The organism is Acidobacterium capsulatum ATCC 51196, assembly GCF_000022565.1.
GTDB lineage: Bacteria > Acidobacteriota > Terriglobia > Terriglobales > Acidobacteriaceae > Acidobacterium > Acidobacterium capsulatum.
Window position 1 is genome coordinate 1095761 of record NC_012483.1, and the last position, 113535, is coordinate 1209295.

The 113535-nt window shown below is 61.6% G+C and carries 110 protein-coding genes and 1 tRNA gene (2 of these 111 only partly in view); 56 read left to right on the plus strand and 55 right to left on the minus strand.

Annotated features, from left to right (window positions below; genetic code table 11):
• The 4 genes from phoU to ACP_RS04465 form a co-directional block, all read right to left on the minus strand.
• Positions 1-505: the 5' portion of a phosphate signaling complex protein PhoU gene (gene phoU / locus ACP_RS04450; protein WP_015896096.1), read on the minus strand. Its footprint begins 179 nt before the window's first position; only the first 505 of its 684 coding nucleotides appear in the window; its start codon is at positions 503-505; its stop codon lies beyond the left edge, outside the window.
• Positions 505-1263, minus strand: a complete 759-nt coding sequence (pstB, locus tag ACP_RS04455) for a phosphate ABC transporter ATP-binding protein PstB (RefSeq protein WP_015896097.1) — start codon at positions 1261-1263, stop codon at positions 505-507. Before pstB ends, phoU begins: the two co-directional genes overlap by 1 nt.
• Before the next feature lie 408 nt (positions 1264-1671).
• Positions 1672-3363 carry a sensor histidine kinase gene (locus tag ACP_RS04460; protein WP_148215031.1) on the minus strand — a complete coding sequence of 564 codons (1692 nt, stop codon included), beginning with the start codon at positions 3361-3363 and terminating at the stop codon, positions 1672-1674.
• Between the two features lie 87 nt (positions 3364-3450).
• Complete coding sequence (locus ACP_RS04465; RefSeq protein ID WP_015896099.1) at positions 3451-4149, minus strand: winged helix-turn-helix domain-containing protein; 699 nt, start codon at positions 4147-4149, stop codon at positions 3451-3453.
• 205 nt (positions 4150-4354) lie between these two features.
• On the opposite strand from ACP_RS04465, the gene ACP_RS04470 reads away from it, so the two are divergent.
• On the plus strand, positions 4355-4741 hold the full coding sequence (locus tag ACP_RS04470) for a response regulator (protein WP_015896100.1): 387 nt from the start codon (positions 4355-4357) through the stop codon (positions 4739-4741).
• Positions 4728-6536: a two-component system sensor histidine kinase NtrB gene (locus tag ACP_RS17175; protein WP_015896101.1), complete on the plus strand. Its 1809-nt coding sequence runs from the start codon at positions 4728-4730 to the stop codon at positions 6534-6536. Before ACP_RS04470 ends, ACP_RS17175 begins: the two co-directional genes overlap by 14 nt.
• Positions 6537-6566: 30 nt before the next feature.
• On the opposite strand, the gene ACP_RS04480 is transcribed toward ACP_RS17175, so the two are convergent.
• Complete coding sequence (locus ACP_RS04480; protein ID WP_202944489.1) at positions 6567-6959, minus strand: secondary thiamine-phosphate synthase enzyme YjbQ; 393 nt, start codon at positions 6957-6959, stop codon at positions 6567-6569.
• Between the two features lie 143 nt (positions 6960-7102).
• Between ACP_RS04480 and ACP_RS04485 the strand changes: the two genes are divergently transcribed.
• Positions 7103-8041 carry an MBL fold metallo-hydrolase gene (locus tag ACP_RS04485; RefSeq protein WP_238525649.1) on the plus strand — a complete coding sequence of 313 codons (939 nt, stop codon included), beginning with the start codon at positions 7103-7105 and terminating at the stop codon, positions 8039-8041.
• 17 nt (positions 8042-8058) lie between these two features.
• Here the strand turns inward: ACP_RS04485 and ACP_RS04490 are convergent, their stop codons facing one another.
• Together ACP_RS04490 and ACP_RS04495 are read right to left on the minus strand one after the other, a co-directional pair.
• Positions 8059-8892 (minus strand): hypothetical protein, encoded by an 834-nt coding sequence (locus tag ACP_RS04490; protein ID WP_041839284.1) that lies wholly within the window; start codon positions 8890-8892, stop codon positions 8059-8061.
• A gap of 80 nt (positions 8893-8972) precedes the next feature.
• Positions 8973-10232 carry a tetratricopeptide repeat protein gene (locus tag ACP_RS04495; RefSeq protein ID WP_015896105.1) on the minus strand — a complete coding sequence of 420 codons (1260 nt, stop codon included), beginning with the start codon at positions 10230-10232 and terminating at the stop codon, positions 8973-8975.
• A 292-nt stretch (positions 10233-10524) separates the two neighbouring features.
• Between ACP_RS04495 and ACP_RS04500 the strand changes: the two genes are divergently transcribed.
• The 28 genes from ACP_RS04500 (at position 10525) to ACP_RS04635 (ending at position 32699) form a co-directional block, all read left to right on the plus strand.
• The gene (locus ACP_RS04500; RefSeq protein WP_015896106.1) at positions 10525-11232 is read left to right on the plus strand and encodes an SDR family oxidoreductase; all 708 of its coding nucleotides are present in this window, start codon (positions 10525-10527) and stop codon (positions 11230-11232) included.
• Positions 11233-11235: 3 nt separating this feature from the next.
• Positions 11236-11952, plus strand: a complete 717-nt coding sequence (locus ACP_RS04505; RefSeq protein WP_238525650.1) for a molybdenum cofactor biosynthesis protein MoaE — start codon at positions 11236-11238, stop codon at positions 11950-11952.
• Complete coding sequence (locus tag ACP_RS04510) at positions 11949-12920, plus strand: VWA domain-containing protein (RefSeq protein ID WP_052294682.1); 972 nt, start codon at positions 11949-11951, stop codon at positions 12918-12920. The genes ACP_RS04505 and ACP_RS04510 overlap by 4 nt, the downstream gene beginning before the upstream one ends.
• A gap of 35 nt (positions 12921-12955) precedes the next feature.
• Positions 12956-13264: an RNA chaperone Hfq gene (locus ACP_RS04515; RefSeq protein ID WP_148215034.1), complete on the plus strand. Its 309-nt coding sequence runs from the start codon at positions 12956-12958 to the stop codon at positions 13262-13264.
• 23 nt (positions 13265-13287) lie between these two features.
• Positions 13288-14160: an inositol monophosphatase family protein gene (locus tag ACP_RS04520; protein WP_041839285.1), complete on the plus strand. Its 873-nt coding sequence runs from the start codon at positions 13288-13290 to the stop codon at positions 14158-14160.
• A gap of 101 nt (positions 14161-14261) precedes the next feature.
• Positions 14262-14522: a 4Fe-4S dicluster domain-containing protein gene (locus ACP_RS04525; protein ID WP_015896111.1), complete on the plus strand. Its 261-nt coding sequence runs from the start codon at positions 14262-14264 to the stop codon at positions 14520-14522.
• 214 nt (positions 14523-14736) lie between these two features.
• Positions 14737-15369 (plus strand): RNA polymerase sigma factor, encoded by a 633-nt coding sequence (locus tag ACP_RS04530; protein ID WP_238525651.1) that lies wholly within the window; start codon positions 14737-14739, stop codon positions 15367-15369.
• Positions 15366-15659, plus strand: coding sequence for a hypothetical protein (locus tag ACP_RS04535; RefSeq protein ID WP_238525652.1), 294 nt, complete (start codon positions 15366-15368; stop codon positions 15657-15659). Before ACP_RS04530 ends, ACP_RS04535 begins: the two co-directional genes overlap by 4 nt.
• 46 nt (positions 15660-15705) lie before the next feature.
• A complete protein-coding gene (locus ACP_RS04540; protein ID WP_169305912.1) occupies positions 15706-16323 on the plus strand; it encodes a shikimate kinase in 618 nt (205 codons plus the stop codon).
• Positions 16316-17395 carry an AI-2E family transporter gene (locus ACP_RS04545; protein ID WP_015896114.1) on the plus strand — a complete coding sequence of 360 codons (1080 nt, stop codon included), beginning with the start codon at positions 16316-16318 and terminating at the stop codon, positions 17393-17395. The genes ACP_RS04540 and ACP_RS04545 overlap by 8 nt, the downstream gene beginning before the upstream one ends.
• Positions 17396-17554: 159 nt before the next feature.
• Complete coding sequence (gene cyoE, locus ACP_RS04550) at positions 17555-18574, plus strand: heme o synthase (protein ID WP_337998457.1); 1020 nt, start codon at positions 17555-17557, stop codon at positions 18572-18574.
• Between the two features lie 4 nt (positions 18575-18578).
• A complete protein-coding gene (locus ACP_RS04555; protein ID WP_015896117.1) occupies positions 18579-19571 on the plus strand; it encodes an ABC transporter ATP-binding protein in 993 nt (330 codons plus the stop codon).
• A gap of 11 nt (positions 19572-19582) precedes the next feature.
• On the plus strand, positions 19583-20404 hold the full coding sequence (locus tag ACP_RS04560; protein WP_041839286.1) for an ABC transporter permease: 822 nt from the start codon (positions 19583-19585) through the stop codon (positions 20402-20404).
• A gap of 70 nt (positions 20405-20474) precedes the next feature.
• Entirely contained in the window at positions 20475-21005 is a 531-nt protein-coding gene (locus ACP_RS04565; protein WP_238525653.1) for a DUF420 domain-containing protein, read from the plus strand.
• Positions 21006-21015: 10 nt separating this feature from the next.
• Complete coding sequence (locus ACP_RS04570; protein WP_015896120.1) at positions 21016-21348, plus strand: hypothetical protein; 333 nt, start codon at positions 21016-21018, stop codon at positions 21346-21348.
• An 81-nt stretch (positions 21349-21429) separates the two neighbouring features.
• Complete coding sequence (locus ACP_RS04575) at positions 21430-21897, plus strand: single-stranded DNA-binding protein (RefSeq protein ID WP_015896121.1); 468 nt, start codon at positions 21430-21432, stop codon at positions 21895-21897.
• Between the two features lie 399 nt (positions 21898-22296).
• Positions 22297-22821 (plus strand): chemotaxis protein CheW, encoded by a 525-nt coding sequence (locus tag ACP_RS04580; RefSeq protein ID WP_015896123.1) that lies wholly within the window; start codon positions 22297-22299, stop codon positions 22819-22821.
• Between the two features lie 87 nt (positions 22822-22908).
• Positions 22909-24501 carry a methyl-accepting chemotaxis protein gene (locus tag ACP_RS17180; RefSeq protein WP_052294683.1) on the plus strand — a complete coding sequence of 531 codons (1593 nt, stop codon included), beginning with the start codon at positions 22909-22911 and terminating at the stop codon, positions 24499-24501.
• A gap of 97 nt (positions 24502-24598) precedes the next feature.
• A complete protein-coding gene (locus tag ACP_RS04590) occupies positions 24599-26728 on the plus strand; it encodes a chemotaxis protein CheA (RefSeq protein WP_148215035.1) in 2130 nt (709 codons plus the stop codon).
• Positions 26725-27582 carry a CheR family methyltransferase gene (locus tag ACP_RS04595; RefSeq protein WP_015896126.1) on the plus strand — a complete coding sequence of 286 codons (858 nt, stop codon included), beginning with the start codon at positions 26725-26727 and terminating at the stop codon, positions 27580-27582. Before ACP_RS04590 ends, ACP_RS04595 begins: the two co-directional genes overlap by 4 nt.
• Positions 27579-28103, plus strand: a complete 525-nt coding sequence (locus ACP_RS04600) for a chemotaxis protein CheD (protein ID WP_015896127.1) — start codon at positions 27579-27581, stop codon at positions 28101-28103. Before ACP_RS04595 ends, ACP_RS04600 begins: the two co-directional genes overlap by 4 nt.
• Position 28104: 1 nt before the next feature.
• Entirely contained in the window at positions 28105-28491 is a 387-nt protein-coding gene (locus tag ACP_RS04605; protein WP_015896128.1) for a response regulator, read from the plus strand.
• Positions 28484-28945, plus strand: coding sequence for a chemotaxis protein CheX (locus tag ACP_RS04610; RefSeq protein ID WP_041839287.1), 462 nt, complete (start codon positions 28484-28486; stop codon positions 28943-28945). The genes ACP_RS04605 and ACP_RS04610 overlap by 8 nt, the downstream gene beginning before the upstream one ends.
• Positions 28942-30006 carry a protein-glutamate methylesterase/protein-glutamine glutaminase gene (locus ACP_RS04615; RefSeq protein WP_015896129.1) on the plus strand — a complete coding sequence of 355 codons (1065 nt, stop codon included), beginning with the start codon at positions 28942-28944 and terminating at the stop codon, positions 30004-30006. Before ACP_RS04610 ends, ACP_RS04615 begins: the two co-directional genes overlap by 4 nt.
• Before the next feature lie 211 nt (positions 30007-30217).
• Positions 30218-31168: a flagellar motor switch protein FliM gene (locus ACP_RS04620; protein ID WP_015896130.1), complete on the plus strand. Its 951-nt coding sequence runs from the start codon at positions 30218-30220 to the stop codon at positions 31166-31168.
• A gap of 81 nt (positions 31169-31249) precedes the next feature.
• The gene (locus ACP_RS04625) at positions 31250-31639 is read left to right on the plus strand and encodes a response regulator (RefSeq protein WP_015896131.1); all 390 of its coding nucleotides are present in this window, start codon (positions 31250-31252) and stop codon (positions 31637-31639) included.
• Positions 31640-31670: 31 nt separating this feature from the next.
• A complete protein-coding gene (locus ACP_RS04630; protein WP_015896132.1) occupies positions 31671-32150 on the plus strand; it encodes a chemotaxis protein CheX in 480 nt (159 codons plus the stop codon).
• Positions 32151-32408: 258 nt separating this feature from the next.
• Positions 32409-32699 (plus strand): hypothetical protein, encoded by a 291-nt coding sequence (locus ACP_RS04635; protein ID WP_169305913.1) that lies wholly within the window; start codon positions 32409-32411, stop codon positions 32697-32699.
• 10 nt (positions 32700-32709) lie between these two features.
• On the opposite strand, the gene ACP_RS04640 is transcribed toward ACP_RS04635, so the two are convergent.
• Positions 32710-34299: a phytoene desaturase family protein gene (locus ACP_RS04640; RefSeq protein ID WP_015896135.1), complete on the minus strand. Its 1590-nt coding sequence runs from the start codon at positions 34297-34299 to the stop codon at positions 32710-32712.
• Positions 34300-34441: 142 nt separating this feature from the next.
• On the opposite strand from ACP_RS04640, the gene ACP_RS04645 reads away from it, so the two are divergent.
• From ACP_RS04645 to ACP_RS04655, 3 genes are all read left to right on the plus strand, one after another.
• Positions 34442-34882, plus strand: coding sequence for a CoA-binding protein (locus ACP_RS04645; RefSeq protein ID WP_169305914.1), 441 nt, complete (start codon positions 34442-34444; stop codon positions 34880-34882).
• 85 nt (positions 34883-34967) lie between these two features.
• Positions 34968-37166, plus strand: coding sequence for a protein-disulfide reductase DsbD family protein (locus ACP_RS04650; protein ID WP_015896137.1), 2199 nt, complete (start codon positions 34968-34970; stop codon positions 37164-37166).
• Positions 37167-37176: 10 nt separating this feature from the next.
• Positions 37177-38100, plus strand: coding sequence for a hypothetical protein (locus ACP_RS04655; RefSeq protein WP_041839289.1), 924 nt, complete (start codon positions 37177-37179; stop codon positions 38098-38100).
• Here ACP_RS04655 and ACP_RS04660 read toward each other — a convergent pair.
• Positions 38097-39443, minus strand: a complete 1347-nt coding sequence (locus ACP_RS04660; protein WP_015896139.1) for a replication-associated recombination protein A — start codon at positions 39441-39443, stop codon at positions 38097-38099. The genes ACP_RS04655 and ACP_RS04660 overlap by 4 nt on opposite strands.
• Before the next feature lie 4 nt (positions 39444-39447).
• Positions 39448-40299: a TrmH family RNA methyltransferase gene (locus ACP_RS04665; protein ID WP_015896140.1), complete on the minus strand. Its 852-nt coding sequence runs from the start codon at positions 40297-40299 to the stop codon at positions 39448-39450.
• An 80-nt stretch (positions 40300-40379) separates the two neighbouring features.
• On the opposite strand from ACP_RS04665, the gene ACP_RS04670 reads away from it, so the two are divergent.
• Positions 40380-41012 (plus strand): L-threonylcarbamoyladenylate synthase, encoded by a 633-nt coding sequence (locus tag ACP_RS04670; RefSeq protein WP_015896141.1) that lies wholly within the window; start codon positions 40380-40382, stop codon positions 41010-41012.
• A gap of 77 nt (positions 41013-41089) precedes the next feature.
• A complete protein-coding gene (locus ACP_RS04675; RefSeq protein WP_238525654.1) occupies positions 41090-41668 on the plus strand; it encodes a YdcF family protein in 579 nt (192 codons plus the stop codon).
• A gap of 89 nt (positions 41669-41757) precedes the next feature.
• Here the strand turns inward: ACP_RS04675 and ACP_RS17185 are convergent, their stop codons facing one another.
• Positions 41758-42618: a DUF92 domain-containing protein gene (locus tag ACP_RS17185; protein WP_015896143.1), complete on the minus strand. Its 861-nt coding sequence runs from the start codon at positions 42616-42618 to the stop codon at positions 41758-41760.
• 101 nt (positions 42619-42719) lie between these two features.
• Here ACP_RS17185 and ACP_RS04685 point away from each other — a divergent pair, with 101 nt between their 5' ends.
• Positions 42720-44279, plus strand: a complete 1560-nt coding sequence (locus ACP_RS04685) for a YncE family protein (RefSeq protein WP_148215036.1) — start codon at positions 42720-42722, stop codon at positions 44277-44279.
• Between the two features lie 78 nt (positions 44280-44357).
• Here the strand turns inward: ACP_RS04685 and ACP_RS04690 are convergent, their stop codons facing one another.
• Complete coding sequence (locus tag ACP_RS04690; RefSeq protein WP_015896145.1) at positions 44358-48209, minus strand: alpha-amylase family glycosyl hydrolase; 3852 nt, start codon at positions 48207-48209, stop codon at positions 44358-44360.
• A gap of 92 nt (positions 48210-48301) precedes the next feature.
• On the opposite strand from ACP_RS04690, the gene ACP_RS04695 reads away from it, so the two are divergent.
• Both ACP_RS04695 and ACP_RS04700 read left to right on the plus strand, forming a co-directional pair.
• Positions 48302-49687, plus strand: a complete 1386-nt coding sequence (locus tag ACP_RS04695; protein ID WP_015896146.1) for a nicotinate phosphoribosyltransferase — start codon at positions 48302-48304, stop codon at positions 49685-49687.
• 63 nt (positions 49688-49750) lie between these two features.
• The gene (locus ACP_RS04700; protein ID WP_015896147.1) at positions 49751-50965 is read left to right on the plus strand and encodes a glycoside hydrolase family 5 protein; all 1215 of its coding nucleotides are present in this window, start codon (positions 49751-49753) and stop codon (positions 50963-50965) included.
• On the opposite strand, the gene thpR is transcribed toward ACP_RS04700, so the two are convergent.
• The 3 genes from thpR to ACP_RS04715 all read right to left on the minus strand — a co-directional run bounded on the left by thpR (position 50962) and on the right by ACP_RS04715 (position 55185).
• Positions 50962-51519 carry an RNA 2',3'-cyclic phosphodiesterase gene (gene thpR / locus ACP_RS17190; protein WP_015896148.1) on the minus strand — a complete coding sequence of 186 codons (558 nt, stop codon included), beginning with the start codon at positions 51517-51519 and terminating at the stop codon, positions 50962-50964. The genes ACP_RS04700 and thpR overlap by 4 nt on opposite strands.
• A gap of 74 nt (positions 51520-51593) precedes the next feature.
• Positions 51594-53468, minus strand: coding sequence for a M61 family metallopeptidase (locus ACP_RS04710; RefSeq protein WP_238525655.1), 1875 nt, complete (start codon positions 53466-53468; stop codon positions 51594-51596).
• 208 nt (positions 53469-53676) lie between these two features.
• A complete protein-coding gene (locus ACP_RS04715; RefSeq protein WP_015896150.1) occupies positions 53677-55185 on the minus strand; it encodes an NADP-dependent isocitrate dehydrogenase in 1509 nt (502 codons plus the stop codon).
• Positions 55186-55311: 126 nt separating this feature from the next.
• Here ACP_RS04715 and ACP_RS04720 point away from each other — a divergent pair, with 126 nt between their 5' ends.
• From ACP_RS04720 to ACP_RS04735, 4 genes are all read left to right on the plus strand, one after another.
• A complete protein-coding gene (locus tag ACP_RS04720; RefSeq protein WP_202944490.1) occupies positions 55312-55671 on the plus strand; it encodes a helix-turn-helix transcriptional regulator in 360 nt (119 codons plus the stop codon).
• 102 nt (positions 55672-55773) lie between these two features.
• Positions 55774-56181 (plus strand): hypothetical protein, encoded by a 408-nt coding sequence (locus ACP_RS04725; protein ID WP_015896151.1) that lies wholly within the window; start codon positions 55774-55776, stop codon positions 56179-56181.
• Between the two features lie 3 nt (positions 56182-56184).
• Positions 56185-56730: a C39 family peptidase gene (locus tag ACP_RS04730; RefSeq protein WP_015896152.1), complete on the plus strand. Its 546-nt coding sequence runs from the start codon at positions 56185-56187 to the stop codon at positions 56728-56730.
• A gap of 139 nt (positions 56731-56869) precedes the next feature.
• On the plus strand, positions 56870-58363 hold the full coding sequence (locus ACP_RS04735) for a tetratricopeptide repeat protein (RefSeq protein ID WP_169305915.1): 1494 nt from the start codon (positions 56870-56872) through the stop codon (positions 58361-58363).
• A gap of 31 nt (positions 58364-58394) precedes the next feature.
• Here the strand turns inward: ACP_RS04735 and ACP_RS04740 are convergent, their stop codons facing one another.
• On the minus strand, positions 58395-59195 hold the full coding sequence (locus ACP_RS04740; RefSeq protein ID WP_015896154.1) for a Crp/Fnr family transcriptional regulator: 801 nt from the start codon (positions 59193-59195) through the stop codon (positions 58395-58397).
• A 44-nt stretch (positions 59196-59239) separates the two neighbouring features.
• On the opposite strand from ACP_RS04740, the gene ACP_RS04745 reads away from it, so the two are divergent.
• Together ACP_RS04745 and ACP_RS04750 are read left to right on the plus strand one after the other, a co-directional pair.
• Positions 59240-59731, plus strand: coding sequence for a ferritin-like domain-containing protein (locus tag ACP_RS04745; protein WP_015896155.1), 492 nt, complete (start codon positions 59240-59242; stop codon positions 59729-59731).
• An 89-nt stretch (positions 59732-59820) separates the two neighbouring features.
• Positions 59821-60672: a manganese catalase family protein gene (locus ACP_RS04750; protein ID WP_015896156.1), complete on the plus strand. Its 852-nt coding sequence runs from the start codon at positions 59821-59823 to the stop codon at positions 60670-60672.
• Positions 60673-60811: 139 nt separating this feature from the next.
• Here ACP_RS04750 and ACP_RS04755 read toward each other — a convergent pair.
• From ACP_RS04755 to ACP_RS18680, 3 genes are all read right to left on the minus strand, one after another.
• Positions 60812-60888 (minus strand) — tRNA-Glu (locus ACP_RS04755).
• Between the two features lie 109 nt (positions 60889-60997).
• Positions 60998-61279: a DUF507 family protein gene (locus ACP_RS18675; RefSeq protein ID WP_015896157.1), complete on the minus strand. Its 282-nt coding sequence runs from the start codon at positions 61277-61279 to the stop codon at positions 60998-61000.
• Positions 61276-61554, minus strand: a complete 279-nt coding sequence (locus ACP_RS18680) for a DUF507 family protein (RefSeq protein ID WP_041839293.1) — start codon at positions 61552-61554, stop codon at positions 61276-61278. Before ACP_RS18680 ends, ACP_RS18675 begins: the two co-directional genes overlap by 4 nt.
• Before the next feature lie 129 nt (positions 61555-61683).
• Here ACP_RS18680 and ACP_RS04770 point away from each other — a divergent pair, with 129 nt between their 5' ends.
• On the plus strand, positions 61684-62169 hold the full coding sequence (locus ACP_RS04770) for a hypothetical protein (RefSeq protein ID WP_015896159.1): 486 nt from the start codon (positions 61684-61686) through the stop codon (positions 62167-62169).
• Positions 62166-63944: a single-stranded-DNA-specific exonuclease RecJ gene (gene recJ, locus ACP_RS04775; protein WP_015896160.1), complete on the plus strand. Its 1779-nt coding sequence runs from the start codon at positions 62166-62168 to the stop codon at positions 63942-63944. The genes ACP_RS04770 and recJ overlap by 4 nt, the downstream gene beginning before the upstream one ends.
• A 26-nt stretch (positions 63945-63970) precedes the next feature.
• Here the strand turns inward: recJ and bshB1 are convergent, their stop codons facing one another.
• On the minus strand, positions 63971-64726 hold the full coding sequence (gene bshB1, locus ACP_RS04780; protein WP_015896161.1) for a bacillithiol biosynthesis deacetylase BshB1: 756 nt from the start codon (positions 64724-64726) through the stop codon (positions 63971-63973).
• Between the two features lie 72 nt (positions 64727-64798).
• Positions 64799-66238, minus strand: a complete 1440-nt coding sequence (locus ACP_RS04785) for a hypothetical protein (protein ID WP_041839294.1) — start codon at positions 66236-66238, stop codon at positions 64799-64801.
• A gap of 176 nt (positions 66239-66414) precedes the next feature.
• On the opposite strand from ACP_RS04785, the gene ACP_RS04790 reads away from it, so the two are divergent.
• Positions 66415-68325, plus strand: a complete 1911-nt coding sequence (locus tag ACP_RS04790; protein WP_015896163.1) for a bifunctional homocysteine S-methyltransferase/methylenetetrahydrofolate reductase — start codon at positions 66415-66417, stop codon at positions 68323-68325.
• Positions 68318-68539: an exodeoxyribonuclease VII small subunit gene (xseB, locus tag ACP_RS18035; RefSeq protein WP_015896164.1), complete on the plus strand. Its 222-nt coding sequence runs from the start codon at positions 68318-68320 to the stop codon at positions 68537-68539. The genes ACP_RS04790 and xseB overlap by 8 nt, the downstream gene beginning before the upstream one ends.
• A 4-nt stretch (positions 68540-68543) precedes the next feature.
• Here xseB and ACP_RS04800 read toward each other — a convergent pair whose 3' ends face one another.
• The 3 genes from ACP_RS04800 to ACP_RS04810 form a co-directional block, all read right to left on the minus strand.
• Positions 68544-69707 carry a trans-sulfuration enzyme family protein gene (locus tag ACP_RS04800; protein WP_041839295.1) on the minus strand — a complete coding sequence of 388 codons (1164 nt, stop codon included), beginning with the start codon at positions 69705-69707 and terminating at the stop codon, positions 68544-68546.
• Between the two features lie 30 nt (positions 69708-69737).
• Positions 69738-70673, minus strand: a complete 936-nt coding sequence (cysK, locus tag ACP_RS04805) for a cysteine synthase A (RefSeq protein WP_015896166.1) — start codon at positions 70671-70673, stop codon at positions 69738-69740.
• 79 nt (positions 70674-70752) lie between these two features.
• Positions 70753-71919, minus strand: coding sequence for a VWA domain-containing protein (locus ACP_RS04810; protein ID WP_238525656.1), 1167 nt, complete (start codon positions 71917-71919; stop codon positions 70753-70755).
• A gap of 165 nt (positions 71920-72084) precedes the next feature.
• Here ACP_RS04810 and ACP_RS04815 point away from each other — a divergent pair, with 165 nt between their 5' ends.
• The 4 genes from ACP_RS04815 to ACP_RS04830 are packed head-to-tail and all read left to right on the plus strand — an operon-like array spanning position 72085 to position 75056.
• A complete protein-coding gene (locus ACP_RS04815) occupies positions 72085-72810 on the plus strand; it encodes an N-acetylmuramoyl-L-alanine amidase family protein (RefSeq protein WP_083770513.1) in 726 nt (241 codons plus the stop codon).
• Positions 72807-73409, plus strand: a complete 603-nt coding sequence (locus tag ACP_RS04820) for a GerMN domain-containing protein (protein WP_015896169.1) — start codon at positions 72807-72809, stop codon at positions 73407-73409. The genes ACP_RS04815 and ACP_RS04820 overlap by 4 nt, the downstream gene beginning before the upstream one ends.
• A gap of 4 nt (positions 73410-73413) precedes the next feature.
• On the plus strand, positions 73414-74244 hold the full coding sequence (gene murI, locus ACP_RS04825; RefSeq protein WP_015896171.1) for a glutamate racemase: 831 nt from the start codon (positions 73414-73416) through the stop codon (positions 74242-74244).
• Between the two features lie 44 nt (positions 74245-74288).
• Complete coding sequence (locus ACP_RS04830; protein ID WP_015896172.1) at positions 74289-75056, plus strand: enoyl-ACP reductase FabI; 768 nt, start codon at positions 74289-74291, stop codon at positions 75054-75056.
• 51 nt (positions 75057-75107) lie between these two features.
• On the opposite strand, the gene ACP_RS04835 is transcribed toward ACP_RS04830, so the two are convergent.
• Positions 75108-76931, minus strand: coding sequence for a glycoside hydrolase family 9 protein (locus ACP_RS04835; RefSeq protein ID WP_169305916.1), 1824 nt, complete (start codon positions 76929-76931; stop codon positions 75108-75110).
• 37 nt (positions 76932-76968) lie between these two features.
• Here ACP_RS04835 and ACP_RS04840 point away from each other — a divergent pair, with 37 nt between their 5' ends.
• Positions 76969-77466 carry a heme-degrading domain-containing protein gene (locus tag ACP_RS04840; RefSeq protein ID WP_015896174.1) on the plus strand — a complete coding sequence of 166 codons (498 nt, stop codon included), beginning with the start codon at positions 76969-76971 and terminating at the stop codon, positions 77464-77466.
• A gap of 42 nt (positions 77467-77508) precedes the next feature.
• Here the strand turns inward: ACP_RS04840 and ACP_RS04845 are convergent, their stop codons facing one another.
• The 8 genes from ACP_RS04845 to meaB all read right to left on the minus strand — a co-directional run bounded on the left by ACP_RS04845 (position 77509) and on the right by meaB (position 83160).
• Positions 77509-78546 (minus strand): Asd/ArgC dimerization domain-containing protein, encoded by a 1038-nt coding sequence (locus ACP_RS04845; protein WP_015896175.1) that lies wholly within the window; start codon positions 78544-78546, stop codon positions 77509-77511.
• The gene (pssA, locus tag ACP_RS04850) at positions 78546-79397 is read right to left on the minus strand and encodes a CDP-diacylglycerol--serine O-phosphatidyltransferase (protein WP_052294881.1); all 852 of its coding nucleotides are present in this window, start codon (positions 79395-79397) and stop codon (positions 78546-78548) included. The genes ACP_RS04845 and pssA overlap by 1 nt, the downstream gene beginning before the upstream one ends.
• Before the next feature lie 71 nt (positions 79398-79468).
• Entirely contained in the window at positions 79469-80155 is a 687-nt protein-coding gene (locus ACP_RS04855) for a phosphatidylserine decarboxylase family protein (RefSeq protein ID WP_015896177.1), read from the minus strand.
• A gap of 151 nt (positions 80156-80306) precedes the next feature.
• Positions 80307-80519: an HP1242/YdcH family protein gene (locus tag ACP_RS04860; protein WP_015896178.1), complete on the minus strand. Its 213-nt coding sequence runs from the start codon at positions 80517-80519 to the stop codon at positions 80307-80309.
• A gap of 40 nt (positions 80520-80559) precedes the next feature.
• The gene (locus ACP_RS04865) at positions 80560-81081 is read right to left on the minus strand and encodes a GNAT family N-acetyltransferase (RefSeq protein ID WP_052294684.1); all 522 of its coding nucleotides are present in this window, start codon (positions 81079-81081) and stop codon (positions 80560-80562) included.
• Positions 81081-81716, minus strand: coding sequence for a tRNA (adenosine(37)-N6)-threonylcarbamoyltransferase complex dimerization subunit type 1 TsaB (gene tsaB / locus ACP_RS04870; RefSeq protein WP_015896180.1), 636 nt, complete (start codon positions 81714-81716; stop codon positions 81081-81083). The genes ACP_RS04865 and tsaB overlap by 1 nt, the downstream gene beginning before the upstream one ends.
• Complete coding sequence (mce, locus tag ACP_RS04875) at positions 81713-82165, minus strand: methylmalonyl-CoA epimerase (protein ID WP_015896181.1); 453 nt, start codon at positions 82163-82165, stop codon at positions 81713-81715. Before mce ends, tsaB begins: the two co-directional genes overlap by 4 nt.
• Entirely contained in the window at positions 82162-83160 is a 999-nt protein-coding gene (gene meaB, locus ACP_RS04880; protein WP_202944491.1) for a methylmalonyl Co-A mutase-associated GTPase MeaB, read from the minus strand. Before meaB ends, mce begins: the two co-directional genes overlap by 4 nt.
• A 262-nt stretch (positions 83161-83422) precedes the next feature.
• Here meaB and ACP_RS04885 point away from each other — a divergent pair, with 262 nt between their 5' ends.
• Complete coding sequence (locus ACP_RS04885) at positions 83423-84682, plus strand: AIPR family protein (protein ID WP_015896183.1); 1260 nt, start codon at positions 83423-83425, stop codon at positions 84680-84682.
• 90 nt (positions 84683-84772) lie between these two features.
• On the opposite strand, the gene ACP_RS04890 is transcribed toward ACP_RS04885, so the two are convergent.
• The 17 genes from ACP_RS04890 to ACP_RS04970 all read right to left on the minus strand — a co-directional run bounded on the left by ACP_RS04890 (position 84773) and on the right by ACP_RS04970 (position 103634).
• A complete protein-coding gene (locus tag ACP_RS04890) occupies positions 84773-85969 on the minus strand; it encodes an acyl-CoA dehydrogenase (RefSeq protein ID WP_015896184.1) in 1197 nt (398 codons plus the stop codon).
• A gap of 149 nt (positions 85970-86118) precedes the next feature.
• Positions 86119-86847 (minus strand): Stp1/IreP family PP2C-type Ser/Thr phosphatase, encoded by a 729-nt coding sequence (locus ACP_RS04895; RefSeq protein ID WP_041839948.1) that lies wholly within the window; start codon positions 86845-86847, stop codon positions 86119-86121.
• Between the two features lie 214 nt (positions 86848-87061).
• Positions 87062-87487 (minus strand): ATP synthase F1 subunit epsilon, encoded by a 426-nt coding sequence (gene atpC, locus ACP_RS04900; RefSeq protein ID WP_015896186.1) that lies wholly within the window; start codon positions 87485-87487, stop codon positions 87062-87064.
• A 2-nt stretch (positions 87488-87489) separates the two neighbouring features.
• Positions 87490-88932, minus strand: coding sequence for a F0F1 ATP synthase subunit beta (gene atpD / locus ACP_RS04905; RefSeq protein ID WP_015896187.1), 1443 nt, complete (start codon positions 88930-88932; stop codon positions 87490-87492).
• A gap of 23 nt (positions 88933-88955) precedes the next feature.
• On the minus strand, positions 88956-90026 hold the full coding sequence (locus ACP_RS04910) for a F0F1 ATP synthase subunit gamma (protein ID WP_015896188.1): 1071 nt from the start codon (positions 90024-90026) through the stop codon (positions 88956-88958).
• Positions 90027-90032: 6 nt separating this feature from the next.
• On the minus strand, positions 90033-91637 hold the full coding sequence (atpA, locus tag ACP_RS04915) for a F0F1 ATP synthase subunit alpha (RefSeq protein ID WP_015896189.1): 1605 nt from the start codon (positions 91635-91637) through the stop codon (positions 90033-90035).
• A gap of 47 nt (positions 91638-91684) precedes the next feature.
• Entirely contained in the window at positions 91685-92224 is a 540-nt protein-coding gene (gene atpH, locus ACP_RS04920; RefSeq protein WP_015896190.1) for an ATP synthase F1 subunit delta, read from the minus strand.
• Positions 92224-92946: a F0F1 ATP synthase subunit B family protein gene (locus ACP_RS04925; RefSeq protein WP_052294685.1), complete on the minus strand. Its 723-nt coding sequence runs from the start codon at positions 92944-92946 to the stop codon at positions 92224-92226. The genes atpH and ACP_RS04925 overlap by 1 nt, the downstream gene beginning before the upstream one ends.
• Positions 92946-93401, minus strand: a complete 456-nt coding sequence (locus tag ACP_RS04930; RefSeq protein ID WP_015896192.1) for an ATP synthase F0 subunit B — start codon at positions 93399-93401, stop codon at positions 92946-92948. Before ACP_RS04930 ends, ACP_RS04925 begins: the two co-directional genes overlap by 1 nt.
• 258 nt (positions 93402-93659) lie before the next feature.
• Entirely contained in the window at positions 93660-95105 is a 1446-nt protein-coding gene (gene hflX, locus ACP_RS04935; RefSeq protein WP_420794751.1) for a GTPase HflX, read from the minus strand.
• 23 nt (positions 95106-95128) lie between these two features.
• A complete protein-coding gene (gene hfq, locus ACP_RS04940) occupies positions 95129-95449 on the minus strand; it encodes an RNA chaperone Hfq (RefSeq protein ID WP_015896194.1) in 321 nt (106 codons plus the stop codon).
• A gap of 191 nt (positions 95450-95640) precedes the next feature.
• Positions 95641-96762: an SH3 domain-containing protein gene (locus tag ACP_RS04945; protein ID WP_015896195.1), complete on the minus strand. Its 1122-nt coding sequence runs from the start codon at positions 96760-96762 to the stop codon at positions 95641-95643.
• Between the two features lie 376 nt (positions 96763-97138).
• A complete protein-coding gene (gene pgi, locus ACP_RS04950) occupies positions 97139-98776 on the minus strand; it encodes a glucose-6-phosphate isomerase (protein ID WP_015896196.1) in 1638 nt (545 codons plus the stop codon).
• Between the two features lie 123 nt (positions 98777-98899).
• Complete coding sequence (locus tag ACP_RS04955; protein ID WP_015896197.1) at positions 98900-100333, minus strand: phosphoglucomutase/phosphomannomutase family protein; 1434 nt, start codon at positions 100331-100333, stop codon at positions 98900-98902.
• Between the two features lie 82 nt (positions 100334-100415).
• A complete protein-coding gene (locus tag ACP_RS04960) occupies positions 100416-101519 on the minus strand; it encodes a mannose-1-phosphate guanylyltransferase (RefSeq protein ID WP_015896198.1) in 1104 nt (367 codons plus the stop codon).
• An 18-nt stretch (positions 101520-101537) separates the two neighbouring features.
• The gene (locus ACP_RS04965; RefSeq protein ID WP_015896199.1) at positions 101538-102482 is read right to left on the minus strand and encodes a type I phosphomannose isomerase catalytic subunit; all 945 of its coding nucleotides are present in this window, start codon (positions 102480-102482) and stop codon (positions 101538-101540) included.
• A 138-nt stretch (positions 102483-102620) separates the two neighbouring features.
• Positions 102621-103634 (minus strand): YncE family protein, encoded by a 1014-nt coding sequence (locus ACP_RS04970; protein WP_148215241.1) that lies wholly within the window; start codon positions 103632-103634, stop codon positions 102621-102623.
• 340 nt (positions 103635-103974) lie between these two features.
• On the opposite strand from ACP_RS04970, the gene ACP_RS04975 reads away from it, so the two are divergent.
• The gene (locus ACP_RS04975) at positions 103975-105195 is read left to right on the plus strand and encodes a glycosyltransferase (RefSeq protein ID WP_015896201.1); all 1221 of its coding nucleotides are present in this window, start codon (positions 103975-103977) and stop codon (positions 105193-105195) included.
• A gap of 64 nt (positions 105196-105259) precedes the next feature.
• On the opposite strand, the gene ACP_RS04980 is transcribed toward ACP_RS04975, so the two are convergent.
• The 5 genes from ACP_RS04980 to ACP_RS05000 form a co-directional block, all read right to left on the minus strand.
• Complete coding sequence (locus tag ACP_RS04980) at positions 105260-106291, minus strand: radical SAM protein (protein WP_169305917.1); 1032 nt, start codon at positions 106289-106291, stop codon at positions 105260-105262.
• A 250-nt stretch (positions 106292-106541) separates the two neighbouring features.
• A complete protein-coding gene (locus ACP_RS04985; RefSeq protein WP_015896203.1) occupies positions 106542-108317 on the minus strand; it encodes an ArnT family glycosyltransferase in 1776 nt (591 codons plus the stop codon).
• An 11-nt stretch (positions 108318-108328) separates the two neighbouring features.
• The gene (gene asnB / locus ACP_RS04990; RefSeq protein ID WP_015896204.1) at positions 108329-110242 is read right to left on the minus strand and encodes an asparagine synthase (glutamine-hydrolyzing); all 1914 of its coding nucleotides are present in this window, start codon (positions 110240-110242) and stop codon (positions 108329-108331) included.
• 204 nt (positions 110243-110446) lie between these two features.
• Positions 110447-111076, minus strand: a complete 630-nt coding sequence (locus tag ACP_RS04995) for a hypothetical protein (protein ID WP_015896205.1) — start codon at positions 111074-111076, stop codon at positions 110447-110449.
• Between the two features lie 11 nt (positions 111077-111087).
• Positions 111088-113535: the 3' portion of a 3-hydroxyacyl-CoA dehydrogenase/enoyl-CoA hydratase family protein gene (locus ACP_RS05000; protein WP_015896206.1), read on the minus strand. Its footprint extends 6 nt past the window's final position; the window shows 2448 of its 2454 coding nt (coding positions 7-2454); the start codon falls outside the window, past its right edge; the stop codon is at positions 111088-111090.

The window sequence follows — 113535 nt, forward strand, 5'->3', positions numbered from 1 at the left end:
GAGCCAGCAGGGTCTGATGCGCGCCGCTATTGAGCTTGTCCACGTTGTCGTCCATGGAGAGCACGGACTCTGCCATGTCGGCATCGGCCTCAATGAAGGACTGAATGGACTTGCGGATCATGGCGGTGGCGAGGCTGCCCATGCGGGGCAGATCGACGGGAATTTCCGCCGAGGCGATCTTCTGCAGGTCGCGCACGCGATCGGATATGGTGCGCGCCGAATCCCCCACACGCTCAAGGTCGGCGTTGATCTTGATGACGGCGAGCACGAAGCGGAGATCAATGGCCATGGGCTGTTCCATGGCGAGCAGATCGAGCGCCATTTGATCGATCTCGCGCTCGAAGCGGTTGATGGCGAGCTCGCCACGATCCACCAGATCGCAGATGGAGAGGTCGCGAACGCGATAGGCTTCCACGGCGCGCTGAATGGCCTGCTCAGCCATGCCGGCCATGACCAGAAGCTTCTCTTTGAGATCGTCAAGACTGCGATGGAAACGAAGGCGCATCATCCGAACCTACCCGTGATGTAATCTTCGGTCCTCTTATCGGTGGGGTTTGTGAATATCTTGTGAGTTGAATCAAACTCGACAAGTCTTCCATTCAAAAAGAACCCGGTGCGTTCGGCCACGCGCGCGGCCTGCTGCATGTTATGCGTGACGATGACGATGGTGTACTGCGACTTGAGCTGGAAGATCAGGTCTTCAATCTTGGATGTGGAGACAGGATCGAGCGCGGATGCCGGCTCGTCCATGAGCAGCACTTCAGGATCGACGGCGAGGGCGCGCGCGATGCAAAGGCGCTGCTGCTGGCCGCCGGAGAGGCTGGCTCCTGACTTGCGCTTGAGGTCGTTCTTGACTTCGTCCCAGAGGGCGGCGTGCTTGAGCGAGCGCTCCACCACTTCATCGAGGGCGCGGCGGTTGCGGAAGCCATTGAGGCGCAGGCCGGCCGAGACGTTGTCATAGATCGACATGGTGGGAAAGGGATTGGGGCGCTGGAAGACCATGCCGATGCGGCGGCGCACGGCGACGGGCGAGATGCCGTCGTAGATGTTCATGTCGCCGATCTGCACCGAACCGGAGACGCGAGCGCCGGGGGTGGTCTCGTGCATGCGGTTGAGGCAGCGGACAAAGGTGGACTTTCCGCAGCCCGACGGACCGATGAGCGCGGTGGCCTCATTCGCGGGGATATTGAGCGTGATGTCGTGCAGCGTATGGTTTGTGCCGTACCACGCGTTTAAGTCTTTTACTTCGATTCCAACACCCACGTTGCCTTGCCCCTTTCCAAACCCTTCCTCCGGCGGGAGCCGTGCCGCTGCCGGAAGGAACCACTCACTCTATGAGAACACTAAAGCCGGAGTCCGCTAAAAAATCGCAATACTTCACGATAAATGGCGGAGTTAAACAATGCATGAATCCTGGCGCTTTTGTGCGCCTTTTATGGCGAAAAATGAGGGCGAACCTGACCGGGTCCGCCCCCGCATGGCAGCCGCGATGACCTCCGCCGCTGAAATCTGCCGGTCTCGGCTCGGCCTGGCGTCTTCCCTGCCCCGGAGGATGCGCTGTCGCCGAGATGCCGGTTACTGATGAGTGTGGCGAGGTTCCATTACAGGAGATGACGCAGCAGATGAAATCCCTGCAAATCAGATGGCCGGGTTGGCCCAGGAGATACAGGGTCAGGCGACGGCGGGCAGGCGGACGATGAAGGTCGCTCCGGAGCCGAGTTCGCTCTCCACGTGAATGGTGCCCTCATGGGCGAGCACGATGTGCCGGGCAATGGCGAGGCCGAGGCCGGTACCGCCGGACTCGCGGGAGCGAGCCTTGTCAACGCGGTAGAAGCGCTCAAAGATGCGGGCCTGATGCTCCTGCGCGATGCCGGGGCCGTAGTCCTGCACGTAGAACTCGACGCAGCCGTCGCAGTCGCGCGCGCCGACGGTGACGGACTGGCCGGTGCGGCCGTACTTCATGGCGTTTTCGATGAGGTTGCCGAAGACCTGGGTGATGGCGTCAATATCCACGAGAACTTTTGTGTTGGTGGTCTCGCGCTGCTTGAGCAGGAAGCCGGAGTCCACCAGCATGCCGGCGAGGCCCTCGATGGTGTCTTCGAGCAGGGCGGAGGCGGCGATGGGCTGGCGGTGCAGTTGGTATTCGCCGGACTCGACATTGGCAAGGGCCAGCAGGTCCTCGGTGAGGCGGTTCATGCGATTGGCGTTTTTGAGGATGATGCCGAGGAATTCCTGCACGTGCGGGGGCAGGTCGGGGGTGGTGTCGAGGAGCGTTTCGACATAGCCGGAGATGGAGGTGAGCGGTGTGCGCAGCTCGTGCGAGACGTTGGCCACAAAGTCGCGGCGCATGATCTCGGCACGCTCGATGCCGGTGACGTCGTGGAGCACGGCGACGGCGCCTCCGTCAGGGGTGGGCGCGGCGTTGACCTCAAAGACATGATCGGGCAGCACGCTGCGGGCCTTGGCACTGCGAATCTCACGATGCTCGAGCGCACCCTGCACGCAGGCCAGCACATCGGGATCGCGGATGGTCTGCACCAGGGCGCGCCCCTCGCGGATAGCTCCGGGCGCGATGCGTTGCATGACGGTGTTGGACCAACTGACGAGGCTATCGGCATCGACGGCGATGACGGCCTCCTGCATGCTGTCGAGCAGGGCGGCGAGCTCGCGCTGCTTGGACTCGAGGGCATGGAAGCTCTGCTCAAGACGGCTGGCCGTGGTGTCGAGCGCATGCGCGACCGAGGAGATTTCGTCGAGATCGGCCTCGTTCATGCGGGCGGAGAGATCGCCGGCCGCAATCTGGTTGGCAAAGGTGACGATGCGGCCCATGCGGCGCGCCGCGCGGCGTGCCAGATAGACCGCGATGAGCATGGCGAGCAGCACGGCCAGCGAGGAGGCCACGAGCAGGTCGCGGCGCAGCAGGTGCATGGTGCTGCGCACGTTGTCGAGGCTCTGGCGCAGTTGCAGGTAATCGCCGCCGGCCGGGATGGTCAGGTAGAGGCTGCCGTCGCGGCGGCTGAGCGCACGCGGGATGCGGCGATCGAGAAGCTGGTGGAAAGCGGCCCCGGTATCGGGGTGGCCGCTGGGGTTGCTGGTGGCCAGCATGTGGCCTTGAGCGTCAAAGAGCGTAACGTCGGCAAGAGCGGCGAGGGATTCGGAATGGACGAAGGCCTGCGGATCGAGCGCGGCGCGGCGCGGCAGATGGACGGCGACGAGCGCAGCTTTGCCGGCAAGCGCCTGCCGGGCCTGATCCAACAGCGAATTGTTGACAATGCCGCCGAGGGTGAAGTCCAGCACGGCGGTCCCAATGACGAGGACCAGCAGGGAGGACAACAGCAGTTTGGTGAAGACCCGGCCCGTCAAATTTTAGCCTCTACTCATCCTTAAGCGTGTCGCCATACTCAAGCCGGTGGCCATCCCGGCGCCTCTGCCATCTCTCTGCCGAATCACTCACGCCGGCTTTGGAATTTCGAAGCGGTATCCGGCACCGCGTACGGTCTTGAGGAAGCGCGGGTTTTCGGGATCGGACTCAATCTTCTCGCGGATGCGGCGGACGTAAACGTCGACCGAACGGGGAGTGACAAAGCGGGCGTCGCCCCAGACGGCATCGAGCAGGTGGTCGCGGCTGAAGACGCGGCCCGGGTGGCGGGCCAGATAATCGAGCAGGCGGAACTCAGTCGCGGTGGTGGTGGTGAGCTCGCCGCGCACCTTGAGCTGCATGGCGCTGGCATCGATGACCACATCTTCAAAACTGATGAGCGAAGGCGTGGAGGGGCGCTCAAAGCGGCGCAGCACGGCCTTGACGCGCGCCAGTAGTTCGCGGGGAGCAAAGGGCTTGGTGATGTAGTCGTCGGCGCCAAGTTCGAGACCGAGCACGCGGTCATTTTCGCCAGCGCGGGCGGTCACAAAGATGATGGGAATGCTGCTGAGCGCGGCATGGTTGCGCAAGCGGCGGCAGACGTCGAGACCATCTCCTCCGGGCACCATGATATCGAGCATGAAGAGCGCGGGCGGCTGGCGCTCGGCATCGCTGAGCAGATTGGCCGGCGTGCTGTAGAGACGAATGGCGTAACCGGCGGACTGCAGGTTGTGTTGCACGAGGCGCGCGATGTCGGCGTCATCCTCAAGGACAAAAATAGTTTGGCTCAAGCGGGACTCATCCATAGGTGTCACAGGTTGCGGTGCCAAGTGTCATATTGACCCGATTTTCATCCAAAGGCTATCGCAAACAGGCAAAGAGATTGCAAAGTTTCTGTTAATTCGTCTGGATCATACTGGAAATACAGGGCTATTATCCTAGGTTGGGCCGGGCTTCCAAGGGCAGTCCGACCGGCTCAGGACGGGATGGCAAGCAGTGTCTGACCAGCCAAGATTGCTGTGCATTGACGATGAGGTGATCGGCCTGAAAGTGCGCCGGGCCGTACTGGAACGAGCCGGTTACGAAGTGGTTACGGCTCCGGATGGCAGAACCGGCATCGAATTGTTTGCGGAGCAGCTCTTCGATGGGGTCGTTGTGGATTTTTTATTGCCCGACGCCGATGGCGGCCAGGTTGCGTCCCAGTTGCGCCAGATCAGGCCGGAGGTTCCGGTGATGCTGCTGTCCGCGTATCCCAACCTGCCGGAGGAAGTGCTGCAGCGTGTGGATTGCAGTGTGATGAAGGGCATGGGCACGGAGGAATTTCTGCGCAGCGTGGCTGCGATGGTGAAGCGCCATCCGAGTGGTGAACATGCATCCCGATAAGTTTCGCCGTCTGCTGGCCGCGGCGCTGGCGGTTCCGCTGGTGGCGCTGGCCGCGCTGGGCCTATTTTTTGCCGTACTGCTGCACTATGACGCGCGGGCGCATGAAAAGCTGAACAAAATTGACACAGTGGTGACCGCCACCGAACAACTGCAGGACCTGATCGGCACTCAGGAGGCTCTGGCGCGCCGCCATGAGATCGCGGGCGGCGCAGCGCAACAGAGCGCGCTGGTGCCGCTGCACACGATCACCCGCATCCGGATGGCCGAGCTACAGAAAATGGCGCTGGGCGATCCGCGAGCCGATGCCCTGCTGGAAACGCTGAACGACCAATATCTGCTCTGGATGGGCTGGGCGCAGGAGACGCTTGCCGGGAAGACCTTTGGCCTCACGATTGCGCAGAACGATGCGCGCGGCTGGCAGCAGATGAGCTCCATTCACGAGACGCTGCGTGAGCTGCTCGACCTGGAGCATGAGCGGCGGGAGCGGCAGGCGGCCGCGATTGCGAGCTTCAAGCGGCACACCATCGAGGCGATTGCACTGAGCGCGCTGCTGCTGGGCCTGCTGCTGGCGACATTGACGCGGCAGAGCCTGACGAGAGTTTCCCGCAGCTACCGCAAGGCTCTCAACGAACAGGAACGGATCAGCGGAGAGCTGGCACGCAGCCGGCAGTGGCTGCAGACGACACTGGAGTCCATTGGGGAAGGTGTACTGTGCTGCGATGCGGAAGGCAGAGTCACCTTTGTGAACGCCACGGCGGCGAGGCTGACGGGCTGGCAAGCGGCGGAAGCAATGGGGCGGGCTGCACAGGATGTCTTTGTCATTGTGGACGAGACCAGCCGGCGTCCTCGAGAACATTTTTGGTCCGCGGACCATGTGGACGCCCTGCTGGCAAGCTGGAGCGGACAGAGTCTGCTGCTGGGCCGCGATGGCAGCGAGTGCCTGGTGGATCATACCGCGTCATGCATTCAAGGGCCCGGCAATGAATTCGCAGGCATGGTGCTGGTGTTTCGCGATGTGACAGACCGGCTGCGCACGGAACGCGCCCTGCAAACCACGGAGAAGCTGGCCGTGGCAGGAAGACTGGCGGCGAGCATCGCGCATGAGATTCACAATCCTCTGGATGCAATTGCAAATCTTCACTATCTGATCGAAACCGAGGAAGATCCGCAACTGCAGCGCGAGCATCTGAAGATGGCCAAGCAGGAGCTGGCCCGCACGATTCAGATCACACGCACGATGCTGAGCCTGTATCGCGAGTCGGAGCATCCGGTGCCGGTAATCATGAGCGAGCTGACGCAGGGTGTATTGCTGCTGCTGGAGCGGCGGGCCATGCAGCAGAACATCACTGTCGAGCAAAACTACGAGGGACATTGCCGTATCGAGGGCTTCCCCGCCGAGCTGCGCCAGGTGATGACCAATGTGCTGGTGAACGCCATGGACGCTGCCGGGCCGGGCGGGCGCATTCAGGTGCGCATTGAAGATCAGTCGGCCGAGGAGTTGCGGGGCAGCGGCGTGCTGATTCGCGTGGTGGACAGCGGCCCCGGGTTGAGCGGCGATACCGGGAACCGGCTTTTCAAGCCCTTCTTCACGACGAAGGGCGAGGCGGGTACGGGACTGGGCCTGTGGGTGAGCCTGGGCATCGTGCAAAAGCACGGCGGCAGCATTCGTATCTATAACAGTTGCGAATCAAGCCTGCCGGGCGCTTGCGTGGAAATCTACCTGCCGGCCCGCGTGCTACAGCTTGGCATCCATCGGCTGGTAAGCGAAGAAGTGCATCCACCGGCGATGGTGTGACCGGCTCGCGGAAGGCCGCAGAGGGCGAGTTTAGTCCGGTAACGGCAGGAAGTTGCAGACCACCTGACGGGTGCGCGGTCCATCCAGTTCAACAAGGATGATGCGCTGCCAGGTGCCGAGCACCAGTTGCCCCTGGGAGCACGGGATGGTCACAGCCGTGCCGATGAGCGCCGAGAGAATGTGGTCCGGCACATGCTCGGGATTGTGCGGATGCCGGTAATGCAAATGCGGCACCATGGCCTCGAAGGCATCGAGCATGTCGAGGTCCGTTCCAGGATCAAGATCTGCCGTGGTGAGCGCGGCGGTGGTGTGCAGCACGTTGAGAAAGCAGATGCCGCTGCCCGCGGCCCGGGAACTCAGCCGTTTCTGGATGGAATCGGTGATGTCGAGAATTTCCCGCTTCCCGTGCGTTTTGAAGAGCATAGGTTCCATACTCTCCCTAGGATGCCGGAGCCGCACTGGATTCACCAGCCGGAAGAGAATTAAACTGGTTCTAACGGATTCTTTCGATAATGCAAGCAGCATCTGCCAACGGCAGACAGACTGCAACGGCGAAAGGCATCCTTTTGAGCAGAAGCGTGACGGGGCGGGTCAAGTTCGCGTGCGAAGTTCTGCGGCAGTCGCTCTTCGAACCGATGACCGGAGTGCCGCAGAAGCCGAAACTCGTGCGTTCGGGCGGCCTGGGCATCACGTTCATCGGCCACTCTTCCTTCCTGATACAGATTGCGGGCAAGAACGTACTGGTAGACCCGGTGTTTGCACACTGGCTGGTGCTGCTGCGCCGCATGCGTCGGCCGGGCGTGGATGTGAGCGACCTTCCGCCGGTGGACGTGGTGCTGCAGACGCACGCGCACATGGACCATCTGAACCTGCCATCGCTGCGGGCGATTCTGGAGCACAACGAGCGGCACTCCCGGCCGCTGCCGGAAATTGTGGTTCCGGAGGGCGTCGAAGACCTGGTGGACTCGCTTGGCTTTGCCCGGGTGCGTACGCTCGGCTGGTGGGATGAGCTTCGGCTGGATGGGTTGCACGTGGTGATGACTCCGGCGCAGCACTGGGGCACGCGCTATTTTCACGATGACCATCGAGGGTATGGCGGCTATGTGCTGGAGGGGGATGGGCACTCGGTGTATCACTCCGGCGACACTGCGTACTTTGAGGGATTTCGCGAGGTGGCGCGGCTAAGGCCGGAGGTGGCGCTGCTGCCGATCGGGGCTTACAGTCCGGATTCGATCCGGAGCGTGCACACGACTCCCGAAGATGCGCTGCAAGCCTTCTTTGACGTGGGCGCGGCCCGGATGATCCCAATGCACTACGGGACGTTCCGGCTCTCGAAGGAGCCGCTGGAGGAACCGCTGCCGCGGTTGCTGGCGGCCGCAGCACAGCGGGGAGCACAGGAGCGGATCAAAGTGCTGCGTGAGGGTGAGACCCTGCTGACGCCGGCGAAACATGGCCACGAGCAACCGCCCTGGAGCGAAGCGCCGCAGCTCAGCATGGCGCTCTAACCTGGCTTGCTCAGGCGCTACTGCGACCCGTTCGGCGTGGGGACGATTTTGCCTTGCGGCGCGGGCGGATTCGGCAGCATGACTCCGGGAGGAGGAGCCTGCGCATGGAGCAGACGAACCGGGGTATCCGGCTGGATCGCGGTGCGAACGCGCAGGAGACGGCCCTGAGCGTCAAAGGCGAGATCCCAGATGCGGTAAGCGCCTTGCAAATGCACGTCAGACAACTGCACGGTGCGATAGGGATGCCCTTGCGTGACGATGAGGGTGGCGCCCGGCGCCTTGATCCACTTGAGCTTGCCAGAGGGAGCGGAGAGCACCACGGCGTCATCGCCGGCAAGCGATGTGAAAGTGAGGCCAAGCTGAGACCAGTTACCATCAGGGTGGATGGCATGCTTTGCAAGCGATAGAGGCACGGCGCGATTGAAAACCTCGCGCGTGTAGTTCATGGTCGAGGCGGACTTCCAGGGCGTTGCTCCGCCATAGAGCACAGGCACGACCCATACTTTGCCTCCCTGCCGCGAGACAAGCGCGGTGAAGGCCGACGCCCCGGTGGAGGTGGCGTGAGGGCGGCGAAACTGAAGCATGATGTAATCCGGCGTGTCTGGCGATTGGACCTGCACGTAACTCCAGCCGGAAGCAGAGAGATCATAGCCAAAAAACTGCGCTTTCTGCTGCACCGAGGACCATGAGCCGGTGACCACGGCGCGATCAGCTGACGACATTTGAGAACTGTTGACCTGCCGCAAGTGCATCGGAGCCTGACGCTGCGTGAGCAAAGTGCCGGTCTGGGAGCGAGCGTGGGGAGCGGCGAGCAGCAGTGTGGCCAATCCAATCGTAGAAAGCAGCTTCATAAGGCTCACTTTACCATTGCGCGGGCAATAAAAAGGGCGGCCACGCGGGCCGCCCTGTAAAGGTTCAGTGGATTCCGCCGTTAGCGGCGGGGGTGATGATGCACCACGTGATGGTGCGGAGCCGCGGGCGGCTTGGGCAGGCCATCGTCGAGGATGATCATCAGCGGATTTGGCGTGTAGGACGAGAACGTCGCGATGTAGGTCTCGCTGTCGCCCGGCTGCGGAACCTTCTTGAGCGGCTTCTTCATGTTGATGGTGAAGTCAGCCGTGTGGGAGTTCTGCGCGTCGGGAGAAACCGCAAGCTGCACGGAGTCCGCGGTGGCGGAGATCACGACACCCGGAATCTCGGCGACCTTGCCCTTGAGAATATCCCAGATCTTGCCGGCATCGTCAGGGTTGCCGTTGGCAAGGATGTATTCCTTGTCATGCAGCGAGAGCGAGTTGAGATTGGGCGTGCTGGTGATGGCCTGATGCGCGAGATCAGCCTTGGAGGGCGGCGGCGGCGCTGGCGAAATCTTGTAGCTGTCGGGCGGGAAGACATTGGCCTGGGCCAACTGCTGGATGGCCGGGAAGCCGTCCATGCTGCCGTGATACTGCTGGTACCAGTACTCCGCGGCCTTTTCCGCCGTGGTCTTGCCGGGATCGGGCAGGAACTGCGCGGCGCGGGTGAAGAACCAGATGGCATTCAGAATGTCGCGGGGATTCTGCTGGATGTAGGCATTGGCCAGATTGTAGGTATCCACAATCGCGTAGCCCTTGGTGGTGTCGGCCGGGTTGCTGAAGTCTTTCAGCTCCTGGGTGAAGGCCTGAATCGCGGTCTTGTAGTCCTTCTTGACGAGGGCATCGTTGCCGATGACGTCTTCAAAAATCGGCTTGACGGAATCGTACTGAGCCGCCGTGAGATCACTCGGCTTGGTGACGTTCAGCCCCTTCTGAGCATAGGACGCTGCTTCATCCAGCAGGGCCGTGTTGCTGGTGCCAGCCTGCGCTTTCTCTTCGTAAGCAATGAGCAGCAACGCGCGGACGTTGTTGGGATCGACCTTGAGGAGGCGCTTGGAAGCATCGAGAGTCTTGGCGGCGTCACCAGCAGCGTGGTAATCGGCGACGAGCTTTTCGAGCAGGGAGAGCTGGACCGGGCTGTTTGGGTAGTCCTTGAGGAACTGTTCAATGGCCGAAGCCTGAGCCGCGGGGCTGGTCTGGCTGATGGCGTTGTTATAGGCGTTGTACTCGGCCGGCTTCATGGTGATTGAGCCCGACGAATTCTGTGCCCCTGCGGGCAGAACGCAAAGTGTGCAGGCGGAGGCGACTGCCAGCACGGAAGCGATTACGACCTTCTTCATTCCAAAGCTCCTGAGACTCACTGGATGCATGGTAACCGATTGTCTTGATTCTGCAGACACGTACAGACTCCACCTAGTCAGAGATGCATGAAATCCCGCAAAGTGCTGCAATGATGCTGGATTATAGAAACCACAACATGCAAAAAACAAGTGAGAGGCGGCCCCGCTTCTGCAGAATGACGCAATTGGAACCTGGCCGGAAGAGGCATGCCAGGGCCAGGAAAGAGGATTTTTGCTTCCGGCGGATACTCCTGCTGACGGCGGCGCATCCTTGTTTACAAAGGAGATGAGCATGGATGCAGATGCAGTTGGCGTTGTTACAGGAGCCAGCCGTGGAATTGGGGCGGCCGTCTCACGGCGGTTGGCCAGGCTGGGAGCGCAGGTGTTGCTGGTGGCCCGCCATCGCGAACGGTTGGAGGAACTGGCCGCTCAAATTGAAAGTGAAGGTGGCCGGGCTGAGCTGTTTGCGGTCGATTTGACGCAGGAGGAAGAGATTGCCGCGCTGGGTGAGACGATTCGCAAACGGTATGGGCGTTGCGACGTTCTGGTAAACAATGCCGGCATCAGCAGGATGGGCGCGCCGCTGCACGCCATGCAGCCGGCGGACTGGGATGAGCTGATGGCGACGAATCTGCGAGCGCCCTACCTGATGATCCGGGCGCTGGCACCGCTGATGATCGAGCGCCAGAGTGGGCATATCGTGAACATTTCGTCGCTGGCCGGTCATAATCCGCTGCGCAATGGCGCTGCGTATTCGGCCTCAAAGTGGGCACTGAATGGGCTGACCTATTCGGTGGCTGAAGAGCTGCGGGATTATGGCGTGCGGGTATCGGTGATTGCTCCCGGATCAGTGAACACGAGCTTTGGCGGCCATGAACCGGCCAACGCGGCGGCACGCATTCAGCCCGAGGACATTGCCGATATTGTGGCAATGCTGATGGAGCAGAGGCCGCAGTCGTTTGTGAGCGAGGTGCTGATTCGTCCGGCCCGGAAGCCCTGAGCCATGCGCGCGTATGCTGATGCTATGCGCGTGCGAGTGCTGGCTTTTGGAATGCTGCGGGAGATGCTGACGAGCGGCGACTTCAGTGTGAATCTGCCGGAAGGCTGCACCGTAGCCAGGATGGTGGAACTGCAGCGGGAACAAACCGGTCTGCAGAATTCTGTATGGCAGACGATGGCCGTAGCGGTAAATCGCGAGTATGCAAGCCGGGAGCAGGTTTTGCGGGAAGGCGATGAAGTGGCTCTGCTGCCGCCGGTGAGCGGCGGGTCGCAGGAGGACAGACTGCCCGATGTATGGCTGACGCGCGATCTGATCGACGCGAATGCGGTGCTGGCCAGAGTACGGCACCCGGAAGACGGCGCGGTAGCGAGCTTTGACGGCATTGTGCGCAACCAGACCCGCGGACGCCAGACGCTCTACCTGGTTTACGAAGCCTATGAAGAGATGGCACTCGAACAGATGCGGCAGCTTGCCGGCGAGGCAAAGCAACGGTTTGCCATTCACGACGTGGTGATGGTGCACCGGCTTGGGCGGCTGGAGATTGGCGAATCGAGTGTGCTGATCGGTGTCTGCTCCGCCCATCGGGCGGCAGCGTTTGACGCCTGCCGGTGGCTGATCAACACGCTGAAAAAGACCGTGCCGATCTGGAAGAAAGAGCATTTCGTGGATGGCGCGGTGTGGGCGGATGGCGACCCGTTTCCGCCGGAGATGCTGCCGTGAAAGCAGCCCTTACGGGCCTGCTGGGAATGGCCGCTTGCGGGCTTATTTCCATGGCGGCCGCGCAGCAGACGCAGTTCCCTCCCCTGCGCGTGCAGGTGGGGCTGGTAAATGTATTTGTAAATGTTACGAATGCTCAGGGCGCTCCGGTAACCGGGCTGACGCGGCAGGATTTTGCTGTCAGCGAAGATGGACATCCCCAGAAAATTGCAGTGCTTGAGCGGCAAACCGGCCTGCCGCTCTCAATCGTGCTGGCCATCGACACGAGCGGCAGCGTGCGCAAGGACCTCGACGAAGAGAAGCGCGCGGCACGCGAATTTCTTCGTGCCACGCTGCGGCCCGAGGACCGCGTGGAGATTGTGAACTTTAACACGCGCGTGCATGAGGTGGTTCCCTTTACCAATAACCTGAAGAAGATTGATCGCGGACTGAACAGGCTTTCAGAAGGTCCTGCGACCGCTCTGTACGCGGCTATCGCCTATGGCTCAGAGGAACTGGCGCAACGGCCGGGGCGCAAAGTGCTGGTGGTGATTTCAGATGGCGACAATACGGTGGCGAACAGTAGCTACCAGCAGGCGCTCGACCGGGCCGTGCGCGCCGAGACGATGATTTTCAGCGTGATCGATCTGCCCGTCATCAACGACGCGGGCCGCGACGTGGGCGGCGAGCACGCGATGATTGCGCTCTCTGAGGCCACGGGAGGCGAGTACTACTACGAAGCGGATGGGAATCTGCAAGGCGTTTTTAAGCGGCTCTCGACGGCTCTGCGTACCGAATACCTGATTGGCTATTATCCGAAGCATTCGCTTCATGCGCACCGCGACTATCACTCGATCACGGTACGGCTCACGACTCCGGATGCCTCGGCCTATCGCGTGAGCTACCGCAAGGGCTACTACACGGGGAACAGTACGACGGGAGCGACGGATGGGCTGCGGGACGGCGGTCCCGATGGAGCATGGCAGCCGTGAGGGCGACTGCACTCCGCTAGAATGCGAATATGCCCATGAGCCCCGGTTCCCGCAAACGGCACAAGGCGATTCCCCCCGGTGAAACCGGACAGGAAGCGCTCTATCTGCGCTCGCTGAGCGAACGGCAGATCACGGTGAGCATCGAACTGCGTGATGGGGAGACGGTGACCGGCTGGATTGAGTATTTTGACGACCGCATGATCCGGCTGACGCGGAAGAACCACCCGAATCTCTTCATTTATAAGCAGCAGATTCGCACTATTACGGAACAAGCGCGCCGCCATGATGCGGCCCGCACGTCTCCAGCGGCGGAGAAGCCTACGGCCGCAGATGAGGTGAAGTGAGCACTCTTGCAAAGGTTCCTGAAATGTTGAGCACAGCGGGCGCGGCGGCGCCGATTGCGCTGGAAGCGGGCGCGCTGATTCGCGAGTATTTTGAGCGCGGCGTGGTGACCGAATACAAGGGCGATGTGGACCTGGTGACCGCAGCCGACCGCGCCTCAGAGCAGTTGATTGTGGAGCGGCTGAAGAAAGTCTTTCCCGACCATGGCATCTACGGGGAAGAGGGTACCCGTCAGCGGCTGGACAACGAGTATCGGTGGTACATCGATCCGCTGGATGGGACGACGAATTTTGCGCATGGCTTTCCGGTGTTCTGCGTCTCGATGGGGCTCGAGCATCGCCCGGCCGGACTGGCCGCGGATGAAGACGGCACGCTCGTGGCGGCGGTGATCTATGACCCGACGCGAGATGAGCTGTTCACCGCCGAGCGTGGGCAGGGAGCGTACCTGAACGGGCGGCGGATGCATGTGTCGAAGACGCCGACGCTGGCCGAGTCGCTGGTGGCGACCGGCTTCCCAAGCCGCAAGCGGCACGATAACCCGAACATTCACTTCTATCAGGAGTTCACCCTGCGCTCTCATGGGGTGCGGCGCGCGGGTTCCGCGGCGATCGACCTGGCCTATGTGGCCTGCGGACGCATGGATGGCTACTGGGAGTTCAATCTGAATCCCTGGGACACGACGGCGGGCGTGCTGCTGGTGCAGGAGGCCGGAGGCGTGGTGAGTTGCTTTGACGGCAGCCCCTTCCGCATCGACAGCAAAGAGGTGCTGGCAACTAACGGGCGGATTGGCGGCGAGATGATGCGGCTGTTTGCCGATATGTTTGCCGGGCGGAACCTGGAACCGATGCTGACGCCACAGGAATTCGCGGCCATGCGCGCGGCGCGGGAGCAAAACTGAGGCGGCGCGGCAAGAAACCGATGCAAAGATCACTTGTGACGGGGCGCGGCCCTGCTACAATCCACCTGTAGATACCCCTACGCAACTGAAGAGGAACCGGAATGGCTTACGTAATCGCAGAACCCTGCATTGGCACCAAAGATACCGCTTGCGTGGACGCTTGCCCCGTAGATTGTATTCACCCCAAGAAGGATGAAGGCACCTATGGCGATGCCGAACAGCTTTACATCGACCCGGTCGAGTGTATCGACTGCGGCGCCTGCGTTCCGGTGTGTCCGGTTTCGGCAATTTTTGCCATCGACGATCTGCCGGAGAAGTGGCAGAATTTTGCCACGAAGAATGCCGAACACTTCGGACGGTAAGGCGACCTACTGACTTCAGCAAACGCAGCCCTCGGGCTGCGTTTGTGCTTGAAGAACAGAGGCAGCAGCGAGCGGGAAAACCCTTGCCGGACTTTCAGCTTCTAAGTGATTGAACGGCATGACATTTATGAGTGTTCCCATCTCAGAACGAACCAGTGGCAATGCATTGGAAACGGAGCTGAATCCGGCCGTTTCTCAGGGACAGGTTTTACCAATGAGCACAGGCACGACTCCGCCCAAGCCGGCGCGGCAGCACATGCGCCGCAATCCTCCGATTGCAGGGGAGGCGGAAGCCATTGCGCGTGCGCAGGCGGGTGACGGGGCGGCGTTTGAGACGCTGTATTCACTGCATAAACGCCGCGTGTATTCGCTGTGCCTGCGCATGCTGGGCAACGTGGCCGAAGCCGAAGATCTGACGCAGGAAGCCTTTCTGCAGCTTTATCGCAAGATTGGGACTTTTCGCGGGGATTCGGCGTTCTCGACCTGGCTGCACCGGCTGGCGGTCAACGTAGTGCTGATGCATCTGCGCAAGAAAGGCCTGCCCCAGGTGTCTCTTGAGGAGACGCTGGAGCCCTCGCAGGATGACGGCCCACGCAAGGATATTGGCGCCCGCGACCTGACGCTTTCAGGCTCGATTGACCGGGTGACGCTGGAGCGGGCAGTGGAAAATCTGCCGCCGGGCTACCGGCTGGTCTTCGTGCTGCACGATGTGGAAGGTTACGAGCACAACGAGATTGCGAGCATGCTCGACTGCTCCATCGGCAACAGCAAATCTCAACTTCACAAGGCGCGCATGAAGCTGCGCGACCTGCTCCGTACGGGCGAAAGAAAGGAGCAACCCAAGTGAGCGCGCCGAAGCAAAGCGAGACCGACATGGATTGCGCGGAATTTCAACAAAAGCTGCCTGAACTGTTTGAAGATCATGCTGACCTTGGCAACGAAGAACACCTGAAGCACTGCGAGAACTGCGCAGCCCTGGTGCGGGACCTGGAATACATTGCACAGCAGGCCAAGCTGCTGCTGCCCATCCACGAGCCAAGCCCAGCCGTGTGGGACACGATTCAGTCGGCACTGGAGCGGGAGCAGCCGGAATCCGATGGACCGGCTTCGCCCGAATCAGTTCCCCCGGCCCGCTGAAGCTGGCTCGCAAAAGCAGGCTCGTCCTTCCGGTATGCTGAAGAGCATGCAAATTCCGTCCTTGTTGGCGACAGCCGGTTCAGAGAGAACGGCAAACGGCGCGCAGGCCTCTGGTCTGCGCGCCGTTGTGCTGACCGGCTTCATGGGAGCAGGCAAGACGACGCTGGGGCGGTTGTTGGCAGCCGAGTTGGGCTGGGAGTTTCGAGATCTGGATACCGAGATTGCGCAGGACAGCGGCATGACGGTGGCTGACATCTTCCGCGCGGAGGGCGAAGCTGGATTTCGCGCCCGGGAAATGGAGATGCTCGCCCGCCTGCTGCGCCGGGAGCGCATGGTGCTGGCGCTGGGCGGCGGGGCGGTAGAGTCAGAGGGCGTTCGCGAACAGCTTGCGGCCTGCAAGGATGCCTGCGTAGTGTACCTGTCTGCTCCGCTGGAGGCTCTGGTGCAGCGCTGCCTGGAACAGCCGGGAGCCGCGGAACGGCCCGTGCTGGCCGATCGCGAACGGCTGCGGAGCCGCTGGGCGGCGCGGCTGCCGTATTACGAACAAGCACATCTGCGACTGGAGACCGAGGGGTTGAGCCCGGCAGAAAGCCTGCAAGCCCTGATCGCACTAGTGAAGCAACGCCCGCTGCCGGATAACGCTCCTATGAGTGCCCATGAGTGAGAACTGTTCCCAGCCGGCGCAATCGCGTGAAACGCGCCGAAATATTCTCTTCACCATCGCCGTACTGGTGCTGCTGTATTACGTCTACGTGCTGCGCGCCGAACTGACGCTGGTGTATGTGAGCGCGCTGATTGCTGTGGTGCTGACGCCTCTGGCGCGGGCGATTATGCGGCTTCGTATCGGAAAGTGGCACCCGGGACTGGGGCTCTCAGTGGTTCTGCTGATTGCGGCCGTGGCCGGGCTGATCTCAGTGTTTGCCCTGTTTGCCCTGCCGCCGGCCTTTCGGGATCTGCGTGAGTTCGTGACCGAGTTGCCGCAGCGCGCGCCGGAACTTCTGACGCGGCTGAAGCATGTTCCCCTGATGCAGCGCATCGATGTGAGCCAATTGAACGCCAGAATTCAGGACTTTGCCGGAAACTTTGCAACGTTTCTCTTAAAGTCGGCCAAGGACTGGGCTCACGTGGTTTTTGCGGTGGGCATGGGCATTCTGCTGACGGTCTATTTCATGATCGACGGCAGCCGCGCCTACCAGTGGGGCATGAAGCTGGTTCCGGTCGAGCATCGGGCGCGGCTCGACCGAACGCTGACCCGCGCCGAGGCGAGGATGGGCCGCTGGCTGCTGGGCCAGGCCATGCTGATGCTGATTCTGGGCGTGTGCAGCACGGTGGTGTTCGTGATTCTGCACGTGCGTTATGCTTACGCGCTTGGCGTGCTGATGGGACTGTTCAACATCATTCCCGTAGTCGGAGCCATGATCACGGTGTCGCTGGCGCTGGTGGTGGCGGCGCTGGACTCGTGGGGACGTGTGCTGGGCGTGTTGGTGTTCTACGCTATCTACGCGCAGTTGGAGACGTCAGTGCTGACACCACGCATCATGCAAAGCAGTGTCAACCTGCCAGGGCTGGCGATCCTGATTGCGTTGCTGATCGGCAGCGCATTGGCGGGAATTGCGGGTGCGGCGGTGGCTGTTCCCACGGCAGTGCTGCTGGCCGTGCTGATTGAGGAATATGTGATTGCGGGTGAGCATCTTGTGACCGAGACCACTTCGACGCCTTCGACATTGCATTCTTAATGTGTTGCGCGCTGCAAAATGGGCTGCTCCCGCTTGGTATGATGAAGTGTGGCGCTGATCGCGTGCATCTGCTCAGGACCTGCCACATCTCTCCAGCATGCGTATTCTTGCTTCAATCCGTTTGACGTGCGTCGCCGGTCCTCAATCTGGTGAGACACGGTGAGTTCCGTGCCTTCCAGCGTGGATGCTCCGGAGACCGTGCGCGCCGACGGTGAGCCCGGAACGGCGGCGGAGCCTGCCCACCCGCATGCACTGCGCGCGCCGAAGGCGGGCGCGACGGCCTCGCTGCTGACCGACTATTTTGAGCTGTTCAAGGTGCGCGTGACGGGGCTGGTGGTGATGACGGCCTGGGCCGGATTTTATCTCGGCTCCATGCGGTCGGGCGTGAGCAGCGTGCAGCCGAAGCTGCTGGCCGCACTGGTGGGCATTGGCATGGTCTCAGCCGGAGCCGCCGCACTGAACGAGGCGATGGAGCGCAAGCTGGATGCGAAGATGATTCGCACGGCGCAGCGCCCCATGGCGACCGGACGAATCTCTTTACTGCATGGCGTGGCCGTGGCGCTGGCGGCAATTGCCGGCGGCGGTACGCTGCTGGCGCTGCAGACCAATCCGGTGACGGCGTGGCTGACCCTGCTGACGGCGTTGCTTTATGTAGTGCTGTATACGCCGCTCAAGCGTCTGACCACTATCGCCACATTTATCGGGGCGTTTCCTGGCGCGATGCCGCCGCTGCTTGGTTGGACCGCTGCGCGCGGGCAGATTGAGTGGCAGGGTGTGGCGCTGTTCGCGATTTTATTCGTGTGGCAGTTTCCGCACTTCATGGCGATCTCGTGGCTGTATCGCGAGGATTATGCGCGCGCCGGAATTCGCATGCTGCCCGTGGTGCAGCCGGATGGCTGGTCCACGGTGCTGGAAGCATTGACGTATGCAGTGCTGATGATTCCGGTCAGCCTGCTGCCGGTGTACCTGCATATGGTGGGACGCACCTATGCCGTGGCCGCTCTGGTGCTGGGAGCGGCGTATCTTGCGTATACGATCCGGTTTGCCCGGATTCCGTGGGCCAGTAAGCGAAGCCAGGCGGAGTCGAAGATGTATGCGCGCGACCTGTTGAAGGTGAGTGTGATTTATCTGCCGCTACTGCTCACCATCCTCATGCTGAACGCGGCGGGAAGGCGCTAAAAATATGGCGACAATGGCACCTCATTCCACGGCTGCAGCCGAGCAGTTGACCGGCACGGCGCCGATTGAGCTGATCGGCCTGACGCACGATTATGGCAGCCGGCTTGCACTCGATCATCTGAGCTTTCGCGTGAATCGCGGAGAGATCTTTGGCCTGCTGGGCCCGAATGGCAGCGGCAAGACGACGCTGTTCCGCATTCTCTCGACACTGATGGTGCCCTCCAGCGGCACGGCGCGCATTCTGGGCTTTGACGCCGCCAGGGAGCCGAATCGCGTGCGCGAGAAGATCGGCATCGTTTTTCAGGCGCGCAGCGTGGACATCAAGCTGACGGTGGGCGAAAACCTGAAGCACCAGGGCCATCTGTACGGGCTGAGCGGCGCGCGGCTCAAGAAGCGCATTCATGAAGTGCTGGAGCGTGTGGCGCTGCTGGACCGCATCAACGACAACGTGGAAGAGCTCTCAGGCGGCATGCAGCGGCGCGTGGAGCTGGCCAAGGGGCTGATTCATTCGCCCGAGGTACTGCTGCTCGATGAGCCCTCGACGGGGCTGGACCCCGGCGCGCGCCGCGACCTGTGGCTCTATCTGCGGATGCTGCGCGATGAGGAAGGCGTCTCGGTTCTGGTGACGACGCACCTGATGGAAGAGGCCGAGCACTGCGACCGGCTGGCGATTCTGAGCACGGGGCAACTGGTGGCGCTGGGCGCACCATTTGATTTGAAGAGCGAGATTGGCGGCGACATGGTCACCTTTGAAGCCGCGTCTCCGGCTCAGGCCGCGGAGCTGGCGGCGCGCATGCGCGAGCGCTTTCTGGTGGATCCGACGGTGCTGGGCACCTCGGTGCGCCTGGAGCGCGAAGAAGGCCATCGCTTTGTGACGCAGGTGGTCGAGGCGTTTCCCGGATTTGTGGAGAGCATCTCGGTCGCCAAGCCGAGCCTCGAAGACGTATTTATTCAACGCACGGGTCACCGCTTCTGGACAGAAGCGCAGAGCGAGTAAAGGAGCACACCATGGCAACGATGACGACGACGATGACCGAAACCAGGCAGAGCAGCACGCCGGGCATCTGGACGCCAGCCTACACGCTATGGCTGCGCGAGATTGTGCGCTTTTACCGCCAGCGGGCGCGTGTGGTGGGTGTGATTGCCTCGCCGCTGCTCTTCTGGCTGGTGCTGGGGTCGGGCTTTGCGCGCAGCTTTCATGCCACCGGCTCTTCGGAGCACTATCTTGCCTACTTCTTCCCCGGCTCGATTGCGATGATTGTGCTGTTCACGGCGATCTTCAGCATGATGTCGCTGATTCAGGACCGCAACGAGGGCTTTCTGCTCTCGGTGATGGCCGCGCCGGTGAGCCGGTCATCGATTGTGCTGGGCAAGGTGCTGGGCGGCGCCACGCTGGCGGCGATTCAGGGCATTGTCTTTCTGGTCTTCACGCCCATGATCGGCGTGCATGCCACGATGGCCGGCATTGGCTACAGCATTCTGCTGATTGTGCTGATCAGCTTTGAGCTGACGGCAATCGGCTTTGCGATTGCGTGGCCGATGGATTCGCCGCAGGCCTTTCACGCGATTGTGAACCTGATTCTGCTGCCGATGTGGATGCTCTCGGGCGCGCTCTTCCCGGTGAATGATGCTTCGGGCTGGCTGCGCTGGATCATGGAGGCCAATCCGCTGACGTATGGCGTGGTGGGTCTGCAGCAGGCGCTGCTGGGCCAATCGAAGGCTCCGCTGAATCTGGATACCAACCTGGCGCTGACGGCAATCTTCTGCGTGGTCTTCTTTGCGATCTCGTGGGCGATTGTGAACCGCCGCACACACAAGCCGGCGGCCTGAGCTGGAACTGCAACATAGCCAACGAAAGGACGAGTCAAACGCGACTCAAACGCATATGAACCAGCAGGCTGTGCCTCGTACGAATAGCTCCGCCGCCATTGCCGGAATTGTGGCGGTAAGCCTGGTTGCGCTTGGTTTTTTATGCTGGCTGCTGTTTGTGCACCAGGCAGTGCCCACGGCCAGCGGCAGATTTGATTTTCTGCTGCCGCTGGAAGGTGTTTTCAATGGCGCGAGCGCGGTAGCGCTGATCGTGGGGCTGCGCATGATCAAGCGGCGGCGCATCACGGCGCACCGCAATGCGATGCTCTCGGCGTTTGTATTTTCGTCGCTGTTCCTGATCTGCTACATCGTGCACCATGCCCTGCATGGCGATCAGCTTTTTGCCGGGCATGGCGCGATTCGTGCGATTTATCTCGGCATTCTGATCAGCCACATTGTGCTCTCGGCCGTGGCGCTGCCGCTGATTCTGGTCACCTTCTTCTTTGCCCTGACGGGGCGCTTTGGCGCGCACCGCAAACTGGCTCCGGTCACCTATCCGATCTGGCTGTATGTGTCCGTCACCGGCGTGGTGGTCTATGCCATGCTATCGGCGTGGAGATAGCGAGCCCGCCATGACTCCAACGACACAATCCACGGGCAAGACGCCAGCATCTTCGGCCGTGGAGCGAGCCTTATGGAAAAAACTGAACGCGCAGGATGGAACGCTGGCCCTGTTGCGCACGGGCGGCTGGACGCTGTTTGCCTGCGGGCTCGCCTACGTGCTGGCCGGCACAGTGCTGGGCGGAATGACGCCGCAGGGCCCACGCACCATTGCCGGCTGGATGGCCGTGATTGTTTCGCTGATGACGCTGCCCTTTGGCGTGCTGGTCTTTTTGCTGGGGCTGGCCAAGGCGCTGCGCAACCGGCGTCTGGCCCGGCACGCGGCGGACGAATCGCGCGGCTGAGGCACACCCGTCCCTATCTGCTATGCTGCTAGGGATTCTCCCTGCGCCGGCGAACACGGCGGGGGAACACAAGGAGTATTTATGGCGAAAAGCGTGAACAAGGTGATTCTACTGGGCAATGTAGGCAAAGACCCGGAAGTGAAATTTGCGGCCAGCGGCACGGCGATCGCCAGCTTTACTCTCGCCACGTCCGAGCGGTTCAAGGACAAAAGCGGTGAATGGCAGGATCGCACCGAGTGGCACGCGCTGACTGCCTTTGGCAAGGTTGCCGAAATCATTCGCGACTATGTGAAGAAGGGCTCAAAGCTCTACGTGGAAGGCAGCCTGCGCACGACCTCATGGGACGATAAGCAGTCCGGTCAAAAGCGCTACAAGACGGAAATTGTCGTGGGCGATATTTCGCTGCTCTCCGGCCGCGGTGAGGGCGAGAGCGGTGGAGGCGGCTACAGCCGGTCCAGCAGTGCGAGCAGCTATGACCAGCGCGGTCCCAGCTCGAACGACGAGCTGATGCACTCGGCCGAAATCACTGACGACGACATTCCCTTCTAGCGTTTTGCAAGCGCGGCAGCAGAAGCCGTACCCCGGTTTCTGCCGCCGTGGCTGAATTCTTTCAATCGCGTCATCCCCTCTTCTCCTTCCCTTCTTCTCATCTTTTTCTTCCCCTCAACGCAGCCCCGCGCTCTGCGCGCATGCGTCCGAAAATCCGCATAAAAACTGGCTTTTCCCTGCTGACGCCTGCCTCATGTAATGCCACGGCGCAGACGATGAAGCTGTTGTCCCCGGTACTTTCCGCAATCGATCTGCATGCGGAAGGCCCGTCAGCCATTGCATGGCAGTGAGAGCGATGCGCGGGGATCTCCATGGCGCATGCTCCGCCGGATTCGGGACGCAGGCAGCAGGCGGAAGAGCCCCCAAGCTCTTTCCGCTCCAGAAAAAGCAGGAGGAGACATGGCAAGTGCAGTGATGGAAAGGCCGGAGGCGGCAGCGGCCGTCGACGATCGCAGCGGCAAATACCTGACATTTCTGCTCGGGCGCGAGGAATACGCGATCCGGGTGCTGCAGGTCAAGGAGATCATGGGCATCCAGGACATCACCTCGGTGCCGCAGACTCCCAGCTACGTCAAGGGCGTGATCAACCTGCGCGGCAAGGTGATTCCCGTGATGGACCTGCGGCTCAAGTTTGGCCTGCAGGAGATTCCCTACACGCAGCGCACCTGCATCATCGTGGTCCAGGTGCAGACCGGGCGGATCTCGCTCTCGACCGGCATCGTGGTCGATGAGGTCTCCGAGGTGCTGAACCTGGTGGCGAGCGATATCGAAGATACGCCCGACTTTGGCGAAGGAAGCAATGTGGCCCGCTCTTATCTGCTGGGCATGGCCAAGGTCAAAGGCAAAGTAAAAATCCTGCTCGATATTGATCGTGTGCTGAGCGGGCAGGAACTGCAGGGGCTCGAAGCACTGGCCCGGGATTGAGACGGCAGCAGAACAGAAGCAGTTCAAGGGGAAGGGACCAACGCAGTCAGGAAGCAGAAAGGATAAGGGGAAATTATGGCATCGCAAATGACAATGGGGAAGAAGCTGTTCGCAGCCAACGGGGCGCTGGTAGCACTCGTGCTGCTCATCGGAGGACTGGCGGTTCGCAACATCACCAGCCTGGGAAACACGGTGCGTGAGCTGGGGCACCATTACATTCAGATGATGTATCTGGCGGGCAATGTGGATAACATCACAACCGACATGCAGTTTCGCATTCGCTCGGAAAATATGGCGTTTGAGAACAAGAATGCTGAAGAAGGACGCCAGAATCACGATCAGTTTGCCCAGGACGTCAACACTGCACGTCAGCAGATGACCGAGTTCGCCACAGGCACTACAAGTTCGCAGCTCCGCGACCTGGCACAAACCGCAATCCTCGACAAACTGCCCCAGCTACAGTCGGATGAGAACCAGGTCTTCGCGCTGGCGAGCAAGGGCGACGTGGCGGGCGCCGAGGCCTATGCAGCGCAGAAGCTCTATCCCGTTGTGGATGCGGTGAGCAATGACTCTGACCAGGTCTTCCAGAAAGAAAAAGCAGATGCCGGAGTGTTCGCCGACAAGGCGGATGGCGTAGTGAATTCGGCGCGCGTCCTCAGCATCATCATGATCCTGCTGGGGCTTCTGGTGGCAGGCGTGGTGATCTGGATTGTGCGCGGCATCAATGCGAAGCTGCGAGGCTTTATCACCGAGCTTTCTGAGGGCGCAGGACAGGTGGCCAGCGCCGCGGGACAAATCTCGGCGTCGAGCCAGACGCTGGCGCAGGGCGCCTCAGAACAGGCGGCGTCGCTTGAAGAGACCTCGGCCTCCAGCGAAGAGATCAATTCGATGGCACGCAAGAATGCCGAAAACTCGCAGGAAGCCAATGGGCTCGTGACCCAGTCACAGCGCAAGTTTGAGGAGACCAACCAGAGCCTCGAAGCCATGGTGCGGGCGATGGGCGAGATCAAGGATTCGAGCGACAAGGTCTCGAAGATCATCAAGGTGATCGATGAGATCGCCTTCCAGACCAACATTCTCGCGTTGAACGCCGCCGTGGAGGCCGCACGCGCCGGCGAGGCGGGCATGGGCTTTGCCGTGGTCGCCGACGAGGTGCGCAGCCTGGCGCAGCGCAGCGCGCAGGCGGCCAAGGACACGGCTTCGCTCATCGAGGAGTCGATCACCAAATCCAACGAGGGCCGCACCCGCGTCGATCAGGTGGCGGTGGCCATTCGCGCCATCTCAGAGGAGTCGGCCAGTGTGAAGACGCTGGTCGAAGAGGTGAGTCTCGGCAGCCAGGAGCAGACGCGCGGCATTGAGCAGGTGGCCAAGGCCCTCACCCAGATGGAGCAGGTGACGCAACAATCAGCCGCGAATGCCGAGGAGAGCGCCGCCGCGGCCGAGGAGCTGACCGCGCAGGCCTCCACGCTGATGGAGCTGGTGCATCAGCTAAAGACGATGGTGGGCGGCTCGGAGCTGGCGGAGACGCATCGCGCCGAACAGCACGCCCCGGCCTGGCACCAGACACCGATGGCGGCCGCAAAGAAGTCGCTGAAGATCACGCGGCCGCATTCGCTCTCGGTCACACCGGCGGCGGCGAACTCCTTCCCGATGGAAGAAGACTTCAAGGCGATGGTGTAAACGGATCGTTCCTTTGTTCCTTCTTACGCGGCGCGATGGCCGGCTGGAAGTCCGCGCCGCGTGAGTTTCCCAGAATCTCCAGCAGGAGTAAGGATGGATGTCTTCGACAATTGCACCCATTTCTCATGAGAAGAACGGGCTGGCCCCCAGCCTGCAGGAACGGATCGAAGAGCTGGCAGGCAAGCTGGTTCTGGGCGGCCTGCCGATCGATGCCTACCGGGCCATGCTGGCCGGGATAGAAGAAGCAGCACGACTGGCTGGAGCCGAACGCCTGGAGCCGATGGCGGCCGAAGCACGGGCCGCGCTGGCTTCGGTTCAGTCTGGCGCCGAGGCCGAAGGGCTGCTCGGCAGCCGGGTGGAAGCCATGCAACGCACCTTCTGGGAGCCGGAGATGCCCGTGACGGCGACGGCGGCCACAGCCAGTGTGTCCGGCGCAACGTTGACGATCGATGACCCGCAACTGATGGGCGACTTTGTCACCGAGTCGCTCGAACACCTGTCGCAGGTCGAGATTCAGATGCTGATTCTCGAAAAGGATCCGGAAGACAAGCCGGCCATCGATACGGTTTTTCGCGGCTTTCACACGATCAAGGGCCTGGCGGGCTTTCTGGACCTGACCGATATTCGCGAGGTGGCGCACGAGACCGAGACGCTGCTCGATCTGGCGCGCAAGGGGCAGTTGCGCATCAGCCCGGCGGTGGTGGACATTGTGCTGGCGGCGGCGGACTTTCTGAAGGCCTGGCTGAACCGGATCACAGCAGTGCTGGAGGGCCAGGAACCGGAGCAGGAGCCGGAGAAAGAGGCGCTGCTGGTGCGCATTCGCGCCGGTGCGCAGAATGATGCCACGCCGCAGACCGCGGCGGAGAGCGCCGCGCCCGCGCCGAAGCCCGTCGCTCAGGCAGCGGCCGCAGAGCCGCAGCCAGCGATAGCACCAAAGCTTGCACCAGAAGCCGCGCAGCCGGCAGTCCCCGCGCCTGTGTCTTCTGCGACCGAGGAAGCGGCCCGAAGCGGTGCGGGAGAGCGGAAGCCAGCGGCGGCCGAAAAGGTGGCCGGCGAAGATATCCGCACGGTGAAGGTGCAGACCTCGAAGCTCGATTTTCTGGTGGATATGGCAGGCGAGCTGGTCATCGTGCAGTCGATGGTGCGGCATCATCCGGAGCTCGCGGCCTTGCACAATCCGGCCGCGCTGAGAAATCTGGCGCAACTGGAACGCATTACGGGCGAGCTGCAGAAGACGGCGATGTCGATGCGCATGGTGCCGGTGGGCGGGCTCTTTCAAAAGATGAGCCGCCTGGTGCGGGACCTCGCACGCAAGACTGGCAAGCAGGTCGAGATGGAGTCGTTCGGCGCCGACACGGAGCTGGACCGCAATGTGGTCGAGGAGCTGGCCGATCCGCTGATGCACATGATTCGCAATGCCGTCGATCACGGCGTTGAAGCTCCGGAGGGAAGGCTGGCGGCCGGCAAGAGCGTGGTGGGCAAGGTAACGCTGCGCGCCTCGCATCAGGCCGGGCATATTGTGATTGCCATCTCCGACGACGGGCGCGGACTGGTGCGGGCCAAGATTGTCGAGAAGGCGAAGAAAACGGGGCTGATCGAGACCGATCAGGGCATGAGCGACCGCGAGGTCTTTGACCTGATCTTCGCGCCGGGATTTTCAACCGCCGCGGCGGTGACCGATGTGAGCGGCCGCGGAGTGGGCATGGACGTGGTGAAGCAGCAGATTCAGAAGCTGCGCGGCCATGTCGATATCGAATCGGTTCCCGGCCAGGGCACGACGTTTTATCTGCGGCTGCCGCTGACCCTCGCCATGATCGATGGGCTGGTCGTAGGCGTGGGTGAGGAGCGATACGTGGTGCCGCTGTTCTCGGTGCGCGAGATGCTGCGGCCGACACCGGAGATGCTCTTCAGTGTTGAGAACCGGCAGGAGATGGGGCTGGTGCGCAACAACCTGATTCCGGTGGTGCGGCTGCACGAGCGATTCGGGGTTGAGCCGCGCTCACGCGAGGCGACCGACAGCCTCTGGATCGTGGCTGAAGCGGCGGGCAAGAGCTTCTGCCTGATGGTGGATGAGCTGATCGGCAAGCAGGAGGTCGTGATCAAGAGCCTAGGCGAGAGCCTCAAAAATGTGCCGGGCATTGCGGGCGGCGCCATTCTGGGTGACGGACGGGTGGGCCTGATTCTGGATCTGGAGAGCATCTTCCGCTGGGAGGCACGCGTCGCATGAGTCTGGGAGAATCCTCTTCGGTTTCCTCCTCGGCCGGCGTCGCGCCGCCCATCCAGCTCACGGCCAAGGAGTTTGCCACCATCTGCTCGCTGGCCAAGGAGGAGTTTGGCCTGGAACTAGGCCAGGGCAAGGAACAACTGGTCGCCGCGCGCCTGGGCAAGGTGGCGCGGCGGCATGGATTCCGGGACTTCCCGACGTATTACAAGTACCTGAAGGCCGACCAGAGCGGGCAGGCACTGGTGGAGCTGATCGATGCGCTGACGACCAACCACACCAGCTTCTTTCGCGAGCCGGCGCACTTTGACTTCATGGTGCGGGAGATTCTGCCGGCAGCGAAGCGTTCGGGCGCGCTGTCGATCTGGAGCGCGGCCTGTTCGACAGGCGAGGAGCCCTACAGCATTGCGCTGACGGCGCGGGAGCAGGGAGAGACGCCGCAGATTATGGCGACGGACATCTCGACGCGGGCGCTCGACACGGCGCGGCGGGCCGTCTACAGCGCGGAGCGTTTTGAGCAGCCTCTGCCGGCGTGGCTTCGCAAGCACCTGCTCAAGGGAGAGGGCCAGTGGCAAGGGCATTACCGCATTGGGCCGCAGGTGCAGGCGATGGTGAGCTTCCGGCGCTTGAACCTGATTGAGCCGTTGCCGTCGCTGGGCCCGTTTCAATTGATCTTCTGCCGGAACGTGATGATCTACTTCAGCCGCGAGACGCAGGAGCACGTGGTGCGCCAGTTAGAGGAGCGGCTGGAGCCGGGAGGCTATCTCTTTGTGGGGCACTCGGAGAGTTTGACCGGAATACAACACAATCTGCAGCAGCTTCAACCTGCAATCTACCGGAAGCGAGGCGGCAGCCGATGAAGCAATTAGTCGTAGGTGTGGGAGATGGGGGCGCGACCCGGGATCCGGATGCGGTGCTGGTGACCTATGCGCTGGGCTCGTGTGTGGCGGTGATGATGCATGACAGCGCGGCGGGGGTGGCCGGCATGGTGCATTACATGCTGCCGGAGGCGCCGCGCGAGGAGGCTCAAGCCGCGGCCCGGCCATGGATGTATGCCGATACCGGCATCGGAGAGCTGTTGCGACTGGTGCAGCAGCAGGGCGCGGACAAACGCCGCCTGACGATTTATGCGGCGGGCGGAGCGCAGGTGATGAACGACAACAGCATGTTCAACATCGGCAAGCGGAACTGCCTGGCGCTGCGCAAGGCGCTGTGGAAGTACGGGCTGGTGGCGCATGCCGAGGAGACGGGCGGGACGACGGCGCGCACAGTGCGCATGGAAGCTGCCTCGGGGCGGGTCTGGCTGCATGCCCCGGGCGGAGAACCTAGAGAGATGCAACGCCGCGCAAGTTCGGCCGGCATGGCACGGCAGGGAGGGTAAGGTGGCGCTCAATATTTTGATTGTCGATGATTCTCCGGTGATGCGGTCGTTTATCCGCAAAGCCATCACGCTCACGGGGCTCGATGTGGGCGATTGCTATGAAGCGGGCAACGGAGAGGACGCATTGCGTTCGCTGGCCGGCCAATGGGTCGATCTGATTCTGACCGACATCAACATGCCGGAGATGAATGGCGAGGAGCTGATTGCGAGGCTTGAGGCCGACGATCTGTTGCGATCCATTCCTGTGATCGTAGTCTCGACCGATGCGACGCAGGGGCGAGTGGAGCGCCTGATGACAATGGGCGCGCGGGGCTATGTAACCAAACCGTTTCTTCCCGAAACGCTGCGGGATGAAGTGGAGAAAGTGCTGGGAATCGCACATGCCTGAACGGAACACTGAACGGAATTATGACCAGATGTTTGCCGAGGCAGTGGGCTCGGTACTCGAAACGATGTTCTTCACCGCGCCCCTGGGCCTGGCCGAAGAGGGATCGGGCGGCGCATGCATGGGAGCCCGGGTGGCCTTTCGCGGATCGCCTTCCGGACAGGTGCGATTGTGCCTGAGCGAAGCGAGCGCGCAACTGCTGGCAGCCGGATTTCTAGGCGAAGACGAGGAGAGTCTCAGCCCGGAGCAGACCGGACTGGTGGTCTGCGAGCTGGCCAATATGCTGTGCGGCTCGCTGCTGAGCCAGCTTGAAAGCCAGGAGCATTTTGATCTGGCCACGCCACAGTTGGACCAGGATGCGCCCCCGCCGCCGGAGCAGGCTCCGGTAGCCGCGCAGAGCTTTGAACTCGAAAACGGCGTATTGCATGTGTCGTTGTATCTGGAGAGTGCGGCATGAGCGAAGATCCACGCATCCGGGTGCTGATTGTGGACGATTCGGCCATTGTGCGAAAGCTCCTGACCGAAGCGCTCTCGGGCGAGAGGGACATCGAGGTGGTGGGCACCGCGCCCGATCCCTTTGTGGCGCGGGACAAGATTCTGGCGCTCAAACCCGATGTGCTGACACTCGATATCGAGATGCCGCGCATGGACGGCGTGACCTTCCTGAAGCGGCTGATGCACTTTCATCCGCTGCCGGTGATTGTGATCAGCTCGCTCGGAGTGGCCTCAAGCCGCGTGGCGCTTGAAGCGCTCGAAGCCGGCGCCATTGATGTATTAGCCAAGCCGGGAGGCCCGCAGTCGGTGGGGGATCTAAGGCATGGGCTCGCGGCGAAGATTCGCGCGGCCAAGGTGGCCCGGTTGCGCACAGCCGCGAAAGCCACGCCGGTGACTGCCACGGCCGCACCGGTGTCGAGGATCGCGCAGCCGAGGCGGTCGTTCCCTTCCTCCTCGGTGATCGCGATCGGAGCCTCGACGGGAGGCACGGAGGCGATTCTGCAGGTTCTGCGCGAGATGCCGAAGGATGTGCCGCCAATCGTGATTGCGCAGCACATTCCGGCGGTGTTTTCCCGCTCGTTTGCCAACCGGCTGAATGAGATTTGCGCGATTGAGGTGCGGGAGGCGGCCGACGGCGATGAGCTGAGAAGCGGGCTCGCACTGGTGGCTCCCGGGAACTTTCATATGCTGCTGCGCAAGGCGGGGACCGGATATCGCGTCGAGGTCAAGGATGGCCCGATGGTGTGCTTTCAGCGCCCATCGGTCGATGTGCTCTTTCAATCCGTGGCCCAAGCCGCGGGGCGTCATGCCACCGGCGCCATTCTGACGGGGATGGGTTCAGACGGAGCGATGGGGCTGCTTGAGATGAAGAAATCCGGGGCGAGGACGCTCGCGCAGGACGAGGCCAGTTGCGTGGTCTTTGGCATGCCGAAAGAAGCCATCCGGCACGACGCGGTGGATCGTGTGCTGCCGCTCTCCTCCATCTGCGGCGCTCTGCTCGAAGAAGCCGCCCGAGCCAGCTAATCTCCCTCCCCCCCTGACTCCGGACTCTTCTCCTCCCCCGCCCGGAGATTTCTAAGATTTCTCTCACGTATTTCTTCTTCCGACTGGCCCTCCTCCTGCAGGGATGAAGAGCAAAAGCAACTTCGCAGGCCGAGTGGCTCTTGCCGGTTGCCCGCTTTCGGGTTCCGGGAGATTTCATCGCGCCGGCGTGTTGGATCAGGAGCATGCCCCAATGGACAAGAGCCTTGCGCAGGAGCAGATTGATGCCCTCTTCAAGTCCGCCAAAGCCACCGCGCAGCCGGCCCAGCCGGAAGCCGATGCGAATGTGCGGCCCTACAACTACTCGCGGGCCGGGCAGATCAGCCGGGAGCAGCTTCGTTCGATCAGCTCTCTGAACGACCTCTTTGCGCGCAACCTGGGCATCAACCTCGGCGCGTGGCTGGGAATGCAATGCCGCATTCAACTGGTTTCGGCCGAGCAGATTCCCTTTGAAGAATTTGTGATGCGCGGCGCGGATTTGTCGTTTATCGCATCGCTGCGCCTGGAGCCACTGCGCGCGGTGGCGATTCTGCAGATGGAGCTGGCTCCGGTGCCTTCGATGATTGACGCGCTGCTGGGCGGCATTGGACAGCCGGGCGAGGTGCGGGAGCTGACCTCGATTGAAGAAGCCATCGTGGCGCATGTGGTGGAGCTGATCTGCCGGGAGCTGAGCTCCGCCTGGCAGTCGATTGGTCTGAGCTTTTACTTTGAGAGCCGTCAAATGCAGACGCAGATGGCCCGGCTGCTGCCCATCAAGGAGCGGGCGCTTTGCCTGAGCTTTGAGATCCGGCTGCCGAGCGCCAGCGGGCTGTTGCACATCGCCCTGCCGGCCGTCGTTTCGAACACCGTACTGCGCAGCCTGCGCGGCGACCTGCACCCACAGAAGGAACACTCCGAAGAGACACGCGCGAAGATGCGAGGTCTGGTGAAGAAGGTCAGCGTCGGAACGGCGCTGCAATTGGCTCCAGCGCGGATTCCGATGCGGGAGCTGGAGGGGCTGGAGGCAGGCCAGGTGGTGGTTTTTCCGGTGACGGCCAAGACTCGTCCCGAGTTGCTGGTGGCCGGCGTCCCGCTCTTTCAGGCGGTGCCGGTGCGCAGCGGCGAGCGGCGGGCGGCGCACATTGAAAGCCTTCCGCCGGAGTAGTGCGCGGCCATCAAGGTTCCGCCGTGGCTGTCGATAAACGCAGTACCGCGAAATAAATTACGACTGCATTTCGGAGGTGCCATGCGGGAAATAAAAGTGTTGATCGTCGATGACTCGGCGGTGATGAGAAAGATTGTGGAGCGCTCGCTGCGCTCGGCCGGCCTGGCGCTGGCGCAGGTATGGGAAGCGGGAAGCGGCAAAGAGGCATTGGAAGTATTGCAGGCGCAGCAGGTCGATCTGATTTTCTCTGACATCAATATGCCGGAGATGAACGGGCTGGAGTTCCTGGCGCAGGTCAGTGCGAAGCAGCTCGCTCCGGGAGTCCCGATTGTGATGATCACGACCGAGGGCAGCGAGGAGCATGTGGTGCAGGCTGTGCAGGCCGGTGCACGGGGATACATCCTGAAGCCCTTTACGGCGGAGCAGATCAAGGACCGGGTGATTCCGCTGGTCGAGGCCGTTGCATCATGATCGCCACGGGACGGGGGTGCGGAGACGGAGTATGACAATGACATTGAGCCAGACAATTCAGCAGCAGTTCCCCGCCGAACTGGATCGCGCCGTACAGGATGTCTTCGGCACCATGCTGGGCGTGGAATGCTCGCCCGGAGATGCACCGCTGAAGGCAGAGCCGGAGAGCTTTTCGGTTCTGATCGGACTTGCGGGAGTGATCAGCGGCTCGTGCATGCTGCGAGCGGACAAGACGTCGAGCCACTACATCGCAAGCCTTCTCACGGGAGCCGAGGGATCCAGCGAAGATACGGTCAAAGATGCCCTGGGCGAGGTCTGCAACATGGTGGCGGGCACGTGGAAGCGAAGCGTGCCGGAGCTTTCGTCGATGTGCATGCTTTCGCCGCCAACGGTGATCTCGGGTACGGACTACTCGCTGCACTCGATGCCGGGCGAGATTCGCATGCACCGCTACTACAGCATCGGCAATACCGGTTTTGCCGTCATGCTGCACTGTAGCGAAGGGCAATGACCGAGAGCGCAGGCAATCCGCCGCAAGGAATGAGCGGGAAGGATTCAGCTACACTGTTTCTGGCCATATGCGGCCGCTTCGGAAAGGCAGGCGACCCGTGACAATCGCCTGCCCTGTTGTTCGGGGCTGGCTCGCTACACTCTGATCTGGCCGGGAGAAATACCCTTGCGATGCTTTCAATGGATGACGGTGGCAGTCGTGGGAGCGTTGCTGCTTTGCGCCTCCCCGGCGGCCCGTGCGGCGAACAGGGCTGCCAACATGCAGAAGACCGCCCTGAAACTGCAAAACGACCTGGACCAGTCACTGTCTGAGAGCAATTTCGATGCACTGCGCAGAATGGTGCTCCGCAAGGATGCGGCCACGCTGGTGGACGCGGCCAATGCCCGCGCGCAGGGTCACCGGCCCAAGCGGGGACCGCTGCACAAGGCGGAAAAAGATCTGGAGAAGGCTTTCTCCTCGGGATTGCTGAACACTGACGACGCCACTCAGTTGAACCTGGACTTGGCCGACTTCAAGGACGCGGTCAAGAACAAATACCACAAGCCGTAAGCGCCGCTGACTACTCGCGCACGACCTTGGTCATCAGGTTTTTGCCGAGCACGACAGAAGCCGCAATGACGCCGCCGAATAAAGCGCCAGCCACTCCGGCCGTAGCAACATCCTGCCCGGTGAGGTAGAGCGAGCGCACCGGTGTGCGCGCGCCTAGCTGGCGCAGCTTGTACCGCTGGGGCGTGGCGGCAAGGCCGTAGATTTCTCCGTGACTGTAATTCAAAAAGTGCCGGGTGCTGAGCGGGGTGGAGAGCTCAGCGTGCTCGATATGGTTGCGCGCCGCCGGCACCTGCTCCTCAAGCACTGCCCGCAAGCGCGCGGCCAGCGCGGCCTTGAGAGATTCGTAGTCCTCGTCGCGATGCTTCCAGGCGCTCTCCTGCCAGCGGGCAAAGGGCGCATACGGAACCATGGTGATGGCCTCCATCGTGCTCTTGCCGGGATGACGGCGGGCAAAGTCGGGATCTTTGGCGGATGGAAACGAGAGATAGACCAACGGCAGCGGAGCGTCGAGATCCTGCTCGAAGCGCGAGACATTTGCATCATGATCGAACGAGGGATACACCCACAGATTCGCCGGATCGGTGTGGAGAGCCGCATCATCTTGCGAAAGCCCCACGTAGAGGCTCAAGTGGGCGCAGGAAGGTGAGAGTTTTTGCAGGCGGCTGCGGAACTTCTGCGCGGCGGCCAGATCGGCGGGCAGCAAGCGGTCAAAGGTCGTCCTGGCTCCGGCATCGCTGACAATATGCCTGGCGCGAAATTCGCGGCCATCGGCCATGCGAACACCCACGGCGCGTCCGCGCTCACACAGGATGCGGTCCACTGCCGCGTCGATTACGACGGCTCCGCCAGCCTGCTCGATGATGGGAGCCATGGCGGCGGCAATGACAGAGGCTCCGCCGACCGGATAGGCCGCGCCGTTGAGGTAATGGCCCACAATCGTGGCATGCGCGGCAAAGCTGCTCTGCGCGGGCGGCAGGCCATAATCACCCCACTGCGCAGTGAGCACACCGATCAGCTCCGGGCTGGCGTGGAAACCTTCCAGCATCTGGCGCGTCGTCTGGCCGACCCAATGCAGGTGAGCGCCGCGCAGCGAGCGGCCCATGAAGGGCGAAAGCCATGGCGGCAGGGCCTTTTCCGCGTAGTAGTACATGCTGGAGTGGTTGGAATTCTCGACGGCCTTGAGATAGAGGTCGATGGCGCGCACTTCGGCCGGGAACCACTCTACGAGGCGCGCGCGGAAGTTTTCAGCCCCGGCAGGAAAGTCATAGCGCTGGCCCGCAATGGATACGCGGTCATAAACAGCGGGCATCGCGTTCCATTGCACGGCGCGGCCCGTTACATGGTCAAAGGCACGCCGGACAGCTTCGCTGCGGTGCATCTGCCCGATGTAGTGCAGCCCGATGTCCCATTCAAAGCCGGGACGGTGAAAGGTATGCGTGCATCCGCCGGCCGTGTAATGCCGCTCCAGCACCAGCACGCGCTGGCCCGCATGGCGCGCCAGAAGAACTGCTGTGGTGAGCCCGCCCATGCCGGAGCCGATGACGATCGCGTCCCACTGCTCGCCGAGCTGCGCAGTCTTGTAAGGGGTGCCGGTGGCCATGATGAGTGCTCCTTTTTGGATGGGTCAGCAGTTATGCTATCGTGCCCCGGCGCGAGAGATGAAATGAGGAGAGAATGGAATTTGATGATGCCAGAGCAAGAATTCGTGCCTTCAGCAGCATCGGATAGACAGGAGATGCACCTTGAACGAGCCGGAAATCATGCGGGAAATGCTCGAAAATACCAAAACCATCGCCGTCGTGGGATTGACGGATCGCGACGGCCGCGCCAGCTACGGAGTCTCCCGCTTCATGCAACAGCAGGGCTACCGCATTGTGCCGGTGAATCCCAGAATCACCGAATCCCTGGGCGAGAAGGCCTACCCCACGCTTGAGGCGGCGGTGGCGGCGCATCCGCGAGGATCAGAGAGCGAAATTCAGATGGTGAATGTCTTTCGCGCGCCCGAGTTCGTACCGGAGATTGTCGAAGAGGCAATCCGGCTCAAGCTGCCTTACCTGTGGCTGCAGGAGGGCGTGGTGCATGAGGAGGCCGCCGCGCGCGCCGAAGCTGCGGGCATGCGGGTGGTGATGGACCATTGTCTGCTGAAGGCATACATGGCCGAAGGGTGGGGCCGGCGCGTCTGATCGCGTCAACATTTCGCCTCATGGCAGCGGACGTTCCTGCCGGATGTAACCATTGCTCGCCCTGGCCGTCCTAGAATAAAGACGTATGCCGAACTTTCCCGCCTGGCCTGGCCGGGCCTCCCGTTTTGTGTGGCAGGCAATGTTGTGCCTGATGCTGCTCTGCACCCTTGCGGCCTGCACGCCGGCGCGGGCACAGGACTCCCTGAGCGCGCAGCATCTGCGCCTGACGCTGCTGATGCCCCCGGCGCAGTTGTATCCGGGGCAGACGTTTACGGCCGGGCTCGACTTTCAGATGGACCCGGGCTGGCACATCTACTGGATCAATGCGGGCGATTCGGGCGAGCCACCCAACGTGAAATGGATGCTACCCAAGGGTGTCACTGCGGGCGAATTGCAATATCCGCCGCCGCAACGATTGCCGCTCGGCCCCCTGATGGACTTCGGCTATGAGAACGAGGTGGTGCTGCCGGTCACGATGCATGTGGCGCCGGGCTTTCATCCGGGCAGCACGCATGCGGAGATTCTCGCCGACGTAAGCTGGCTGGTCTGCCAGAATGTCTGCCTGCCCGGGCAAGGCACGCTGAAGATCACGCGAGAGACGCTGCCGCGCGCGCCCGCGATTCCGACGGTAAATATTCAGGCGCAGCAGAAGATTGCCTCCTTTGAGGCAAAGATGCCGCAGCCGCTGCCACGCGGAGATATGGCGCGCTTTCAGACGACCGCCAAGGGCTTTCGGCTGGCCGTGCTGCTGGGGCATAAGGAAGCCAAGGCGGAGTTCTTCCCGCTCGACTTCACGGTGATTGCGAACGCTGCGCCGCAGCCTGTAGAACCGCTGCAGAAGGGTGTAGCGCTGTCCCTGACGAAAGACGACAGCATGCAGCAGGCTCCCAAGCGGCTGCATGGCGTGCTCGAAGTTGGCAGCGGGCAGGCGTACCTGATTTCAGCGCTGCCCGGAAGCCTGCCCGCATCGGCGATGGAGCAAGGCAGTTCGGTGATGCCCATGCTGCGGGCCGTGCTACTGGCTCTGGTGGGCGGCATGCTACTGAACCTGATGCCGTGTGTCTTTCCGGTTCTGTTTATCAAGGGCCTCGCACTGGTGCAGTCGTCACAGCATGAGCGCAAAAAGATGCGCGCCCATGGCTGGGTCTATACGCTGGGCATTCTGGTTTCGTTCTGGGCCGTGGTGGCCGTGCTGCTGATTCTGCGCGCCGCCGGGCAGCAACTGGGCTGGGGATTCCAGTTCCAGTCGCCGCTCTTTCTGGCCCTGATGGCGATGCTGCTCTTCTTTATGGGGCTTTCGCTGGCCGGACAGTTTGAAATTGGCCTCACGCTGACGAGTGCGGGCGGCAGTCTGGCGCAGAAGCAGGGCTATGCGGGCAGCTTCTTTACCGGAGTGCTGGCGATGGTGGTGGCCACGCCGTGCACGGCTCCTTTCATGGGGCCTGCGATTGGCTACGCCCTGGCTCACTCGGCGATGACCAGCTTTGCGGTCTTCACGGGCGTTGGGCTGGGACTGGCGCTGCCCTACCTGCTGCTGGCCTACAACCCCGGCTGGACGCGCCTGCTGCCCAAACCCGGCGCGTGGATGGAAATTCTGAAGCAGGCCGTCTCGATTCCCATCTTTGGCACGGTGATCTGGATGGTGTGGCTCTACACCGAATCGGCGGGCAGCTATGCCTTGATGGCGCTGCTGTCGGCCTTTCTGCTGCTGGCCATTGCCGGCTGGACGCTGGGACGCTGGCCCGCCAAACGCGTGGCCACGCTGGTGGCGCTGCTGATCATTGCCGCCGCGATTGCCCTGCCCTGGTATGTGGGCCGCGTGCTCGGCGACTCCACGCAGCAGACGAAGACCGCCGCTTCACGAGCTGGCGCACAGACGGAATGGCAGCCTTACAGCCCGGCGCTGCTGCAGCAGTACCTGAGCGAGGGCAAGCCAGTCTTTGTGGACTTTACCGCCGACTGGTGCCTGAGCTGCCAGGTGAATCAGCGCGTGGTGCTGGACCGGGATGACGTGCAGAAGGCGCTGAAGTCGAGCGGCGTGGAACTGCTCAAGGCCGACTGGACGCACCATGACAAGAACATCTCCGAAGCGCTGCAGCAACTGGGCCGCAGCGGCATCCCGACTTATGCGCTCTATTCAGGACAAGCAGGCGCGCCGCCGCAACTGTTGCCCGAGGTGCTGACGCCGGGCATTGTTTTCAACGCGCTCAATTCCCTGCCGCACACGGCTACGGTGGGCTCGGCAGGTTCCGCGAGTGCGAGTTCTGCCACCACGGCAAAGTAGCGGTGGAGCTTTGGCAAGCTTTTTCTCAGCATGGTGCGACGCGGAGCGTCTCGTTTTCGTCTATCTCACAATGCTTTGCCGCTGCGCACGCTTTCTGATCTTTCCCTTTGCCGCACTCTGCCTGTTGCCGGCCAGCCTGCCCGTGTGCGCGCAATCCATGATCGCGCCTCATCCGAATGCCATGGTGCGGCGTGCAGTGCAGATTCAGATTGCGAATGATGAGCGGACCGTCGCCATGCGCTACCGGTTCACAAAGGTGACGGACCACGGCACATTCGTGAAAGATGTCATCGAGACGCATGACGGCGAAGTGTCGCGGCTCATCGCCATCAATGGAAAGCCTCTCGATGCCCAGCAGGAACGCCAGGAAGAGCAGCGGCTCAAGGCGCTGCTCGCCGACCCGGCCTCGCAGCGCCGCCACCACCAGCACGAAACGGAAGAGCAGCAGCGTGTGGACCGCCTGATGCGCGAACTGCCGGACGCCTTCCTCTTTCACTATGCAGGCGAAGAGCCGGGAATGAATGGCCCGATTCTGCACTTCACTTTTGTGCCGAATCCGAAGTTTTCGCCCCCCGATCTGGAATCGCGCATGTTCGAGGGCATGACCGGCGACCTGTGGATCAACCAGTTAAACATGCGCTTTGTGCGTCTGCAGGCTCACCTGATTCACAATGTGCGCTGGGGACTGGGACTGCTGGCGACCTTTGACAAAGGTGGCCACGTCAGCATGGAAAACGATGAGGTGCTGCCCGGCTACTGGGCGGTGACGCACATGCGCCTCGATGTCGAAGGTACGGCGCTGATCTTCAAGGCACTCTCGTTTCACATGACCGAAAATCAGAGCGATTTCACGCTGCTGCCACCGGAGACCACCTGGCGTGAGGCCGTGAAGCTGCTGCAGAAAGACAGCCCAACCATTCTGGCGCGTCGCTAGCGCTTGCCGCGTTTCGCTGCGCGAATGCGGCGAATCTCTTCCATTCGCTGACGCAGCAGCTTTTCGCGGCCCTCTTCTGTCGGCTGATAGTAGCGGCGTCCGGCAAGGCTGGGCGGCAGGCACTCCATGTCGGCGACTTTACCCTCTTCGTCGTGGGCATACTGATAGCCCTTGCCATAATCCATTTCTTTCATCAGCCGGGTTGGCGCGTTGCGCAGATGCAGCGGAACAGGCTCGGCGCGCGTAGCCTCGATGTCACCCAGCACTGCTCCATAGGCCGTGTAAACGGCATTCGACTTGGGCGCCAGCGCCAGATAAACGACGGCCTGCGCCAGCGCGAGGTCACCCTCGGGCATACCGAGAAATTCGAAGGCGTCGCGTGCCGAAAGCGTGAGATTCAGCGCCTCGGGCGAGGCAAGGCCGACGTCTTCGACGGCCATGCGCACCACGCGGCGGGCCACGTACATACGATCTTCGCCCGCCTGCAGCATGCGGCCCAGCCAGTAGAGGGCCGCGTCAGGGTCGCTGTTGCGCACGGACTTGTGCAGTGCCGAGATCAGGTTGTAGTGCTCTTCGCCCTGTTTGTCATAGAGCAGCACACGCTGTTGCAGCGCCTCCTGCGCCAGTTCGCGAGAGACGCGAGGATTCTCTTCGCGCGATTGCGCCAGCTTGGCAGCGACTTCGAGTGCATTGAGCGCGTTGCGGGCGTCGCCCGAAGAATAGTCGGCGATCAAGGCAAGCGCATCGGCATCGAAGGTCACGCCCATGTTGCCGAGTCCGCGTTCGCGGTCGGCAGCCGCGCGCTCGAGCAGAGAGACCAGATCGTCTTCCGTGAGCGCCTGCAGCGTATAGACGCGGCAACGGGAGAGCAGCGCCGCGTTCACCTCAAACGACGGATTCTCAGTCGTCGCGCCAATCAGGCGGATGGTGCCGCGCTCCACGTATGGCAGAAAGGCATCCTGCTGGGCGCGGTTGAAGCGGTGAATTTCATCGACAAAAAGAATCGTGCGCGAGCCGTAGGTCGAGGCCTTTTCGGCATCGGCCATGACCTGCTTGATCTCCTTGATGCCTGAGAGCACGGCGGAGAATTCAATGAAGCTGGCGTGCGTGGTTTCCGCAACGATCTTGGCAAGGGTGGTTTTGCCTACTCCCGGAGGTCCCCAGAAAATCATTGAGGCGGCATCGTCGCGCTCGATCTGCACACGGAGTGGCTTGCCCAGCCCCAAAAGATGCTGCTGACCGCGAAACTCGTCGAGCGTGCGCGGACGCATGCGCTCGGCCAGAGGGCGCGTGCCCGCTGGCGGCGTGGATTCAGATCCGGAAACGGGAGCAAAAAGATTCATAAGGCTACTGCTCCCTTTGAGATGCCGCGCGCTGGCGCGAGGCCTCATAGAGCAGAATGCTGCCGGCGATGGCCGCATTGAGTGATTCGACCGGGCCCGGCGTAGGAATGGCCAGGCGCGCATCGGCCGCCTGTAGGAGGTGAGGCGTAAGCCCCGCGCCCTCATTGCCGATGAGCAGCGCACAGGGCTGCGTCAGAGCGGCCTGTGTGGCTGGCAGATCGCCATCGGCGGTGGTGGCAAAGAGGGTGACGCCCTGGGCGGCAAGCCGCGCGAGCACCTCTTCTTCGCAGCGAGCGACGACCGGCATGCGAAAGACCGACCCCGCCGAAGCCCGCACCACTTTTGCGTTCCAGAGATTCACCGTGCCGGGCAGCGTAAGAATGCCACTCGCGCCGAAGGCTTCGGCCGAGCGAATCAGTGTGCCCAGATTTCCGGGGTCCTGCAGGCTGGCAGTGACGAGCAGCAGCGCCGGCGCGTGGGCCGGGAAAAGGTCGTCCCAATCAAAACGCGGCGGCGCGAGCAATGCAGCGATGCCCTGCGGAGACTCCGTATCAACAGCGCTTGAAAATATGTCGGCGGGCAATTCCAGTATTTCCGCGGTATCCAGAGCGGCACGCGATGGGGCCTTGGCCGCGACGCGCTCCAGCGCTTCCCACTGGCCGCTACGAATAAACACGGCGGCCGGAGCCAGGCCACTGCGCAGAGCCTCGGCGAGCAGCAGTTCGCCTTCGAGGGCGATGTATCCCCGCTCTCCCTTACCGGGATGCGAAAAGGCCGCACGCAATTCCTTCACGCGGGAGTTGTGCCGGCTTTGTACAATGCGTGTAGTGCGTGCGCGCTCTGTGGCATTCGGCATGCGTGGATTTTACGCTGTTTGCCGGTGGAACCTCCGCTCACAGGGGCCGCGCTTCTTTGGGAGATGCCTTGTACGCAGAGATGCTGCGCATCCATCCGGATGAGCCAGAGCCTGACCGAATACAGTACGTGGTCTCTTGTATTCGCAGCGGCAAAGTTGTTGGCATGCCGACCGATACGTTCTATGGCCTCGCCGTAGACCCGGTGAACCTGCGGGCCGTGGAGAGTATCTATGAGCTGAAGTCGCGGCAGAAGCACAAGCCGCTATCGTTGCTCATCGCCAATCCCGGGCAGGCTTATGAACTGGCCCGCGAGGTGGACAACCACTTCGACCGGCTGGCCGAGCGCTTCTGGCCCGGACCGCTGACTGTGATCGTCAAAGCGGGCTCGCGCCTGCCGCTGCGCAGTACGGCCAACACGGGCAACGTGGCACTGCGTGTGCCCGACGCCGAGATTCCCCGCGCTGTGGTGGAGGCCCTGGGCCTGCCGATCACGGCCACGTCTGCCAACCTGCAGAACGCCGCCGAATGCACCTATGCCTCGTGCGTACGCGACCAGCTTGGCGAGCGCATTCCTCTGATTGTGGATGGAGGCCCGACTCCCCGCAGCCTGCCCACGACCATTGTGGATCTCTCGGCCGGAGGCGGGCAGTGGCAGATTCTGCGCGAAGGCGCTATTCCCACTTATGCCATCGCCCTGGCGTTGCAGCAATGATGGATGCGCACGACCCGGCACCCGCCGGAGCACCGAAAAGCCGCTCCGCCGCAGCCTCCGCCAGAGGACGCCAAAGGGTGATCCGCCTGCTGGGGGCTCTTTGCCTGCTGGGAGGTGCCGCGTGGACAGCTTGGGTCTACAGCCAGATTCGCTCCTATGAGACGCACGATGAGGCGCGCCCCGCCGGCGCCATTGCCGTCTTTGGCGCGGCAGAGTACGACGGAACGCCTTCCCCGGTGCTGCGCGCGCGGCTCGATCACGCCCTTGCGCTCTATCAGGAAGGGCTCGCTCCGCTGGTCATCACGCTCGGAGGCCGGGAGAACGGCGACACGCACACCGAGGGCGGAGTGGGTCGCGACTACCTGATGGCGCATGGAGTTCCCGAAGCCAGCATCATCGCCGAAACCAAGAGCGACGATACCGAAGAGTCCGTGGCGCGGCTGGCCGTCATCGTGCGTAAAAATCACATCGAAACGCTGGACGTCGTGAGCGACGGATCGCACCTGTTCCGGATTCATGCGCTTTGTGTCGCCGCAGGGCTGAAGGTTTTTACCTCGCCCCGCCCTGATTTGCGGCCCGCACCACTTGAGTACCTGATTCGCCGCCGGCTGCATGAGATTGCCAGCTACACGGCGTGGCGGCTGCATCTGCATTGAGCCACTCCGCAGGCAGTTGCCGATTATCAGTCCCCAGTTGGCAGTCCGCAGTTTTGAGTCAGAGAATCTCTTCGGCTCCCGGCACTCCACTACTTCAAGAGGCTCATGGCGGCAACGGCAGCGAGGGCGGCGGCGAGCGTGGAAAGAGTATTCACCGCATCGTTGTTGAGCCATCCGCGCCGCTCGATCCATTCGCCGAGCAGGCTGTCGAGGAAGAGTCCCAGGATGGCCGCGCCAAAGGCCAGGCCAGCCTCCCGCCAGTTCAGGGGCAATGCTACCCGGGCGACTTCGGCCACGATGGCGGCTCCGGCACATCCGCTGAGGGTTCCGGCAAGGGTGATGGCTCCGTCGGTGCCGGGCGGAACACGGCGCAGCGTGGTGAGCAGGCGCGGTTCACCGCCAATCACCTGCCCAATTTCAGAGGAAAGCGTATCGGCGGTGGCCTCGGCCAGCGCCGCAGTCATGGCCACCAGCCAAAGATGCGGCACAGGCGAATGCTGATAGACCAGCGCCATCGAAAAGGGCACGCCACAGAGAGCCGCAACCCCGAGGTTGGCCATTACCTGCGCGGCGGTACGTCCGTGCTTGTCCTCGGCGAGCCCGAGCTTCTCCTTGGCGGAACGGCCCGCGCGTGTGGCCAATAATGTAAGCACCAGCAGCGCTGCCAGTGGCCAGAGTGCCGTGCGCCGGCCGGGTGTCCAGAGCGAGAGGCTGGCGGCGACGATGGCTCCGGCGGCGGCTCCGCCCGGCGTGGCCGCACGCACCAGCCAGACAATAACGCCAAACATGGCGGCGATGCCAAAGGCGATGTAGACCCTGAGGGTGTCACCTGATTCCAGCCGATACCCGGCGTCCAGCAGCAAATGCGCGGCCAGAACGGGCAGAAAGACCAGCAAAACCGCCTTGGATTGCCAGCGGAGCGGCGGAGAGGGGCGCGGCGTCTGGTTCACCAGGAGGTCCTTTCTGGCTTTTCCCCTGTGCGGAGATCAAAGGGAGTTTGTACACTGATTTACAATCAAGTTCTACAGCACAACCGGTAGTGAGGTAATTTTTGCGAGTGCGAAGCATGGTGTGGCTGGCGGCCGGGGGGCTGCTGGCGGTAGTTGCAACCGTCGGTTGCGGCAATCAATATCAACCAGTCATTACCCCTATTCAGCCGACGGGGCCGGCCGGGCAGCCTACGGCGTATGCGCTCGTGACTTCAGAGCCGCACTATAACCTGCTGGATGTTCCAGCAGATAATCCGTGCATTCTGAACAACTCGGATACACCCCCGAGCCCACAAGCCTACACTGACCCCGGTGTAGCGACGCTGATCGATACGTCCGGCGACAGCATCATGAACACAGCGCTGATCGGCAACGGACCCATCAATATGGGCATGGACCCCACGGGCGGCCTCGCCTATGTGCCGAATTGCGATGGCACCATGAGCTACGTGGAAGCCAACAGCACGCTGCAGACCAACAAAATTCAGACCAGCACCTTCCTGAACAGCTACAACGGTGCCAAGGCCTATCCAGTGCCGAACAACGTGCTGGCCATGAACGGCACCATTTTTGTGACGGAGAAGGGCCACAACGCCATTGCCGAGATGAGCGCCAACGCGCCTCCGGCCTTGGAGCAGGAGATTCCCGTCGCTCCGGCCCTCATCAACCTGGTGGGCATTGACGACGCCCAGCGGATTTATGCGATCAGCCAGGGCAATTCCAGCACGGGCGGCAACCTCGCATGGGGCGCATGCAGCAATCCCTCGTCGGTCAACACCAACGGCGAAGCGGATGGCCTCGACCTGCTGATCAGCACGACCAACAAGGTCACAAGTGTCGCGAACCAGAGCATTTCGTCACGTCTGCCGCTCGGCGTTTGCCCGGTCTATGGCGTGATGTCAAGCAACGGAGAGCGCGCCTTCATCATGAACCGCGGCAGCGGCACGGTTACGGTGATCGATGCGCAGAAGAATGCGATTGACACCACTAACAACGGCTACCTGACCGGCAACGGCACGATCAATCTCTGCCCCGGGCAAACCAGCTGCAATGCGGGTCCGGTTTTCGCGGATGTCTATAACAACGGCCAGCTCATGGTCACGGCCAACTACGACAACAACACCATCAGCGTGATCGACATCAGCCAGGACGTCTACGGCAATGACAGCGCGACCTTCGGTAAGATCCTCGCTACCATTCCGGTGGGCGAGCACCCGGCGGCGCTGAGCATTCTGCAGAGTGACACTGATCCCCGCGTCTATGTGGCCGATCAGGGCACCACGAGCGGCAGCGGAAGCAACTTGACTTACAACGATGATGGCGCGGTTACGATCGTGAATCTGAACAATGATTCCGTCATCAAGACCATCTCGCTCGACATGAATCCGCGTGAGATTGCCTCGGTGTACAACTACCCCACGGGCAAGGTTCTGGTGGCTGGTCCAAACAGCCCGTTTGTCACGGTAATTCGCACTGATACGGACACGCTCGACACCACGATCGAAGTACAGGGCAACATCACGGGCCTGCGCACCAGTACACAGTATGCTGGCGCATCAAGCGAGGTGCTCTCCAACAACAGCATCATTGAAAGCCACGCGCCGGGTTCGGGCGAACCATAGAGCGCGGCCTGCTTTCGCAGACAATTCAAGAGGCGGTGGAAAGTTTCCACCGCCTCTGCTTTTTGCGCGAAAGAAGCGCTACTTGCCGGCCTTCTTTTTGGAGGCTTTGCCCGGCTTCTCTGCCGCCTTGCCGCGCGGACTGGTCTTGTTCACGGCGGCAGGCTTTGAGGCCTTGGCGCTGCCCTGGGAACCCGAGCCGGCACTTGCATCCGGACTCGGACGCCGTGACTTGCCCCCGTTCGCTTTGCCCGGACCCGCTTTGTCTGCTGAACCCGACTTCCCGGCGTCGGCCTTCCTGAGGCCAGACGAAGACTTCGCCGGCTTAGGCGGCGGCGTCACCATGGTATCGACGCAGTACTTCAGGGCTGCCATCTCCTGACAGGCCGCGCGCACTTCCGTATCGATTTCCGTTGCAATCCGGCGATCGGGCACCTTGCGTCCGCTCAGACGGCAGAGGCGCGGCATGCGGAGCCACCACAGCATCTGCTCATAAGACTCCCGAGCGATATAGGTGTGCCCCTGCCACTCGTTCCATCCCAGCAACCAGCGCATCTCAGGGTCTTCCCATTGTGCGCGAGTGAGGCCATAGGCCTGCCGAGACACGGGATTCTTTTCTGCGAGAAGCACCTGGCGAACGCGCGCTGCTGCGCGCCATCCCTCCTCGGGCGGCAGACCAAGATGGTGAAACGCCTTGGCCAGCGGGTCGCGGAATCGAAGGCCATCAAAGATGGTCCCGGCATCCAGCACGGGCTGCTTCTTCCCGGCGCCGGAAAGCGATTCCAGCAGCAAGGCCAGTGTGCGCCACGCCAGGACAGGGGCCCAGAGCGAGGCCGCCATAACTTCAGGGCTGTAGCCAGGCAGAATGCGGCGTGCCTCGGGCGGCCAAAGCTCAGGGAAGAGCGCCTCCGCGGAGGGCAATCGCAGCATGGCCGTGAAGCTCTCCTGAAAATCGGCTTCCATGGTGGCCGGATCGCGGAAGACAGGCAGCGTCTGCGCGGCTTTTTCCTGCAATGTCGATCCGCGCTCCAACTGCGTGCGATAGGCGGCCTGCGCTTCTTCGAGAAAGATGCGGACGAGCTGCCAGAGCGAGGTCAACGCCTCTCTGCGCGCGGTGCGGACCTTGGCGGCAGCGCGCGCATCCCCTACTGGCACAGGCTGCGCCGCGAGGTCGGCGAGGTGACGTACCACCGGCGCGTCCAGCACCTGGCGCAGGGCATCGTGCGCCGGTTGCAGCTCCAGATGCAGCAGGGCCTCGTCCAGATTGGGCACGCCTTCGCCCTTCAAAGCGTCGCAGAGGCGGTCCCAGGGCTGCTCGACCGTGGCACGCAGTTCCTGCCAATCGAGCAGCACATGGTATTCATAGGCCTGCAGCCGGATGCGGAAGCCCTGCCCGGCCAGCTCGCTGGCGCGGCCCAGATGCTCAAGCCCAGTGCTGGCGTCGCGATAACGCAGCAACAGGCTCGAGTCTCCGCCAAAGCCCAGCCCCTCCTGCAGGGACTGGCGGCGAAGCTGGCCCGACCCTTTGTCCGCATAGGCGGCCGAGATGTGGACGGTGCCCTCGGTCTCCGCATAACGGTTGTGATAGAGAACCAGTGCGCGCTCATCGCCCCGGCGGTTGGAGTAGGCGAAGACGTTCTCATCCACCGTACCGTCAGCGCGGTAGAAGTCATACAGCAGAAAATTGCCGCTCTCGGCAAAGAGCGAGCGCCGGTGCAGCAGCGGAGCAATCTGCCGCTCGTGCCGCTCCACCAGCCACGGGTTTGCGTTCTCTTCATAGCGAGGGCGGCGATACTCCATGCCGTACTTCTCGGTGAAGCCCTCGATCTGGCCATGGCCAAACATGGGCAGGCCCGGCAGCGTGGCCATGAGCGTGGCAACGCCAAAGCACTTGTCTCCGCTGCCGAACTGGTCAATGGCCGTGCGCTCGTCGGGATTGCTCATGAAGTTGACGTAGCGCTTCAGAATGTCCGGATCAAACTCAATGGTGTTCTTGATCACCGAGCGATACTTGGCATTCTCCTCATCGCGCAGCATGTTCATGAAGGCGCTGTTGTAGACACGATGCATGCCCAGTGTGCGGACGAAGTAGCCCTCCATGAGCCAGAAGGCTTCGGCCAGCAGCAGCGTGCCCGGCACCTCGGCCGCGACGCGATCCACCACTTCGCGCCAGAACTCATGCGGCATGGCGCGATTGAACTCCTCATCGGTCAGACCGTATTCGGCGCGCGAAGGAATGGCCCCGCTCGCGCCCGGCCCGGGGAACCAGAGCCGGTGGAAATGCCGCTTCGCGAGCGTCATAGCGGCGTCAAAACGAATCACGGGGAACATGCGCGCCACATGCAGAATGGTCTGGATCAGATGCTCGCGCACCGCCGGATTCAGATAATCGAGCTGCGCCGTGTCATTCCACGGAAAGCTGGTGCCGTCATTGCCGTGATAGATGTAGCGCACCTCGCCGGTGGCGCGGTCGCGGCGGCGAAAGACCACGGCCGCATCGGTCTGGTCATAATAGTGGCGCTCAATCTGAATCTCGACGCGGCCATCGGCAGAAAGATCAGGCCCGTCAAAGGAATAATTCGGATAAGGCGTGTCCCAGCGCGACAGAAACCACTCCGGATGTTCGACCACCCAGGGCGAATCAATGCCCATGTGATTGGCCACCATGTCGCTGGCCAGCCGGATGCCGCGCTGCGCCGCGCGGTCGCGCAGTTGGTTATAAGCCGCCTCGCCGCCCAGGTCGTCGGCAATGCGATAGTCAAAGAGCGAATAGGCCGAGGCCACTGCGTCAGCGTTGCCGCAAAGCTGCTTGATAGTTTTGCTGGCGCGGCTGCGCTCCCACAGGCCGATCAGCCAGAGCGCGGTGAAGCCGCGCCGGGCCAGCGCGTCGAGTTCTTCATCCGGAATCTGATCGAGCCGCTCGATCGCGCGGCCATACCAGCGCGAGAGTTGGTTGAGCCAAACATACGTGCTCTTGGCCATAAGCACAGTACGGGGCATCCATTCGACGTCCGCGCTGAATTTTTCATATTCCACGTCGCGCACGCCACTGAAGGTGGGCACTTCTGACTCGCTGACCGGGCCGCCCCCGTGCTGGCCGTGGCGGCGGCGCTCCTCGGCCAGGCGCGCCGGATCCCATGCGGGATGAAACTGCGTCCAGATGGCCAGCTCTTCCTCGTGCAACACTTCCCCGGCCACCATCAGCAGACGATCGATGGCCGATCCCAGCAAGCCGCCCCAGCGCTTGCGAATCACTGCAAGCTGATCGCGCAACGAGCCCGGGGCCGTGAGCGACGGCACCAGCAGCAGCCGCAGCAGGTCCATGGGGCTAGCGTCAGGAATAGGAATGAGCGGCCGCGTCGCGAAGTACTCCGGCAGGCTCTGCGCGGCCTGGCGGTAAATGGTGTGTTCGGCAAGCGGGGTGTCGTCAAACAGCTCCACAAAGGGCTGAAAGGCCGGATTGCGATTGGCCATCCAGAGCAGAATCATCTCTTCAAAGGCCACGTCGCGGTGCGATACGCCGTCGGTGGAGCCGGTGAGCCACTTCTCCGGCGTCTGCTCGCCGCGATAAACGGCGATGCCCGGGTAATGCTGCACAAAAGCCAGCAGCAGCTTTTCGACCTTTTCCTCATGAAAGCGGCCGGCCAGCCAGGCCAGCCCCTCGGTCATGACCTGCGGATCATACTGCTTGCGATACTGGGCCACGAGCGCATGGCAGGCCTCATCAATGAGGCCCATGGCATAGAGAGCGGCGGGGTGAACGCGCTGCTCGGGGTGGCGCTCCACATCGCGCACCTGATTCATACGATGGGCAAACTCGCGGCACGCAGGCAGGCTGGCAAATACGACATTCCCGTTGAATGAAAACAATGTCTCCGCAAATTGATAGCGCTCGCGGACACGGCGGGAGATGTGAAATTCAAAGATCGGCAATCTAGCCCCCAAAAAAGTTCTATCGATACTCTGTCTGATGCACAGGCTTACGATATTTGTAGCCGCGCCACCGGGCAGGAGGGTTGAGAGGATTGATCGTCAATTTTGCAGAACGTGCTCACAATCACAACTGGAGTCTCGACCCGATCATACGCTCCCTGCTCGATGTGGACTTTTACAAGTTATTGATGCTGCAGTTTATCTGGAAGCATTTTCCGTCTGCCAGGGTGACTTTCACCACCGTCAATCGCACCTCGCAGGTGCGGCTGGGCGACATGATTCTGCGCGAAGAACTCGTGCAGCAACTGGAGCATGTGCGCCGCCTGCGCTTTGGCCGCTCAGAGCTGGTGTGGCTGGCCGGCAACACTTTTTATGGCGTACGCGGCATCTTTGAGCCGGCATTTATCGAGTGGCTGGCCGAGGACTTTCGCCTGCCCGATTATGACGTGAGCGTGCGCGATGGCCAGTTTGTGCTCACCTTTGAGGGCCGCTGGACTGAAACCACCCTCTGGGAGCTGTATTCGCTCTCCATTTTGACGGAACTAAAAACCCGCGCCATGCTCAAGCATCGCGGCGAACTGGCGCTCGACATTCTTTACGCCCGCGCCAAGAGCCGCCTGTGGAGCAAGATGGAGCGGTTGCGCGGCGTTCCCGGGCTCAAAATCGCCGACTTCGGCACCCGCCGCCGCCACAGCTTTCTATGGCAGGAGTACGTCGTCAAGGCCATGCGCGACACGCTCGGCGAGTGCTTCACCGGCACGTCGAACACATTTCTGGCCTACAAGCATGACCTTGAAGCCATCGGCACCAACGCCCATGAAATCCCCATGGCGCTGGCCGCAATGGCCGATGATGAGTCGTCGCTGCGGCACGCGCAATACCGCATGCTCGAGCTCTGGCAGGAGACCTATGCCGGTGCCCTGCTGATCATGCTGCCGGATACCTTCGGCACAACCCAGTTTCTCGATGGCGCGCCCGAGTGGGTGGCCAACTGGACCGGCCAGCGCGTCGACAGCAAAGACCCGTTTGTTGCTGGGGATGAATACATCGCGTGGCTCGAAAAACATGGCCGCGACCCGCGCAAAAAACTGCTCATCGCATCCGACGGGCTCGACGTGGACGACATTCTCGCCCTGCACGCCTACTTCGCAGGCACCATTCAGAATGGCGCGCGACCGTACGAGTTTCGCTCTGCTGCAGATTTTCAGGACGCCGCGCGCTGGACGCCCGAACGGCGGCTGCGCTTCAGCGCGGGCTGGGGCACACTGCTCACCAATGACTTTCGCGATTGCGACCCGGAATCCAATAGGGACTTTGATCCCATCAGCCTCGTCTGCAAAGTGGCGAGCGTCAATGGACGGCCTGCGGTCAAGCTCTCTGACAACTACGCCAAATCACTCGGGCCGGCCAGCGAAGTGGCACGTTACCGCAGAATCTTCGGCACGGCCGGCATGGCGAACGTTCCAGCGATTGTCTGATAGACAATCGATTGCGCGGTTCGATAAAGTTGCGCTGGCATTTGGTTGTGAAGGAGTTCGAGGATGAAAAGAATCTGTTCTTCGTTGTTGTTGCTGATGTTTTCTCTGCCCGCCATGGCCATGACGGGGTTTGTGCACACGCAGGGCACGCAGCTCGTGGATGGCCAGGGAGCACCGCTGCATCTGCGCGGCATCAACCTCGGCAACTGGTTTGAGCCGGAAGGATATATGTTTCACTTCGACGGCGGCCCGCAGGCCCCGCGCGAAATTTATGACCTGACCAGGTCGCTGCTGGGGCCTGACCAGGCCAAGGTCTTCTGGCAGAAGTATCGCGAAGCCTACATCACCCGCAAAGATATTGCCTTTCTGAAGCGCGCCGGTTTCAACTCAGTGCGCGTGCCGATTGACTACGAATTCTTCACCACCGATAACTCCGCTGGCTTCCAGTTGCTCGATCAACTGGTGCAGTGGTGCCAGCAGGAAGGCATCTACGTCATCATCGACATGCATGATGCGCCCGGCGGTCAAACCGGCGCGAACATCGACAATGCGTGGAATTACCCCTGGCTTTACTCGAGCGTGGAAGAGCAGAACGAACTGGTTTCGGTGTGGACGCGCATCGCCAACCGCTACAAGAACAATCCCGCCGTACTCGGCTATGACCTGCTCAACGAACCCATCGCAAACTACCCCAGCATTGAGAAGTTCAACAAGGACCTTGAGCCGGTCTACAAGAAAGTTGCCGCGGGCATTCGCAGCGTAGACACGCACCACGTACTGATTGTGGGGGGCGCACAGTGGGACACGAATTTCTCGATCTTCGGGCCTCCGTTTGACTCAAATCTTATGTACACTTTCCACGCCTACTGGATGCCGCCAGTCAAGGCGTCCATCCAGAAGTATCTGGATTTTCGCGCGAAGAATCATGTGCCCATCTGGTTGGGTGAGTCGGGCGAAAACAAGGATGCGTGGATTGCGCAGTTTGTGAACACCCTCAACGCCAACGATGTGGGCTGGTGCTTCTGGCCGTACAAGAAGATGGATGCCACATCGAGCGTCGTAGACTTTGCGCGGCCGCCTCACTGGGATGAGATTGTTGCCTACGCCAAGCTGCCGCAGAGTACCGGCAACTCCAAGGCCCTCGAAGCCGCGCGGCCTCCGCAGGCGGACATCGACGCAGCCTTCGCGGGCCTGTTAAAGAACATTCGCTATCAGAATGAAAGGGTCAACCAAGGCTATCTGCAGGCGCTGGGGTTGCACGCCAACGCCGCACACTAACCGCGCAGCAGAAACCGTTCCATGACCTCGTAGCGCGAGCCAGCCGGCCCCGGCACCGACTCGTAAAGCACAAACTCTGACACCTTCACTGAGCCGGATGGATGCTCCTGAAAATGGGGCAATGTCCGGCTCAGAATTTCCTGCCACTCGGCCTGATCGCGGCGGCTGCGGCGGCGCGCCAGTGTCACGTGCGGATGATATGGCCGCTCCTCCGGCAGAAATCCGCAAGCGCGGCTCACCTTGACGACCGCGCGCTGCAGCGCATCCAGATCGGCATTGGGCTGCACCTCGGCCAGCAGCACGCCGGCGCGCTCAAAGAAGCCGATTCCGCGAATCTGCAGCGACGACAAACTGCCGCGCACCTGCGCCAACGCCTGCCGCAAACAGGCTTCCTGCGCGGTTGTCACCATGCCATAAAACTGCAGCGTCACATGCCACCCGTTGCGTTCGCTCCAACGCAACTGACCGTGCTGCGCGGCCAGCGCTTCGGAGCACTCCAGCAATTCAGGCACCTCCGCTGCGGGAATCGCAATGCCGGTGAAGAGCCGCTTCATCCCTGTTTCTCCTCTGCGAAGCAAAACGGCTGCCCCGCCTGCGCGGAACAGCCGTTACGGTTAAGATGCCGCTGTTAGAACTTCGGCAGCGGGCTCTTGCTGGGAGCAAGAATCTGGTCAAGGTAATCCGTCTTGCCGTCCACGCGCTCCAGGTGCGGAATGCGCAGACCACCGTAGTATGGAATCGAGACCGTCTTGTAGTCCTTGCCGCGACGGTACTGGATCTCAATCGGCTTGTGATCCTTCTCCGCCGCGAGAATAGCTTCCCGCAGTCCCTTGGCGGTATAGGCCTCGCCATTCACTGAGACCAGTTGCGTGTCAGGAACCAGACCCGCCTTGAAGGCCGGGCTTCCCCACCAGACGTTGCCGATCATGGCTGCGCCGCCACCATGAGGCGCGCCAACGGAAAGGCCCAGCGAAGTGGAAAAGTCCGCGAAGCCATACTTCGCAAACTCTGTCTGCTCCCACTCGATCGGCGTGTCGTTGTAGACCAGCTTGTAGCCGCCGCGAGTGATGCCGCCCTCGGGCACCTGCGGATGCAGATCGTAGATGCGCGTGCGCAGGAACTTGGCCCAGTCATAGGGAGCGACTGCGTTCAGGTCATTCACGATGTCTTGAAAGTCATACTGATCGGTGATCATGCTGCCGTTGTAGACGCCCAGAAACTTCTTGCAGAAGTCGTCGAGCGACTTCTTATCGTCGGTCAATTGGCGAATCTTTGTGTCCACTGACAGCCAGATCAGCTCGCCTTCGGTGTAGTAGTCCTCTGGGCGCTGCCAGCTCACCCAGCTCACTGGAGTGCGCTGCGAGATGATGGGCTGATTCGTCGTATCCACCAGAGGCCGCCAGTCGCGGCCCTTGCTGGCCTCAAAGCCAGCGGCCACGCGCGCAAAGATATCGCGCGTCTGCTCGGGGGTCCGCATCCCGGCGCGAGCCGTCAACACATTGCCCCAATACTGTGTCATGCCTTCATATACCCACAGCAGATTGTCGCGCATGGGCACGTTGAAGTTCGGGGTCCAAAGATCGTTGGGACGGCGGAACTTGCCATTCCACGAGTGCGTGGACTCATGCGCGAGCAGATCGCGCTCCAGCACGCCATCCTTCCAGTCGGTCAGGTAGTCTTCGCCTAATCCGTCTTCGCTGGACTGGTGATGCTCCAGGCCAACGCCGCCGACCTTGTTGCTCAACAGCAGCAGAAAGTCATAGTGCTTGTAGTGGTGCGAGCCGTAGAGCTTGTCTTCCTGCAGGGTAAGGTTCTTGTGAAGCTGCAGCTCTTCGGGAGTCATCTTCAAGTCTTCGGGCTTGTCCGCGAAGATGTTCAGATGCACCATGTCGGTCTTGGTCGGCGACAGGTCAAAACGTGCATAGTAGCGGCCGGCGTAGAGCGGCGAATCTACCAGAGTGTTCAGCGGAGTCTGCTGGAATTTCACCGTGCTGCCGTGATCTGACGCCGTTTCGAGCGCGGTGGCATACTTCCATCCATCCGGCAGGTGCAACGTCACATCAAAAGGAATGTCGCGCGAAAAGTATCCTGCCGGATACATGAGCACTTCGTTCCACTCAAGATCGGCCAGATTCTGGTCCATCTCAATGCGGCCCGCGCTGGGCTTGATGGGCGAGAGGTAGTCAAAGTCCACCCCAACGGTCTTGGCCCCCGGCGTTAGCGGAATATGGAACGCGTACATGTGGACGCGGTCTCGCACCCATTGCACTCGCTGGCCATCGACGGTCGTGATGATGCCGCCCAGCATCTTGATGGGGCCATCAGGCTCGTGATCGCCCGGCAGCCACTGCGGGTAAAGCAGAATCATCTGCTTTGCGCCCGGCACGACCGGAATCACCTCGTGCACATGCTCCACACGGTCAGTGAGATTGGTGATGTTCACATCGAGCTTCACCGGCCCCACATAAGGCTTGTCGAGCGGCTGGGGAATGGGGGGAGGCATCGGAACCGGCTGGGGTTGCGGTTGCGGCTGCTCCTGCGCAAGTGCGCAGGAGGCGAATACAAGACTGGATGCAATAGCCAGGCAGGCAATTTTCCTCATGAAAAGAAGTGTAACGCCAGCGAGGAAAATTCGCCCCTGCAGCAAGGGCCATGGCTGCGCTTCACGCATGCCGTGGCCCCTTTCTGCATTTCATTTGTACAGTGAAGCCTTACTGTCCCTGACCGAGAGAGTAGCCTGGCTTTCCGTCAAAGTTGTAGAGCTGCTCGGTTTTGATGAAATCAATACCGGCATGAGCCAGATTTGCGAGCAGGCCGGCGACGTCCGCGTTCCTGGGATTGGCTCCCTCAAACCGGCAGCGCCAGTGGTCGGTGCAGAGCGTTTCTTCCCGTCCATTGGGCCATACTTTTACCCCGCGATTGGTAATCATCTTCAGCGTGAACTCGCCGGTAGACGCGGCCTGCAGCTTCGCCGCCAGCGCGTCGGGCAACACACCTGCCTCGTCAACGAACACATCCACGCCCACAAGCGTCTTTTTCTCGACCGGCGTGTTGAGCACGGACGTCGGGTTTGCAGAGACACCTGTTTCGAGCGGCTCCGTGCTCTGAGTGGCAGGCTCATCCACGGCAGCCAACTGCACAGGACGCCGCCCGAGGCGCTCAATCACGGCCTCGGTGAAGCGCCGCGTACCAGCGCGCTCCTTGGTGTGAGCACCCGCGATGTCCACAGTATGAATGCCCTCTTCCAGTGTGCAGAGCCATGCATTCATGACCTTCGCGGCAATTGAATCCAGCTTGAGGTGGCGCAGCATCTCCACCGCCGCCAGCAGCAGCCCTGAGGGATTGGCCACATCGCGCGCCAGGTCAGGCGCCGAACCATGGATGGCCTCAAAGATCGCTCCGCCCGAACCGATATTGACCGAGCCGCCCAGGCCCACCGAACCCGTCATCTGCGCCGCAATGTCAGAGAGGATGTCGCCATACAGATTGGGCAGCAGCACGACATCGTAATCTTCAGGACGATGCACAAAGTTGGCCATGCCAAAGTCCACGATCTGGCTATGAGCCTGAATCTCGGGATACTCGCGCGCAACCTCATCGAAGACGCGATGGAAAAGCCCATCGGTCAGCTTCATGATGTTGTCCTTGATCATGCACGTGATCTTGGAGCGGCCATGCTGGCGGGCATACTCAAAGGCATAGCGCGCGATGCGCTCAGAACCGCTGCGCGTGATCAGCTTGAGGCACTGTGCCACGTCCTGCGTCTGGCGATGCTCAATGCCGGCATATAGGTCTTCCTCGTTCTCGCGGACAATCACCACATCCATGTCGGGGTGCCGCGTCGTGACGATAGGCTTGTAGGTGCGACAGGGGCGCACATTCGCATACAAACCCAGTGTCTTGCGCATCGTCACATTCAGCGACTTGTAACCGCCGCCCTGCGGAGTCGTAATCGGCCCCTTCAGCATGACGCGCGTCCGCGCGATCGAGTCCCAGGCCTCCTGCGGAATGCCCGAAGTGTTGCCGCGCAGATAAACCTGCTCGCCGACTTCTACATACTCCGCATCCAGATGAGCACCGGCAGCGGAGAGAATGGACATAACCGCGGCCGTGATCTCGGGGCCGATGCCATCGCCGGCGGCTACTGTGACAGGAATGGGAGTCAGCTTGGAATCCTGGGCGAGTTCGGCCTGCTCCAGATCAGTGGACGGAGAATGCACTTGGTAATACCTCCAGCGATAAACTATGAACAACCAACGATTCTCAATATACGATATATATGTCGTGTATTGCAAATCGTCATTGAGCGAGCACCTATGCCTTTGAAAAAGAAAGCGCCTTCTGCTGTGAGCAAGTCCATCAAAGCGGTGAGAACCCCGAAGCCGGTGGCGGCCCCTGCATCGGCATCAGCAGCGGCTCCGGCATCCAACAGCAAGGCTCCCTGGACGTTTCTTACCAACCATTCGCATGTTCTTCTGCTGATTGCGCGCGATCCGGAAAGCCGCATGCGTGATGTAGCCCAGCAAGTGGGCATCACCGAACGCGCCGTGCAGCGTATCGTGGATGATCTCCAGGAATACGGCGTTCTCTCTGTCGTCAAGCGCGGACGCCGCAATACCTACACGGTGAATATGCGCCTGCCGCTCCGGCATCCCGTGGAAAACCGGCGCAAGGTCGGCGATCTCATAGAAATGGTCAACGACTAGCGGGTAAGAAAGAGAGAACGGCGGGTTCGGCAAGGTTGTGGCAACTCACTGGAACCCATAGGCATCTAGCCTTCGATATTGACCTATTTTCGGGAGGAACCGATGCCCCAATCCAATCTGCGCAAGCAATACCTGCGTGCGCTTGCCGTCCTCATGATGATTCCCATGCTGGCGCTGCCGCTCAAGGCGCAAACCAGTGATCACATTGTCAGCAGCCAGGTGTTGCAGCAGAAGGTACAGTCACAATCCAATGCGCGGCAGCAGAATATCCAGACAGTACAAAAATTCTTTGCCACCCCTCTGGCCCACCGCGCTATGCAGGTGGAGCAGGTAAGTCCCGAACAGATTCAGAAGGCCATTCCAACGCTGTCGAGTTCTGAACTCGCAAACCTGTCTGCGCGCGCCTCGCACGCTCAACAACAGTTTGCCGCCGGCGCACTCACCACCAGCCAGATGCTGCTGTTGATCATCGTGCTCTTGATTGTCGTCATTCTGGTTGCGGTTCACTAAACGATGATGCTGACAAAAGGAGCAGCGCTGCTGCTCCTTTTCTTCGCCCTCAGTTCGTCTGCGTCTCGCGCCATCTGGATCAACGTTCCCTTTGTCGCACAGCCGCGGGACGGCTGCGGAGCCGCCTCGGTAGCCATGGTGATGCAGTATTGGGCTGCGCAGCAGCACCAGTCTACGAGCGCGGACGCTGAGGTTGCAGTCATCCAGAAACAGGTTTTTTCGCGACGGAGGCATGGAGCCACTCCCGGAGCGCTGGAAGCCTATCTGCACCAGCACGGCTTTCTCGTCTTTGGAGTGCAGGGAAACTGGCAATTGCTCCAGGAGCAGTTACAGAAGGGACGGCCGCTCATTGTCGCCCTGCGGCCGCCTGCGCAGCACGCGCTACATTACGTAGTGATTGTCGGCGTCGATCCGGTAAAGGGCCAGATCCTGATGAATGATCCGGAAGAGCGGAAGCTGCTGCCCGAGGGCCGTGAAGAATTTGAGAAAGACTGGAGCGCTACTCACCAATGGATGCTGCTTGCCGTACCTCGCCCGGCATCCTCGTGACCTGCCAGCGCTTATGAACAGAGCCACAAGAGCCATTCTGCCTCTGCTTTTCGGGGCAGCGTTTATATTGTTACCGTTTCGGTTACAAGCACAGTGCTCCGCGCGCCAGGCAGACGCGGACTTCGCCCGCGGCATGGCCTTGGCGCATCAAAAGCAGTGGCAACCGGCCTCCTCGGCGCTCAAGGCAGGCGAAAATCTATGCCCGGCGCAAAAGCGGTTCCCTGAAGAACTGGCGGGCGTGGCCTTTGAGCAGAAGCGATATCCACGAGCAGCGCACTGGTTGCGCCGCGCTTTGCAGATCGATCCCACCGACCAATATGCAAATAATTTCGCCGGTACGGTCTACTACCTCATGGGCAATCTGCCTGCGGCGCTGTTGTACTGGAACCGCGTGCACAGGCCGCAGATACATGATCTTAATTTCGATCCCGATCTAAGAATTCGCCCTCTCATTCTGGGACGCGCCTTTACCTTTTCGCCGCATTCATTGCTTACCCGCCGGCAATTTGAGACGACAGAAGCGCGCCTCCATGGACTCGGCATCTTTCCCGCATACAGAATTGCGCTCAGCCCTCGCCCGGACGGTTCTTTCGATGCAGACTTTCATGCTGTCGAGCAAAATGGATTCGGAAACAGCCGTCTGCAGAGCGCCTTGTCCATTCTGAGTGGTGTGCCGTACCAGACGATTTATCCGTCCTACTTCAACATCCATCGCTCGGCGATCAATGTCACGTCCCTACTCCGGTGGGATAGTCAAAAACGGCGCGCCTGGGTCAATGTCTCAGGACCATTGCACGATTTGCCACAACGGCGGTGGCAAATTAGTTTTGACGCGCGCAACGAAAACTGGGCGATCCGCCGGTCTTTCACCGGCTATGCTCCGGTGCTCGGCTCTTTGAATCTTCAGAAGCAGGCCGCCGCATTTCTCGTCACAGACATTGTGAGCGGACGCTGGCAGTGGGCCACGGGGGCGGAGCTTTCGCATCGCACGTACCGCGACGTGCAGCGCGGCAGCGCGCTCAACACAAACATAGTGCTGCCGGGCACCGAGTTGAAGTATCTGCTTTCGATATCCGGTAAGCCCATCGACCTGCCCCAGCATCGCCTCGCGGTGACCACTTCCGCGCATTCACAAATAGCGCGCCTCTGGTCACAATCCTCGTCGCAAGTTTTTGAAAAGCTGCAGGGCTCGGCGCGCCTGCGCTGGTTGCCATCACAGAACTCTGATCGATGGGAGATCACGCAGCAGGTGCGTGGCGGCGGACTACTTGGCGCATCACCCTTCGATGAACTGTTTATGCTTGGCGTAGAGCGCGACAACAACCTGTGGTTGCGCGGCGACATTGGCGTGCGTGGTGGCCGCAAAGGCAGCGCTCCCCTTGGCACCCGCTATTTGCTCACCAACAGCGATTTCTATCGCCGCATCTACAGCAACGGCCTCATTCGCATTCAGGCAGGCCCACTTTTTGACGTCGGTCGCATGGCCGCTCCCACAAGCGGTCTCGCCAGCAATCGCTGGATGTTTGATACCGGACTCGAAGCCCGCATCACCGTGCTCGGCACCCGGGTCCTCCTCACCTGGGGATACGACCTGCGCACAGGCCACAACGCATGGTTTGGCACAGCGAGATGAGCAATCGCACAGCCGCATAAGAATCAAGCATTCATCCCGCGGCAGGATAATTCACCCGCTGGCCCGCCTCCGCATAGAGTGAATCCAGCAGTCGGCGAGTCACACGGTAGCACTCGCAACTGGCCGCCTCAAGCGCAGATCGTTGCAGGATTCGCAGTGTGCCGCGCTCATGGGCCAGGATGCCTTTGTGTTCCAATTCGCCGCATACTTCTGTCACCGTGGTTCGCTGAGCTCCCAGAGTTCCGGCCAGCGATGCCTGCGTGAGCTTCAGCACGCCATCTCCCATGCGATCTTGCAACATCAGCAGCCTCCGTGCCAGCCGCTCCCTCACTCCGTGTAAACGGCCGCAGGCCACGAACTGGGCTGTGATCAAGTTCTGATATTGCGCATACGCGAGCAGCGCCCGGCGAAGATGCTCGTCTTTCGCCTGCATGCGCAGGAGCACGCGGTAATCCATGCGCAGCGCAGTCCCCGCAATCTGCATGAAACAGCGTGTCGGCACAGAGATTGGAGCAAGCAGATGGATCCCCTGTGGTGCACCTTCACGGCCCACCACGGCCACTTCCACCCTCTGGCCGTCCGACATGATGTTCACCGCTGAGGCGATCCCTGAAGTCAGAAAATGCGCGTATTGGGGAGTTTCATTTTCCTCGTACAGAATGGTTTGCGCCGGCAGAGGCACGCGCATCAGTTGGGAGGAAAGTGAACGGACGGTTTCAACAGGCAGCATATCGAGCAGAACATTGCTGAGCGCGTACGTCATGGGGTCACACCAAAGGTTTGTTGCCGTAACGGTCGGCCAGCCGACACAGCGTCGATCGCAGGGTTCCATCGAAGTAAAAAGACAGTTCTTACTCCTCCGAAAGGAAACACCGTATGAGCCTGCACGATGTGATGCTGGAAGAGCTGCGCAGTCTGTACAGCGCAGAAAACCAAATTGTGAAAGCACTCCCCAAACTGATCAAGCATGCAAAAAATGAGGAGCTGAAGAATGGCTTTTCACAGCACCTCGCCCAGACAGAAGAGCATGTGGAACGCCTGAAAAAGATCTTTGAACAACTGGATCAGAAGCCCACAGGCAAGGACTGCAAGGGCATGGAAGGAATTCTCGAAGAGGGAAAAGAAGTCCTCAACGAAGACGAGAGCGGCGACTCCTACGATGTCGGCCTTATCGGTGCCGCCTCTCGCGTGGAGCACTATGAGATCGCCGGCTATACCTGGGCCATCACAGTGGCCACCGCTCTTGGAATGAAGGAGGCCGTAACTCTGCTCGAAGAAACGCTGGGAGAAGAGGAAGAGACCCGCGATGAGCTGGAGGATCTTCTGAATCAATTCCTGGAGCGCAGCGTCAAGCGCACCGCTGCGTAACTGCCGCTTGCCCCGCCACAGACCTCTGTGTGCGGGCAAACGGTTTCGGCGCCTGCAAACCACAACTTTAGCTACCCTTGGGAGAAGTCATGTATCACCACGTGAAGAAGTTGATGTATACCGTCGAAGTCGGCGAACCCGATCCCCGGTTTGGACGCATGCTGCTGGAGCAGTTCGGCGGAGCCAATGGTGAGTTGGCTGCCGCCATGCAGTATTCCATTCAGGGTATGAACTGTGAAGACCCCGGCCGCAAAGATCTCCTGATGGATATCGGGACCGAAGAGCTGAGCCACCTCGAGATCGTTGGCGCGCTCATCCGCATGCATCTCAAGCCGCTCAAAAGCGAGCGCGAGGCGGCCGATGCCGATCCCCTCGTTGCCATCGCCGGCGGCGGCGGAGTCGCGCTCTTTGATTCCATGGGGAACGCGTGGACGGGCAACTATTTGAAGATCACCGGCGATCTGGCCGTGGACCTGCGCAGCAACATTGCGGCCGAGGCGCGCGCCAAAATCGTTTACGAACGCCTCATCGGCTTCACGCAAGATGTAGGGTCACGGCAGGCTCTGCAGTTTCTGATGACACGTGAAATCACCCACTTGCGAGCCTTCAGCGCGGCGCTCGAAAGCATGGAAAAACCACCGTTCTCGATCGGGATCACAGAGCCTACGCCCGGCCTGGTGGACCAGTACTTTAACGCCTCGACCGGAGAAAATCAGTACGGAGAAAGCGACTTCCGTGGCCCGTGGAACAGCGCCCACGGCCTGCATCCGGTGGAATCAGAAATCAACGGCGGCAAGGGGCTCGACGCAAAGCCCTACAATCCCCAGCCCGGCACAGAAAGACGCTCTCAGTACGATTCCACCCCGGTGGGCGAGTACATCGGCAAGGCCGCCGAGGAGCGAGACAAGCGAGACCGGGAGAAGACCGCAAAGGTTGCCTGAGTCCATTACTCATTCAGCAGCAGAGCCGGCAGCATTTTGCCGGCTTTGCTGCTTCTGGCAAGCCATAGCCATTGAAGTTTGCAAAGAGGCAAAAGATGCCGCGAAGACTGCGACTATCGGGAAATATTTAGTGAGATTTTGGTAGCGCTATCGGGGATCGAACCCGAACTCTCCGCCTTGAGAGGGCGGCGTGTTAACCAATTACACCATAGCGCCATGAGGGCTGGAGTTCGCTCCGGAACCGGAGCAACTCTCTAAGTATAGCAGAATCTTTGTTGTGAAAAGAGGCAGTTGCGCCAGGGATGCGGCACAATTCCGGCTGACCTTAGTGGTCGATGCCCAGCTTCTTCACTTCATCGGTGTAGTACTTGCGATACAGAATGTCCCACTCCTGGCTGCCTTCCAGGATGATCTTCCGCTGCGACTCAATCTTCTTCCGCGCCGCGGCGTCAATCTTCATCTCTTCGAGCAGTTCCTGCTCCATGGCCTTGCGAGCTTCCTGGCGAATGGTATTGCGGTCTTCCTTGAACTCGACTTCGTCGATCTCGGCCAGGGTGTCGGCCACGGTGTGGGCCAGTTTATTCAGCTTGTCGCGGGAAATTCTCACAGCACCGCCTTGTATTTCCGGGCGAGTTCCATCTTTACCTTCTTGAACATCTCCGGGTAACTGGCGCCGGTGCGGCGCATCTCTTCCTGGTAAGCCTCGAGAATGACGCGCACCTCTTCATTGATGCGGTCTTCGAGCGAGAGCTCCTCGAGCATCGCCTGGTAGACACGCTCCTCGACCTGCTTCACCTTGTCGGTGCTGATCATCTTTGCGTCGATGAGGTGCTGGACGGCGCGGCGGGCGAGGTAGCCGACGTATTCACGGGAAAAGATCATGTATCTTGTTTCAAAATATAGCACAGCGACCCGGACTGCCTCGAATGACGGCCCCGCCAGGATCAGGCAATAGCTGCCATCACTCTGCGAGGCACGGGGGCAATAGTCTGCGAAAATAGAGGCGAGACTATGAATCACGATAATTTACTGACGCTCAAAGACGACATGATCGCTTACATCGCAGGACACGGCATGCGCCGCATTCCTGCGCACGCCGGCGAAGAGGTTCCTGCAATCCTGTGGGAAGACGAAGAGAATGCTGATGGCTGGAAAGAGTTTGTGGAAACCGCCAAAGCCGCGGGCGCCCCGTTTCTCACCATGGCTGAGGTTGTGCTCGAGCGCATCGACGCGGAACTGCTGCTGGAGCATCTGCAGGAAGTCAACTTCCCCGAATCTGAGACCGGTGACGTTGAGGAAGCGCAGGCGCTGCTCGCCCATGTGGGCAAGATTGGCTACATTCAGCTTGGCTTTGCGCATCAGGGCATGATGTTTCTGCATGAAAGCACCACAGCCTGGTATGAGCGCTATCAGGAGCTGATCGAAGCCCTGGAAGACTTCAGCGACATCATCTTCGAGCAAGACGATGAAGACTCCGACGAAGACGCGAGGCTGTGAGCACGCAGCAATTCACTCAGGCGCCCTCGCGGCGCGGCTCCTCCCGGCGCTGGCTTCTTGACGCCGTGGACCCTGCAGTGGCCGCGGCTCTGGCCCGTGAAGCCCGTCTGCCACTGCTGATCGCCGAGTTGCTGGCCGCACGCGGCGCCAGCTCGGCAGAGGCGGCCCGGGCCTTTCTTGCGCCCAGCCTCGATGACCTGCTCGATCCCTACTCCATGCGCGGAATGGCCGAGGCCGTTGCCCGCATCGAGCAAGCCGCTGCGCGCCATGAAACCATGCTGATCTACGGCGACTATGACGTAGACGGCACTACCGCAACCGTACTGCTCAAGACGGCCATCGAGCGGTTGGGCGGCACCGTGCGCTTTCATGTGCCGCATCGCCTGCGCGAGGGCTACGGCATGCAGCGCGAGATTCTGGAGTCGGCCGCGGCCGATGGCGTGCGCCTGGTCATCAGCGTGGATACAGGCATTCGCGCCTTTGCCGCCGCCGAGGCCGCCGCGGAACTGGGCCTGGACCTGATCGTCACCGACCACCATCTGCCCGAGGACGGCACCGGCATTCCCCGTGCGCTCGCCGTGCTCAATCCCAATCAACCCGGGTGTGAATACGCCTGCAAATACCTCTGCGGAGCCGGAGTGGCCTTCAAGCTGTCACAGGCTCTGCTTGAAAAGCAGGATCGCACGCTGGCACGCACAAAGATTCTGCCCTCGTTTTTGAAGATGCTGGCCATTGCCACCGTCGCCGACGCCGTACCCCTGCTCGGTGAAAACCGCACCATCGTTTCCATCGGACTCGCGGAGCTGCGCCGCCCGGTCAACGCAGGCCTGCGTGCCCTGCTCACCGAGGCCAAGCTTGATCCGGCGCGCAAAGCGATCACCGCAACGGACGTGGCCTTTCGTCTCGCGCCGCGCATCAACGCGGCCGGCCGCATGGACATCGCCTCTGAAGTTGTGGAGCTCTTCACCACCCGCGACCCGCAGCGCGCTCGCGATCTCGCCGCCAAGCTGGAGCAACTGAATCAGGATCGCCGCGCCACAGAGGCTGCGATCCTTGAGCGCATTCTGGAGCGGCTGGCCGAGCCGCACTTTGCTGAAGCCCGCTGCATCGTCATGGATGGCGAAGGCTGGCATCGCGGCGTGCTTGGCATCCTGGCCTCCCGCATTCTGGACCAGACCGGCAAGCCTGCACTCGTGATTTCGCACGAAGATGGCGAGGCGCATGGCTCAGGCCGCTCGATTACGGGCTATCATCTGCTGGAAGCGCTCGAAAGCTGCCATGATCTGTTCACAAAGTTTGGCGGCCATGCGCATGCGGTTGGCTTTTCGATGCCCTCAGAACGTGTACCCGAGCTGCGCGCGCGCCTTGTAGAGCACGCGGCCGAGCGCATTACGGAGCAGGATCTTGGCGGTCCCCTGGTCTGCCATGCCGAGCTGGCGCTCGACCACATCACGGCCGCCGCCTTCTCATGGCTGCGGCGGCTGGAGCCTTTCGGCATGGGCAACGAAGAGCCAGTCTTCGTGGCGCGCAAGGTTCGCCTGGCTGGCCCCGTACGCACCATGAAAGAGAAGCATGTACGGCTATCGCTCTCGCACGGCCCGCGCGGCGTGCGCATCTCTGCCCTGGGATGGCACTGGGCCGAACGCGTGGCCGCGCTGGGCATTCAGGAAGATGACCTGCTCAACATAGCCTATCGGCTGCGCGAGAATGAGCACCCCGAATACGGCGGCCTGGAACTCGAAATTGTCGATCTGCAACCGGCCGATTCTGAATAGCTCGCGCCAGAGACTGCTCTCAGCCGTTAGATCGAGGCCACGCCCAGCATCGCAATATCCTCCACCAGCCCAACTTCCTTCTGAACGAACGGCTCGGCGTAGCGCACCCCGGCCAGCATGCCAAAGTAGCGCGCCATGGCAAACGTTCGTTCGCGAATCTCTTCCTCCGGCACAAACAGTCCGCTGCCCTGCGCCTGATTGGCATACTGCGACGTGTAGGCCATCAGCGCCCGATGCCGCTCTTCGATGTGCGGCGTGATATCGACCACAAAGCTGGGCCGCACATCGGCATAGAGGCTCGCGTAGAGAATCTTGAAGGGCCGGTGCGGCGGCGCATCGGTTTCCACCTTGGCCAGCCCGGCCAGAAAGCATGCCTCGTAGCCGAGCGTCGCCGTGGTGTAGTGGTCCGGATGCCGGCCCGTCCAGTAAGGCAGAATCACCACGCGCGGGCGCAGGCGGCGCAGCACCGCGACAATTTTGAGCCGGTTTTCATAGGTATTCTCGACACGACCATCGGGAATATCGAGTGCACCACGCCATCCGGCCCCCAGAATCCGCGCGGCGGCGGCGGCTTCTTTCGCGCGCGATTCGGCGTTGCCTCGCGTGCCTGCCTCGCCCTGCGTCATATCCAGAATGGCGGTGCGGTATCCCTGAGCGCGCATGCGCAACAAGGTGCCGCCGCAGGTCTGCTCCACATCGTCACGATGGGCGGCCATCGCGAGCACATCGGCCTGGGTCTCGGTCTGGGCTTTGCTATGGACATGGGACTGAGCCTCGGTCATCGCACTCTCCTTACAAAAAGCAGAAAGGCACGGCGCTTGCGGCACCGTGCCTTCCATTGTCTCGCAGTGGAACTAGTAGTCGGTATTATTCGCGTCGGTTTCACCGTCGATATAGGCCACATCGGTCACGGTGCCGGCCACGGTCACGTTGGTGTTATCGAGCTGCGCCATGTTGGCCGTGCTGTAGATGTAAACCTGGCCACCCTCAGCCGTGTAGACCTTGTTGAAGTTGGTCACCGCTGCAATGCCCGTGGCATTGCCCTTGTAGGAGTCCACCGTCACCGCGCCGTTCGAAGTGTTGAACATCGTCAGGCAGCCATAAGGGATATTCTGGCCTGACGTTGCGGCGGCATACCGCACACCCTGGTTGCAGTCATTCGATCCGATCCAGAGCGTGTTCTCATCGGCGAGCAGCATCTTTTCATGGTCCCCATCGCTGATGGAGTAGGTACCCGTGATGCTGTTGCTCGACGTGTCATACGCCGTGAGATATCCGGCGAAGAGGCCGCTGCATCCAGCCCCGGTAGTATATGTGCCCGAACATTTCTGCCCGGCCAGATACATGGTGTTGCCGTTGAAGAGCGCATCGGTGACCCCGTCAGGGATGGGCGTAAAGCTGGTCGCCGTCAGGTTGATGCCGCTGGCGCCAACGTTGCCGGTATTCAGCGAAGGCGCCGTGATAGGAATCGCCGTGATTCCGGCCTCAGTACCGCCGCACTCCGGACCACAATCAAGCACGTAGATCGTGGACCCATCCGAGGAGAAGACTGCCTTGACCGGATGATCAAATTTCGCGCCGCTGGCCGTGCTGACCGGGAAGAGACAGTAGCCAGGCAGATTCTGGGGCTCGCAGTCCTCTGCGGTGTTGGTGACGCCGTTCGGGCCGGTGTAGGTGTAATGAGGATTATTCGCCGCAGCCAGAGACTGCGACTGGGTCAGCTTCACCACGCTGTATACCGAGAAGTCACCATTCGGCGTGCCGTTCTGTGTCGACTGGCTGGCCGCCTGATCGCTGTTCTTGATGAATGCCAGCGCAATCGTGCCCCCCGGATTTACCGAAATCGAATCGACATTGGGCAGATTCAGCACATAAGAACCCTTGGCCGGAGAATCGTAGATCGACACGACGTGATTCGCATCATTCGCGGCATACAGGTAGTTCAAATCGTGCGAGACAAACACACTGTTGGCATAGCCACCAGGAATCGTAAGCGTCTGGCTGACCTTCTCCTGCGCGTAGTTGACCAGGATCAGGCTGCTGCTGTTAGCGCTGCTGATCGCACCCGTCTGCTGGTCTGGCATGTTTTGGATGGCTACCGGCAGTGTGCCCGAGAAACCGCTGATGCTGAACTGAGCCACTGTACCGCTGGTATTGTGGCGCACGTCATAATAGGCATCCACAAACGGCAGTGCGCTCGGATTCTGCTCAGCAAACATCACGCGGTTGAGAATCCCGCTGGGGGGCAGCGAACGGCCCGCGATGTAAAAGTCTTTCCCGCAGGCCAGGAGCATCAGGCACAGGGCACAACTCATGCTCACAAGAGCAGAAACACGCACGACACTTCTTTTCTTCAAAATCTTCAACCTCACCAGCTCTGCAAAACCCGCGTGGGATAGCCAAGTATAACAAAGGGATGGCAACGCTGGCTTTCAATGCCGCCTTGTCATAGCATGACCCCAAGGCTCCGATGAATAACCGTTTAAAAGAGATCTTTGGTGACCGGCCCGTCCTGTGCGACGGCGCCATGGGAACCAGCCTGTACGCCCGCGGAATTTTCATCAACCGCTGCTTTGACGAGCTGAACCTTTCGCAGCCCGAACTGGTGCGCTCCGTGCATGAGGATTACCTGCAAGCCGGGGCGGAAATCATTGAAACCAACACCTTCGGGGCCAATGCCATCCGCTTGCGCCGCTATGGCCTGCAGGACAAAGTGGCCGAAATCAACCAGGCCGGAGCCCGCATCGCCCGCGCCGCCGTCGCCCAACTGGCCGACAAGCAGGCCGGCAATGCCTGGGTCGCCGGCTCGGTGGGGCCGCTCGGCGTTCGCCTGGAGCCCCTGGGCAAGGTCGGCCTCGACGAAGCTCAGGCCATCTTTGCCGAGCAGATCGAGGGCCTGGTCGCCGGCGGAGTCGACCTGCTCGTCATCGAGACCATGCCGGCGCTCAATGAGGCGCAGCAGGCCATTCGAGCCGCCCGCGCTGTCGCGCCTGAACTGCCCGTCATCGCCATGGTCACCGTCGATGAGGAATCCCGCTGCCTCGACGGCACCGCGCCCGAAGTCGCCGCCGCCCGCCTTGCCGGTTGGGGAGCCGATGCCGTCGGCGTCAACTGCAGCACCGGCCCGGCCGCCGTGCTGACCGCCATCGAGTGCATGGCCGAGGCCACTGACCTGCCGCTGGCCGCCATGCCCAACGCCGGCATGCCGCGCGCCGTGGACGGCCGCAACATCTACCTGTGCTCGCCCGAGTACATGGCCAGCTTCGCCCGCAAATTTCACAAGTCCGGGGTACAGTTCCTGGGCGGCTGCTGTGGAACCACCCCCAACCACATCCGGGCCATGAAGTCGTTCCTGCGCGCCTCCGAGGCGCAGAAGGCCGCGGTGCAGCACTCCCGCTCCGCGCCCATCGTAACGGAAACGCCCCCCGCTCCCATCGAGCAGCGCTCGCGGCTCGGCCAGATGATTCACGACCGCACCTTTGTCACCATGGTCGAGATCGTGCCGCCCCGCGGCATTGACTGCCAGAAGGAGATCGACGGAGCCACCATGCTGGCCGGCCTGGGCGTGCACGTCATCAATGTGCCCGACTCACCCCGCGCCTCAGCCCGCATGAGCGCGCAAAGCCTCTGCATCCAGCTTCAGCAGAAGTCCGGCATCGAGACGCTGCTGCACTACACCTGCCGCGACCGCAACGTCCTGAGCATCCAGAGCGACCTGCTCGGCGCGTCCTCGATCGGCCTGCGCAACATTCTCTGCCTCACTGGCGACCCACCCAAGCTCGGCAATTATCCCGACGCCACGGCGGTTTTTGATGTGGACGCCATCGGCCTGGTCAATATTGTGCGGCGGCTCAATCACGGCCTCGACATTGGCGGAAACCCCATCGGTGCCTCCACCGGCTTCACCATCGGGTGCGCGGCCAACCCCGGTGTGCCTGACATTGACAACGAAGTGCGCCGCTTCGCCTACAAGGTGGAAGCAGGGGCCGAGTACGCCATCACGCAGCCGGTCTTTGACCTGCGCATTCTTGAGAGCTTCCTCAAGCGCATCGAGGGCTTCCGCATCCCGGTCATCGCCGGTATCTGGCCGCTGACCAGCCTGCGCAATGCCGAGTTCATGCGGAACGATCTGCGCGTCAGCGTGCCCGACAGCATCCTGCTGCGCATGCAGCAGGCCGCCACGCCTGAGCTGGCCCGCGCCGAGGGCATTCGCATCGCCCAGGAGATGCTCGAAACCGCGCGCCCCATGGTCGAGGGCGTGCAGGTCAGCGCTCCCTTTGGCCGCTACACAGCCGCCGCTGAAGTGCTCGCGGGCATCCTGCCGGGTACGTCAAAATCAGATAAGGCGCAGCCCGCCTCCGAAGGAATGCAAATTGGCTAGCTTTGAAGAATCCCTGCAGCGGCTCGAACAGCTCGTCAATCAGCTCGAGCGCGGAGACCTGCCGCTGGAAGAAGCCATCAAGCTTTTTGAGGAAGGCACGCGCCTCTCAGAAGAATGCCAGAAGCATCTCTCCGAGGCCGAAGGCAAGGTCGAAATTCTCATCAAGCAGCGGGACGCGGCCATGAAGCGCGCGCCCTTCCCGCCTGCCGAATAACGCCCTACGAAATCGCAGCCAGAGCCTGGTCCAGATCGGCCAGAATGTCTTCGACATCCTCGATGCCGACGGAGATACGCACCAGTCCGTCGGTGATTCCGAGCTTCGCCCGCATCTCTTCGCCAATCGCGGCGTGCGTCATCGTGGCCGGATGCGAAATCAGCGTCTCCACGCCCCCCAGAGACTCGCCCAGCGTGCAGACCTTCACCCGCTTGAGCATTGCATTGGCGTTGGCGAGCGATCCGGTCTCAAAGGCAATCATTGACCCGAAACCACTGGCCTGCTGCTGCGCCAGTGCATGCTGCGGATGAGAGGCGAGGCCCGGATAGTACACGCGCGACACCTTGGGATGCGCCGCCAGATATTCCGCCACCTTGCGTCCGCTCTCATCGTGCTGCTTCATGCGCACGGCCAGCGTCTTGACGCCGCGCAGAATCAAATAGCACTCGAACGGTGACAAAATGCCGCCCGTGCATTTCTGCACAAACGCAAAGGTCTCTTTGTGCTCCGGCTTGGTGCCCACCAGCACGCCGCCCAGCCCGTCGCTGTGGCCGTTCAGAAACTTGGTGGTCGAGTGCATCACAATGTCCGCGCCAAACTCAATGGGCCGCTGAAAGTACGGCGTTAGAAACGTGTTGTCCACGCTCAACTCCACGCCCTGCTCGTGGCAGACGTCCGCCACGGCGCGAATATCCGTAATCGTCATCAGCGGATTGGTCGGCGTCTCAATGTGCACCAGCCGCGTCGTGGGACGAATCGCCCGCCGCACATTTTCCGGGTCCGACGTGTCCACATAGCTGAACTCGATGCCGTAACGCGTTGCAATCTGGTTGAACATGCGCGGCGTGCCGCCATATACGTTCTCGCCGCAGATCACATGGTCGCCCGTGCGCAGCATGGTGATCAGCGCCGTGATGGCGGCCATGCCGCTCGCGAACACATGCGCGCTGGTGCCGCCCTCGAGCGCGGCCATATTCACTTCAAGCGCATCGCGTGTGGGGTTAGAGACGCGCGAGTATTCGTAACCCTTATGCTTGCCAATCTCTTCCTGCGCATAGGTCGAGGTGAGATAAATCGGCACATTCACCGCGCCGGTCAGCGGGTCCGGCTCCTGCCCGGCATGAATCGCCCGCGTCGCAAATCCCATCGTCTGCTTGCTGTCGCTCACATCTTCTCCTGAAAAATACTGCTCGCTGCCCTAAAGGCCGCCCTCAAAAATGTTCTTGGAAAGATACCGTTCGGCCGAGTCCGGCACAATCGTCGCCACGCGCTTGCCCGGCCCGAGCCGCTTCGCGACCTCGACAGCCGCATACATCATGGCGCCCGCGCTTGAGCCGCCCAGCAGCCCCTCTTCAGCGGCCATGCGCTTCACCATCGCGAAGGCATCGGCATCGCTCACTGCCACAATCTCGTCCGCGGCCTCGCGGTCAAAGGTATTCGGGACAAAATGCACGCCGATGCCTTCCACCTTGTGCGGCCCCGGCTGGCCGCCCTGCAGAATCGAACCCTCCGTCTCGACCGCCACCGTGAGCACGCCGGGATTCTTCTCCTTCAAAAAGCGGGCAATGCCAGAGAAGGTGCCGCCCGTGCCCACTCCCGCCAGAAAAGCATCCACCCGGCCCTCCATCTGCTCCCAAAGCTCTTCGGCCGTGGTGTCGTGGTGAAAGCGCGGATTCGCCGGGTTATCGAATTGCAGAGCCGCGAAGACGTTCGGATCATCTTTCGCCATCGCCAGAGCGCGGCGAATCGCGCCGGCCATGCCCTCGGCTTCCGGCGTGCGATGCACCTCGGCGCCAAAGCCGCGCATCAGAATGCACTTCTCCTCGGCAAAGCCTTCCGGCACAAACAGAATCACCCGATAGCCGCGATTTACACCCACCAGCGCCAGGCCCACGCCCGTATTGCCGGCCGTCGCCTCCACAATGGTCGCGCCGGGCTTCAGCTTGCCCTGCCGCTCGGCCTCAAGAATCATCCCGAGCGCGGCGCGGTCCTTGATGCTGCCGCCAGGATTCAGAAACTCCAGCTTCGCGAAAATCTCCGCGGCTCCAGCCGGAGCAAGTCTGCCAATCCTCAACAACGGGGTGCATCCAATCAGCTCGGTCACGCTGTTGGCTACACGCAGCTTCTCATTCATGCTCCATCCACTCCCTTGCAAAACTCGCTAGTGTAGCAGGAGAAGGCGCAGGCCTGCCCTTCCGTCTTTCGAGGCCGCTTCAACGTTTCGCATTCGGCGTGGCAAGATAGCCGGTGCGCGTGCGCACAATCAGGCGTCCGTGACCCGGTGCCTTGGCTTCCACCCGTACGGTGCGATAGCCGCCCAGCCGCACCGGCCGCGTGGGATGATAGCCAATCGTGTACTGGTTGCGAATGTCCTTCGCCACTTCGGCCGCGACTTCATCCACGTTTTCAAGAGAACGCGGAAAGTACGCGAGCCCGCCCGTCTGTTCGGTGAGCTGCTCCAGAGCCTTGCGCGCGCGATGCGCCTCATCGCCTGAGTCGTCATAGAGCAGCCCAATGGCATAGATCTCCGGCCCATGCAACGCCTGCACGCGCTGAATGGCCTGCTGCAGGTTCATGGTGGAAGCATCGTCTTCGCCATCGGTCACCACCAGCAGCACCTGCTTCGGATGCCTGGCATCCTTGCTCAATTCATCGGCCGAGGCCACAATCGCGTCATACAGCGCCGTTCCGCCGCGCGCCTCGGTGTGCGCCAGCCCCTGCTCCAGCTTGGCAATGCTTGAGGTAAAGCCCTGATCGAGATAGGCCTGATCAGAAAAATTCACAATGAATGCTTCATCGTCCGGATTCGACGCCCGCACCAGGTCCAGCGCCGCCTTGTCCACGGCGTTCAGCTTGTTCTGCATGGAGCCGGAATTATCGACCAGAATGCCCATCGAAACCGGCAAATCCTCATGCGAAAACGAAGCGATCACCTGCGGCTTATTGTCTTCCCAGACATGAAAGTCCTGCCGGGTCAGATCCGTCACCAGGCGGCCCTTCTTATCGACGACCGTGCAGTTCAGCACCACCTCATCGACATTCCTGCGAATCATGTATTCGTTGCCGCGCAGATGCTGTATCTCGCGCGCCCGCTGCTGGCTCAGCGGCCTCGACGCGCTCACCGGCTGGTCGTCTTCATAGTCCGGCGACAATACCGGATCGCGATCCACCAGCAAACTCGGCTGCGTCTCCGGCTGCTTCGGATTCGCAAGCACCGTCTGCGCGGGGGCCACCGCGGGCACCTGGGAACCCGGCCCGCTTTGCGGCTGGGAGGAAGTTGTCTGCGCAACCGCCGCCCAGCAGAGCCATCCGGACGCAAGCACCAGCCATACCAGGGTCTGGAAGGGCGCGCGCAATGGGAAGAACATCTTTGCCAGCATGCATTCTCTTGAGGGCTGCGGCCAACACACTGCCGGAAGCCGGGGCTTTCCTTCAATGTACGCCATTCAGCCCCTCCCCCGCTGCTGGCCGCGGCACTCGGCCAGCCCAGCCCCTGCGATACAATCGGCACGGATAAGCACTCCGCAAGATTGACTTTCCAGTCCATGCGGCACAAGTCTCTCGCTCCTGTTTCTATGCGCTCCTCGAAGCATCTTCGATCTCTGGCTGCAACGCTGACCCTGCTGGCCGCGCTCGGCACTGCCTGGCCGCTGATGGCCCAGCAACCGCCGGTGCAACGCTTTGTCATCGTGCTCGATCCGGCCCATGGCGGCAGCGACTCCGGCGCAAAAATCTCGCCCGCGCTCGAAGAAAAAAGCGTCACTCTTGAGATGGCCACTCGCCTGCGCACCCTGCTGCAATCGCGGGGCTTCAATGTGGTGATGACGCGCACCGGCGACACAGATCCTGACCTCCTCACGCGCGCCGGCATGGCCAATCATGCGCAGGCAGCAGCCTGTCTCATCCTGCATGCCACCGCTAGCGGAGTGGGAGTGCATCTCTTCACGTCATCACTCGCACCCGCTCCGCGCACAGCCGTTCCCGCATGGGCCACGGCGCAGGCCGGTTATGTGAGCGCCAGCATCCGCCTCTCGTCTGACATGGACGCAGCCCTCACACCCACCGGCATTCCGGTCGTCGTCGGCCGCACATTTCTGCAGCCGCTCGACAATCTCACCTGCCCGGCCGTTGCCGTTGAGCTTGCGCCCATGCAATCCGGCAGCATCACTCGCGGAGAAACGCTCGACGATCCCCACTACCAGACGCAGGTGCTCACCGCCATCACCGCGGCACTCGTGCAATGGCGGCAGGACTGGAGCGGCCAGCCATGATCACCCGCCTGCAACAGTTCCTGTTTGCGCTGCTGCTGGTCGGCTGCGTCGCGCTCGCGGCCATTCTGATTCGCATGCGTGAGCAGGCGCAGGACCGCCTCGCAGCCCTGCCGCAACCCACACCTCTCGCGCAGCCAGACAACGCGCCAGAAGTTTCGGTCACCTGGATGATGCCAAACGATATGACCGGCGCGCTGGCCTCAGAGCAGAAGACGCTGGCGCTGCCCGCTGACCCATCCGAGCGGGCACGCGATCTGCTCAATCAGCTCATCGCCAGTTGGAGCGCCCCCGGCTCGCAGCATCCCGTCGATGCAAAGGCCGGCGTCGAGAGCGTCTTTCTGCTGCCCGTGCCCGGTGACCCATCGCACCAGCTCGCCGTCGTCAATTTCAACGCTGCCTTTCCGCCGGCGCAGCCCTCCGGCATAGAGCCGGAGACACTAACGCTGCTCTCCATCATTCAGACGCTGCATGCTGATTTCCCCTCCATCGAGCAGGTTCGCTTTCTGGTGGATGGGCACGCGCAGCCCACACTCGCCGGCCACGCCGATCTGACCCGCACCTACCAGGTAGAGAACGCCGCACCGCAACCCACATCCTGATCGCATGAATCCTTCTCACTCGCATCCTCTTCGCATTGGCGTCTTCGATTCCGGCTTCGGCGGCCTCACCGTGCTGCGCGCGCTGCTGCGCGAGCTGCCGCAAGCGGAGTTCCTCTACTTCGGCGACACCGCACGCCTTCCCTATGGCGCAAAGTCGCGAGAAACCATCGCGCGCTACGCCGTCTCCGCCGCCGAGTTTCTCGTCCGCCAGGGTGCGGAGTATCTCGTGATCGCCTGCAACACCGCCAGCGCGCTCGCGCTCGACGACTTGCGTGCCGCGCTCGATATTCCCGTGCTCGGCGTCGTTGAAACCGGCGCAAACGCAGCCCAGGCTCACTCCCATAGCGGAGATGTGCTCGTCATCGCCACCGCCGCCACCGTGGAAAGCCACGCCTACGCCACCGCCTGCGCCGAGCGCAATCTGCGCGCGGTGGAGAAAGCCTGCCCGCTGCTCGTTCCGCTCGTCGAAGAGGGATGGATCGACCACCCCGTCACGCGCGAAGTCCTCAGCATCTACTTCACTGAACTCATGCACCAATCCAAAGCCGCAGCGCTCGCTCCTGACACACTGCTGCTCGGCTGCACCCACTATCCGCTGCTGCGCGAGCCTATCGAGCAGGCTATCCCCGCCCAGATTCGCGTCATTGACTCGGCCGAGGTCACCGCCGCGCAGGTCGCCGCCGCTGTGCATGCGCCCCAGGCGGGCACACCCGCCGCTCCACGCTTCTTCGCCACGGACTCACCGGCCAAATTCCAGCGCCTCGGCAGCCGCTTTCTGGGCCAGCCCATCGAGCATGTAGAGTTGATCGACCTCGAAGCCCTCGAAGCGCTCTAGCCGAGGCTGGTATGCTTTTCCATGGTGCAGACAGAGGAGTTTTCATGATCGATCTCAAAGGCCGCGTCGCCGTCGTCTTCGGAGTCGCCAACAAACGCAGCATCGCATGGGGCATCGTGCAGCAGTTGCACGCCGCCGGAGCCACTCTGGCCATCGGCTATCAGAATGAGCGCCTGCGCGCCGAGGCTGAAAGCCTGATTCAGGAAGTGCCGGGCGCCGAGGCATTCCAGTGCGATGTCTCGCAGGACGAGGAAATCGAGCGCGTCTTCGCGCAGTTCAAAGAGCGCTACGGCAAGCTCGACATTCTCGTGCATTCGGTCGCCTATGCGCCGGCCGATGCGCTCAAGAACGACTTCGTGCTCACTTCACGCGAAGACTTCCGTGTTGCGCATGACATCAGCGTCTACTCGCTCATCGCCCTCAGCCGCGCCGCGGCTCCGCTCATGACCGAGGGCGGCAGCATCATGACCCTCAGCTACTTTGGCGCGGAAAAAGTAGTGCCCCACTACAACGTGATGGGCGTCGCCAAGGCGGCACTCGAAGCAACCGTGCGCTACCTCGCCGCCGATCTCGGCAAGCAGAACATTCGCGTCAACGCCATCTCGGCCGGCCCCATCAAAACGCTGGCCGCGCGCGGCATCGGCGGTCTCGGAGACATGCTCAAGGCCCACGCCGATCGCGCTCCGCTGCATCGCAATACCGATCAGTCTGAGGTAGGCGGAGCGGCGGTATTTCTGGCCTCGCCCCTGGCCAGCGGCATCACCGGCGAAACCATTTATGTCGATAGCGGCTACAACATCATGGGCTTCTGATCGAGCCCCGAAATAGAAAGTCCCACGCTCACCGAGCGTGGGACTTTTCTTTTACCCCTGTGCGCCCGCCAGCGTAAACACCAGCGGAGCGTTCCAGTTGATCGCCACCTCGTTCATGCTGAAGGCCTGCCAGTCATCGAGCCACATGCGCATCGGCGGCTGCGTGGGCACTGTCTTCGCTGCCGGATCCCCCGGATGCCGGTTCGGCCCGCCGGAAAGCAACCCGGGCCACGGAGCCGCGATGCCATCCGCCACACTGGGCCGGTGGTGCGGATGCTGAAACGGATTCGTGCCCACATGCGTCACCCACGAAACGCCAAAGCAATTGCGCCCCAGCAGATAATGCAGATTGCCCCGCGCAGCCTCGCGATACTCGCCCTGCGGATGAAAGCGATGCGCCATCAGCAGCAGCAATCCCTGATTTCCTGCTGTGCCATTCGATCCCCAATCGTAATCGGCCTCGGCCAGCGTCTGCCCATAGCCATTCTTCCGGCTCTGCTTCACCAGGCCATCCGCCGCGCCAATGGTCGACGCATGAATCTGCGCTACCAGCTTCGCATCGCCACGCAATTGACCGTGATGCTCCGCCATCGCATACGTCCACCAGGCCATCGAAGCCACATTGCCCCAGCTCGGCACATCCATCTGCAGCGGCTTTTCGAGTGCCCGCCAGCGGGCCAGCACAGGCGCCTCATACTGCGCGTCGCCGGTGGTGCGCCACAACTCGGCGGATGCCCACAGCAACTCATCGCTGTCGTGCGCGTCTCCATAAGCGCCAGTTGAAACCGTCGGCGGATTCTTCAGGAACAACGCATCCTTATGCGCCATCGCCCAGGTCCACGCCCGCTTGGCCGCATCAAGACACGCGTCGGCAAAGACCGGATCAAACTCGCGATACACTCGCGCTGCAATCGCCATCACGGCGGCAAAATCGGCCGAGGCCGTCGCAATCTTGTAAGGCGGCTCGCCAGAGCCGATCACATAGCTCACCAGCGCATCATCCTGCGGCATGATGAAACCGCAGAAGTGCAGGCTGGTCTGTTTGTCCCACACGCCGCCGTCCTTGTCCTGCAGCGCCTGCATCCAGGTCAGGTTCCAGCGCACTTCCGCCAGAAAATCCGGCGTCGATCCGCCCGATTCCGGAATTTGCAACTGCATTGGTTGCAGTTGATCGCGATACATCTCCCACGCCCACAACAGCGTGCCCGTCGAGATTCCCGAATTCACGATGTAGCGGCCATAGTCGCCCGCATCGTGCCATCCGCCGTAATTCTGAAACAGCCCGGTCTTGCCCGAGGTCGCGTCAAAAGCATCTTTCAAATGGCAGGGAGGATGCTCATACCCGCCGCCCAGATTCACCTCGCAGCCGCACCGCTGCCCATAATAGGCGCGCATCGCCAGCCGCAGCGGATCGCGCAGCACATCATCGCCCACTGCAAACTCCAGTGACGACGCCGATGGGTCGCCATGCTCCACTTCGAGCCGGTACCGCCCTGCTTCCTTCACCGCTGAAAAATCCGCAAGCTGCACGCGGTCCCCGCTCAACTCGTCCTGCAGCGCCGCGCTCAGCGGCCCTTGATGCACGCGCTTGCCCGGCGTGCCGTCCGGCTTCATCTGCAGCACGCGAAACGATCGCGCGTCTCCACGCTCATGAGCAGCCCACTGCACCGTGGCAATCTTCGCCGCCTGCGCCAGATAACCCACCTGGCTCCCCATCAGTTGATAGGCGGCCGGCGTCAGCGGATCAGGAGAACCCATCGCAAATGTCTTGCTGGCCACACCGGCAAGCGCGGCGCTCGCGCTGAGTTGTAAGAATCTTCTGCGGTTCAAAGCCGCAGCCTCGACGAAGACACCCGGGCGCGCTACTCTGCTCATGCACACCATCATCTCACCAAAGGCAATCGTTCTCCTCATGAGCCTCGCTGAAGATATCGCCCTCGTCGCCCGCCAGGAATCGGCCCTCGTCTTCGAGCACTTTGATGAAAACACCGCATGGCAGCTTGGCTCACGCCTGCGCCAGATGGCCGTCGAGCGCGGCTACCCGCTGGTGATTGACGTCCGCCGCTTTGGCCAGGTGCTCTTCACCGCAGCGCTGCCCGGAGCGGTGCCCGACCAGGCCGAATGGGTTCGCCGCAAGACCAACGTCGTCGCCCGCTTTCATCGCAGCTCCTACGCCATCGGCCTCGAACTGGCCGAAAAGCAGAGCAGCCTCGAAGAAAAGCAGGGGCTACCCACCGTGGACTTCGCGACCCACGGCGGATGCTTTCCCATTCGCGTGAAAAGTGCTGGAATCATCGGCTGCGTGACCGTCTCCGGCCTGCCGCAGCGCGCCGACCATGAGCTGGTCGTCGAGGCCATCTGCGCACTGACTGGCCTCGATTACGCCACATACAAACTGCCCCAAGCATGAACCCCGGGGCCTGAACCCCGGGGCCTGAGCCCCGGGCAGTCCCTACTGCACCTTGCCCTTGGGCCGCAGGCGCTGCAACTCCATGGCACAGGCCACAGCATTCAGGCTTGCCAGCTTCAGATTATCGAGCGCCACCCACAGCCAGAACTGGCGCGTAGCCTGCGGCTTATCCTCGGCGGTGCGCAGCCTCACCAGCACATCGCTCTGCCCGGCTGAGCTGAGATTGGTCGGCGCATCCGCATCGCCCAGAATCAGGTCGATATGCTCGCCCTGCAGCGCGGCTTCCATGTGCTCCAGTTCAACCGCCTGCTCCATCTCAATCGCCAGCGACAGCGTGTAGCCATGAAAGACCGGCGCATGCACCAACTGCAGCATCACCGGATGCTTCCCTGCCCGCAACAAAGAGTAATGCCGCCGCATGCGGCTCTCGCTCGCCTGCAACGGCGTGCGTGCCGCTTCGCCAAAGACCGGCGTCGCATTGAAGGCCACCTGCGTGTCATAAACCATGCGCGGCAGCGACTGAAAGTTCAGCAGGGTCACCGTCTGCTGGTGCAGCTCATCCATGCCGGCACGGCCATACTCTGAGGCCGGCTCCAGCACCGTCGCCGCGGCGCAACGCACCTTGCCCAGTTGCTCCACCCTCTGCATCAGCAGCGCCAGCGCCACCGCCGCGGGATTTGCCGACACCAGGGCCGGAGTCGTCAACCCGGGCATCTCCGCCGGAGCTTCGCCTGCCTCCTGCAGCCACGGCGCGCGCAGCAACACGCCCGGCTCGTTCTCCATGGCGCCGGTCAGGTCCACAATGCTGGCTCCCGCCTTCTGGGCGCTGTGCCAATGCTTGCGCGTGGCCTCTTCTGAACCGGCAAAGAAAACAAAGTCAGCGCGCCGGAAAGACTCCGGCTCAATCCGCTGGATCAGGGCGACTTCATCGCCCACCGCCTCCAGCTGGCCGATCTGCTCCTCCTCGTCCATCAGGACAAAGTCGGCGTTGGCAAAGGGAGATTCCGCAAGCGCTTCATTCAGCTCCTTACCGCGAAGAGACGAAGCGCCGACAATAGCGATTTTGTATAGGTCTGGCATCAATGGGTCGTAGTATCGGGGTCCCCGGCGACAGGTCCTGGTCGCTGGGGTGAGTTATCACTCAAAACTTGGGCGTGTGCTCCTCTGCGATGCCGCTGCCAGGAATACGCAAGCCGGGCAATCACGCCTGAAAACATATAGGCCAGCGCCATGGCCGCCAGCACGTACCTTGAGAAGAAGACCAGCGCATACATCACCAGCCCAAACAGTACTATCCACTGGAAGGGCTGGCGGCTATTGAAGTTGATCTCTTTGCCGCTCCAGAATCTCCAGGTGCTCACCATCAAAAAGCCCAGAAAGCCCACCAGCACCATCCAGGTAATGGCCACCGCACTCATTGAGACCGGAATACCGCCAAAGAAATGCACCACGGCGGCAATTACCCCGGCCGCTGCCGGAATCGGCATGCCGACAAAATACTTGCGCCCAGGCCGGCCCGGATTTTTGGGCACCGGATTATGGCTGATATTAAAGCGCGCCAACCGGCTCGCCCCGCACAGCAGAAACAGGAAGCACAGAAACGCGCCAAACTGCACCAGCTTCTGATGCAGGCCCGCGTCCATGGCCGAGGGCAGCATCTGAAAGCCCCACGTAAAGGCCAGCACGCTCGGCGCAACGCCAAACGTAATCACATCGGCCAGCGAATCCAGCTCGCGCCCAAAGTCGCTGGTCGTGTTCGTCATGCGCGCAATGCGCCCGTCCAGCGCGTCAAACGGAATCGCAAACGCAATCGCCAGCGCCGCGTGATCAAAATACTTCGGCTCCAGCGCCGAGCCCTGCAGGCTCTGGGTAATGGCAAAGTATCCCGCGCCGATATTCGCCGCCGTAAATATCGACGGCAGAATATACATGCCGCGCCGCCGCTTGCGGTCGCGCTTGCCGTTCTCTCCGGATTTCAGGCCAGGCAAGGGTGCCAGTCCATTCAAATCGGTCTCTCCGTCGATGCCAGCGTTCCGGGCGCCGTGGGTGCCGCTGCCAGCACGCCTGCTCCTTCGGCCGCACGCGCCAGAATGGTCGATCCCCCGCTCACGCGCTGCCCCTGCCGCACCAGAATCTCAAACCCCGGCGGCATCAGAATGTCGGTGCGCGATCCAAACTTGATCAGGCCCACGCGCTGTCCGCGCTCCACCCGGTCACCCACGCGCTTGGTGAATACGATGCGCCGCGCCAGCAATCCGGCAATCTGCTTGAAGGTGATTTCATAGCCCGCATCGGCACGCACCACGACCGTATTCTGCTCGTTTTTCTTTGCGGAGGCCGGGTCCATCGCGTTCAAATACAGACCTTTCTGATAGGCAACGCTCGCAATGGTGCCAGCCACCGGCGAGCGGTTCACATGCACATCAAAGACGCTCAAAAAGATGCTGATGCGCTGCAACTCGCCCTGCGGCGTGCGAATACGCGCCACCTCGGTCACCTTGCCGTCCGCAGGCGACACCACCAAGCCCTCGCCCCCCGGAATCGCCCGCTTGGGATCGCGGAAGAACCACAGGAAAAACGCCGCCAATAGCAGCGGAAGCACAGCCCAGCTCCATCCGCCTGTCAGCAGATGCACAATCACTGCCACAACCAGCAGCGCCAATCCGTAAAAATATCCGTCTCGTACCATGGCTCAGAACAGACTCGATTATAAGTCTTCGCTTCCGGCACGCTGCGGCATTTCGCCCAACCGGCACGGTACTCCCGGCTGGCAAGGCACAGGAATGCCCCATACCTTGCCACACCGCAAGTCTCTCAGGAGTTTTAGAAGTGGTTCGCCGTCAGGCGTAATGAAGCTGTGCGCCCAGGGACTGACGGGCCGCAATTTCGTCTTTAATTCGGAGTTTGATCTTCTTGAGGCGGACTTCCTCAAGCTGTTCGTCTTCTGAGAGGTAGGGTTTCGCGAGCAGAGCTGCGAGCTGTTGCTCGTAATGGCGATGTTGATCTTCCAGGCTGCGAATCACTTCGCTGGCCGCCTTCTGATCTATATCCATACACAGCACCTCCGGTACTACTTTTCTAGGACGTCCTACGCTAGCACCCGGTTAGCTCTTCTTCAATGGCTTTTTGCGGTCGATTTTCCACCGCCCGCAACTCTTTCGCCATCAGCACCGCGTCCTCTTCAGGATCAAGATAATAGCGCCGCCGCAATCCCGCCTGGCAAAACCCGGCCCGCCGGTAAAGCGCCTGCGCTGCCTCATTTCCCGCCCGCACTTCCAGCAGAATGCGCCGTCCGCCCAGCCCGCTGGCCCATTCCTCCAGCGCCTGCAGCAACCGCCGCGCCACGCCCCGGCGGCGAAACGCATCCTCTACGGCGATCCACTCCAGCTCGCAGGCATTCTCCACTCCGTCCACGAGCAGCCGTGCAATCACCACCCCGGCCCCGCCGCCCTCCTGCCCAGCCACACACGCAAAATAGCGCAGCGCCGCCGGCCACTCATCCGGGCGCAGCAGCGACTCATACGTTTGCGCGGACCAATGCGGCGAACCCGGCGTCTTGCGGTCGAGTTCCATCACCCACGGCAGATCGGCCGCCTGCATGGAACGCAGCTCCATCAACGCGCGGCCCCATCCGCCACCACCTCGGCTTGCGAACGCCGCAGGTAGTGCGCGTCCATCGCGGCCAGATCGTCAAACTCACCCCGCCGCAGACGTTCCAGCGCCAGCCGCAGGGCGTCTTCCGCCGTAGGAGCCGCCACCCGCCGCGCCCCCGGCAGGCTGCGCGCCACGCTGTCTTCACAGCACGCCACATCCGCCTCCGCCACCTGGGCCCGCACCTCATCGGGATGCAGTACAGCCTCGCCGCTCTCCTGCCCGGCTTTGCCGAAATACACCTCACCGCGCCCGGCATCGAGCGCCGCAGCCCGGCTGCCCGCCGCATGCGCCAGCACCTGCAGGCGCGAGAGCCCCACCACCGGCAGCCGCGCCGCCTGTGCCAGTCCCTTGGCTGTGCTCAGCCCCACGCGCACGCCGGTAAAGCTGCCCGGCCCGCGCACCACGACGATGGCATCCAAATCCTTCACCGCGAGCGCATGCGTCTCCAGCAGCGCACGAATCGCCGGCATCAGCATCTCCGCGCACGACCTGCCCGCAAGCAGCCTCTGCTCAATCAGCCGCAATGCGCGCGCGTCCACCTCGGCCAGCGCCACGCTGCCTTCCGCTCCACACGTATCCACCGCCAGCACCCTCATGCCGTCTCGCCCTCATCCACCGCCACAGGCTGCACAATCTCCAGCAGCACTCCGCCCGCGCTGGCCGGATGCACAAAGAAATACAAATGCCCGCCCGCGCCCACCTGCACCTGCTCTGAGATCAACCGCACGCCGCGCTCCTTGAGCCGCTGCATCGTCGCCGCAATGTTTTCCACCCGCAGCGCCACATGATGCAGCCCCTCGCCACGCTTCGCCAAAAATCGCCCCACGGCGGAATCCTCCGCCGTCGGCTCCAGCAACTCAATGCGGCTCTCGCCCAGCGGCAGCATCGCCGTCTTCACGCGCTCGTGCTCCACCGTTTCTTCATGCGTTACTTGAAGTCCCAGCGCCTCATAAAACAACCGCGCCTGGGCAAGGCTCTTCACCGCAACGCCCAGATGGTCAATGCGAATCTCCGGCAGCTCGCCAATTCCTTCAATCTGTCTCATTGCTTGCGCCCCTCATCCACCGCGGAAAATCGCTCGGCAACCAGTCGATGCACTAGCGCATACGGGTCCTGCTTCCCCCGCTCCACCTGCCGGGCATAGGTCTCCAGCTCCTGCTCTGAAAATCCATGCTGCCGCACCTCGCGCAGCAGCTCCGTCCGCATCATCTCCACAATGCGCTCCCGCCAATAGCGCCGCCGCCGCTTCGCCAGCCGGTCTTCCTGCTTCAGCCACGCATGCATCCCATCGATGGCCGCCATCAGCTCCGCCACACCCTGCCCGGTCGAGGCCACCGTGCGCACCATCGGCGGAACCCACACATCGTCCCCCGCGTGCTGGCTCACCAGCGACTGCATCGCGCGAATCTCCTTCTCCACGCGATCCGCGCCCTCGCGGTCGGCCTTGTTGATGACGAAGATATCGGCAATCTCCATGATGCCGGCCTTGATGCTCTGCACGTCGTCGCCCATGCCTGGCACCAGCACCACCAGCGTCACATCGGCCAGGCGCACAATGTCCACCTCGTCCTGCCCCACGCCCACCGTCTCAACCAGCACCTTCTGCTTGCCGCTCGCTTCGAGCACGGTCACCGCATCGGCTGTCGCCTGTGACAGCCCGCCGAGCGAGCCGCGCGTCGCCATGCTGCGCACATAAATGCCGGGGTCGCTCAGCCGCTCCGCCATGCGAATGCGGTCGCCCAGAATCGCACCGCCCGTAAAAGGGCTGGTGGGATCGACAGCCAGCACCCCAACCGTCTCCTCGCGCTCGCGATACCCCCGCGCCAGACGGTCCACCAGCGTACTCTTGCCCGCGCCCGGCGAGCCGGTCACGCCAATGCGCAACGAACCGCCGCTGTAAGGAAAGCACGCCGACAGCACCGCATGCGCATCGGCGGAATCATCTTCCACCAGAGAAATGGCACGCGCCAGCGCACGCACATTGCCGCCGCGCAGGCGCGCCAGCAGCTCATCCACAGCATCGGTTGCGATCAGGGCCACTCCCTTCTTTACCACAGAAATGCCCTTGATCGCTCACAGATTGGGGCAGCGCTCTCGGGATTTGGAGTTCTGAATGCAAGGTCTCAACAACTTACTATCTGGCTTAACTCCGGGCTCAGAGCGAATTCTGTAGCCCAGTACTCACGCAACATATTTCCATTGACATCTAAACCAGATGATGTATTATTTTCGCAGTTTCGGACGCACCGTCGTCGAGAGACTGAATACATCCGCCACATCGCTGGCGAGAGAGAGTACGAGAATGACTGAACCTACTTCCGTTGTTTTGCCTTTCCTTACAGCACGCAAGCTTCAGGATCCATTCAATCCCAAATCCATCCTGACATACGAATTTCGCGTCGATACTCGTTACATCCCAGACCTCCCCACAGACGCAAACGCACGCCCTTCAGATGCGGCAAAAAAACGCCGGGTCTACAAGTCGGTGCGGAACGCCGCACTTGACGGGGCACTTGACCCCGACGAAGATGCGACTCCGGGACTGTTTGGCTACAAGCATCTTGGCATCAATGTCATCGCTGAGTCAGTTGAAGAACTAGACAACAAAACCGCTGTACTTCATTTCAAACCGGGCCAAGGGGTAATGAACGGAGGACACGGCCTGGCTATCCTGCGTGAGCTACAGCAGTCGCCCGGAATAGACCAGATGCCACCGAACTTCATTAAGGTTTCTGTGGTTGTTGGATTGGACAGCAATGTGATCCCAGAAGTGGCTGGTGCAAATAACACGTCGGTACAAGTAAAAGCTCAGTCGCTATTAGAACTCAAGGGAGCTTTTGAGCCGCTAAAGGCTTCATTAAAGGGAACTAGGATCGAGAAAAGCATTCAATGGCGAGAAGGCGATGAAGGCTCGGTCAAAATCGAAGATATCGTAGCGACAATGACCTGCTTTAGAAGCGACGTATATCCAATCGGTGACCACCGTCGCACACCGCACAACGCCTATGCCTATAAAACAGGTCTCATTGACGATTTCCGCAAAGACATTGCTGGGTATCACGCGCTTGCACCGAAACTGAAGGAAATACTCGAACTTCAGGACTACATTCGGACACAGCCCAAGAGGGTCTATAACGAAACGGGTGGGCGGTTCGGCGCTTTGAAATTTGTCGATTCAATCCACACAGACTCAAAGGGAGAAAAGCGGAAGACACCACTCCCTCCATTTGTTATGCCATTCACGGGGGAAAAAGTTGAACACCGCTTGAACATGGCCGCTGTCTACCCTATCTTGGCAGCCTTCAGACAAATGATCCGAAGGACTGAGACGGGATTTGAATGGGTCACGGATTTCAAGAATGTGAAACTGCTTTGGGATGCCATAGCGGTTGAGGTTATGGATACGACAAAGGATGCTTGCGCTCAAGCCGGATACGTACTGAATGCACTCGGAAAGTCTCGCCCGCATTGGGACAATGTGCAGCGACTTATCGAGAATAAGGTCATGCGTGATCAACTGGAAGCAATGAAGGCAGCGGTCTCGCCAAACAAAGCCTCCTAGACATTGCAATGGTGGCAGGTCGGTAAAGTTGCGACCTGCCACGCTTCGCTTATTAGCCTCCCAAAGAGGCCTCTACTTGGGCGCCCAACCCTATCCCCGCGACGGACTCACCTTCAGAATCTCGCGCGCAATCACCATCCGCTGAATCTCGCTCGTGCCTTCGCCAATTGTGCACAGCTTCACGTCGCGGTAATACTTCTCCGCCGGATAATCCTTGATAAACCCATACCCGCCGTGCAACTGCACCGCCTCATCGCAGATGCGCACCGCAACTTCGCTCGCATACAGCTTCGCCATGCTCGACTCGCGCGTCACCTTGTTGCCCGCATCTTTGAGCACCGCCGCGCGCTGCGTCAGCAGACGCGCCGCATCCAGTTCCGTCGCCATGTCGGCCAGCTTCCACTGAATGCCCTGAAACTCCGCAATCGCCTTGCCGAACTGCCGCCGCTCCTTCACATACTTCAGCGAGCAATCGAGCGCCCCGCGCGCAATGCCCAGCGACAGCGCCGCAATCGAAATGCGGCCGCCATCCAGAATGCGCATCGAGTCCACAAAACCCTCGCCCAGCTTGCCCAGCAGATTCTCTTCCGGAATCTCGCAGTCCTCAAAAATCAGCTCCGCCGTATCGCTCGCACGCAGCCCCAGCTTGTTTTCCTTCTTGCCCGGGCGAAACCCGGGTGTGCCCTTCTCCACCACAAAGGCCGAGAGCCCATGCGTGCCCTGCGTCTTGTCCGTCACCGCAATCACGACCGTGACATCGGCATACGAGCCGTTGGTGATGAAGGTCTTCGAGCCATTCAGTACCCACTTGTCGCCCTTCTTCACCGCCGTCGTGCGCGCGCCCGCCGCATCCGAGCCGGAGCCCGGCTCCGTCAGTCCCCACGCGCCAATCCACTCGCCCGTGGCCAGCTTCGGAATATACTTCCGCCGCTGCTCCTCATTGCCCGCAAGAAAAATATGATTCGAGCAAAGCGAGTTGTGCGCGGCCACAATGATGCCCACCGAGCCATCCACGGCAGACAGTTCCTCAATGGCCAGCACGTAATCCACATAGCCCATTCCCGAGCCGCCATACTCGGCCGGAAAAATGATGCCCATCAGGCCCATGCGGCCCATCTGCTTCACCACTTCCAGCGGATAGGTGCTGTGCTCATCCCATTCCGAAACATGCGGAGCGATCTCGCGCGCGGCAAAGTCGCGAATCTCTTTGCGCAGTTGCTCCTGATCGTCGGTCAGGGTGAAGGGATAGGTTGCGGGCAATACTTCCTGCAGAGTCGGGGTGCTCATCGGTTCTCCTGCGCTGATTCCAGCGAAAACCTGACAGCTTAGCACCGCAACGCTGCAGTTGTCCTGCACCCGCCGCGGGAATCGCTCCACAAAACGCTGCTTTTCTGAGTTTTTTGATGAGCCTTACAGGCCGGGACCCTTCGCGGCCTTTACTCTGCGCACGCAATCAGCAGGCAGGTAATGTTGTCGCGACCACCTGCGGCATTCGCAGCCTCAATCAACGCTTCACAGGCTTCGGGCAATCCCTCGCCAGCCTTCAAATGCGCTGCCAGCTCCGCCGCCATCCTTGCATCGCTCAGCTCCCGCGTCAGCCCATCCGTACACAGCAGCAGCACATCGCCCGTCTCCAGCGCAAGCTCCTGAAAATCCGCCGCCACTGTCGTGTCCGTGCCCAGCGCCCTTGTGATCACATTCCTGTACGGGGAACGCACCGCATCCTCGGCGGAGATTTGCCCCAGCCGCACCTGCTCATCCACCAGCGAATGATCCTGCGTCAGCCGCTCCAGGGCGCCGTCGCGCCAGCGGTAACAGCGGCTGTCGCCAATGTGCGCCAGGTGCGCCACGCCGTCTTCCACCCGCACCAGCACCAGCGTGGTCCCCATGCCGAGCAGCGCCGTCTCGCGATGCGCCCGGGCAAAAATCTTTCGATTCGCCTCGGCAATCGCCTTTTCCATAGCCGCACGAGGAGCTTTCGCGCTCGCGGCCACGCACTCCACAATCAGATCCACGGCCATGCGGCTCGCCACTTCGCCCGCCGCCGCGCCGCCCATGCCGTCACAAACGGCAAACACGCGCGACTCCATGCTGTAGCGAAATGCGTCTTCGTTGTTTGCCCGCAGAGCCCCTGTGTCTGTGCATGCGGCGGCCCGTAGATTCACTCTCTGCTTCCATCCGGCCGCCAGCCCATACAATTTGCAGCGCCCTTGCCTTGGGATAACTTCGACTCGATCAACATACACGTTCTTCCCCAAAAACGTGAAGACTATATGACGAAGTTATCCATCGCATGCAACACAAAGCGACATACTCCCCAAAAGCAAAGCGGCGAAGAATCGCTTCTTCGCCGCCCGTCCTGCTCCGCTATCTTCCGGCTTATTCGTGTTGCGCGTGGCTTCCCAGCAGCATCTCCGCTTCGGCAATGCTTTCGAGCGCCGCATCATACTTGCTGGCGTCGTCGCCGGCCTGCTGCCACAGCTCTTCGCCGTGCTGCTTCAGCCCCTCGGCCGCCGTGTGATTCACCTTGTCCGGGGTGGTCGCCACCTCGGCCAGAATGGTCACCCGCTCCGGCAGCACTTCGGCAAAGCCGCGCGCCACCAGAAAGCGCTGTCCCGCGCCTTCGCCAGTCGCACCATGCACCTTCACCTCGCCCGGCCAAAGCTGGGCCAGCACCGGCGCATGGCCGTGAATCGCCTCGAAATACCCGGCCTTGGACGGCACCTCCACCGCGTCCGCCATCACATCCAGCAGAATGCGGTCGGGCGTCACCAGCCGGACCTGGATTTGCTTCTTCTCTGCCATGGCTACTTCGCCGCCTGCATCTTCTCGGCTTCTTCCAGCACTTCCTCAATCGTGCCCTTCATGTAAAAGGCCTGCTCAGGAACGCTGTCATGCTTGCCTTCAATCACTTCCTTGAAGCTGCGCACCGTGTCCGCAATCTTGCAGTAGCGGCCCGGAATGCCCGTAAACTGCTCGGCCACATGGAACGGTTGCGAGAGGAACTTCTGCACCTTGCGCGCGCGCGAAACCGTCAGGCGATCCTCTTCTGAAAGCTCGTCGATACCCAGAATCGCGATGATGTCCTGCAGGTCCTTGTAGCGCTGCAGAATGCGCTTCACGCCCTGCGCCACGTCATAGTGCTCCTGCCCAACCACGGCCGGAGTCAGAATGCGCGAGGTCGAAGCCAGCGGATCCACCGCCGGATAAATGCCCAGCTCCGACAGCGGACGCGAAAGCACCGTCGTCGCATCGAGGTGAGCAAACGTCGTTGCCGGCGCGGGATCGGTCATATCGTCGGCCGGCACATACACGGCCTGCACCGAGGTAACGGAACCCTTCTTGGTCGAGGTGATGCGCTCCTGCAGCTCGCCCATCTCCGTCGCCAGATTCGGCTGATAGCCCACAGCCGAAGGCATGCGGCCCAGCAGCGTCGAAACCTCAGAGCCGGCCTGCGTGAAGCGGAAAATGTTATCGATGAACAGCAGCGTGTCCGCGCCTTCCTGATCGCGGAAGTACTCGGCCACCGTCAGCCCCGTCAGTGCGACGCGCAGACGCGCACCGGGCGGCTCGGTCATCTGGCCGTAGATCAGCGCGGCCTTTGACTTGCTGAAATCGTGAATGTCGATCACGCCTGCTTCCTGAAACTCCAGCCACAGGTCATTGCCCTCGCGCGTGCGCTCGCCCACGCCGGCAAATACCGAGAAGCCGCCATGCTTCGACGCAACGTTGTTGATCAGCTCCTGAATCACCACCGTCTTGCCGACGCCCGCGCCGCCGAAGAGGCCGATCTTGCCGCCCTTCAAAAACGGCTGAATCAGGTCGATGACCTTCACGCCGGTCTCAAACATCTCTTCGCCCGTCGCCTGCTCGTCAAAGGCAGGAGCCTGCCGGTGAATCGGCATATGCACCTTGGCCTGCACCGGACCCATGTTGTCCACCGGCTCGCCAATCACATTCAGCACGCGGCCAAGCGTCTCACGGCCCACCGGCACGGAGATGGGGCCGCCGAGGTCAATGGCCTTCATGCCGCGCACCATGCCGTCCGTGGCTTCCATGGCCACGCAACGCACGCGGCCCTCGCCCAGATGCTGCTGCACTTCCAGAATGACGTTGATCGGCGTGGGAACGTCAAAACCGTCGCTCACCACGCGCAGCGCCTGATAAATCCCGGGCATCGTCGCTTCCGGAAACTGGACATCGACGGCCGGGCCTGAAACCTGAATCACTGTGCCAATATTCTCTGCCATAAAGCTTTCTCTCTCTCGAATCCCTATCCGATCGCGGACGCGCCGCTCACAATCTCGATAATTTCCTTGGTGATCGCCGCCTGGCGCACGCGATTCATCGTGAGCGTCAGGTCATCGATCATGTCCGATGCATTGCTGGTCGCCGCATCCATCGCGGTCATGCGCGCGGCGTGCTCGGCCGCCACTGACTCCAGCATGGCGTGATAAATCTGCGACGCCACGTACTGCGGCAGCAGCCCGCTGAAGATCTCCATCGGATCTTCCTCATACGTGTAGTCCACATCTTCGGTGCCAAACTTCTCACCCGCGCCCTCGTCTTCTTCGGCGTAGGGACTTATGCCTGCCGAGGCTCCGGCCACAGCCGCGCGCTCGCGCTCTTCGCGCGACATCTCTTCCACCGCCGCCAGTTGGCGCTGGCCAAATTCAAGCAGAGGCAAAACTTTCTCCACCACCACGCGCTGCTGAATCACGGACTTGAACTCGTTGTAGACCAGGTACACCGCGTCAATCTCCGCCTCGGCATACCGTGCCACCACCTCTTGGCTGAGCTTGTGCGCTTCGTCAAAGCTCAGGCTCTGCAGCACGCCCGGATGATCGCCGGTCACTTCGATATTGCCGCCACGGTTGCGGCGCACGCGCCGCGTCGTCCCGGTGGCCTCGTCATGCTGTTCCACAAAATCGGCAACCCCATAAGCGCGGCGGAAATGGTCCCGCGCCTTGCGGCCAATCGGCTCAATGTCGATCTGGTGGTGATCATTCTCGTGAATAAAGTTGCTGGCCGCGCGCACAATGTTCGTGTTGAACGCGCCGGCAAAGCCCTTGTCACCCGCCACCACGATCAGCAGCACGCGCTTCTCGGGCCGGGTCACCAGCAGCGGATGCTGGCGATACGCCGAGGTCGCGTCATAGGTCTCCAGCCGCCGCCGCAGCGAGTTCAGCACGCTGGCCAGCAGCGCCGCGTAGGGACGCGCGTTCATCGCGTGCTCCTGCGCGCGGCGCAGCTTGGCCGCGGAGACCATCTTCATCGCCTTGGTGATCTGGCGCGTATTCCGCACGCTGCGGATGCGTCGCCGCAAATCAAGAATGCTTGCCATGCGTTCTTACTTTCCTGCGCCTGCCGTCGCGGCAGCCTTCTCGTCCTTGTCCTTGCCGGCAGCCTGTGCCGTCTCGCTCTTCACGCGGGCATCTTCGTGCTCGTCAAGAAAGTTCTGCTTGTACTCATTCAGAGCATCCTTGACGCGGCCACGAAGCTCATCGTCCAGAGCCTTCTTGGTCGCAATGTCGTTCAGCAACTGGCGTTGCGAGGCATCGAGGTACTTGTACAGCCCGTCTTCAAACGCGCGAATGTACGGGACCTTGATGTCGTCCAGAAAGCCCTGCGTGCCGGCAAACAGAATCATCACCTGCTGCTCGGCCGAGAGCGGCTGGAACTGCGGCTGCTTCAACAGCTCCGTCAGGCGCTGGCCGCGATTGAGCTGGTTCTGCGTCGCCTTGTCCAGATCGCTGCCAAACTGCGCAAAGGCCGCCAGGTCGCGGTACTGCGCCAGGTCCAGCTTCAGCGTCGAGCCCACCTGCTTAATGGCCTTGATCGCCGCCGAGAAGCCCACGCGCGACACTGAAAGTCCTACGTTCACCGCCGGACGCACGCCCGAGTTGAACAGGTCGGTTTCCAGGAAGATCTGCCCGTCCGTAATCGAAATCACATTCGTCGGAATGTAGGCCGAAACGTCGCCCGCCTGCGTCTCGATGATCGGCAGCGCCGTCAGCGAACCGCCGCCCTTCTCCTTGCTCAGCTTCGAGGAGCGCTCCAGCAGGCGCGAGTGCAGATAAAACACGTCGCCCGGATACGCCTCACGGCCCGGAGGACGCCGCAGCAGCAGCGACAACTCGCGATACGCCACGGCATGCTTCGAGAGATCGTCATAGATGATCAGCGCATGCTTGCCGTTGTCGCGGAAGTACTCCGCCATCGCCGTCGCGGCATAAGGCGCAAGATAAAGCATCGGTGCCGGCTCTGAGGCCGACGCCACCACCACAACGGTGTAGTCCAGAGCGCCGTGCTTGGCCAGCGTCTGCACCACGCCCGCCACCGACGAGCGCTTCTGCCCGATCGCGCAATACACGCAGATCAGGTCGCGGCCCTTGCTGTTGATGATCGTGTCGAGCGCCACGGCCGTCTTGCCCGTCTGGCGGTCGCCAATGATCAGCTCGCGCTGTCCGCGGCCAATCGGGATCATCGAGTCGATCGCCTTGAGGCCCGTCATCATGGGCTCGCGCACCGGCTGGCGGTCAATCACGCCCGGAGCCAGACGCTCCACCGGGAAGCGGTCGCTCGCCGCAATCGGCCCCTTGTCGTCAATCGGCTCGCCCAGCGAATTCACCACGCGGCCAATCATCGCGTCGCCCACCGGCACGCTCAAAATCTGCCCCGTGCGCTTCACCTGGTCGCCTTCGCGAATCTCGGTGTAGTCGCCCAGCAGCACCGCGCCCACCTGGTCTTCTTCCAGGTTCATCGCCATGCCGTACACGCCGTGCGGAAACTCCAGCATCTCGCCGGCCATGCACTTGTCCAGCCCGTGCAGGCGCGCGATACCGTCGCCCAGCGAGATAACCGTGCCAACCTCATCCACGCGAACCTTAGCGTCGTAGTTCGCAATCTGCTCCTTCAGGAGCGCTGTGATTTCATCTGCTTTGATCTGAGCCATGCTTCCCTGTTCCCAAACGGGTAAATATCAATCTTTGCGCCGGTGTTCTAGCGGACAGCCAGTTGTTCTTCCAGGCGCGCGAAGCGTCCGCGCACCGAACCGTCATATACCTTGCTGCCAATCTGCACGACCACGCCGCCCAGCAGCGACGCGTCTTCGTGAAAGCTCGCGTCCACCCGGCCCTCGGCCAGCGTGCCCACCTGTTCCAGCAGCGACTTCCGCTCGGCCTCGTTCAGCGCGCGCGCGCTGGTGATCGAGACCGCCGTAATCCCCAGGCGGCGATTCATCTCTTCGCGAAATTCCTTCAGAATCTCCTCCATCGCGTGCATGCGCTCATGCTGCAGCACCACGGCGAGAAAGTTCCGCACCACCGGGGCCAGGCCCAGCTTCTGGTTCATGCGATCCAGAATTGCGACCTTTTCCTCCGCCGGAAACGACGGATCCAGAAAGACCTCGCGCAAATCCGCGGCTCCATTCCAGGTGGCCATAAAGTCGTCCAGTTGCTGCTGCACCTGCTCCAGCGGCAGATGAGCCTCGGCAACCACATCGGCAAAGGCGCGGGCATACCGCGCGGCAAAGGCGGCCATCAGTGCCTCCCCCCGTTGCGCTCCTCAGCGAGCGACTTGCCAAAATCAGCCACCAGGCTCTGGTCCATCTCCGCGCTTACCTTCAGCTCGCGGCGCGCCTGCGCCAGAGCCAGTTGCGCCGTGTAGCGGGTCAGCTCGCGCTGCGCCGCGGCGCCGGCCTGCTCAATCTCGCGCTCGGCAGAGGACACGATCCGCTTGCGCTCGGCTTCGAGCGACTCGCGCATGCGCTTCTCTTCCTCGGCGGCTTCCTGCTCTGAGCGCTCCCGGTAGCTGGCAATATCGGCATCCAGATGCGACAGCCGCGCCTCAATCGCCTCCAGGCGGCGATTCGCATCCTCGGTCGCGCTATGCGCTTCCACCAGATCCTTGGCCAGCCGCTGCGAGCGATTCTTGAACGCTCCCGGCAGCAGCTTGAAAAGGAAGTACGCAATCACCACCAGCAGCAGTCCCGAGTTGAAGTCCTCAAAAATCTGCGCCGTCGTCTCAACCGACAGATGCATGGCATTCGCCAGCTTCTGCACCGCCGGCGAATGCCGGTACTGGTCCAGTTGATGGTCCGTCTCCGGAGCATCCATCTTTTCCGTCGTCGGCCCGTTATGAATCGCCTGCTGCCCCGCAGCCTGCGCCGGGGTCACCGTCGCCGCACGCGCCATGGGCGTCGCAAAACTGCCCATGCAAACAGCCAGCGCCATCGCAAAAATGGTCTTCTGAAGTCTCCGCATTACCGTGCGCTCTCCACAGCCGGCAGTACGGCCTCCATGATTTGGTCCGCCAGGCGTCCCACGCCCGACTGCAGTTGACGCCGTGCCGCTTCGGTCTGCGCGGCGATTTCCTTCCGGGCTGCCTCCGCGCGATCCTGCGCCAGCAGGCGTGCGCTGGCCAGCACGCTTTCGCGCTCGGCGTTCCACTGCTGCAGTTGCACCTCGCGGGCGTGTTGAATCCCGGCCCGCGCCGCGCGCAGCTTGGCTTCGTACTCCTGCGACTTCACATCGGCGGCAGCAATCGCCGCCATCGCGCGTTCCACCGCACCCTTGGTCCGTTTGTACCGCTCCGCCCGCACCCGCACCAGCGGACGATACAAAATGAAGTGGTAGGCCCCTAACAAAATCAGGAACAGGATCATCGTCGGCACAGAGCCGAGCACAAGTTGACCGAGTTCGCGTAGAAGTTCTTGCATGCTTTTACCGACGTATAGTGTTGGAAGCTAAGTAGATAGGACCGCGCGGACTCCCGTTTCTAACAAAGCCCTCTGGGCTGTGTCAATCAGGATTTCTGACCCGCGCGCTTGCCCGCAACCTTGCTGCTTGACGGGTCCTTCCACCGGCGTACACTTAGAGTATCGCCTATGACCCGGTTCAGGGTCCAGCGGACCGAAGAGCTGAGAAGTCCCACCACTCTCCCCTCTCCGGTCCGTTTTGATTTTGTAGTGAAATCCTTATTTCGGCAGGGTTGCAAAACGGCGAAAACGCCCAATCAGTGACGCCGGAGCCGAGACCTTCAAAAACACCAGGTTCCCCTCAAACTCCCGGTTTCGAATCACCCCTCCGGCCTCAATCGCGGCGATCACTTCCCCCTCCGACTGCGGCACCCGCAAACGAGCCTCGACCATGGGATCGGCCTGCAGCGCCTCATCGATCCGCTCCAGCAGATCCTCAAGCCCCATGCCCGTCCGCGCGGAAATCGCCATCGGACGCCCGTGCCCCGAGCGCAATCCCTCCTGCTCCTCCGGGCTCAGCAGGTCCACTTTGTTCAGCACCTCAATTTGCGGCTTGTCACCGGCGCCCAGCTCGGCCAGCACATGCTTCACCTCCGCACGGTGCTCCTCCCGGGTCGCGCTCGAGCAGTCCTGCACGTGCAGCAGCACCTCGGCCTTCTGCACTTCCTCAAGCGTCGCCCGGAACGAGCTGATCAGCGTCGGCGGCAGGTCGCGAATAAATCCCACCGTGTCAGACAACAGCACCTTGCGCCGGCTCGGCAGCACAATCGCCCGCAGCTTCGGGTCCAGCGTGGCAAACATGCGCGAAGACGCGAGCACCCCCGCCCCCGTCAGCGCGTTAAACAATGTGCTCTTGCCCGCGTTCGTATAACCCACCAGCGCCACCGTCGGCACCGGAACCGCCTCCCGCCGCTGCCGCTGCTGGCTGCGAATCCGCCGCACGCTCTCCAGCTCGCCCTTCAGCGTCGAAATCCGCCGCTGAATCCGCCGCCGGTCTGTCTCCAACTGCGTCTCGCCCGGACCTCGCGTGCCAATGCCGCCGCCCAGCCGCGACATCTCGCGCCCCCGGCCCGTCAGCCGGGGCAGCATGTACTCCAGTTGCGCCAGCTCCACCTGCAGCATGCCCTCGCGCGTCCGCGCGTGGCGGGCAAAAATGTCCAGAATGAGCTGCGTGCGGTCAATCACGCGGCCCGGCAGGGCGTTCTCTAGATTGCGAAGCTGGGTGGGCGTCAGATTCTGCCCAAAGACAATCACATCCGCGTGGCTCGACTCGGCCACCGCGCGCACTTCTTCCACCTTGCCGCTGCCAATCAGCGTCGCCGCATCGGCGCGGCCGCGGCGCTGCTGCACTTCGGCGGCAATCTCGGCCCCGGCGCTCAGCACCAGTTCGCGAAACTCCGCCACGCCGCTCTCAAAGGCGTCATCGCTGCCGCCTTTTTCCGCCGCCCCGGGCTCCTGGTCCCCCAGCGAATCCAAATCAAGCGAATCCAGATCGGCAGACGCAGCCCTGCGAGCCATGCGCGCCGATGGCGGAACAGCAAGACGGCGCGTGCCCAGGTCCACTGAGACCAGCAGCGCGCGTTCCGGCGCGCTCGCAGGGTCCACAGTCGGCTTCAGGCCCCGTGCCATCTTGCTCCCGTCGCGATAGGCGCGGTTCTCATGCAAATCGGCAGCTTAGGCTCCCCCAATCAGGCTCCCGAGGACTCGCCCGGTGTCGAATGCGTCCCGGCCGGAGGCGTTGGGCTGATTGGCGGCGCACCATGCCCGGCAACGCCGGGGCGATGATCGCCATGCAGCACCGAACGGCTGCTCACCACCGTGGAGATGGCGTGCTTGAAAATCAATTGTTCCTGGCTGTTGTTCTCCAACAGCACCGAATATTTATCGAAGGAGCGAATTTTCCCCGTGAGTTTGACGCCGCTAACCAGATAAATCGTGATGGGGGTTTTATCTTTGCGGACCGTGTTCAGGAAGGTGTCCTGAATGTTCTGTGCCGGCTTGTTATCCATAATGCCGATCTCCTGTTCCAAAAAAGGTTGGAAGTGGTACTGCCTGAGGTGCGACAAGTGAACCGCCGTTCGCACCCTGATCTGTGTGCTAACAACATAAGTGTTTCAGCTAATTGCAGGCAATGGAGGAACCGCCATTTTCTTCATCGGGCGAAACATCCACTGCTCCCGTCTTAGATGCAGATCCGCACTCAGCGTTTCTTTCGATGACGCCCGCCGCGGCTCTTTCGTGTGGATTTCTCCGCCGCATTCACTGAAATCCGCTCCGGCCCGCTGATTTTTCGCACCATCACGCCGTCCATCCGGTAGGTCACCGTCTCCAGCGGCCCCGGGTCCACCTCACCCGTCTTCGCATTCAGCGTCAGATTCCGGTTCAGCGATACCTCAAACGAAAACACCGGGGCCACCCGGTGATCCACCGTCTGCTGGCTCACCTTTACCGGGAAAAATCCCTCGATGTCGTGCTCGCGATACGCCAGCTCATAGCGATGCCGCTTCATGTTCCAGGTGAACACCCGCACCTGGTCAAAGTCGTAGGGCAGCCCCTGCTGATACGGAGCCAGCACCGTCAGATACTCCCCCACCTCATGATTCGGCGTGTCGGCCTCGGCGTCATTCACCGTCCGCAGCAGATATCCGCCAATCATCCGGTCGGCTCCAGACAGCACCGCGATGCTGTTCGGCACATCCGCGGTCAGCGCGCTGGCTCGCACCCAGCCCGTGCGTCCCTGGCTGTCGCGCACCAGCCAATAGTCCTCCATCGGAGGAGGCGGCGCCGGCGTCCCTTTGTCCAGTTCTGCCTGCTGACGCTGCCGCAAAATTGTCAGCGTCGATTGCGGCTTCAGCACCGACGCCCGTCGAATCAAGTCCAGCCTGTCATTCACCGGCAGCAGATAATAGTGCGGAGTATCCCGCCCCGGCGCGTCATGCAGATAGGAAACCTCTTCGAGCCGCGCCTTTGCCACCCCAGTGGTCTCCGCATACTGGCGTCGCAGCGCGTTGAACTTGTCCATCTCCGGCTGGTCAATGATGTAGTACTGCTCAATCCAGCCCACCTTGCCGTTCGGAGCCTTCACCCGATAGAAGCGTGTCTGATGATCCAGCACCTGCAGCCGCTGCCCATTCGTCACTTCTGTGACAAAATTGGCCACCGGAGCCACGCGGTCCCGCAGAAACGTGTGCTCTGAGGCGACATAAACATATTGCTTGGCGATAGGAGAGCGCAGATGGCCGCAGCCGCTCAGAAAAGCGAGAGCACAGACCATCGGCAGAAGAATAGAAACAGGACGAGCCCCAGCACAGAAAGACTTCATGAGAAGCAGTCAGCCTTATCAGCGAGCATAACACCACCCTATCAATGCGGCTGCGGCCCGCGCCTGCACACAGAACTTCCGTCACCACCCGCGGCTCGCCGCCAGCGTCAGACCTGCCGGAAATTCACTCCCAAATTGCTAATCTTGAAATAAGGAAGAAAAACAGAGACGAAAGCTGCTCTCATACTCCCGAATCCAGCAGTTCCTTCATTGCACCAGAACAAGTGCAGAATTCTTCACTCTCGGGCAGAGTAAGAGCCAAGATCAGCGTTGAAAACAAAGGACTTACGAGACTAACCTCCCGTAAGTCCAGTGCTTTCAACCACTTCTGAGACGTTAATAGTAGTTCTTTTTGCGAAGCAGGCGCCACGCCAGGCTAGCCCCGCAGCTCCTTGTAGCGCGTGATCAGCGTGTTGGTCGAGCTGTCATGCTTCAGCTCCGCATCGCCTTCCAGCTCGCCGGCAATCTTCTTCGCCAGCACCTTGCCCAGCTCCACGCCCCACTGGTCAAAGCTGTTCACCTGCCACACCACGCCCTGCGTGAACACAATGTGCTCATAGAGCGCAATCAGCTTGCCCAGCGCCTCGGGCGTCAGCTCCTTGAGCAGCAGCGTATTCGACGGCCGGTTGCCCTCGAAGACCTTGTGCGGCACCAGCCACTCCGGCACGCCCTCGGCCTTCACCTCTTCGGCGGTCTTGCCAAAGGCCAGCGCCTCTGACTGCGCAAACACATTCGCCATCAGCAGATCGTGATGATTGCCCAGCGGATTCAGCGTCTTCGCAAACCCAATGAAGTCGCACGGAATCAGCTTTGTGCCCTGGTGAATGAGCTGGTAAAACGAGTGCTGCCCGTTCGTGCCCGGCTCGCCCCAGTACACCGGCCCGGTCTGGTAATCCACCGTCGCGCCGCTCAGCGTCACGTGCTTGCCGTTGCTCTCCATGGTGAGCTGTTGCAGATACGCCGGAAAGCGCTTCAGGTATTGCTCATAGGGCAGAATCGCCACCGTCTGCGCATCAAAAAAGTCGTTGTACCAGACCGAAAGCAGGCCCAGAATCACCGGCAGATTCTTGTCAAACGCCGCCGTCCTGAAGTGCTCATCCATCGCATGGAAGCCCGCCAGCAAACGCCGGAAGTTCTCCGGGCCCACCGCCAGCATCGTCGAAAGGCCAATGGCCGAGTCCATCGAGTAGCGGCCGCCCACCCAGTCCCAGAAGCCGAACATGTTCGCCGTGTCGATGCCGAACTTCGTCACTTCCTTCTCATTCGTCGAGACGGCCACAAAGTGCTTCGCAATCGCCTTCTCGTCCTTCAGGCTCTCCAGCGCCCACTTCCGCGCCGTGTGCGCGTTCGTCATGGTTTCGAGCGTGGTAAAGGTCTTTGACGAAATGATGAACAGCGTCTCGTCCGCGGCCAGATCCTGCGTGGCCTCGGCAAAGTCCGTGCCGTCCACGTTCGACACAAACCGGAAGTTCATGTCGCGGCGGCTATAGTGCTTCAGCGCCTCATAAGCCATCACCGGCCCCAGGTCCGAGCCGCCAATGCCCACGTTGATCACGTTCTTGATCGGCTTGCCCGTGAATCCCTTCCACTCGCCGTTGCGCACGCGCTCGGCAAAGGCCGCCATGCGGTCCAGCACCTCGTGCACGGCCGGCACCACGTTCTCGCCGTCCACCTTGATCGTCGCGCCCTTGGGCGCGCGCAGCGCCACATGCAGCACCGCGCGGTCTTCGGTGATGTTGATCTTCTCGCCCCGGAACATCGCATCGATGCGCTCGCGCAGCCCGCTCTCTTCGGCCAGCTTCAGCAGCAGTTCCAGCGTCTTCGCCGTGATGCGGTTCTTCGCGTAATCGAGGTAGATGCCCTCGGCCTCCAGCCGAAACTTCGTTCCCCGCTCCGGATCGGCCGCAAACAGTTCGCGCAAATGCTGGCCGCGCAATTCCTCGGCGTGGGCAGCCAGTGCCTTCCAGGCAGAAAGCTGGGTCAGAGGAGTCTTCGCTGCAATCTCATTGCTCATTTCATTCTCCGTATGTGCTCAAGTGGAAGCAGGGCCTCGATGCGCCCCGATTTTCCCAACCATCTCTTGGATTCCCATCGGCCAAAGAGCGGTTCTACTTTCGCCGCGTCCCCATCCAGTCTCTTAGTCCAGGCTGTGCAGCGCAAACTGCCGACCGGCTTCGAGCAGTTTCTGCACCGACTCCTTTGATCCGGCCTCGGAATATATCCGCAGCAGCGGCTCCGTACCCGAGGCGCGCAGCAGCAGCCACGTCCGCGCCGGGTTCTCCACTCCCTCCGCCGCCGGATCATCCACGATGAACTTGATGCCATCCAGCGTCTCGACCGATTGCACTGCCATTCCGGCAAACTCCGCCACGCCGGCCTTGGCCTTGGCAATCGTGGCGTTCTTCAATGCGTCCGGAATATGCAGATCGATGCGTCCATACTGGTGCTCGCCATACTTGGCCTGCAGTCCCGCCACCAGCTCGCCGAGCGTCTTCTTCTCCTCGGCCATTACGTTGGCCAGCAGCAGCGCGTTCAGCAGGCCATCGCGCTCGGGCAGATGCCGCTGAATGCCGATGCCGCCCGACTCCTCGCCGCCCATCAGAATGTCTTTTTCCAGCATCAGGTCGCACACATACTTGAAGCCGATGCCATGCTCATAGAGCCTGCGTCCATGCCGCTCGCAGATGCGGTCAATCATGCCCGTCGTATTGAAGGCGCGCGTCACGTCGCCCGGCCAGCCCTTGCGCTCCAGAATCCACTCCAGCAGCACGCTGAAAATCTTGTGCGGATCCACAAAATTGCCATGCTCATCGGTCGCGCCAATGCGGTCCGCATCGCCATCCGTGCAGAGCCCGGCCTGGCAGCCGCTGGCGACCACCGCCTCGCCCAGCGCGCGGATATGCGGCTCAATCGGCTCAGGATTGATCCCCGGAAACAGCGGATTCGCCTCCGAGCGAATCTCGGTAAAAGCCACGCCGATCTTCGAGAAAATATCAGCCAGAATGCCGCCGCCTGCTCCATACATGCTGTCGATGCCAAACTTCAGCCCCGACGCGGCAATCAGCGGCAAATCGGCAAAGGCCGAGATCGCCGCCACATACTCCGGCACAAAATCCGCTTCTTCTATCTTGGCGGCCTCTGCCTTCGGCAGAGGTTTGCCCAGCAGCCCGGCAATCTCGCTCATGATCGCGGGCCGTCCTGACCCTCCATACCACGCCTTGTACTTCACCCCATTCCACTGCGCCGGGTTGTGGCTTGATGTAATCATCACGCCGCCCGCCGCGCCCCGCGCGCGCACGGCATAGGAGAGCGCCGGCGTCGGTGTCACGCGATTCGCCAGCGTCACCGGAATCCCCGCCGCCGCAAGCACTTCGGCGACCGTCTGCGCAAAGGCACGCGAGCCGAATCGCGTATCCCAGCCGATGCATGCGCCGCGTCCCGCTTCAGGATGCGCCAGTATGTAATTCGCAATCGCAGCCGCAGCCAGCCGCACATTCTCAAAGGTGAAGTCTTCCGCGATGACACCGCGCCATCCATCTGTGCCGAAGCTGACAGGATATGTCGTTTCCATTCGTATCCATTCGGGTTGCGGGCTCCGAAGGAGCCCGGGGAATGAGGACTGAAGTCCGTGAGAGGGAAGAAGTTTAAGCGCTTTAGATCAACTCGCTGCGGCCATCGCTGGCCAGTTGCTTCACAACCTTGCCGACGTCCTGCGCATGCTCGCGGGTGGTCACCAGCAGGGCATCCGCGGTCTCCACCACTACCAGCCCCTCCACGCCGACCAGGGCCACAGTCTTGTTGGGGCTGTACACATAGTTGCCCTGCGACTCCAGCACAATGGAGCCGCGCGTTTCAATCACGTTCTCCTGCGCATCCTGATTGCCCTGCCCGGCCTTGAAGTCGTACAGGGCAGACCAGGAGCCAAGGTCATTCCAGCCGAACTCGGCCGGCAGGCAATAGAGTTGCGAGTGGTGCTCGCCCTTGGCCGAGCGCGGCTCCAGAATCGCGTAATCCACGCTGATGTTCTCGCACTCGGGATATACCCGCGCAAACACTTCGTCGTAGTGCGGCGTACCCCACGCGGCCACAATTTCTTCCAGCAGCGGAGTCATCTCCGGCAAATGCTCGCGCACGGCGTTGGCCATGGTCTTCGCGCTCCACACAAACATGCCGCTGTTCCAGTAGTAGTTGCCCGCCGCCAGAAACTCTTCCGCTCTCGCCCGATTCGGCTTCTCGGTGAAGCGGCGCACATGCAGAATTCCGTCTCGAAGCGCCTCGCCCGTCTCAATGTACCCGTAGCCCGTCTCGGCATGCGTGGGCTGAATGCCCAGCACCACCATGTTCTCGCCCTCGGCCGCCAGCGCCACGGCCCGTTGAATCGTCGCCACAAACGCGACCTCATCGGCAATCACATGATCTGAAGGAAACACCCCCAGCACCGAGTCCGGAGCAATTTTTTCCAGCAGCAGCGCCGCCAGTCCGGCAGCCGGAGCCGTATTGCGCGCCGCCGGCTCGCACAGCACCTGTTCTTCAGGAACCTTGTCGAGTTGGCAACAAATCTTGTCCGACAGTAGATCGTTGGTAATCACCCAGGTTTTTCCTGAGGAGGCCAACGGCTCGAGGCGGTCAATTGTCCGCTGAATCATCGTGCGTTCGCCGTCCAGCGCGAGCACCTGCTTGGCCTCAGCACGGCGGCTGCGCGGCCAGAAGCGGGTTCCACTGCCACCCGCGAGAATAATAGGTCGAAAGTCGATCATGTGAAATCCGAGTCTAACTTAAACTGCTACCGGTACGATGCGAATTGCTTCTGACCGGACAGAGCAATGTACACGAATCGAAGTACAGGCTGGAATCACTGCCAGTTGCCATGGCTGCACCGCCACAGACTCCCAGCCCTCGCCTTGAATCTCCAGGCTGCCTTCCGTGCAAAACAGCATCTGAACACGATCCAAAGCTTCCCCAAGCCCGGCCGGAGCCTGCCCGGCGTCGAGCGGCCACTTTTCCACCCGGAAGTAGTGCTCATTCACCAGCACCGAATGATCGCCTTCCGCCACGGGAACCACCTTGCCCGCGCGCGTCGTCATCCGGGCCGCTTCCATGGCCAGGTCCACATGCAGTTCGCGCGCGCTACCGTAGTCATACATGCGATAGGTCAGGTCGCTGGTCTGCTGCGTCTCCAGAATCACCGCACCCGGCCCAATGGCATGCACCGTGCCCGCATCGACATAAATCATGTCGCCCTTTTTCACCGGCAGCCACGTCATATAGTTTTCGAGCGTTGCGTCGTGAATGGCCGCGCGAATCTGCTCCGGCGTGCTGCCCGGCTTGAGGCCCAGCGCCACGCTCGCGTCCGGCTGGGCATCAAGCGCATACCAGCACTCCGTCTTGCCGCGCGGAAATCCATGCTTCTGCGCCAGCGCATCGTCAGGATGCACCTGCACGCTCAGCTTTTCCTTGGGGAAGAGCATTTTGATCAGCAGCGGGAATTCACCCGCAGCCGCAGCTTCACCCAGCAATTCCTTTGGGTGCTCCGCAGTAATGGACTTCAGGGTCTGGCCGGCAAAAGGGCCCGTCTCGGCAATGCACATCTCGCCGGTAAGCCACACTTCTCCGATGGGTTCGCCGGTCGTGCGGTAGTCATACCAGGGGCGTAAATCCTGAAATCCCCAGGGCCTTGTGCGAAAGAAGGGAGCCAGGCGAAACGGCGCAATCGAGCTCATGCTTTCAGTATGCCCGATGCCAGGACCCGCGCGCCGGGGTCGCAATCAATTTGCAAGGTTGCAACAGACAGCGCATCACGCAAAGTAAGTGGGGGCGAGTCCATGACTAGCCCCCACTTTCTTCTTTGAACAACCTTGTTACTTCGTGATTTCCAGAACCTCAAAGGTTCCCGGAACCATCTTCGGCCAGCCATGCTTCGGGCGCGGACCAAACTTGGCCGCAACCGTGAACAGCTTGCTGCCATCCGGCATCATCGCCATCGTGCGGGCGCTGCGCGCCGTCGGCAGAGTCTCGACAGTCGTGAAATGGTTCGGCGAGTCTTCGTGAATGATCGTCATCGTGCCGCTCTCGCCGCTCGATGCGATGGCATACTGCCCGTTCGCCACAAAGCGCGCCGCATCGGGGCCGCCGCCAATCTTCGGCGTCGCAATCACCTTGCCGGTCTTCGCATTCACAATCGCCATCATGCCGTTATCGCACACCGAAAACAGGCGCTCGTGCTTGATGTCAATGGCCAGCCCTGAGGGCGATTCGCAGGGCTTCAGATTCCACACAGCGGTAATCTTGTGCGTCCGGGCATTGAGGCGCACGATCTGGCTCGTGCTCTCCAGGTTGTCATAGATATTGCCCTTGCCATCGCTCACCGGAAACTCCGGCCGCCCAGGCAGCGCGACATTGGCGAGCACTTTCTTTGTGCGCGCGTCAATCACTGTGGTGCTGCTGCTATGTCCATTAAAGGTCCAGACGCTATGCGTGTAAGGGTCAAACACCACTCCGTCCGGGCCTGGCTCGGTCGGAATCGTCTCCTCCACCTTGAATGTCTTGCGGTCGAAGACGGCCACATCGTTCGCGCCGCCGTCCGTGATGAACCCGGTCTTGCCATCCGTGTCAAAGACCACGCCGTGCGTGCCCTTGAAGCCCGTCATGTCGGCAATCAGCTTGCCGGTCTTCGAGTTCAGCACCATCACCTGGTCGCGACGAGTGATGTAAAGGTCATGGCTAACCGGATCCACCCCCATATAGTCCCAGCCCGAATCCCCACCCGGCTGCCACTTCGCGGCGACGTGATAGGGACCCTGCGCCACGGCCGCGCTGGCGGCGGTCAAAAACAACGCGGCAGCGGCTACCAGGCCACACTTGGCCATCTGCATCTTCTTCACTCTGATCCTCCTCGCTTGCATGCAAAAACCGTTAGAGTCGCGTACTGCCCTGCTATCGTAAGACCAGAGCATGAAAGCAACCTGAATGCCAAACTCCGGCCTTTCAATGTGCCAATTTACGCTCCCGTCATTCAGTGGCCATCCAGCCGCCGCCAGGTCTTCGCCCCACGCTAAATTCTGTTTGGCAACTGTAGACTTTTTCCTCGAATTTCACGTCAACTGCTTAGTTTCCATCATCTTGTCTCATGTGAAGTCGAAATAGCGGGAATTTGGCGTTTTCACGGCTCGCCATCTGAAGGGAGCCGGGCACGTCTACTCGAGATAAAAAAGCATGCACTCTCTTCTGGTGATCGTTCCTTCGCTGCGCATTGCGCTTTTGGGCATTGCCGCCATTCCTTTTATTTATTACTCCCTGGCTCTGCTCAGCTCTCTTCGTTTCTTTCTGGCGGGCCGCCGCGCGGCAAGCACCGCTCCGGCTGCCGGCGAATTTCTTCCTCCCGTCAGCATTCTCAAGCCGGTTCGCGGCCTTGACCCGGACGCCTATGCCAACTTCGCCAGTTTCTGCCGGCTCGATTATCCCGAGTACGAGATCCTCTTCTGTGTCGGGGACACCGCCGACCCCGCGCTGCCCGTGCTGCAACGGCTGGCGCTCGACTTCCCCACCACAACAATCCGCATCATCATCGGTTCGGGCCGTCAGGCTACCAATGACAAATGCGCCAAGCTGGCCCGCCTCACCGATGAGGCCGCCTACGAGCACCTCGTCATCAATGACAGCGATGTGCGCGTCCAGCCGGACTACCTCCGCCGCATGGTCGCTCCCCTCGCCGCCCCAAAGACCGGCGCGGTCACGCCGCTCTACGTGCCCACTGAGGTGAACACCTGGGTGCAGCGCCTGCAGGAAGCAGGCATGCTCTCGGAGTTCTATCCCGGCCTCTTTGTGGCCAAGGAGCTCGATGGCGTCAAATTTGCGCTCGGCCCCACCATTGCCACCCGGCGCAGCTATCTGCGGGAGTTTGGCGGCTACGCGGCGATTGAGAACCGTCCTGCGGACGATCTGCTGATCGGCCGCCTCATTGCCGAGCAGGGGCGCGAAGTGGTCCTGCTGCCCGATGCCATCACCACCGTGCCCGATTACCAATCGCTCGGCGAGCTTTTCTTCAAGCGGCTGCGCTGGATGACCGTCATGCGCCACATGCGCCCGGCCGGCCATCTGGGCCTCATCTTCACCCTCGGCCTGCCGTGGACCATCCTTGCCCTGATCCTCGCCCCCAATGCGCTCATTGCCTGGAGCTTCCTCGGCGGCTATCTCTTCGTTCGCTTTGCCCTCACGCTGCTGGTGGGGCAGTTCGGCCTGCGCCAGCGCGGCGTCTGGCTCAACATGCTCTTTGTGCCTCTCTGGGATGCATTGGCCACCACGATCTGGCTGGCCAGCTTCACACGCCGCACCATCCGCTGGCGCGGACAAAGTTACGCCATCCTCAACGGCCAACTCGTCCCCGCGAATGGCGTTACCCCGGTAGCCGCCGCCAGCGCGCCGGTCGAGCGCTAGCGTCGCTCGCCGGCAATAACAACGGGAGCGCCATACAAGCCTTCCATCGGCTTGCGTGGCGCTCCTATCCTGCCTTGGGCAGCAGCCGGCTCAGCTCATAAAAGCCGCTGGCAAAGGCATGCTTCATGGCCAGCGAAGACTCCACCCCGCAGGTGCAGCCCGGGCACTCGCGCCGCACCATCGCCTCGGCCTGACGGCGGTATGCCTCCGAATGCAGAATCTCTTTCAGGCTCGACTGCACCACATTGCCCACCGGCGGCAGCGGGTAACACCCCGTGAGCACATCGCCGTTCGAGAGAATAAACACCTGCAGATACCCCAGCACACAAGCCGGCTCGTCTAACTGGGCTCCGCTGTAGTAATCCCGGATGTAATCCACCTCAAAGCCGGGCCGCTGCATCTCCTCACGCACAAAGGACTCGATCTCCCCGACGCGATCCTTCTCCGGCCATAGCGACACCAGATCCGCATTCGCCAGAAAGAACAAATTCCTGCTCAGAATGTTGAAGCCCAGCTCCGCGCCCAGGTCCCGGGCCATCTTCGCCAGCTCGCGCAGTTCGGCAGCCGAGACTCCATTCAGCGTCACCGAAAAGCCGATCTTCTTATCTTTCAGCAGCCGAATGCCGCGAATCGCCTGATCAAAGTAGCCATCGATGCCGCGAATGCGATCATTGGACTCGCGCATGCCGTCGATGGAGACATTGATGTGAGTGATGGGCGAGGCATTGACCTTCTCATGGAAGCGCTCCAGCAGCAGCCCGTTGGTCTGCAACACGATCTTCTTGAAGCGGCGCGCCTGCGAGCGCTCCAGCACCTCAAAGAAGTCCTTGCGCAGCAGCGGCTCGCCGCCGGTAAAGCGCAGGCTGCCGATGCTGAGGTCATGTATCTCGTCAATGAGCGCGATGGCGCGTGCCGTATTGAGCCCGTCCTTCCAGTGCGTCTTCCAGTAGTCGCAACTGATGCAGCGGGCCTGGCAATTTTCAGTGAGCTTGATGTGGGCGCTCAGCGGGCGAATTTCTTTTGGAAGCAGGCCGGAGGCAAACTGGCTGCCCATCCATACACGGGGAAGATACATACCGGGAACGTGCAAACTCATCTCCTGCTTCATGAGATGAGCGCCGCGGCAGCAGCGGCCACTGCTCAGCTCATGAAACGTTGTCAACAGTGGTGAGTGACTGACTGAAGAGCAAAGAGGCCATTCCCCGAGCTTGTACTACCGATTCTGCAACTTATTAAGTGGACTTATACGCCAGTGTTGCCAGAAGTAAAAACAGCATAGCACAAAAAGTAAAGGCTGCCGGATCGCTCCGGCAGCCCTGTTTCTTTCCCGATGCCCTTGTTTGTTTTCAGGCTCCGTGGCCGGGAATGGGATGATTGGTGAACAGCGCCTTGTCGCCGGAGTACTTCACCAGAATCAGTTGCCGCTTGCCCACCAGCGAATCCAGATCATCGATCTGCGATTCCTTCGCAAAAATGTAATACCGCTGCCCGGACGCCCACAGCTTCTCAAACTGGCTGTTGTCGATGAAGGGATTCTCAGCTCGCGGCGAATACGATCCATACACCAGGTTCATGTAGCGGCCATTCAGCAGCAGCGCCTTTTCGTCGGTATAGAAGAAATACGACGAGAAGAAGTAGTAGTGATGGTCGACAATCACCTGCCCCTTGGGAGACGCCTTGAGAGCGCGAATCAGGGGACGCGAAGACATGTACGGATCAAAGGTAATCATGGCCGCGTGCGCCGCCTGAAAGAAGATCACCATCATCACGGCCGCACCAAAATAAGCGGTCCTCCACTTGCTGGGCCGCAGCGCGGTGAGTGCGCCAATCGCAAAGGCCACGCCGGCCATCGCGAGCGGAAAGCGAAGGTAGGCAAACGAGTCGAGCGTGAGGTCTTCCATGTGCCCGAGCGAAAGCCGGTACGCACCCGGATGCCGCACCAGCGCATGCGAAATATCTCCCGGGGCCGGCACATGCCGGATCGCAATCAGAATGCCGAAGGCCGCAATCGCGCATGCCGCGCAGATCACTGAAAGCGCGCGGGTGCCCCAGCGCAGCGAGCGGCTCTCAAGCAGCATGGCCGAGCCCAGCAGCAGCGCCACCGCCGGGTAAATCGGCATCGAGTAGTATTCCTGCGTCGTCGAGAAGGTGAAGAACACCATCACAAAACCGATCCAGCACACGGCCAGCAACCGCGTGCGCCCCTCGCGGTCCACCGGCTTGTACGAGAGCCGGAAGGTAGCCGGAATGTACACGCTCCACGGAAAGAGCCAGATCAGGTTGAAGAGCCAGAACAGATAGCGCGGCACCGTCGCGTAGTCGCGCGGATAGCGCATATTGAGGAAGCGCAGCAACTGCTCATTGATGAAGAAAAACCAGAAGAACCCATGCCACTGGCCCGGAATGCTCTTCATGGTGAACTCAAAGTAGGGCGGGTTCTGGATGGTCGCCAGAATGTGCCACGGCGCGGCAATCGCCAGCATGATCAGCGTGGTGCTTACCGGGCGCAGCCGCTTCCATATCTGCCATTGAAAGAGCTGCTTCGTCAGCGCCAGATAGACAATCCACGCGCCCAGCGGAAACACCACCGCGATCAGGCTCTCGAGCAGCAGCCCGGTGCCGAAGCACACGCCGATCAGCGCGGCCCATAATCGCGGGTGCGGCTCATCGTCCTCGAGCAGGCGCAGAAAGGCCCACATCGAAAGCGTGATGGTGAGCACCAGCGTCACATTGGGAATCTGAATGCGCGTGAACAGCCACAAACCGATGCAGGTGGACATGCACAGGCCCGCATAGAGACCCGCGCTGTAGCGCTTGAAAGCCCAGATGCCAAACCACGCCGTGACCAGGCACAGCGCAATCGCCGAAAGCACGACCGGAATGCGCGCCGACCAGTCATGCGCGCCGAAGATCTTGTACGATCCGGCGATCATCCAGTAGATGAGCGGAGGCTTTTCGAGATAAGGCACGCCATCCAGACGCGCCGTCACCCAGTCGCCCGACTGCATCATGTTGCGGGCAATCTGCGCCTGCACCGCATCCACATCGTCCATCAGGCTGGGGGGAGAAAAAATGCAGCCAATATAAACGGCGGCCGCAAACAGCAAAACCAGCAGGGTCACCTGCCGCCGGGTTATTCCCCAAGGGCGGCGAAGGCCGGGCTCAACTGCTGAGCCGGCGCGGACTGTATCTTCCATTGCCTCATCCAGAGGAACAAAACCATCAGGCCCCACAGGTGAAAGCCAAGGTTGATGCTCCGGTTCATATGTTGTTGGGTTAACTCGTAAATCTTATCGAAACAGAACAGATCCCCGTGCTCTGCTTCCGCACCTTCCAGTGCGTCCATCAGCACACCCTTGAGGGGTCCACGAAACCACTCGTGCGCCGGAATATCAAAACCGATCTTCTTGCGCCGCAGAATCGAGGGCGGCAGCTTTGATTGCATCAGTTGCTTCAGCAGATACTTCTGCCGGCTTCCGCGAATCTTCAGCGCCGAGGGCAGCCCTGCGGCAAACTCCACCAGGCGGTGATCCAGAAACGGAGGCCGCACTTCAATCGAGTGCGCCATGCTCATCCGGTCTGACTTCACCAGAATGTCGTCCGGCAGATAACACTCCTGGTCAAATTTCAGATACGGCGCAATTCCGTCGCCGGGAATCTCCGCGCGCAGGCCTGAGAGCAGCCACGGCATCGCACCGGGCAGCGGCTGGCGCACCAGCGCCGCTTTTTCCAGCTCAGAGAAGGTCCCGTTCCAGTAGACATGCGCCTGCTCCGGCGCGAGCAGGCTGCCCTGCAGCATGCGCTTGACCTTGTACTCAAAGCTGATCTTCTCATTCGACGCGGGCCACGCCTGCATCGCCCGCTGCGCCGCGCGAATGACGCCCTGCGGCAGATGCCGCACCTGCTGCGCAATGCGGTTGGCACGATAGGTCAGGTAGCCGCCAAAAATCTCATCCGCACCCTCGCCGCTGAAAGCCACTGTGCAGCTCTTGCGGCACAGCTTTGAGAGAAACCACACCGGCAGCGCGCCCGAGTCCGCGCTCGGCTCATCGGAGTAATACGTCAGCTCCCGGATCGCGCCTTCCAGATCCTGCTCCGGATTCAGATCAAGCTGCTCGTGAATGGTGCCGTACTTCTCCACCACCTCGCGAATGTAAGCCGACTCATCAAAGCTATGACCTTTGAATGAAATGGAGTAGGTGCGCAACTTGCTCCCCGACGCCTCGGCCGCGTAGTGCAGCATCGTCGTCGAGTCCACGCCGCCGCTCAGCCAGACGCCCAACGGCACATCGCTCAGCAGATGCTCGCTCACCGATTGCCTCAGCAACCGGTCCAGTTCCGCTTCCGCCTCGGGCTGGCTGATCTTGCCCGGCTGCATGGATGGAATCCGCCAGTAGGGCTGCGTTTCCGTGCGCCCATCGCGCCACTCCAGCCAATGCCCCGGAGCCAGCTTTTCGATGCCTTCCACCAGCGTCCACGGTGCCGGCACGTAATTCATCGAGAGGTAGCAGTCCAGCCCCTGCAAGCTCAGGCGCCGCTCAAATTCGGGGTGAATCAGGATGCCCTTGAGCTCTGAGGCAAACAGCAGGTCTTCGCCGCGCCGCGCCACATACAGCGGCTTGATGCCCATGCGGTCGCGCGCCAGCACCAGGCGATGCCGGCTCTGCTGCCAGAGCGCCACGCCAAACATGCCGCGCAGCCGCGCAAAGCACTCCACATCCCACTCCATGAAGGCGTGCAGCACCGTCTCAGTATCGCAGTGCGTCACAAAGCGGTGCCCGCGGGCTTCCAGCTCCTTGCGCAATTCGAGGTGATTGTAGATTTCGCCGTTGAAGACGATGACGGTATCGCGATCTTCCGAATAAATCGGCTGATCGCCGGCGGCCAGATCCAGAATCTTCAGCCGCGCCGCGCCCAGGCTGCACAACAGCGAGCGATGCACGCCCTGCTGATCCGGCCCGCGATGGATCAAGGTCATCGCGGCGTCCCGAATCCGGCCCTCAGGAGCAATCCACTCCTTGGTCGTAAATCCAACTATGCCGCACAAAGGCTGGTCGCCTCACAGGTCGAGATCGTGCGGCCAGCATACTGGTACTGCAACATTCCTTGACGTTAGCACACGCCAAAGCGCAGAAAACATGAACTTTTGCTGAACTCTGAAGAGACTGTTCGCTCCATGAGCAAGACTCTTTACACTTTTGCTGATGCCAAGGATGTGACCTGAATCACAACTCCGCGAATCTGGCCCGCGCTACGTCCCCAAAACGTTCTGGTAGGAATTCACCGCCAGCCAGCGCCCGGCCGAGCGCAACAGGTCCTCAAAGTCGGCGATGGCGCGGTGCTCCAGCCGCAACACGTAGCGGGCTTCGCGGTCATCCTCCAGCTCCACAATGGCCGAGAGCGCGCTCAAGCCCTCCTCGGGCATCTCATCGTGCGCCAGCACGCCCTGAATGCCGATCTCCAGCCCCTCGCGAAAGCGGTAGCCCAGCCCGATCGAGCGCTGGTCCAGCCGCACAAACGCCGGCTGAAATTTCTCCACCCGGGTGTAGGCCTCAAACAGCGTCAGCGCTCCGGCCAGCTCCTCTTCATCCAGATACACGCGGACCGGCCCGCTGTCGGCCAGCATCCATATCTCCACACCCTTGGCAAACTTGCCGCTGAAGTCTTCCACCTCGCCCTCGGCCTGCGCCGGTTGCGGCGGATGCGTCACATCGACCGTGAGCACGGCATTGACGCGCACGCGTCCGGCCAGCGCCGCCGTGTGCCGCTCCGGCTCGTAATAGTTCCGGCGCAGAATCACCGCGTCCTGCTTTTCGAGCAGAGCGCGCAGTTGGCTGGTCTGGGGGCGGTCCTCGGTCACATACAGTTCGAGCGATGGCATGCAGCGGTCCTCTAATTCCTCAAGGGCTTTCCTGTCTGCAAAGTATACGCAATGCGCTCCTGCGTTTTGCGCTCGCCGCAGAGCGACAAAAAGGCCTCGCGCTCCATCTCCAGCAGATAGCGCTCGCTCACCGCCACGCCCGGCGTCACCTCGCCGCCGCACAGGATGCGCGCCAGCTTTGTGGCCACCAGCGCATCATGATCGCTGATGTACTCGGCGCGCCGCATCAGGTGAATGCCCAGCTTCAGATTCGCCAGCGCCGCGTCGCCGGGGGCCGGAATCACCCGCTCCACCGGGGCCGAATATCCAGCCTCGGCCAGCTCTACCGCGACGGCGCGTGCCTCCAGCAGCAGCCGCTCGCGATTCATCGTCACCCGGTCGGCGGCCGACAAAAACCCGAGCGCGCGCGCCTCCTCGGCCGAGGTGGAAACCCTGGTCAGCCCAACCGTCTCAAAGCGCGTCCGAACGGCGTCCTGATATTCGCCCGTGAGGGCAAAGCGTCCCGGGGCTTCCGCAGGAGACACGCTGGCCGCCAGCCGCGCCGCGTCAAAGGCTCGCAGCGCCATCTCCTTGCTGCCGCCGCCACCCGGAATCAGCCCCACGCCCATCTCCACCAGCCCCAGATACAGCTCCGCATGCGGCTGCCTTGCCGCGGCATGCAGGCAAATTTCCGCACCGCCGCCCAGGCACATGCCATAGGGCGCGGCCACCACTGGACGCGGGCAAAGCTTGATGGCCGACGTCATGCCCTGAAAGGCGCGAATCGCCAGATCCACTTCGTCCCAATCGCCCTCCTGCATGGCCAGCAGCAGTTGCAGCAGGTTCGCGCCCACGGCAAAGTCGCTGCGGTCGCCCGCAATCACAAATCCGCGAAACTGCCGCACCCACTCCCCCTCGGGCGCGAGCGTCTGCGTCACGAGCGAAACAATGTCGCCGCCAATCGCATTCTTTGGCGAGTGCAGCGCCAGCAGCCCGATGCCCTCGCCCATGTCGATCAGCGAGCAGCCCGCGTTCTGCCGCACCACACCGTGCGCGCGCCTCAGTGAGGCGGCCGAGGCATATCCGGCCGGCCGCGCCACCGCCGTCTCCCGCTTCGCGACGGGATCAAAGACCTCCTCGCCACCGTCGCGGTACCACGCGGTTTCGCCAGAGGAAAGCAGCGCCTCGGCCTGCGCGCTCACCGCTTGTCCGGCCGCCTGCATGCGCTCGCAGACGCGCGCCACGCCCACCGCATCCCACATCTCAAACGGCCCCAGCTCCCAGTTGAACCCCGCACGCATCGCTTGATCGATGGAGGCCGGCGAGTCGGCAATCTCCGGCAAACAATTCGCCGCATAGTTCCAGATGCCCGTCAGCAGCGGCCACAGAAAGCCCGCCGCGCGGTCCTTCGCCGGGTCACCCTCCAGCACCGCCCGCAGCAGCTCGGCCGCCGTGGGCGCGCTCTTCGCCATCTCCACTGAAGGAAACTTCGGCCGCCGCGCCGGCTGATATTCGAGCGTGTGGTAATCGAGCACAAGACGGTTATTTTTAGGATCTGTAGCGGCCTTGTCTCTCTTGTAAAAGCCCTGCCCCGCCTTGTCACCGAGCCATCCACGCCCGAGCATCGTGTTCACAAAGTCCGGCAGCTTCACATCTTCCTCTGCGCGCGACGCCGCAAAGTTGCGCGCCACATGCGCCAGCACATCGATGCCCACCAGGTCCGCCAGCCGGAAGGTTCCCGTGCGCGGCCAGCCAATCGCCGCACCGGTCAGCGCATCGACCTCTTCAATGGTGAGCTGTTGCGCCTGCATGAGCCGCACGGCATGCAGCATGGCAAAGACGCCGATGCGGTTCGCGATAAAGTTCGGCGTATCGCGCGCCATCACCACCTGCTTACCCAGCCTGCGGTCCACCCACTCGGCCAGTGCCGCCACGCGGGCCGCATCCGCCTCCGGCGTGGCAATCACCTCCACCAGCCGCATATAACGCGGCGGATTGAAGAAGTGCGTTCCAAACCACCGGCGGCGAAACTCCTCCGGCATCGCCGCGGCAATCGAATGCACGGGCAGTCCGCTGGTGTTGGTGGTCACCAGCGCATCGCCGTGCAGATGCGGCGCAATGCTCGCGAGCAGCGTCTGCTTGATGCCCAGGTCTTCGGTCACAGCCTCGATCACCCAGTCGCAATCTTTCAGCTTTGCGAGATCATCCTCAAAGTTGCCCGTCTCAATCAGAGTGGCCTGCTCCGGGGTAAAGAACGCCGCGGGCTTCGCCTTCTTCAACGCGGTGAGCGCGGCTTCGGCCAGATGGCTGCGAAGCCCCTCCGGCGTTGCGCGATCGAGCAGCAGCACCGGCACGCCCGCATTGGCCAGATGCGCCGCAATGCGCGAGCCCATCGTGCCCGCGCCCAGCACCGCCGCGCGGCGCAGCAGCAGCTCTGGAGCACAGGCTGGGGCAGAGGAAGAAGCAGCGGAAGCGGGCAT

What these genes read in the sequence shown, in the direction of transcription:
- ACP_RS04500 (WP_015896106.1), top strand. Translation starts at nt 10,525, where the DNA reads ATGGATGCAGATGCAGTTGGCGTTGTTACAGGAGCCAGCCGTGGAATT.
- ACP_RS04820 (WP_015896169.1), top strand. Translation starts at nt 72,807, where the DNA reads ATGATCACCCGCCTGCAACAGTTCCTGTTTGCGCTGCTGCTGGTCGGC.
- ACP_RS17175 (WP_015896101.1), top strand. Translation starts at nt 4,728, where the DNA reads ATGCATCCCGATAAGTTTCGCCGTCTGCTGGCCGCGGCGCTGGCGGTT.
- atpD (WP_015896187.1), bottom strand. Translation starts at nt 88,932, where the DNA reads ATGGCAGAGAATATTGGCACAGTGATTCAGGTTTCAGGCCCGGCCGTC.
- ACP_RS04570 (WP_015896120.1), top strand. Translation starts at nt 21,016, where the DNA reads ATGACTCCAACGACACAATCCACGGGCAAGACGCCAGCATCTTCGGCC.
- hfq (WP_015896194.1), bottom strand. Translation starts at nt 95,449, where the DNA reads ATGGATAACAAGCCGGCACAGAACATTCAGGACACCTTCCTGAACACG.
- ACP_RS18680 (WP_041839293.1), bottom strand. Translation starts at nt 61,554, where the DNA reads ATGATCTTTTCCCGTGAATACGTCGGCTACCTCGCCCGCCGCGCCGTC.
- ACP_RS04785 (WP_041839294.1), bottom strand. Translation starts at nt 66,238, where the DNA reads ATGCTCCTGGCCTGCGGGAAAGACTTTTACATCGCGGGCCGTTCGCTG.
- ACP_RS04810 (WP_238525656.1), bottom strand. Translation starts at nt 71,919, where the DNA reads ATGCTGGCAAAGATGTTCTTCCCATTGCGCGCGCCCTTCCAGACCCTG.
- ACP_RS04925 (WP_052294685.1), bottom strand. Translation starts at nt 92,946, where the DNA reads ATGCGGAGACTTCAGAAGACCATTTTTGCGATGGCGCTGGCTGTTTGC.
- cysK (WP_015896166.1), bottom strand. Translation starts at nt 70,673, where the DNA reads ATGAATGAGAAGCTGCGTGTAGCCAACAGCGTGACCGAGCTGATTGGA.
- ACP_RS04630 (WP_015896132.1), top strand. Translation starts at nt 31,671, where the DNA reads ATGACAATGACATTGAGCCAGACAATTCAGCAGCAGTTCCCCGCCGAA.
- ACP_RS04560 (WP_041839286.1), top strand. Translation starts at nt 19,583, where the DNA reads ATGGCAACGATGACGACGACGATGACCGAAACCAGGCAGAGCAGCACG.
- ACP_RS04575 (WP_015896121.1), top strand. Translation starts at nt 21,430, where the DNA reads ATGGCGAAAAGCGTGAACAAGGTGATTCTACTGGGCAATGTAGGCAAA.
- ACP_RS04540 (WP_169305912.1), top strand. Translation starts at nt 15,706, where the DNA reads ATGCAAATTCCGTCCTTGTTGGCGACAGCCGGTTCAGAGAGAACGGCA.
- atpH (WP_015896190.1), bottom strand. Translation starts at nt 92,224, where the DNA reads ATGGCCGCCTTTGCCGCGCGGTATGCCCGCGCCTTTGCCGATGTGGTT.
- ACP_RS04960 (WP_015896198.1), bottom strand. Translation starts at nt 101,519, where the DNA reads ATGATCGACTTTCGACCTATTATTCTCGCGGGTGGCAGTGGAACCCGC.
- ACP_RS04965 (WP_015896199.1), bottom strand. Translation starts at nt 102,482, where the DNA reads ATGAGCTCGATTGCGCCGTTTCGCCTGGCTCCCTTCTTTCGCACAAGG.
- atpC (WP_015896186.1), bottom strand. Translation starts at nt 87,487, where the DNA reads ATGGCAGAGAAGAAGCAAATCCAGGTCCGGCTGGTGACGCCCGACCGC.
- ACP_RS04545 (WP_015896114.1), top strand. Translation starts at nt 16,316, where the DNA reads ATGAGTGAGAACTGTTCCCAGCCGGCGCAATCGCGTGAAACGCGCCGA.
- ACP_RS04710 (WP_238525655.1), bottom strand. Translation starts at nt 53,468, where the DNA reads ATGCCTCCCCCCATTCCCCAGCCGCTCGACAAGCCTTATGTGGGGCCG.
- ACP_RS04495 (WP_015896105.1), bottom strand. Translation starts at nt 10,232, where the DNA reads ATGAAGAAGGTCGTAATCGCTTCCGTGCTGGCAGTCGCCTCCGCCTGC.
- ACP_RS04590 (WP_148215035.1), top strand. Translation starts at nt 24,599, where the DNA reads ATGTCTTCGACAATTGCACCCATTTCTCATGAGAAGAACGGGCTGGCC.
- ACP_RS04845 (WP_015896175.1), bottom strand. Translation starts at nt 78,546, where the DNA reads ATGCCAGACCTATACAAAATCGCTATTGTCGGCGCTTCGTCTCTTCGC.
- ACP_RS04525 (WP_015896111.1), top strand. Translation starts at nt 14,262, where the DNA reads ATGGCTTACGTAATCGCAGAACCCTGCATTGGCACCAAAGATACCGCT.
- thpR (WP_015896148.1), bottom strand. Translation starts at nt 51,519, where the DNA reads ATGAAGCGGCTCTTCACCGGCATTGCGATTCCCGCAGCGGAGGTGCCT.
- ACP_RS04530 (WP_238525651.1), top strand. Translation starts at nt 14,737, where the DNA reads ATGAGCACAGGCACGACTCCGCCCAAGCCGGCGCGGCAGCACATGCGC.
- ACP_RS04860 (WP_015896178.1), bottom strand. Translation starts at nt 80,519, where the DNA reads ATGGATATAGATCAGAAGGCGGCCAGCGAAGTGATTCGCAGCCTGGAA.
- ACP_RS04725 (WP_015896151.1), top strand. Translation starts at nt 55,774, where the DNA reads ATGCCCCAATCCAATCTGCGCAAGCAATACCTGCGTGCGCTTGCCGTC.
- ACP_RS04890 (WP_015896184.1), bottom strand. Translation starts at nt 85,969, where the DNA reads ATGAGCACCCCGACTCTGCAGGAAGTATTGCCCGCAACCTATCCCTTC.
- ACP_RS04970 (WP_148215241.1), bottom strand. Translation starts at nt 103,634, where the DNA reads ATGCAGATGGCCAAGTGTGGCCTGGTAGCCGCTGCCGCGTTGTTTTTG.
- ACP_RS04620 (WP_015896130.1), top strand. Translation starts at nt 30,218, where the DNA reads ATGGACAAGAGCCTTGCGCAGGAGCAGATTGATGCCCTCTTCAAGTCC.
- ACP_RS04700 (WP_015896147.1), top strand. Translation starts at nt 49,751, where the DNA reads ATGAAAAGAATCTGTTCTTCGTTGTTGTTGCTGATGTTTTCTCTGCCC.
- atpA (WP_015896189.1), bottom strand. Translation starts at nt 91,637, where the DNA reads ATGGCTCAGATCAAAGCAGATGAAATCACAGCGCTCCTGAAGGAGCAG.
- ACP_RS04750 (WP_015896156.1), top strand. Translation starts at nt 59,821, where the DNA reads ATGTATCACCACGTGAAGAAGTTGATGTATACCGTCGAAGTCGGCGAA.
- ACP_RS04910 (WP_015896188.1), bottom strand. Translation starts at nt 90,026, where the DNA reads ATGGCAAGCATTCTTGATTTGCGGCGACGCATCCGCAGCGTGCGGAAT.
- ACP_RS04790 (WP_015896163.1), top strand. Translation starts at nt 66,415, where the DNA reads ATGAATAACCGTTTAAAAGAGATCTTTGGTGACCGGCCCGTCCTGTGC.
- ACP_RS04955 (WP_015896197.1), bottom strand. Translation starts at nt 100,333, where the DNA reads ATGGAAACGACATATCCTGTCAGCTTCGGCACAGATGGATGGCGCGGT.
- ACP_RS04615 (WP_015896129.1), top strand. Translation starts at nt 28,942, where the DNA reads ATGAGCGAAGATCCACGCATCCGGGTGCTGATTGTGGACGATTCGGCC.
- ACP_RS04830 (WP_015896172.1), top strand. Translation starts at nt 74,289, where the DNA reads ATGATCGATCTCAAAGGCCGCGTCGCCGTCGTCTTCGGAGTCGCCAAC.
- ACP_RS04640 (WP_015896135.1), bottom strand. Translation starts at nt 34,299, where the DNA reads ATGGCCACCGGCACCCCTTACAAGACTGCGCAGCTCGGCGAGCAGTGG.
- ACP_RS04505 (WP_238525650.1), top strand. Translation starts at nt 11,236, where the DNA reads ATGCGCGCGTATGCTGATGCTATGCGCGTGCGAGTGCTGGCTTTTGGA.
- ACP_RS04730 (WP_015896152.1), top strand. Translation starts at nt 56,185, where the DNA reads ATGATGCTGACAAAAGGAGCAGCGCTGCTGCTCCTTTTCTTCGCCCTC.
- murI (WP_015896171.1), top strand. Translation starts at nt 73,414, where the DNA reads ATGAATCCTTCTCACTCGCATCCTCTTCGCATTGGCGTCTTCGATTCC.
- mce (WP_015896181.1), bottom strand. Translation starts at nt 82,165, where the DNA reads ATGAGACAGATTGAAGGAATTGGCGAGCTGCCGGAGATTCGCATTGAC.
- tsaB (WP_015896180.1), bottom strand. Translation starts at nt 81,716, where the DNA reads ATGAGGGTGCTGGCGGTGGATACGTGTGGAGCGGAAGGCAGCGTGGCG.
- ACP_RS04665 (WP_015896140.1), bottom strand. Translation starts at nt 40,299, where the DNA reads ATGCCGAATGCCACAGAGCGCGCACGCACTACACGCATTGTACAAAGC.
- ACP_RS04980 (WP_169305917.1), bottom strand. Translation starts at nt 106,291, where the DNA reads ATGAGTTTGCACGTTCCCGGTATGTATCTTCCCCGTGTATGGATGGGC.
- ACP_RS04995 (WP_015896205.1), bottom strand. Translation starts at nt 111,076, where the DNA reads ATGCCATCGCTCGAACTGTATGTGACCGAGGACCGCCCCCAGACCAGC.
- ACP_RS04770 (WP_015896159.1), top strand. Translation starts at nt 61,684, where the DNA reads ATGAATCACGATAATTTACTGACGCTCAAAGACGACATGATCGCTTAC.
- ACP_RS04650 (WP_015896137.1), top strand. Translation starts at nt 34,968, where the DNA reads ATGCCGAACTTTCCCGCCTGGCCTGGCCGGGCCTCCCGTTTTGTGTGG.
- ACP_RS04945 (WP_015896195.1), bottom strand. Translation starts at nt 96,762, where the DNA reads ATGAAGTCTTTCTGTGCTGGGGCTCGTCCTGTTTCTATTCTTCTGCCG.
- ACP_RS04670 (WP_015896141.1), top strand. Translation starts at nt 40,380, where the DNA reads ATGCTGCGCATCCATCCGGATGAGCCAGAGCCTGACCGAATACAGTAC.
- ACP_RS04625 (WP_015896131.1), top strand. Translation starts at nt 31,250, where the DNA reads ATGCGGGAAATAAAAGTGTTGATCGTCGATGACTCGGCGGTGATGAGA.
- ACP_RS04865 (WP_052294684.1), bottom strand. Translation starts at nt 81,081, where the DNA reads ATGGAGCTGCGTTCCATGCAGGCGGCCGATCTGCCGTGGGTGATGGAA.
- ACP_RS04930 (WP_015896192.1), bottom strand. Translation starts at nt 93,401, where the DNA reads ATGCAAGAACTTCTACGCGAACTCGGTCAACTTGTGCTCGGCTCTGTG.
- ACP_RS04555 (WP_015896117.1), top strand. Translation starts at nt 18,579, where the DNA reads ATGGCGACAATGGCACCTCATTCCACGGCTGCAGCCGAGCAGTTGACC.
- ACP_RS04490 (WP_041839284.1), bottom strand. Translation starts at nt 8,892, where the DNA reads ATGAAGCTGCTTTCTACGATTGGATTGGCCACACTGCTGCTCGCCGCT.
- ACP_RS04835 (WP_169305916.1), bottom strand. Translation starts at nt 76,931, where the DNA reads ATGAGCAGAGTAGCGCGCCCGGGTGTCTTCGTCGAGGCTGCGGCTTTG.
- ACP_RS04975 (WP_015896201.1), top strand. Translation starts at nt 103,975, where the DNA reads ATGCACTCTCTTCTGGTGATCGTTCCTTCGCTGCGCATTGCGCTTTTG.
- ACP_RS04610 (WP_041839287.1), top strand. Translation starts at nt 28,484, where the DNA reads ATGCCTGAACGGAACACTGAACGGAATTATGACCAGATGTTTGCCGAG.
- ACP_RS04815 (WP_083770513.1), top strand. Translation starts at nt 72,085, where the DNA reads ATGCGGCACAAGTCTCTCGCTCCTGTTTCTATGCGCTCCTCGAAGCAT.
- ACP_RS04660 (WP_015896139.1), bottom strand. Translation starts at nt 39,443, where the DNA reads ATGAATCTTTTTGCTCCCGTTTCCGGATCTGAATCCACGCCGCCAGCG.
- ACP_RS04635 (WP_169305913.1), top strand. Translation starts at nt 32,409, where the DNA reads ATGCAGAAGACCGCCCTGAAACTGCAAAACGACCTGGACCAGTCACTG.
- ACP_RS04885 (WP_015896183.1), top strand. Translation starts at nt 83,423, where the DNA reads ATGACTGAACCTACTTCCGTTGTTTTGCCTTTCCTTACAGCACGCAAG.
- ACP_RS04745 (WP_015896155.1), top strand. Translation starts at nt 59,240, where the DNA reads ATGAGCCTGCACGATGTGATGCTGGAAGAGCTGCGCAGTCTGTACAGC.
- ACP_RS04855 (WP_015896177.1), bottom strand. Translation starts at nt 80,155, where the DNA reads ATGGTACGAGACGGATATTTTTACGGATTGGCGCTGCTGGTTGTGGCA.
- pgi (WP_015896196.1), bottom strand. Translation starts at nt 98,776, where the DNA reads ATGAGCAATGAGATTGCAGCGAAGACTCCTCTGACCCAGCTTTCTGCC.
- ACP_RS04595 (WP_015896126.1), top strand. Translation starts at nt 26,725, where the DNA reads ATGAGTCTGGGAGAATCCTCTTCGGTTTCCTCCTCGGCCGGCGTCGCG.
- ACP_RS04740 (WP_015896154.1), bottom strand. Translation starts at nt 59,195, where the DNA reads ATGGAACCCTGCGATCGACGCTGTGTCGGCTGGCCGACCGTTACGGCA.
- ACP_RS04520 (WP_041839285.1), top strand. Translation starts at nt 13,288, where the DNA reads ATGTTGAGCACAGCGGGCGCGGCGGCGCCGATTGCGCTGGAAGCGGGC.
- ACP_RS04840 (WP_015896174.1), top strand. Translation starts at nt 76,969, where the DNA reads ATGAGCCTCGCTGAAGATATCGCCCTCGTCGCCCGCCAGGAATCGGCC.
- bshB1 (WP_015896161.1), bottom strand. Translation starts at nt 64,726, where the DNA reads ATGACCGAGGCTCAGTCCCATGTCCATAGCAAAGCCCAGACCGAGACC.
- ACP_RS17180 (WP_052294683.1), top strand. Translation starts at nt 22,909, where the DNA reads ATGACAATGGGGAAGAAGCTGTTCGCAGCCAACGGGGCGCTGGTAGCA.
- ACP_RS04515 (WP_148215034.1), top strand. Translation starts at nt 12,956, where the DNA reads ATGAGCCCCGGTTCCCGCAAACGGCACAAGGCGATTCCCCCCGGTGAA.
- ACP_RS04580 (WP_015896123.1), top strand. Translation starts at nt 22,297, where the DNA reads ATGGCAAGTGCAGTGATGGAAAGGCCGGAGGCGGCAGCGGCCGTCGAC.
- pssA (WP_052294881.1), bottom strand. Translation starts at nt 79,397, where the DNA reads ATGTATATTCTGCCGTCGATATTTACGGCGGCGAATATCGGCGCGGGA.
- ACP_RS04480 (WP_202944489.1), bottom strand. Translation starts at nt 6,959, where the DNA reads ATGCTCTTCAAAACGCACGGGAAGCGGGAAATTCTCGACATCACCGAT.
- ACP_RS04600 (WP_015896127.1), top strand. Translation starts at nt 27,579, where the DNA reads ATGAAGCAATTAGTCGTAGGTGTGGGAGATGGGGGCGCGACCCGGGAT.